This is a genomic window from Alicyclobacillus sp. ALC3, from assembly GCF_028751195.1.
Lineage (GTDB): Bacteria > Bacillota > Bacilli > Alicyclobacillales > Alicyclobacillaceae > Alicyclobacillus_L.
Map to the genome: position 1 here is coordinate 1,094,329 of NZ_CP066784.1, position 112,519 is coordinate 1,206,847.

Consider the following 112,519-nt stretch of genomic DNA (forward strand, 5'->3'; position numbering starts at 1 on the left):
CAGGACTCGAGGCGTCAGCTTCTTCATGGTGTCACTCCTCGTGCAACAGCCGAATCGATGTGACTGTATCTTGTCCAATTGTTCGTTTGGCATGTGTGCAAAGGTAAGTTTGTTGCTTCGAGAGGCCAAAGTCACAGCGCCGTGCCATAACGTGAACTTCACTTGTATTCTGAATGCACGATGACAAAAGGAGAGATAAAAGATGTCGCAAGTCGGTGGAGAGAAGGTTGTGCCTAACGGGCTCGAGGCCATTCAGTACTCAATCGATTTCGTAACAGCCATCCTCTTGCTGACTGGCCGTATCACCACGACGGGTATTTTTGTCGTTCCGGAAGGTTTCTATCTATCCGCGACCGGACCCATTTTGGGAGGGACCGTTTCACGAGGCAAGACACAAGCACTCTCCTACGCCTTTGGTATGATCAATGTATTATCCGCGCTCTTACTGATACTCAATGTCATTCGTGTCACCGGGCCATACATCACTAGCAGACGGGCGTTCATCGTATTCTCCGGGGAACTCTTCGGCATCAAGGAAATTGCCGGAGTTGTACGAATGAAGGACATGAACCACAGTACGGCAGCACAGTTGGGCCGGTACATTCGCACGCAAGCCCTGTCTATTACCGATCAAAATAATGACCACGAGAGAAGGTAGAACACTATGGAAAAAGCTACCGAGTCTTTCAAACTAGGTGTTCGATTCTACGCTATTGCGTTTCTGGTCGTGTTTTATTATTTCTTTACACAGCCCGTCAATCGGACATCTTCTGTCGAGCAAGAGTGACAACACACCAAAAACCAAGTTGCCGCGGTGTCGGCCACCAGGATCGCGCTCTTGATTTCCTTCTGCGTGACCTTCACACCGAGGTCCTGCGCCGCGAGTTGCCCGAGTGTGCTGTGCTCGTAATGCGTTGCCATGCGTCAGGCTGCATCTTCAGGTAAGATTCAACCGCAGCGGCAGCTCCGTCCGAGAGATGAGTGCCTGTCGACGCGATTGTGGGCACCGGTGGAGTACATTCAAATTACGAAGTCACAATTCACTATGCGGGATAGTGTGGTCTGTTTCTCGTCGCATTGACAGTATTCTACCAGGAGACTTTGCATTTCGACTAGTTTTCGATCCTGGTGTTGGGGCTACCGAACAACTTAATCGGCAGTTTGCTTTCGACTATTGGGAGAAACTCCTGCGGGGTTCGTTCTACGTTCGGGACTCTTCGAACTCAACTCAACATAAGGGCATTCGCAGATTGAATTGCACATCCCAAGAGGATAATCCACGTCGCCGACTCTTCGATACCCTGTTGTAAAGTGCCAGTTACACTCCGAGGCTTGCACAAGCTTAGAACGAAACAAGCACCAGACCTGGTCTGTTGCCATAGAATCCCCCCACCCCGATATAATTTTGTAAATGGTATATTTATCTATATATTCATAATGATACAGCACAATTAGCGTGTCTATAGGACTTTTGTCCTAATTTGACCTGTCGTCCATCGATTGTCTCGACTCATCTGCATGAATTTTACAAACTCCATACGGAATGATTGCCTCTCTCGCAACATGATAAACGGTCAAAAATATTTTGCACGCTTCACTTCTAGGACAAATGTGCCCAGCCACGCAAAAGAATGTTGGACTACTCCCAGCTACGTATCTGTAGTCATCCACGAACCATAGTCACTCCTACCACACTCAACAATTTCAGGACTATTCTACATTAAGTCGATGTGTTTTTGCTTGATCACGGGAACGTTTATGGGAATTCGGATGGACTGTTCCATAGGTAAGCCCGTTATCCGCCTGTCAATTCTCAGTTTTGGGCCCTGAATCGTGTTCGAACGGGATAGGAAGGGTTGTAGTCGATACGCACAAGCCCACCAATAAAATCATTGACCCTCGGGTGTGACCGACCCGAGGGTCTTTGCCGTGTACATAGCCGCGTGTGAAGCGCTCACCTCCCTTCCGTGTTAGGCTGTCGTTGTTTTGGCAGTTGCGTTCGGAAGCTCGCTGGCAAACTTCGCCGCCGCCGCGATGACCGGAACTTACGGGATCGCCTGCGCTACCGCATCGGCTGTTTGCAACGCGTCTTTGATTTCCTTCTGCGTGACCTTCACACCGAGGTCCTGCGCCGTCGTCGCGATGTGCGACGTGATGGCATTGACCTCGGATGCTCCATGTAAGTGGGTCAACGCCCACTGTTCGCCGTCAGTGGGCTCTCACTTGACTCGAGGTGCCGTTGCACGTTTAGTGAAGACGTCCTCGGCTTCAGTTATAGCTTCTTACCAGGACGTGTTCGCAGTCTCCGTCCTCGTTGCAACGTCGAGAGCGCGACGAAAATTGTCCAAATGAGCAACCATTGCCAATTCGACCACACCATCATGGCCACTCCAACGTTGAACATCCCGAGGGCGACACCACGATTGCCCTTTGACCAAATCATTGCCGGCATGCCGATCATCAGGAATGCGCCTAGTAGTCCCACAGCAAAACGCATGCACACACCGCCATTCCACAAGCTTTGATAAGAGGAACATCTTAGCTCAGTTGCCTGTCATTTATCGACCAATTTTCTCACGGCAAAAACTTTAGTCTGCGCATTATGACCAGAATCCTGTCCACGAATATGCTAGAATTTTGTCGAAAGTTGTTACATCGAAAGGAGGGTACACGTGGCGATAGCATGGGCGGAGGACTTCAAAGAACAAGTAAAAGTGTTCGCGGTACTTCTACTGATAGAGGTTGTAGTAGAAGTGGTGTCCTACGAGTGGTTGGGTGACCATTTGTTTGGTGTAGCGTGGCACTCACATGGGATAGTTGAATACTTGGTACATTCCGTGTGGCTTATGATTGTCATGACACCACTCTTGTTTTGGTACGTGCGTCGACAGTTACGTACTCAATCACGCCTACACCATGACCTGTGGCAAATGGCTCACTATGACGAATTGACCGGGCTTCCCAACCGCCGGCTAGCATTTACTAACATGAAGGAGTTTTTGTCTGATAGTGTTGGTTCCGGTCATCCAATGGCAGTTCTTCTAATCGACCTAGATCGGTTCAAGCAAGTCAATGACTCTCTCGGTCACGATGTTGGTGATGAGGTTTTGAAGATTGCTGCTGGACGCGTCAGAGATGTTCTTGGTAGGGGAGAAATCGCTGCACGTCTTGGTGGAGATGAATTTTTGGTCATGATCCCAGCTGCTTCAACCGAAGAAGCTGTTCAAGCAGCTAACTTACTACTCGAACGACTCCAAGAGAAGATTACGTGGAACGGATATGAGTTCTACTTGACTGCCAGTATCGGAATTGCGCTGTGTCCTGTAAGTGGAGAGACCGTGTCGTCTGTCATGAAAAGTGCGGACCTCGCGATGTACGAGGCAAAGCGAGATGGAAAAAATCGATGGCACATCCACATGGAGGCGTTACAAGAGAAGCTCTACTCGACTTTTCGACTGGAAAATGATTTGAGACGAGCTCTGCATGAACAAAATGAGCTATTCCTGGAATTTCAGCCTCAAATGAACGTTGGAACCAACCGAGTGGATTCCCTCGAAGCGCTCATTAGATGGCACCACCCGACTCTCGGTCTGATCCCCCCGTCGGAATTCATACCGATTGCTGAGGATAGTGGCCTGATTGTCAAGATAGGGGCACTTGTACTTCAGACCGCCTGCGCACAATTGAATGAGTGGAAAAGACAAAACAAAAGCATCCTTCCGATTGGTGTCAATGTGTCTCAGGTTGAACTAGCACAACAGGATTTCGTGGAGAAGTTCTTGCACGTCCTCTCCGACTACGACATCGACACATCTCTGGTTTTTATTGAGATCACCGAAACGTCCTTAATGAAGAACGAAAGAGAAGTTCGAGACAAACTGACGCAACTAAGGCAACGTGGGATTCACGTGATGCTAGATGATTTCGGAAACGGATACAATTCTCTAGGGGTATTGCGGCAACTTCCGATTGACACGGTCAAAATTGACCGGACATTTGTAAGGGACATTCACAGCAGCGTTGCGGACCGCTCGCTCTTTTCTGCCCTCGTCCACCTTGCCCACTCCTTTTCTCTCACTGTGCTAGCCGAGGGTGTTGAACACCAGCAGCAACTCGCTGTCGTCAGCGAAGAGCGCTGTGACCAGTACCAAGGATACCTATTTAGTCGCCCCATCACAGCGAACAAAGTCGCGATCGACTATTTGTGACATAACCTCATGACGCAAAACCCGCAGCCGGAGTCGTCTGCGGGTTTTGCGACGTTTTCCATAATGACCAAGACATAGTGGACATCCAAGTATGATGGGGCCGGTGATGTTGTTGTCGTCCCTATAATAGGAGTACCGGAAACGCCGTCCTTGAATGCTTAAGGTGCCGCCACTGGTAGTGTGATGGTTTCAGCTAGTTTCGCCGCGCTTGCCATCACTGGTTGCACGGCCGCGATCCCATCTTCTACGACTTGCACAACTGCCGTAACTTGTGCGCTGGTGACGGTGATACCGACCTTATGCAGTCCCGCTTGCACTGTGGTAATCAGTGCGCCTTTTTCTGTCTCGCTCATATCAGTCCAAGACTTACCCGACGCCGCAAGAACCTTCGCAATCTCTTGCGCAAGCGTGCTTTGCAACAGTTTGTCCGTGATATGATGCAACTCCACCTTCCCCGTCGCTACTTCGCTCGCGAACCAGGGCGATTCGATGAGACCGCGCACCAGTTTGCCTGCGTCGTCGAGCGCAACGCCAATGCCGTGTGGCACCTTGTCTGCGACGAGCGTAGCTGCATCCTGGGCCAGTTTCGGTTCCTTCTTTCTGAGCCACTTCCAATCTGCTGCCACCTTCGCTACTAGAGCCGCGCCAACAGAAGCTACAACTGTCCAATCAGTTCCGTTCCACATGCTGATTCCTCCTTAGGGTTTGAGAATTGTTGTGGTGCCGTCAGAGAGACGAATATCGGCTGACGCGATTGTGGGCGCGCTTGGCGCTGGCGCTTCAACTGTGAAATGTGGCACACCCTGCGCATCTCTCGTGAGCTCGAATCCGGGAAGCTTCTCCAGCGCCGACCAGTTGAGCCACCACTCGCCGCCCTCGATGCCAGCCTCCACCGGCTGGCCGTTCAAGTACGCCGTTTTCTTGTCCACATTGCCACCCCCTATTCGCGGGTACCATCCAGGATCGCTGTAGATGACGTCGTCATCCACTTGCGAACCCGCTATCCAGATGTCGATTTTGTCTTGATACATGGCAGCGTGTGGGCTAATTTTGTTGTCGCTCCACGCCACCGTTTGCCAGGCTTTTGTGGGCTTGCTGAGCGCCTGTGGCGAAAACAGGTATTCGATAATCGGAAATCCGCCGTACGGACCAAATCCAAACCGGCCGTACTGCGTGTGCTCGACTGCCAGCATGTAGGCGTCCACCGCGGTGAAGTCTTCTGGCAGATAAGCGTCATAGTCTACAGAGTAGTAGCACACGACCTCCGGATCCGGTTGCACACCGAGCCATTCGAACTCGATGAGCACGTCTTGAGCGTCCCGTGAACCATCCTGGACTGTGAAGTATCCGCGTTTCGTGCTGGCGCCCTCAAAGTTGAAGATGACCTTCATGCCGGAGTCGACATAGTTCTTCAGGTCCTCAGGCGTAACGGCCTTGGTGTAGCCGCGCGTCTTGCGTCCCAGGTACGCCACAACAGCAGTATGCCCCGCCTGCTTCAACGCAGCGAGCTCAGCTGGCGTGAACGGCGTATAACGATCAACAGCTTGCGCGATGCGTTGCAATGCCTTTCCCTCCCTTCGTCTGCGCCAAGAGATAGAACAGCGTGGCCGCGTCAATCATTTGGCTGACGCCTCCTTCGCCCACGGATTGAACTCCATATAGTCGGCCTTCGCGTAGTCACGAATCTCCGTCCACTTGCTCATGAACAACGCCGCTCGCTGCTCGTTCTCGATGATGTCGAAGTAGTTGTCCTCCAACGATGCGGATTCGGAGAAGTTCCACGAGCCAGACAGGACGCAGATTCCGTCGACGACCATGAACTTGTGATGCATGTACTTGCCGTGTTGGCTATGCGTGAGCCACACGACGATACCCGCCTCACGCATCTCCTCGATGGCTGCTTGCTCGTACCTTTCCCCTCCCTCGGTCGCATCCAAAATGACCTCCACGTCAAGGCCGGCCTTTTTCTTTGCGATTAGATCGTCTTTAGCTTTTGGCGCGTGCCACGCGAAATCTGCAATGTAGATGGATTTCTTGCCAGACTGAACACACTCCACAAAAGCACCCATAGTGTCGTCGTCCGGCGAAAAGTACGTCGCGAGTTTGATGCCTGTCTCAACTGCCAATGTCCTCACCTCGTTTCATTGCAGCGTTACGTGCGTGCCTTTCGGCGTCCGTCTCGAGTCGAATAATCGCGTCCGCCTCAGGAGCGGTCATCTCGTCCACTATGCTTTCAACGTCTTCGCCAATTTCGTGGACCTCGCCATAGACTTGTTGCATCAACCGTTCGAGTTTGGCGTCTCTCTGCACTCCCTGTTTGTGCAATCGGTGAACAGCGTCCGTTTGCACTTTCACCGCCTCGAGCATCGTCGACTGACCTCGTTGCAGCTCCAACTGCTCATACGTCCACATGACTGTGGCCATGAGGATGACAAGGTCAATCATCACAGGCCAGACGGACAGCTGATAGTCGATTGATGCCTCGTGGATATGCAGTAAGTGTCGAAAGAAGTAGAGCCCTTCCCACACCACGAAGTTAAAGCCAACACACGCCCATGTAGCGAGGACCATGACCACCACCAACGTCACACGCTTCCCCCTCGGCGCTCTCATCCCATCACCTCTCAGTAGTGCAAATGTGCCGCCAATGACGTGATAAGGAACAATAGAATCCCACCAGCAACGGCCCCGGTGATTTTTACAAACTCCTTTGCAGCATCTGGCCACTTCGATGATTTCTTGGCCGCATTCACACGAAGGTCGGCCAGCACCTCATCTTGCTCCGTCAGATGCTTATCTACTTTTTCGACCTGGTTCGTGGTCTCTTCGCGCAGGTCACCGATACCTTCTGTGAATTTCTCGGTCAGGCGATTCTCCATCTTGCCCATGTCATCACGTAGGCTGCTCACGGAGTTGGCGAGGTCTCGCTCTGCCTGCTTATGTTCGTCACTCGCCCTCTCCACAGCACGCAGCCGTGGCCACATGTTCATAATTCGATCATGGTCATTTCCTACCACGGTTTCGTTGTACTGGTCATCGTCCAACTGTTCGTCCACCCCGTCACGCTCCCTTCGGGCAGACATGCACGATGTACTTCTTGGCTGCCTTCCACATGTCTGCCGGACTCGGTGGCGGGTACGCCTTTACCGCACGCCATCCAGCACGCCAGGTGATGGACTGTGCGAGCGTCGAGCAGTACGGCATCAGCTTGTCGGTCCACGTCACGAACCATCGCGGCAGGTGCAGACGACCGCCCGAGATGTCCCGCAACGCTTGGTCGATGGTGCCGATCCAACCGTACAGACGGCCGCGTTGCCTGCGTGCCCAGCCGAGGGCGTAGTGGAGAGCCCTTTGACTCTCGTACGGCGGCCGGCAGATCACGCAGTTGTGATAGTCGATCGCGTGAATCGCTGTCTCCTTACCGTCTGCCTCAACTTTCGTCCACGGCCCGAGCGCCACCGCAACATGCCACGGCCACGGGCCGTCGCTGTGTTCCTCCAGTTCCTCCCCCGTCTGGATTAGCGCCTCCCCGACGTTGTCCGCCTGGAAGTAGAACAGTAAGTCGCCGGGCTTGCACAGAAACGCGTTCATTCTGACCACCTCCCGATTTAGCCAATAAAAAAAGCCCCGAAGGGCTGTGAAACCGAATGGATGCCAACGTCTACGGCGCTGTGACGCTAACGCTAACGGATTGCACCGACTCACCGCCCGAGGCATCCACGGCGGTCACTGCGAAGGTGTACGTCGTCCCTGTCGTGAGTCCTGTGATGCTGTCCGAGTTGGTTGTCACACTGCCGATCTTCACGCCATCCTGGTACACGTTGTAGGACGCCAGGTCGGTGTCCGGGTTCCCCGCCCATGTCAGTGTGACCGTGCCGGATGTGCCACCTGGCATGCCCGTGAGACCTTGCGGCACGGTGGGTGCATTCCACAGGACGGTCGGAATGACGGCGTCAGACACAGTGGCAATCAGCGCCTCTTTTGCCCACTGCTTGTCTTCCAGGCCACCAAGGAATGTCCGCAGTTCGTCGCTAAACGAGAAATACTCCGTTTGCGTCGGTGTCCACACACTGCCATCAAGCGCCCGCAGCCCCTTTGGTGTGGCTGTAGAGTTGGCTTTGAGGTATGCGTACTCGCCTGCGAGCATCGCCACCGCGAACACGTCGAGCGGGAACACTTTGCCGCCTGCCGTGGTAGATGTGAACCCTGTCGCGAGTTGCTGCGTGACAGCCGTGGCAATCACGCCGACCTGCGTCGATTGCAGGTACGCCGTCCACCAGTCGGCGAGCTCTGTCTGGCTTGGCAACGTGTGTTTGGTCGTGTCCCAATATGTGATGACCTGGTTTCCGTATGCATCGTTGCCGACGACAAAGCCGACGCCAAGCACCATGTCCGGGTAGTGGTTCTGTACCGCGAGGATGATGTCCATTAGTTGCCGCCCTCCAGTTTGTAGACTTTGGCTTGCAAGTCTTGCACAGCTCCAACCAGGTGCGCGATCACCGCGTAGAGGTCGATCCCTTTGCCGTCCTCGCTCTGCACCTCAACGGGTGCGTCTTCCGCGATGAGGCCCACTCGCTGTCGCGTCTCACCCTTCACAACATAATCTTGCAGGGACAAGTCGTAGATGACTTTGATGGACTCCGCGATGTTGTGAGCACGCACAGCCTCTTTCCATGCGCCGCTCGAAGCGTTGTTGAACGCGTAGGAGTACATCCCGCGAAATGCGAAGCCGCTCTCGCCGATGAGGTTCACGTCGTTGGACGTCGGTATAAACGAGGCGTCGCCGTTCGATGGTGACTGGCGGATTAGGAAATGATCTCCGACCGTCGTGACGGACAAGTGAAGAGACGTGTCGCCCTCGATGTAGCCGTTGCCGTTGAGCCCAACCCACAGCCTACCCAGTAGTTCCACGTCCCCACCAGCCAAGGCGTGTCCTGCTGTCGTGGTCTGCCCAGTTGTCGCATAGGTGAACGTAGTGGCGTCCGTGTTGTTTGACATGTAGACGCCTTGCTGATTGGCAACGAGGATGGCGTACCCAGACCCGATGGCGGTCAAGTTCCAGAGCGCCAAGTTCATATTGTTTGGGCCGCCGAGGTTCAGATCGCCTGTCGTGATGTTGGTCGCGTTGAGATTGGTCACGTCAACGACTGCCGCGTCCAGTGTCCCGGCGTTCATCAGGCTTGCGTCGAAGCCTGCGCCGGTACCAAACGTGGTGAATGTCCACCCGCCAGCGCCGTCCTTCTGGTCGCTGATCCCGAAGATACCCCCAGCCAACCGAAGCGCCTGCGTGGCGTTCGCATACGTGGAGGCGTTAAGGATGGTGATGCCGTTGCTGTCTACCGTCACGTACCCACCTGCAGACTGAAGCGCGTTCTGGTCGGCGCTGATGATGCCGCTCAGCCACGAGGTGTCGATGGTGCTTCCCGGTTGCAACGCCGTGCTGGCCGTGACACTCGCCTGGTTAGCCGTGCTGATGGCAGTGGTCGCAGACGACAGGGCGGATGTGGCCGTCGTGGTGGCACTCGTCGCCGCTGTCGTCGCCTGTGCAGCTTGTGCGGCAGCAGCCGATGCGTTTTGCAATGCTTCGAGCGCCTGACTGGCAGTTGCCACAGTCGTTGGCATAAAGTTGCCAAACGTGACCTTAGTGTTTAGAGGGTTGAGCAGGTCTCTGTCGAGTTGAATCACGCGGATGGTGTCTCGCAGAACAGGTTGAATCCCTGTGTCAACAACATTCACGGTGTCGCCGATTCGAACAGCCTCATGAGCATATCCGGCAACTTGTTCGAGGTCAGCAACCGTCAGCATATACGTCACCGCAGGCTTGTTGACCGTCTGCAGGTAGTCCCACGCTTCTTGCAACAAGGAATTCGAGTCAGTTTGATTGCTGTCGGTGTAAACTGTGTATCGATTGCGAGTCCCGCCTGCGCGTCCGTAATTGGACAACGCGGTCAGGTCGCTGACGTAGGCTTGTCCACTAGGTTTGTCTGCAGGATCGCCATTCGCGATTGACCATGCGACAGAAGTGAAGTCCAGTTGGGTTCTGGTCTTCGAGTCTTTCTTGCCATAACCGTACACGGCCGTATAAAGAACCGTGGTGTCGATGGTACGTTGCAAACTCTCGATGTCCTTACCAAATTCGTACCGCTTGCCCGTCACGTTTCCTCGTTGTTGGTACCAGTCAACATACCGCCCGGTGACTTGATTGCCGCTGAACGTCACCCGAAACGCCAGTTCACCGCCCCATGTCGCGACAAGTTTCGACAGACCGGAGAGCACATTTACTTGCGTGAGCGTCAGTGACTCGGAGGACGATATCACACTCACATTCCCAACACTCCAACGGGTACCGTTCAAAACCTGTGAGAGTGCCGTGGATGGCGTTGCCGAGGACAGCGCAAGCGACGGTATGAACTCATCCGCAAGTTCCGCTTGGCCAGCCTGTGTGCAGGTTATTGTCTTGTAACTGGTGGTGTTGTCGTAGTCGTCGGTCAGCGTGACTTCGAACTGTTGATAGCTACCGTCCGCAGCGCGGAACACGACCAGCGCGCCCTCGACAATGTAAGTTGCGTCGGGGTGGTTGATTGGTACATCGAACTTCAGCGTGTTTTGCACCTGCGACTTGCCTGCGTTCGTTGCATTGTAGAGTTGTTCCGTATGGACGGCATTCTCGTAGGTTAATGGGCCCGACAACGGATTCGCCGTCGCATCAGTAGGTGCGAGAATAGCTCGCAATACCTCCGAAGAGTCGAAAACATACATCTGCAGATTCGGAGACGGTTTCGTCTCCTCCGTCTTAGCCGATAGACCGCCAATGCCCACAAATGCAACTGACGGATTCACCTCGACCACTACATTTGCGGACAGACTCCCAACACCAGCAAAACCGCCTTGTATCACTTCGCCCTCTGTTGCGTTTGTCGACAGAGAACCAACGCCAACAAACCCGCCTGCGGCTGGCTCAATCAGTTCTTCTGATGCGCTGAGCGAACCGACACCTACAAATGCGCCAGCGATATACGGCGACTGCAATGTGACGGATGCTGAGAGGTTGCCCACGCCAGTGAAGGCGCCGGCTGTTTCTTCGGCCTCCATTGGTGCGGCTGAGAGAGATCCAACGACGACGAACCCGCCTGACGTGGTTGTCTCCTCGACGATCGTCGGAGCTGAGAGTGAGCCAATGCCGACGAATGTACCGCTCACGTCGATTGGGGTGGTCGGGGCAAGCGTCGTGAACGGCGCCTCCGCAACAACCCACGCCCCTCCAGCCTGTGCGTTGGAGTAATAATTGGTGGAGGACGCCAATCCGGTTAGGTTCACAGAAGCAAAGCCATTCGCATCAGCCGTGACGGATGACTTATTCGCCCAAGCTGGCGGGTAAATTCCTCCATTGCTGGTACCCCAGTAAAATACGATACTGGCCCCGGAGGAAGCACCCGACACGGACAGCGTGGCGCTATCGCTTGTGACATTGGCCACAGATAGAGTGGCAGACACTAAAAATCACCTCCCGCCCCGTTATGTCATTGCGGGAGTTTTAGCCGTTGTAGGACACCAGAGAAAAGGTCAACGTGCCCGCCTTGATGATGATTTCGTCGTTTGCGCCGCTAGTGAGCGTTTCGGACGGGTTCGATGCGACACGCACGATCATGTTGCCGCCTGTCGCTGCATCCATCAGGCCGATGAACGTCTCTGTTTCCGTCGCACCTGTCCATGGTGCAAACGTGATGTCACTTGAGTTGGACACCGAACCAGCAGAAGCAGTCGGGAACGTCACCGGTTGCCGCGCATAGCCGCCGCCCGACAATTCGTTTGTGGTGTCGCCTGCTGTCGTGGGGTCGGAAGTAAATAGCGCCACGTAGAAAGTGCCGCCCCCAATTGTCACCGTCGCGTTGAGCAGTGCGTTTGCGCCGTACGTCGTGAGATTGCCTTGTCCTGTTGCCAATGTGATCGCCTCCAAAAAATAGTTACAGATACCGCTCCGTCCACGCGACAGAGCCAGTTGCTGTCGCCGATGGCGTGATGGTGATTGTGTTGTTGTTTGGTTGAAGTGCAAAAAAATCAGATGAGATGTCAAGCGCCGTCAGTGCTGTCGCCCCGTTGATGGTGACGACTTGACGCACGCAATCTATCGTGACTGTATCTCCTGCCGAGAACGAATAGTTGAGCAGCACAAACAGCCCTGAGCTATGAGCCACTTTGAGCGACGAGGTTGCGGCTGTCAGCGCAAGGCTAATGGTTGGGTATGTTTCTGCTGTCCCGCCCACATTCGGTGATAGCACATCCCCGGCAAACTGCGCCGTGACCTGTTGGCCGTAGCCGTAGGGGTCCGGGCACAGAAACGTCAGGATGGACGACCCCGCGCCATACAGGAGCGGTTGATTCGTCGTCGAGCCACCTGCCGCAGCGAGGATAAGTGGCGAGTTGATATCGACCACGGCATAGTAGGTCTTGTCCGGTTCGTCTGGCAGAACCAATGGCTGAATCTGATTGTTGGGGTACAACCAACCGCCAATTACCTGTTTGGCCTGCGTCAGCGTGACGAGGTCTGTCTTGATGAGCGACACGCCAATGTTGACAGTCCGCGGCCCCAGGTCTGAGCGCAAATACCACACGCCGGGTCGTTTTGGTACTGCAACCGTCCGCGCGGTGAGCGGCGGCAAAAACGAACGGTCGACCGTGAGGCACTTCAAACCATAGGCATCGCATGACTGACCGCCGAACGTGAATACACGCGTCATGGCGTCGCACCCGCTGATTTCAATTTCAGGCGGTTATTGCGCTGCATGGCTTGGTCCATATGTGGTGCGATGAGCGTGGCGAATGTACGACCATCCACCTGCAGGATGATAGGCGCGCCTGCACTGGAAGCGGCGGCTGACGATGACGTGGCAGAACCGCCCGATGCACCGATATTGACACTCTCCGTGCTTCCGTTCCCGAGGTAATCGCTAATCACTCCGGCGACCCGCTGTGTCGCGCTCTGAATCTGCGGGATGCCGGCCATGATGCCGTCTGTATACATCCGCATGAGATTCGGCGCCCATGCATCAGACGTAGCACCTGGGCCCGCTTCGGTCGGGGATCCAAAGCCGAGGAACTTCTTGATGGAGCTTGCGACGTTGCCGACCGCACTCTCGACATCTTTGACGGCGTTCGAAATGCCCTGTGCAATCATCTTGACCAGATTCTCTCCCCACTTCTCAGCGCCAGATACAAGGTCGTTCCAGTCCCTAGTGATGTTGGCAATGATGTCGTGAAAGAAGTTCTTGATTTGTCCCCAGTGAGCGACAATCTCGGCGGGCAACACCAGGAACGGTGCAAAGATGCCAATGAGAATTTTCACGCCCGTGCCGAGGTGATTGAACCAGTTCCACACTTCTTTAATCCAACTGACAACCGTCTTCCAATGTGTCACAAGTAGGATCACGCCCGCGATGAGCGCCGCGATGGCGAGTGTCACAAGTACGATAGGATTGGCGTCCATGACGAGGTTGAACGCAGCCTGCGCTATTTCTGCGGCCTTTGTTGCGACTGTCTGCGCTGTCTTGGCGACTGTATTCGCGACCGTAGCAGTGGTTGAACGAATCCAAGCGAGTGTCTCCGAATCTTTCACGGCGTTGAATGCAGTTTGCACGATCTCAGACGTCTTCGTGGCCGCGGCTTGCGCCTTGGTCGCGACTGTGCTGGCAATTGTTTTGATGGTGAGCGCCTCGGCCGCTGCTTCCCCTTCGACCTCTTTCGCGGCCATGATGCCAAGGAACCGAGCGGTCGATACGGCACTGGTGCCAGCGGCTTTGAGCGTGCTCGCAAATCCGGATATTGTCGAGGTAACAGCGTTTACGACTTTCATCGCCGCCATCGCGGTGATAACGCCCATAATGCCAGACGCCACCGGACCCAGTTCGCTCTCAAACCCTTTGACTGCCGCGATCGGGTGATTGATGTCAGCGAACAGGTCATAGAACGCCTTGCCAATCTTATCGACCCACGGCAAAAGTTTGACCATGACGCTGTCCATCAGCATTGACATTGCGGTCTGCAGCATCTTCGTCTTTTCAGCGGCCAACTGAATCTCGGCCGTGTCCATGACAGGCATCTTCAGGCTCTTGGCATAATCGTCGAGCTTGCTGAAATTCTGAATGAGCGGCAACATCTGAGCACCCTGTCTGCCGCCAAACGCGGCCATGACGAGCGCAGTCGCCTGCGCCTTGTCTTTGGTGTCGGACATGTACTGGCCGAGCATCTTCAACTTGCCCTCGGTATCCGCACTGGCGAACTGTTGAAAGTTGAGGCCTGCAGCCGTGAACTGCCGAGCCAATGTGTTCGCTGAGTTCTGCGTCAACTCAAGCCCCTGCCGGATTTGGTTCAGGCTCGGCAATGCGCCCTTCGGCAACAAGGCCATGTTCACGCCCATGCTTTTGAGCAACGAGTCGAGCGTCTTTGCTGGTAGCGCGCTCTTGTGCATCGCATCGGCAACCATTTGCGCCTGCTCGCTCAAATTGGCCTTCGCGAACGCTTCTGAGCTGATACCGAGTTCATTGAGCGCCTTGACCATCGTCGATGTCGGCGTATTCGCCGTTGCGATGGTTCGATCCATGCGTCCGACCATATTTGTCAGGTCGGTCATGCTTACACCTGCACCACTGGCGACAAGCGAAAGGCGTTCCAGCGACGACTGCGAGTTACCTGTCTCGTCCTGCAACGTCTGCAGACTGATGGCCGTCTTCTCGGCACCGTCTGTCATGTCGCTGAGCATCCCAGCGCCGATGAGACCAACCATCCCGAGCAACGCGGCATGTGTGCCCTCGATGCCAGACTTGGTGCTCTCCATGGACTCAGAAAAGCTCTTTTGCTCGATCTCGGCTTCTTCTGCCGCCGCTCCGGACTCTTCCATGGCTGTGTTGGTCAGTTCGAGGTCGTTGCGCATCCCGGCAAGCGCGGCCTTGGCGTTGTTCAGTTGCACAGCGAGCTTTTGCGTTGCTGCAGCATCCTCGCCAGCCGATTCTGCAGACGCGGCATATTGCTTCGATAGGGCATCGACACGTTGCTGTTGGACTTCAATCTCAGCATTTAGTTCCTGCGCCCTGACCTCTGCCTTTTGCATCTCCGTCGCGAACGGACCGAGTTCAGCGTTGGCCGCTTTGAATGAACTCTTAATGAGGCTCATCTGCTGATTAAGGCCTTTCATTTCGCTGCGGAACCCCGATGAATCGAGTGATGCCTTAACAACGAGATCGCCGACTTCCTCGCGGTTGGCCATGCATATCACCTGCCTTTAGAGACCCGGTATATCGTCGATTGGTGTCAACTGCGTTTTCCCTGCGCGATTGTTCAGCCGGAAGAAGTAGTTGATATCCATTTCGTCGATTTGGTAGAGCGGCCACCCTGCTTTCATGAGGTCCAAGTACAAGTCCATGAGGGTTTCTGAGGCGCTTTTTACCGGCGCCTCTTGCGGGCGTTTGGGTCCGGTTGCACACCCTTCATGGCAGCTTGCACAGTCTCGCTCAGAATGCGCCCGAGTTCCGCGGAAAACTGCTCGGTTTCGAGTCCGTCCCACACATCATCGGGTCCGAACTGTCCCTCGAAAAGTTCCACAGCGAAATCAACCAGGTCGTCGACGTCCTTGAGTGCTTCGGCAGGCGATGGCTCGCGGCCGGATTCCGCAATCTCCGCATGACGGGCTTCAATTTCGTCCTGGAACTCAATCGCCCGTCGCAACATCCGAGCTTTGACAAAGGATTGAGTGAAAGTCTTGTATTCGCCTTGACCGTTCTCACCGGGACCGATGCGAAGTTTGAGTTTCTGCACAGCCTTGCCTCCTCGCGAACTTGTACTCGGTTCTCAACACAAAAAAGAGAGGGCAAGGATGCCGCCCTCTCTGTCATCATGCGGCGATTACGCCGTAGTAAACTCGGTCTCGCTGTTTGCAACCAGCGCAATGCCGGCCGTGTCGCGAACGTTTGTCGTGGCGATCGCCGTGTAGCTTGTCGTGGCCGCGAGCGAAGCAGTCGGTGTGAAAGTGATTGTCTTCTCGTCTGCCGACTGAGACAGCGCGCCAGCCACCTGCGCGCCTGTGGTCGAGTCGAGTACGAAGAAGTTGCCACCGTTGACGGTGTTCGGGTCGATGGCGGTGTTGAACACCCATTGCACGGTCGAAGTGTCGGCGACTGCCGTCGCACCCGATGCCGGTGTCACGGTGACAGTCGGGGCTGCGGTGCTCGTTTGCTGCTCAACCACCGCATCGAACCAAGTCGCGCCACCCGTGAAGGACACATCGTCCTCGTCAGCTTTCAACATCCACGCATTGTCGCACTGGCGACGAATGAACGTGAACGTGATTTTATCTGGCTGGCCTTTCGGCGTGGCTTCCTCCGTTTGTGATTGTTCCTGATAGGGCATCGCCTTGCCCTTGTAGAGCCAATAGAAACGATAGTTCCCATTGGCCTTCTTGGATCGGAACCCAAGCGCAACATACGGAGCGATGTCAGTCGACTTTTGCAGCACGGTCCCATCCGTTCCGATCGTCGCACCAAGCAGTCTCGCTTGGTCTGCAGACGATAACGAATTCGTCTCAAAGTCCACTTGAATTTCGCCCACCGCAGTTGCTGTTTCCGCTGCGCCATCGTCGGCGTAAAACGTTGCTGTGTTCGCCTTCGGCTGGATGTTCGCCGTGACAGCATTCGAAATGGCGTATACCTGACCATAAGTCGGCACGCCGGTGTCCGGGTCGCTCGTCAACAGAGCGTAGTGCAGTTGGTCCAGACCCACTCTGATAGATGGTGCCAATCCACTCAACTCCCTTGCATGGATTAAACTTCGGGCGCTGTCCAGTAACGGAGCGCCTTGTGAAGCACAAGCGGTTCGGTCTGCGCGAGGTCAGCCGAGTGTTCTCGGACAAAGCGAGGTTCGGCAGACGTCAAAATGTCGTTCACCAGGGAGGCAATCGCTGAGTAGTTTCCCTTGCTCCAGATGTCCACCTGTATGCTGATTTCCGCGCGCGTCTCCGTGTTATCGGCGTAGTCAATCGGCGCGTTGCCGACTTCTTGGATGGTGATGTACGGATACACGGCATTGGTTGGGGCCAGAACGGAGTACACCTGGTCGCCGCCGAGCAACGTCGTCAGGTCGGTGTTGGCAAGCAAGAGATTGCGCACGGTCTGCTTGGCATCAATCAGACTCATAGGCTCAACCCTTTCTGAATGACGCCAGCGACTGTCTGCATGAATTTCTGCTTGGATCGCTTCATACCGGGCTGCATGAACGGATGCGCCGGCACATGCCCACCGTTGACTGTCGCATGACCGTACTCGAGAAACCCAGCACGCCACGACGTCTTTTTGCCGGGTCCGATGGACACTTGCCAGTCACCGTTGACCAGTTCTGGCTCGCCAATTTGGATGTCGTTGTGGATGTGTTCCTCGTTGCGCGTCGAGATCGGAACCGCTGCCGCAATTTCCTCTTGAATGGGCACAGCGCCCTCAAGGAGCGCATTCCTCGCAATCTCGTTCTTGAACGAATCCTCATACTTGGCCAGCTTGGCGATAATTGCGTCATACCCATCGACCGCAAACACATCAGACGCCACCGCTTTGCCACCCCTTCACCATGACGCTAAGCCATGTCCGCAGCCCGTCTTTATCCACCATGCCGATGATCGCGAACGGTTGCCCGCGGTAGATGACGCGCATGGATGCATCCAAGTCCTCGCGATACCGAACGGTGAAAATAAGGTCGTTCTCGGACTGCACCGCGCCCGCGCCATCGAATTCTTTGGCATAAATGCGAGCTGGGGTGCCTCCGTCCACGTTCGCCCACACGGTGACATAATCGGCGTAGCCGGTGTTCGGGAATCCCTGGGCATCTGTGCCGCCGCTAACCGTCTGAAATGTGATGCGTTGTCTCATTGTGCCGATGGATTGCGGTGCCGGGCTCATACGGCAGTCACCTGCACAGCCGTAGACAAAGCCGACTCATTGCCAAGGTTATCGACTGCGCTGACCTGGTACGAATACAACTGCCCGGACGTCACATTGCCGTCGATGAGTTGCACGATGCCCGGAGGTACCGCGTTCTGTTGCGCGATCTCTTCGTCCAGAATAGGCCAGTCGCCGTAGAAGAACGGTACTTGATACATGCCTTCGCCTTCTCGCACAGGGTCTTGATTGACCTTGACGCCGTTGCGGTAGACGTTGTATCCGCCTGTGTCCGGTGAGATGTTGGGCAACCAGCGCAAGCGGTTGTAGCCAGAGACAGCGATGACAGTGAGGCCGACAGGCGCGCTCGGGAGTGACGTCGTGACGGTCGTGGTGGCAGACAGTTGGTAAATGAGGCCCGTCACGACGCTGTTCGCCTTGACCGCCAGCTGCTGGCCGTTCTCGCGGTTCATGTACGCCGATGCCACGAGCATGTAGCAGACGTGCTGCGCAACAGGATTGGTACTGTCGAACGACTTGCCTGTGGCAATCGTCAGATACTGCTCAGCGGCATCGATGAGGATTTGAATCAAGGAATCGTCATCGGTGAAGTCCACGCGCAGGAAGTTCTTCGTGTCGGTGAGCTGGATGATTTGGCTCATGTGCGGACCACATCCGTTGCGTGCGGCAGAATGATGATGCGCCGCCCGCTACGCTCTTCCTCCATCTCAACCTTTGCCCGAAGGTTCATATACTCCTGGATGCTGAGCGGTCGGTTGCAACGAAAGAACAATGTGCCGTCCAACTCCGCCACTTCGCCTTCGTCCATTGCAGAGGTCTGAGTTTTACGGGCCATGCGCAGTCACCACCTTAGAGCACGATGAACACGTCGACGTCGTTGCCGTCGAGCGCTGAGTTCAGCGTGATTGTGTTGTTTTCCATATTCGCTACGTCCGTTGCCACGGTTGGAGCTGTGCCCTCTTTGACGCCCCCGAGCCATGCCGACAAGACCTCGTACACGCCGAGTTTGAATGGCACACCCAGCTTGTCACCGACACCGACGCTGATTTCGTCCGTCGCGCCGTTGGTGTAAGCCGGTAAGTCGATCTCCGTGATGGTCCGGAATGCGACGTTACCGACGACGGTTGTCGTACCGTTCAGGGCCAACGTCTCGCTGATGGCTTTTCCATCGAACCCGGTGCCCTTGACCGTCACGTTGCCAGCGATGCCGGCAGCACTCCCGACGACCTGCACGTTGCGCGAGACCGCAGGCCAAGTGATGCCCGTCGTCAGCGTCTGAGCAGCCGCTGTGAGCGCTGTGAGCGCCAAAATGGACGTCGTATCGGCTGCAGGTGCATCTGCACCATCGACGTGGAATCGGCCGACAAACGCCATCGGGACTGCCACATCAAAGGCGTCGGACGCCAGTTGCATATAAGCACGTTGCTGTGGTTGCCTCACTCAGTTATCCCTCCAATCAAATAAGGCGCCGACCGAAGTCGACGCCCCTAGTGCAGTCAGATGTTACGGCTTTTTCACGCGCAGGAAGCCCTTGTACTTCGTGACGTTGCCGCCCGCATACATCGAGGCGCGGTAGGCAAGCTGACCACTTGAGAACTTGAAGTCGCGAGACTCCATGACCTCGATGGGCGAGAACACCGGCAGTTCATACACGGATGGCGAACCGTATGCCATCGTGTACGTGCCGGACGGGGTGTTTGCGCTAGACAATGCCGGCGCACCCGAGTTGATAACGAAGTTCACGCTGTACGAGCGATCGGAACTGATGGTGCCCGTCTGACCGTTCAGCGTGATGTTGTAGAGTTTCTGGCCCGTCGTCGCACGCACAGCTGCGAATGCCGCGAGGTCTGCCTTGTTAAGAATCAGCCACTGGCCGCCTTCAACCGCTTCGTCGCCGCCATACGTCATGACCAAAGTGTCGAGCGTGTTCTCGTCGATGGCCGTGATCGTGGTGATGTCGCAATCGGCGGTCGGCATGACGTTCGCCGGAGCGCTGAAGATACCCGTTAACTGGTTCGTGCCACCCGCGCCGAGAAGAATCTGCGCGCCAAGTTGTTTCTTGATGGAGGTGATCATCTGCTGCGCGACATAGTTCTGGTAATCGACGTTCGGCAGTTTCAGCATCTCATCGGTGATTTCGGTATAGCTAGCGAGTTTCGCCATGCCAATAGACACATACCCGAACTGCGGGTCGGACTCGGTGTAGACCGCGCCTTCAGCCGTATACTGCGCCTCGCCGGACTGGATTTCAAAGCCCTGCGTGTACCCGACGCCGCCTTGGAGAGGAATCACGTTGACGAGGTCCACCAAGCCGGAGACCTGTTTGAACCAGGGCTGCAGGATGTTGCTGTACTTCTGCTCGGTGACAACAGACTGGCTGGCAATCGTCACCGCGCGTTGTTCCATCGACGGGAACAAACCACGCAGTTCTTGCGGCAAGAAAATGACAGGCTTCTTCGCCTTCAAGTCAGCGCCGCGTTGTTCGGCTTTCTCGAACTCTTCCTTCTCGATGTTGCGCTGGTTGATACCTAGACCATAGGTTGCTGCGGCGACGTTGCTGAGTGGCCCCTGTGGCGTCTGCTGGCCTGTCGGTGCGCTTGCGCCGAGTGCCGAACGAACAATCGGGTCATTCGCTGGGTTCGGATTCGGTGCCGGCGTCGGGTCGTCCGGTAGGCTGTCAGCGATACTACGAAGTTCGGTAATCTCGGCATTCAGGGTCTGCAGTTCGGTGTTGATGGACCGCAGTTCCTCGACGTTGTTGCTACCTTCGACTTTGCCTAACAGTTCTTGCTTGCGTGCTTCTTTCTTCGCGATCAGTTCAAGCAGTGCTTTCTTGTTCAATCAACTCAACTCCCCGCTAGAATTTGTGCTTTCAAACGCAGAACTTCCGCCTCGCGTTTTTCGCTCTCCAGCGCGGACTGATTGCTCTCCAGCAATGCACGAACGCTCTCCAGCGTGTGCGCGTCCCGAGATGCGGCTTGTATGTCAGTCCCGTCATAAGCCGGGAACGTGACAGCAGAAATCTCAAACACCTTGCCGATTTTCCTGATAGTTCTCAGTGGCAGGCCAGTATCAAGACCCGTCCATTCGTCCTCAGCAACCATGAACCCATAGGACATCTTGTCGATGTCACCGCGTTGAACAGCCGAATAGAGCGCTCGCGCCTTGTCGTAGTTCTCGACGTCGAGCGTGGCGTCAAACGCAAGTCCCTGGTTGTCAGTGGATAATGTCATCGTCGAATTGCCATTGTTGCGGCGACTTCGAGCGAGAGGAATGTCGTTCGTGTCGTGATTGACGAAGAACGGCACGTCGGTGAGGTCAGCCCCATCGAATGCACCAGGCGCGATGATTTCTTCGAACCAGCCTCCGATGTTGGCGCGCTGTCCGTAGACAGCCGCATGTCCTTGAATCCTGCCACCCGGGTCATCGGTGACATTCGGGTCTCCGGCACGCAGGTCGGTCACAAGGGCGGTCCGCCAAGTGGCGCTTTTCTTGTTCTTCTGCCACGGCGCCACAATGCCTTCGTCTTTAAACTCCTTCGCCATCTTGTTGTAGTACTGCTCGATGGCTTGTTTGACATGCTTGACGTCCTCGTCCGGAATTTTGACGCCGCCACGGCTTCCTTGAATCGCCGCAGCGTCACCGAACACGCCTTTTGGCACTGCCATGACCTTGCCGTCGATGACATCACAGAACGGCAGCTTATAGTCGCCCTGGCGGTCGGGAACACCGTCCTTGTCCGGGTCCGGCGCGTCAGAGTCGAACCAGAAATGAGTGCTGGCATATTTCAGATAGTCAATTTTGCCATCTTCGCCGGTCGCCCACTCGACAATGCGTTTGTTGGCTTCCGATGCGCTCCACTTGGTGTCGCGCGGAGCCAGCGGCCAAGTCAATTTCGCGGCCACACCCATCTATGATCCACTCTCCTCTGCTTGCAGTTGTTTTTGCACCTGTGCCTTGCCAAGTTGATATTTTGTGATGACGGTCCGGTCGATATAGTTCAGCGACTGTGTGACGCGGTCACCATCCGGTATGGGTGGATAGCCGAGAATCGCGAGCTTCTGATTGTCTGTCAGCAATCCTTGGTCGCCAGCTGTCGAGATGAGCTGAATCTTCGCGGCCGTGGACAGGTACTGCAGCCCTTGCTGATAAAACGAGATGCGGTTGCCGTGCGAAATCTCCATTGGACTCAGCAAAACGCGGGTGAAGTTTCGCGTCAGGCTCATCACGAGCGGCTGAATCGTGTTACTGTAGAACGCCTCGAACTGAGCGTCCGTGTAGTTGCCCTCAAGGATTGGCAGGGGCACCCCGTAGTAGTTCAGAATGCGCTGCTGGACGGCTTGCAGCACGTTCGGGTCGACGATTTGCGGGCTCTTTTGAACGGGCGTCACGGTGCCTTTCAGGTCTGTCGCCATGACCGCCGACTTACCTTCTCGTAGCGCCTTCTCAAACCGATTGCGTTCTTCTTTCTGCGCTTCGTCATTGAGCATTGTGTTGAGTTGCAAGATGAATTGAATCGCCAGACCGGCTTGCACCGCGTGCTCAATGCCTTCCACGATGACGTCATCCGTCTTGAGCGTGGTCAGAATCGCCTCGTTGAACGGCTGTCCATTCAGGTCCCCGCCCATGACCTCGTTGATGCTGAATTTCTTGCGCAGGTGGATGATGTTTGAATAAGGGATGACGAACTGTTCGCCAGACCGGAACGTAAACCGGATGAACATGACACCAGCTGCGTCTTGCATCCACTCGACCATCGTCGGATTCAGCGGATAGAGCCCGGTGACGTTGCCCTGGTCGTCGCGGGTCGGATAGATGTAGGCGTTGTAGTTGAGATAGAGTAGCCACGTCACCTTTTCGAGAAACGCGCCGGTGTCCATCAAGTCGTTGGGTCCAAACTGCAAGAGAGCGTTCAATGGACTGTTCACGACCGTCCAAGACTTGTCCGACTCGCGAATGTGCTTCGGTTCGAGCTTGCTGATTTCTGTCGCAATCCTGTCGATACACATCTGAACCAAATCCGAATGGTAGATGTCGCGTCCGAACATGCGGAAAATCGGAACCATGCCATTGAGAACGTCCACATAGCTCAAGGGGTGTTGCTGGGCTCTGTCCTTCGCGAACATGCTTTTGACTGTGCTAATCCAACCCAATGTGCCACCCCCTTCACTTGAGCAATGTCATATAGTCGCTACGGAATCGGGTATAAGCCGCGTAGGCGATAATCTTCGCGACCGCCCCGTCAATCCGTTTGTCAGGCTTTATCTTCACCGGCATGATGAAATCGTTGGAGTCGAGTTTGAAACCGACGTTGCCGAGACACCACATGTCGATTTCGTTGGCGTTGTAGTTGACCAACCCCGACCGCAGGTCTTGACCGAGCAATTTCATCGGACTGGACATGTGATGGCGTTCCTGCGGAATGCGCTCGAGGTCAAAGCCGAAGTCTTCCATGTCCTTCGCCCAATACTTCGCAAGCGCATTGTCGTAGCCGACTTTGAACGGCCGGATGTTGTATTGCTTGAACAGGCCGATGAACCATTGCGTGATGAGCGAGAAGTCGTTTTCGTTCCCAGGACTAACCTCAATCAATCCATCGGCAACCCATTTGCGGTAGTCGCGGCCGTCGTCCTTGCTGTCGAGTTTCGCCTCGGGCACGAAATACTTGGTGATGAAATACTTCTTGGCGCTGCCAGCGCGCATCAGCATGACCGTCGCGCACGCCAAGTCAGTCGTTTCAGCCAGGTCCACCCCGCCAATGCCGAAGTGGCCGCGGAAATCTTCCAGGTTGAACGTCTCGACGTTCCGATACTCATGTTCCATCAACCACGCAGACGCGGTGTTCTGCTTAATGTTAAAGTCCTTCGCCAGCACAAAGGCACGCGTCTCGGTGTTGGTCTTGGCGAGCTCTACCCACTTGCGCAGATAGGACCATTTCTTGATGACGCCGAGTCCTGGATTGCTCTTGACCCATGACTGCTCATCCTGCCAGACCTCCGCTTCAGAATCCTGCGTATACATCCAAATCAGCCAGCGCGGCTGTTCGGTTTCGCCATACAGCACTTGTCGTGCCTCGCGCAATCGCTTGTCGAGGTATCCGTCATTCGTGAAGCCCTCGGTTGTCAGTTCAAAATATAGAGGCTCCTCCTGAGTGGACAGAGCCTGCTGAATAGGCATCACCAGTTCGTTGTTCTTCATCTCATGGACTTCGTCGACGGCGCCGATTGCAACGTTGCGTCCTTCCTTGCTGCCGGTTCGCGCCGTCAGCTTGCGGATGCTGCCTTTGTTCTGGTAGCTGAACTTCCCTGTCTTAATGGGCTTGCGAGGATTCCCGAAGTAGATGCCCGTTTGATTCTTGCGGGTCTTGCGCTCAAGCGACTTCGATTCTTCGCGCATGGCGTTGATGGCTTGGAACATCAGGTCGGCCTGCTGGTCGTCGTTGCTCGCGCACAGAACCTTGCAGCCTTTCTCGCCACAGAACCATTCGGCAAGGATGAGCGCACTGACAAACGGTGTCTTGCCGTTTTTACGGCCGACCAGGTAAAGAACATCCTGAATCAGCCGGACCCAGCGACCGGCCTCGGGATCGTACATCTTGAAACCGTAGATGGCTTCGGTCACTGCCTTTTGGAACAGTTCAAGGATGAACGGCTTGCCAGCGAACGGCGCTTCGAAGTGCTTGCAGTGCGTCTCAATGAACTTGATTCGCTTGTGCGCGTCCTCGAGTTCAAACTGGATGTTTGGATCCTCGAAGTGCCGTTCCAGTATGTCGAGCATGAGCTTCAGTTCGTGGCCGACAATGATTTCGCCCGACTTGCACTTGTTGATGTAGGCCGCAAGGTGTGAATCTGCCAGGTCACAAGTAATCACTCGAACTCATCCATTCCGTCGTCGGGGTCGAGGACGTTTTTGGATAGCACAGAGTTGAGAGCCTTGATAACAACAGCGTATGAATTCAGGTTCCGCAGGTACTGTTTCGCGGCCTCGGTTGGCTTTTGCACTTCGGGATACTGCGGATGGACCTTGACCATGCCAGTAGACATCATCAGCTCCCGCAACTGCTGATTCTCGGCATACAAAAAGGCTGCATCGTCTATGAGTCCACTGACGAGTTCAGCCTTGGCGGGTTCCACATCTTTGAAGAGATCGGCGAGCTTCCGTCGTTCTCGCTCGATTACATCGGAGTTCGGCATTTTTCCGAAAACCTCCAGCGATTTTCGATTCTTTTGCCGTGGGCAAAATTGTTGGATATGCTGCGGTCTCTAAGCGGCTGCCTCCACGGTGCACCCGGGGGGTCTAGCCACACCGGCAGGGTCACGGCACGAACCGTTCGAACCAAGCTCGGATGTACGCCTCGTACTCGCCCTGCCGGTACCTCAACCGTGGGTCGGTTCGCAGTCGGCTCACACATTCGTCAGCAGTAGCCTCCACGAAGATTGGCTCTGCTCCTGTTTCGGCGATAATCTTCTCTCGTTGGTACTTATCAGCATATCCGCCTACGATCCAAGCGTTGTGCCAACGTCCGAAGCGCACGCGGATGTGGTCGATGAGCTGGCTCCGCATCTGTCTGGCAATCGGCAGAAGTGAATCCGGCTTGTCATACTCCGGCAGGCCGGTCATGGCGGCAAATATCTCGTTAATGTCCACGAGGATGTCCAGCCTACCTTTACTCTGCTGAACGAAGGTGGACTTGCCTGAGAGTGGCGGGCCATAAACCAAAAACACTTGCTGTCCGGTATGTTCAAATCCGAACCGCAAGTGTTCCTTGTCGTGGCAATCTCGGCAAATCAATTCGACTCGTTCAGGATTCAAGCTAATCGTTCGGTCGTGGACATTTTCAGGCGTCAACTCTGTTTTGTGGTGGCCGATAAGTTGCCGCGGGTCGGCGATGAGCCGCTTGCACCGCGAGCACACCGGGCCATGTTCCATGATGAGCGCTAAGCGGAACTGCTTCCATTCCAAACTGTTGTAGAAGTTCCTGAGCCATTCATTACGAGCCATCAGAACATCTTCTTTTCTTCTTGTTGTTTCTTCCACTCAGCGAATTCAATCTGATGCCGCAGTGCAATGAACTTCGCTTTCCGTTCTTGAACTCGAGTCAGCGCCTCTTCAATTCGTTGGATTTGTTCCATGACTGATTCAAGGCGCGTGTTCGTGCCTTTGCTCTGGCCGACTTGCCTGTTGCTGAGTTCAGAACGGTCGACCGTGGCAATCGTCATCGCTGGTCCATCTGCTAGTTTCTTGATTCTGAGCAGCATCCGGCGTTCACGGATGTCGAGCAAGCGGATCTCGTTCTCAATCTGTTGCATAGCGTCGACATCCACTTGACCGTACAGTTGGCGCTCGGTGTCGTCAAAGGCGTCCATCCAGATGGATTCGTGCTCACCGGTGGTGACAGCATTCTTGTTGCCCTTCATCTTCTCTGGTGGTGCGCCTGTACTCTTGCCGCCATGCATCCGGCAACGATTGTTCTTCATGGAGTGGTTCTTGCATGGATGCCCGTCACGGGTCTTTGCTCCGCATAGTGGCACCTCACCACCTTCTTGCAAGGGGTTTGTTTTGTCGCCTGTTCCAATCGTGAGAGGACTATGCCATATTTTACATAGCCAGCGTATATCATGTTGAAGAGGTGATGGACATGTTGTTGTTCGTCAAGAAACGATTTGCTGACGCCTTGGCTGACGGGTCCAAGCAGTTTGAGCTTCGTGCCGATGTGCCGCGCTATCGGAACGTAAGCGAAGGCCACATCCTGTCCGTCAACGGCCGGCAGTACTACCGTGTGGTTGAGGTTCTCCGCTTCTCGACAGCACAAGCAGCCGCAGACGAATTGACGCCGGCAGCATGCGGATTTGAATCAGCGGACGAGCTGTGCGACGTGTGGCAATCGCTTTATCCAGAATCGCCAGGACTTCTCGCTTGGCGTTTGGAACGGTACGCGAAGGTGTAGGTGTTGCGGTCGCTAGAGTGGACAATGCCTTTTATTGCCGTAGGGTTCTTCCCCGCCCCCACGCGGCCGCGCCGCTTCAATATCCACTGCGGGCTGTTTCGTAAGGCTTGCACCAGGTTCCTCGCGCTGGTGACAAGGTGAAAGTCGAATCCTTGCCCGGTATAGAGCTCCCCGATTCTATTGAGAAACCTCGTTCCGACGCCAATCCCCTGGTAATCCGGCAGAGTGACCACCCGATGCACTTTCTTGATCTTCTTGTTCTGTGGATGCGGGAAGTGGAGCACCGCACAAAAGGCAATCGGTTCGTCGGCGATAAATGCCCCGTAGCACGTTGCGCCAGGATGAAGCGCACCGTCTAGATAGTGATGCTTTCCAAACGTGCGCCATAGTCGTTTTGCTTCCGCTTTGTGTAGCCGGATGATGTCAACGTGGATTTCGGGCCTTCTGTGACCCGGATTCCAAAAAAACGTTGTTCGTCCGTGTCGTAAATCCAGTCCGGCTCGAGCCAATCTATGATGTCGCGGTGACAGGCTACTGCGACGAACTGTTTGCCAAGTCGCCGCACGGCCTTGCTGATGGCATATGAACCTGTCTTCGCAACTTCACGATTGACCACACTAGTGAACTCGTCGAACACAAACAAGTCGCGTTCCTCGAGGATGCAACGAGCCAGGTCCACCCGCATCTTCTCCCCGTTTGAAAGTACGTCATACGGCTTGAGCCAGCTTGGCGGGCTGCTGAACCCAACCGAAGTGAATGCCCGGGTGATGTCCGTGACGGTCTTTTCTTTCGGCATGTCGTCAATGATGCTTTTCGCGTGGTAGTCGAATCCTCGGATATAGGCGTCGCCGAATGTTTCTTTGGCGATGGTCGACTTGCCCGTTCCGCTCGCCCCGACGATAAGGCCGACGTTCCACTCGCGGTTTTCGATCGCGATGTCACCTGTGAAATGCTCATTGGCATGCGATGGTTCCAAATCGAACGAGTCCAGCACACTCGCCACACGGAATGTCATGTCCGGTTGAACGGTCTTTACAATGTCGAAACTCGGCATTTCAGACCCTCCTCAGTGAGTCGGTAGTATAGCTGTTCCTGTTCGAGTTCGTTCTCACAGGTGACGATGACTTCGAACTTGTCGCTGACTTTGTCTGACAGGTCAGTTTCGTCGCCGTCGACTTCCTTGTGGACTTCGGTCATCATGCGCTCGATTTCTTCCTCGTCGAAGCCTGTCAGGTACAAGTCAATCTCGCCAGTGTCCAGTTCCTGCAGCAAATCTTTCAAGGCGTCACGATCCCAATCGCCTTCAATTTTGTTCAAGGCGAGATTTAGCGCCTTTTCATGTGCATCGTCCAGGTCGACGACTGACACCTGAACTTTGTCTGTTTTCATCTCATCGACGAGAACTTTGAACCGCTGATGTCCGCCAACTAAATTGCCGGTTCTCTTGTTCCACACGAGCGGTTCGACGAATCCGAACTCTATCATGGAGTGCTTCAACTTCTCATAATCCGGATCGCCTGGCTGCAGGTCGAGACGAGGATTGTACGGCGCAGGATTGATTTTTCCGACAGGTATCGTTTGGATGTCCACCGTTTCCGCCCCTTCCGCCAGTTCTCACGCACAAAACAAAAAAACCCGCCGAAGCGGGTCTCGAACCTATCTTGTCATCTAATTTTTGCATCCAGTTCGTTCATCAAACGTTCCATGTCTTGATCTGCTTGTGCTCTCTTCACAGTCACTACTGGCGCGCCTTGGCCGTTTCCCGTTCGATACGTCATGACACTTTCTACTGAGTACACAGCTGACCTCTCAACGATAAGTTCCCCGACATGGGGAACGCGCTCTGTATCAATGTGAAAGTGATTGTTATTTCCTGCCTGCAACGCCACCACGTGCACCCTCATTCTAGTCACCTTCCTTGTTCACACATTCTGTCCAGCGTCTCAAGTCTTGCGGAGGTAGACTTGAGACCTTCGGCTGGGCAACCAACCGACGTTGCAACATCAGCGCGCTGGCTCCAACATGGATACCCCGACAAAGCGGCTTACCTCAACGGATGTTTCAATTCAATTGTGTCAATTCCATCAGCGGTGACAGCTAACTCCCAGCCACTGGATGACCTCGATATTTCGATCAAACCTTTTTGTTCCAGATAAATGTAGTGATTGTAAACGATATTAGAAATAGATGTTGGGTCCCAAGATATCACCCGCTGCCCATCGCCATCAAACATACGATTGTAGATGGACTGCAGTATATCCATCCTCTCAGCTTCACGTTCATTCACCTTCATCACCCCTTTGCCAGACACATTCTGCACGTGTCTGGCAAATCCTGCATACAGATTTATCTCTCATGCCTCTATTGACCAGGCTGTTGTTGTGAGCGAGAAGATACAGCCGGCGCCATTGTCGCGCCAGACTTCCTCCAAACTTGAGTCTGGTCATAGATGAAGCATGGTAGACTATCTCTGGAAGGAGGTGACATTGGATGACAAAAGCCGAGTTATCGACTGCTGCAGCCAATATTGCAAAGGACCTCACCATGCACTTTGCAGGTCAGTTGCGAGTAGGTAATACCACCAGCGCCGAAGCGCACAATGAGTCGCTAACAAATGCGGTGACGAAGTTTTACGACTCGATGTATGAATGCGTACATGCACAGCTTGCGGGAAATCAGTCGTAAAACGTTTGGCGCCTGCTGCCCGCCGGGATAGCAGGCGCCCACAAGCAAGGGGGGTTTATATGGCGCCACATTTCTGCCGCACCAACGGGAGCGTGAGCCCGCGGAGACTCACACATGCCTTGGCAGCTCCCGTTGCTACGTCAGTGCTGTAACCCAAAATCATCTAACGGCGGATGGAGGCACAACCCATGAATCATTCAGAACCAGGTACAGTTCAAGTCGCTGAAGTCAATGCTGCTGGAACAATCCTGTACTCAGGAAGTCTTGAAGAGTTCGAGGAGTTAACCGGTCTACGTCTGACGTTCGGCATCAAACAACACAAGCAAACATTCGAACTGGATGGAAGTACATATCTCATCGTGCATGCCGTGGCCAGCGGAGCAATTGGAACTGTATACGAATTACAGGTGCAAAAAATACACGCATGACTTGGTGCTGTTCGTCAACGCTTCATCATATGGGCGGCGGCGCAAACGCCACTCACCACGAGTATCATCGACAATCCGCCGCCAATGATAGTCTCAGGTCTCACGTCGAATCACTCGCCTTGTTACTGTATCCACATAACCCGTCTTTGTCGCCACGAGCACACACCGACTAAACATACATGAGCAAGTGGTTCCGGCACGTGCTGAGAACCAATCACATTTGACACCGTCTTTGCACGGTAGCATTGTGTCACCTCACATGAACGCAGAAAAGACGCCCACTTTCGCGAGCGCCTTTTCTGGGGTCAGTTCGAATTTGTTCCAGGACACACTTACCCTTGGGTCCAGTATACGGCCGTTTCCGCACTTCAAACCGCACACATTCCGTGCACATCCCGCACGAGATTCAGGCATCCTCAAACGCCACAATCCGAAGGATCTCCGCCAACATGAGAATCGCATCCGCTTTCTGCTTCTCGTAGTATCGCAACTCGGCGAACCAACCTTCGCGCTGCATGTCCTGCAGCACCTCCACATCACTCGGCAGATCGTGCAGCGATTGCGCGCCTCGGCGAAGCGTCATCAGTCTGCGGACAATAATTTCGCGCCCATACGGAGGCAGTTTGCCAACCGCTCTCTCAACCCGCGCAACAAACCCTTCGCGGTAGTCCTCCGGCGTTCCGCCACCTGACCCGAGTTTCTGGCCTATCCTGCGAATCAAATCAGGGTCTGCCGCATTCTCATATCCTGGCTTCGGTGCCCGTGGGCGATAGTCAATGCCGTTCTCCAGTTGTTGGAGATACCGTCTATACACCGCGAGATATGCGTACACTTTGCGCCGGGTCTTCACTTTGTCCACTCGAGGCAGCCCAAGGTCAGCGTATATCTCTATCTCGATTTTTCGGGTTGCTGCCAACATGTATCACACTCCCCCGTTGGTGGCACAATATTTGATAGAAAAACCGTCTCCTTCGCCCCGCTTGTGCGGGGCATTTTCTGCTCATTTCCGTCAATATGTCGAGTCTCCATTGAAGGGCCGTTCCCCTTTCTACTTCGAGGATTCGTCACCCGGTACCGTTTCAGGTTCTCAAGCAGGAGTTTTTTACTCAGGGTACTGAAACTTATCGGTCATCGACACAAAAACGTCACATAATGTCGATCTTTGTCGGTTATTTCAACCTTACACTGACCCTATCACCTAACCCAAGGATCGGCTTCTGCCGATCCTTCTTTTTTCTTGGCATATTTACCATACGCCCCTCCGGACGGCTTCAATTCTTCCGAGCCCTGTCCGAACATTGCAATCTCTGTGATGGACCTTTCTCTCTTCAACCGTTCGGTGCTACGGTCTGCGCTGGCTCCTTCCGCCATGGTCTGGTTCATCCCATGACCACCTCCGTCTGCCGCAACAGCTCGTCCACCGTCGTCAGATAATCGAGCACCACGCCGCGACCACTCTCCAGCCGATAGCACATCACCTGAATGTCCTCATACGGTATCGACTTGCGGCCGCCACGCTCACCCGCGTCCCACGCATTTACGACCATCTTGCCGGGCACGAAGTAGATCTCGTGACGAGCGGTGAACTCTAGCACCACGAAGCAGATTGCGCCGGCAGCCATGCAACTGCGTAGATGCTCGACCTGGTGCGCGTGGAGGTTGTCCAACGGGAAGCGCGTTTTCTCCTTCGTCGACTTCGCCTCAAACTCCAGTGCATGTCCACGGTAGACACCCTGATAGTCAACCGTGGACTTTGCTTCAAAAAACGCCTTGGTAATTTGTGTGCCGCGCGATCCGTGGACTTTGATCGGCGTCGGCCGCTTGTGAATGACTGCCACACCGCGCGCCCTGTACTGCTCGTTGGCGCGATTGACGAGGTTCTCCAGCGACATCCCGCGGTTGGCTTGCGATGGTCTCGTCATGCAGCATCGCCTCCGCCCGGCCAGTGAGCCTCGCAGTAGACGTGGCTGCCCGTTGCGTCTTCGACGAAGAAGTCCTCGCCGCGTAGCCCGTCAAGCTGACAACCGCAGGTGTCGCAATAGTCGACGTACACTCGCCGCTCAACGATCGTCGTTTCCACGCGTGGGATGCTAGACCACTGCAGGTTGAACGTACGGACCGTCTCACTGTCGCGTACTAGTGCGAATCCGTCCCTCACTTCGTTCACTATAGCCAAAATCGGTTCCTTAACCTGCATTTTGGAACCTCCTAATCGTTATGTCATTAGACATGCCGATACAGCATATTTTGTTGTCGGCTCTAGTGCATGGAATGCCACCTCTGGCGATACAGCTAGAGCCACTTGGAGAGGGCCAACCGCAGGCGGCCTTCTCCCCCTTCTTAGCTGGCAATAACGTACGCCTATTTTTCCCCTGTCTCCGACGTTTGCCCGAACCTTTTTCCGCGTGCTGCGTATAATGTCGTATCCCTCCTGTCCGCCCTAGGTAAGCGGACAGTCTTCGGGCCGCTACGGCGGCCCGTCCTTCTTTCAAACCGAACTTCATCTGCACGTTGTTCGGCACCCATCTGCTGGTTCTGCGGATTCTCTGTCCCGCACCCGCGCACGTATCACTCAACACTTTCCCAAGATTCAAATTGTCCGCCACCACCGCCGAGCCCATCTTTGTCCGCGTAGCTGAACGCATGCAACATACCACCGCCGATTGTCCTCCCACCGCATTTGCGCCGATTCCCAGTCGTTCTTAAACCAAGGCAGGACCTTGCGCATTTCCCGTCACCTCACATCGCCACGAGGCTATAGTTCAGTTCCATTCCGGCCTCGGCCTCTTCTTTCGTCAGTCCCATCACAACGCGGAAGTCCTTTGACCGCTCGTAGATTCGGCGTGCAATACCTTCGTCCACCCGGAACAGCGCGTCGAAGTCCCGTTCTGAACTGACCAGCATTGGCTTGCGGTTGCTGTATCGAAAGTTGACCACTGCAAACAACGCTTCTGCCGTGAACTCCGTTGGCATCTCTCGGCCTTTGTAGAGGTCGTCCAGAAAGAGCACATCCACCGTCTTCATCAGGTTGAGCCGGTCCTGCAGACCTTCGAAGTCCTTTCTCAACTCGCCAATGCTCTCGGCCCAAGGGAAGTACAAGACGCTGTACCCCTTCCGCATGAGTCCATTCGCCACAGCCATTAGTAAGCGCGTCTTCCCGGAACCAGGAGGCCCTACCAGCGTGCAACTGTTGTGCGGACCTGCCTTGACGTCCTCGAAGCGCTGATAATAGTCAAGCGCAACGTCGCGCGCCTCTCGTATGCATGCCGGACGGTCCTCCACGCGGAACCCCTTGAAACCCGCCGACTTGAACTCTTCGGTGATGTTGCTGGAGCGGAACAGCCTTTCCCTGTACCGCTTCTTTACGCAATCGCATGTCCGAGCCTCAAACAATTCCCCAACGAGGCGCGGATCTGACCAACTCAGGACCTCGCCAGCCAGAACAGCAACGGAACCAACGTCCCGGCATATGTCGCAGTCATACACGGCCGACCTTGCCTCCGGTGACACTTGTCGTTCGGCCATTCGGGCCGCGAGGTTGAGAAGTTGCTCGGCTATTTGCTGCATGTCTTGTACTCCTCCCTGTTGGGAATGATGCTGCGACAGAAACTTCGATTCGCGCTACTTCTGCTTGCCATCGCTCGTAAATCTTCGGTGCGCAGTAGGCAAGAGAATTGATTTTGTCAAAGGCGTGCTTCGGAACGTGTCCAGCGAACGCTTCGTCGATGCCGCTAATGATTCGACCTCGTGGAACACCTTCGGCCAGCAGCTGGTTAAGCACCTTGAAATCGTTGTTCTTGAGGATGTACCCAACGTTGCCCATGTTGATTTGCATCCGTTGTTCCACTGCGCGTTCGAACTCTGGACCTGACATGTCGGTGAATTCGCGCACGCTATCAGCAGCAGTAGCAGCGGCGATCTTTTTATTTATTTCATTACTTTCTTTAGGCGTTCGGGAATCCGCGCCACCATTGAGATTTTCGGGTGCAAAGGTTGTGCTATCACACAACGGTTTTGTTGTGCTTTTACACAACGGTTGTGTATTTGCAAAAGGTTGTGCGTTTGCTAAACCGTTGTGTGTTTGCAAAACGTTCCGTGATGAGTGAACGTACAACTTTGCGCTGATGGCCTCAGCCAGATTGTCGGCATTGATTACGTTCTCGGACCACTGCGCGATCTCAGTGTTCATGCCATAGCGCTTGTACCGCCCGTTCTCTTCGTCCTGGCGTTCGAACACCACACCCGCCTTGACCAGCAGCTTCAGCTGTGTCGAAACGTATGTCCGTTCTGAGTTGACTGCTGACGCGAACTCAGCCAGGGTGATGCGGTCGTCCTTGTGCTTCTTCTTGCCTTCTTCCGCCCAACCGTACGTTCGCCGCCAGATAAAGAGCACAAGCCCCTTTGCCACCCCGTTCAGCTTGGCCATCGACAGCGCTTCGAGCAGGAGGTGCGCGATGGGAACCACACCGTCCTCGATGTCTGCTTTCAGGCATTGGTAGTCACCCTTCGGCACCTCGCATGCACCTCCGTCCTATATCCTTTACGACAGCAACACGACCGCCCCGGTGTTGATTGAACCTGTCAGCGCGTCCTTGAGGTAATCGTGAATCTTGTCCATGGCCTCTACCTTCCAGGCGCCACCGTCCGCCTCGAACAATGCGCATTCCGGGCCCGAGCGCATGCGGAACACAAAGGCGCTCTCCGGTTGGTCGAGTTCCACAAACGTGCGGTACGGCTTCAGATACACCGGGTTTGGCACCTTGACGTCTGCCACGGTGGCAACGCCCGTCTTAGCGCGTACCTGCTGCGATACGCCGTCATCGCCGTATGTGGTGACGTTGTCGTCTTTGATGTTGCCGACAATCTGCAAAACTGTGGCACGCTCGTCCGTGGTCACGAAGTTTGCTTGCAAGGCGATGTTGAACGCCTCGACGTCATGGAATGAGCCGAACCGGAACTGCGGAATAAGCGCCTTTGCTTCGATGAACGTGCTGCGGTTCATGTCGGCGTTGAGATGGCTGTACGCCTGTACTTCCGTCGGACTGACAACGTGAACGATGAGTTGGTCAGCGCCGTCCTGTGCATCAAACTTGGATTGCAGATAGTCCACAAGCCCGGACAATGTGTTGACTGTCAATGCGGATGCGACGGGTGACTTGATGGCGACCAATTGTCCATTGGTGTACGGACGCCCGTTGATCTCTGTTACCTTCGTGTTTGCCAAGTCCGTGATGTACTGCAGTGCTTCTTTGATCATGGATTACACTCTCCCCTGTTTGGATTCGAGATAGGACACCTTGTGATTTGCTTGGTCGACTTCACGCTCGTCGAATAGCTTCTGTTGGATGAGTTCCGCGCCGACGACCTTACCAGCGCCGTCACGGTCAAGCAGGATCTTCGTCGACGGTATTTCTGCCGGTGCCAGGACCGACTTAACACTGATGTCGACGCCGGCCACATCCCGGTACTCGTCCGTCTTGAACTTCAGTTGCAGCGTGATAGCGCGCGCCTTCGTCGGGTCGGTGTTCGGGTCCATGATGTTGTCGAGCACCTTCTGCAGTTCGATTTCAAAGCGCTCAGAGACAGCGCCTCCGGCCAGTTCAGCCAGGTTCATGATGATTGCTCCTCTCGTCATATCGTCAGCTTGTCCTGCGTACAGTGAAGAAGTGAGACTGAGGATGCGCGGCCGCGCTGGCTCACACCAAGCACGAACTTCACCGACTCATCCCCGGCATGTACCATCCCACCGAGTGCGGATGGTGCGTTGGCATGTATATCTGCGGTATCGGCAACGTGATATAAGCAGTTGCTGCCGCGAAAAACGCTAGAATGCATAGAGCCCAGACAATCAGTCGCAACACTTGACGTCTCCGCGTGCCCTTGTCGGGCTCCGACTCGTCTATGCGCGCCATGTCCTTCACCGCCCCGCGACGCGCACTTGCACGCCTGTTACCTCTTGCACCCGGCGCTTGAACATTGCTTCGTCCGAGTTCGAATCGCTCAAGTGGATAAGCCACACTTCTTGCACTCCCCTCAGGTCGTTGGCTTTCAAGAACTCCAACGCCGTCTCTAGCGACATGTGACTGCGCAGCAACCGTCTTGCTAACACGGACGGCACGCGACCGGATGCGACGTTGGCGTCAAGAATCCCTTTGCTGTAATTCGTCTCGAGCATGATGTGTGTCAGTCCCTCGAACCGGTACTTGCAGTAGAACGTGTCGGTCAGGAACACCAACTTTTCGCCCGTTCGGTTCGCCAACAGATATCCAAGCGGTTCGCTGACATCGTGCTGCACGTCGAACGGCATGATGGTCCAGGTGCCAAGCGCGAATGACTGGTGCGACTGAACCGGGTGCGCTCGGTGATGACCGTCCAGCCTCAGCGCGTCCCATGTGCCGTAACTCGCGTACACGTCAACACCGGCCTTCATGACGTCCCTGACCGACCTGCTGTGGTCACCGTGCTCGTGAGTCAACAAGCAGCCGGCAATGTCTGACATCCGAAACCCGACACCGCGCTGGATGTCCTTGAAACGAATGCCCGCTTCCAGCAACAGCTTGGTGTGCCCGTCGTCAATCAGATAGGCATTGCCAGCGCTGCTGCTGGCGAGCGGCTTGATGGTGAGCATCAGAACGGAACACCGGCCGCTACCGGTTGCGGTATGTCATCGAGATTGAGTTCTGTCTGACTTGTCGCGCCGTCGTCATTTGAAACGTTGTAGTCGATGTCTATCGTCTGGCGATTCGCGTTCTCAGCGATCTCGGCACTCACTCGTGCCTGCTCCACATCGCCTTCCATCTGACTCAAGCGCAAATAGTCGTCGTCAATCTTTTGACTGTCGATGGTGATGTCGCTGTACGCAGCTCGATAGATGGTTTTCCAAACCATCTTTTCGTACCAACCATCCACCGTTTCCGTCCCTGTTTTTCTGTTCTTACCCGTGTCCGGGTCCTTCTCCCAAACGTCTTTCTCTCCGCCCCAGAACTCTGTGCTTGCGTAAGTGGGCTTGCGCTTCATGATGTCCTTTAGCGACAACACGACCAGCCGGTTCTTCTCCGGCGCTTGAGAATACACGTGGTAGTAGAAACCGCCCACGATGTCACCGCGGTCGAAGTCGTTGGTGACACGAAACTCATATCCTTCGTATGGATTCTTGGAGTCCTTTTTGATGGAGCGAAATTCATCACTGGAGTAGACAATTTCGACAATCACGGCGTCAGGAACATTGAGGCCGTACTTGATGGCCTTTAGCTCAATGCCACGGTAGCCCTCAACGAACGTGATGTCGTATTTGCTCGTCGAATTGTTTTTGAAGGGAACCATGTGGATGTGGTTCTTCTGCGCTGGGTCGAATCCAACGCGGGCGCACGCCACAACGTCACGAGCGAGCTTCTGCATGTTGACGTTCTCCCAGGTGACGGGCAGATTATCCCGATACTTTTCGGACTTCTTCATCCGCTTGTCCTCTGCGATTTTGAGGGCTGAGTCCAGCGCAACAAAGTAGTTTCCGACGAGTCGTTTTTGAAAGTTGGTCAGCGCCAGTTCACCCACACCGGAACCGAATTCCGACATGACCTTGACAGTAAATGCTTCCGACGCGGTCAATTTCTTCTTCTCGAGTTGAGTCGACATCATGCAGCCTCCTTCGGTTCGTGTTTGACCTCGACACGCAGCACCTTGTCACGCGCAGACACAATCAGGCTGATGACCTGCGCGTCCACATCGATGAGCTCAGTCACGGACTCACGGTTGTCTATGAATATCGGAGCAGAAATCCCGTAGTGCTCAGACAGCGTGTTGATGATGTCGAGCCCAACGTTGATGCGTGCGGCGTTGTTTAGACCCGAACCGTACGGCACACCGTTGTACGTGGTCTGACAGGTCTCGGACACGCCACCGTTGATTTGCGCTTCGAACAACTTGAACCGCGCAAACCGGAACTTGCCGTTGATGCGGTCCTCGAGTAGCTGCACCTTCGTCCGGATGAACTCCTCAGTCAGGTACAGTTGTTCCTCGAGCGTTTCGTACTCGGCAGCCAAGCGGCGTTCGTCGGCGCTCAGTTGTGCAATGCGTTCATCTAACTTGCGCACCTGGTCAAAGGCAGCAAGTTTCGGCTCCGCACGACGCAGTTCGTCGCGCAGGTCCATCAGCTCACCACGGATGCGCTGGACCTCAGTCAGCACAGAATCCCGCAGATTCGTGATGCGCGCATTGCTAGCCGCGATCTCTTGCTGCTTCGCGATGTATTCCGGATTGTCGGTCGGGTTGGATGCCGCCGCAGCCATCTGTGCTAGTTTCGTTTCCTCGCTACTGAGCTGTGCTTGCAGAGACTCTTCTTGTTGCCGTAGCACTTCTAGCCGTTGGCTAGCCCTGTCGGTCCCCGCGGCCTCACGGTGCGCGTTCTCAGCCGCCTCTTTGCCAGCGCCGACAATACGTTCAAGCTCCGACGACTTGTGAACATTGAAATGGAGCAACGCTTTCTCGCGCGCATCATGGACCTGCTCAGGCGGGAGTGCCTGTCCGCATGCTGGACAGGAGTCCTTGACCGTGTCATCAAATGTTGCAGCGTTAACCTCCGTCCATTTCAACCGCCAGTCATTTGCCAGTTGCTCATACCTTTGCATGGTCTCGGTGTGCAGTTGGATGTCGCGGTCCGTCGAGCGAATCCGCTGTTGCACATCTGCTAAGTCCCCGCGCAGATTGGTGCATTTCGCGCGCTGTGCCTGCAGTGCATCGGCTTCACCCGCGCCGACCTTGTTTTTGATGGACAACAATTCCGACTCGAGTACAGCGAGGCGCTTCTGTTCCTCGGCAACTTCTCCCCCGTTTTGTAGCCGGGCAATTTCTTGGTCCTTGCGGTCTACCTCAAACCACAGCTGCTCGATTTGCTTCTGAAGGTCCGCTTCGCTCAAACCGGACGTGTCAGGTTTGGAGCGCTCAACTTCGTCGATGCGAACCGGGATTTTTTGCAACTCGTCGTTGATCTCTTTCCGACGTGCAGCGATGATTTTGCGGTGGTCATCAATGGAGCGCCCCCCGAGGATGGCGGGCAACTTCACCAATGCTTCGTTTGAGGCAATCACGTCTGCATCCGAAACATCACCGCAGACCTCTAGCAGAATCCTGCGCCGGTCTTGCCAACTCAATTGCTCGTTGAAATAGGACGGCGAGGTTAGAAGTTTGAAGATGGGCTCGTCCACAATCGCGGCGACACGGTCTTTGAACTCTTTGAGTTTCGAAGGTACGCCGTCGATGAAGTAATCAGTCGTGTGACCGGTGAAGTCCGCCGTAGCCGTCCCGCGCTTCTTTACCCACTTCTCGCTAAACACTTTCCGCAGCGTCAGCGGGCGTCCGTCGATTTCGAGTACCGCTTCAACCTCATGGTCCAGACCTGGCAATGGCTTGCCGTTCGCGTCCAGTGTCTTGATGTCGAAGTCCTTGCGGTTCTGGCTGTCCTTATCGAACAGTAGCCACAAGAACGCGTCGAACAGCGTGGTCTTGCCAGTCGCATTGTCGCCGAACACTTCTGTCGTGGTACCAAAGTCCGAAGTCAGGTCGCGCACGCCTTTGAAGTTGCGCAGCGTCAGTCTGGTCAGCGTGATATTCATGCGCTCTTCACCGTCCTTTCTCTCTGAATGCGGTTGATGGTCCACTGCACCCATTCGTTAATCTCTTGGAGGCTCTCGACTGCCTTGTCAGCGTCCATCTCGGCGTCGTCATCCTCGAACAAGGGAACCAACACGTCGCGGATGTACTCCCCCACGACCGTTGCTTCTGCAATTCCCGGACCTTCCAGTTCTTCTGCCAACTCTGTCAACTGCTCAACTAGTGGCATGTGTCGTTCGCCTCCTTGCCCATGTCGTTCTCGTGCGGTACACTCGCGGTGGATGGTTTTTGTAGCGCCTGACCTCGCTGTTTGCCCAGCGGGGTCATTCCATATCCACGGCTTTCAATTCCTCGCCCCCTCAAATCGTCGTCCGGCTCTTGGCGATCTTGCGGTACAGGTCCATGACTAGCCGGTGCTTCTCGTTCCATGCCGGATGTGCCAACATCGGAATCTGATACTGCCGTTCCATTCGAGTCATGATGTTTGACAACGCCTCATCGCGGACTACCCCAGGAGCCAACCGCATCGCCGCGTCAAACGCGCCAACAAACTCCCACAAGGTGTTTGCCTCGCTCATTACTCGCTGACCCACTGCCGTGACTTCAGCAGCTGGTGGTGTTCCTGCGCGATGCTTTGCATGCTGAATCCGTACTCTTCGCACTGCGTGCCGACGTATGTCCATATCCAGCAGAGTCCGTCCATCACATCGAGCAAGTGTTGCCGGCGCCGTTTGTGCTCCGACTCGTTCTCTGCGGCCGGCAGCTTCGCGGCTGACTCCTTTTCAATCTCCGATGTGACCGTCTGGAGTTCGTCTAGGCACATTTCTTTGACAGCGGCGCGATGATGGTCCACATACTTGCCATCCAACCATTCGACCGCCACACCGCCGGTTGCGACACTTGCCAAAGCCGCGTACATCGCCGGGTGGTCCAGCTTGCTTGCCAAGAGCGGCGCAATGTCCGGTGCTACGTTTCTGCGGCCGGTCTTGATCATGGAGAGCATCGACTCGCTCTGCGGCAGGTCGAGATCACGCAGCCGCATTTTCCTCGCCTTCAAACTCGTGTTCATTGCATGTGCGACTGACACCGTCCTATCCCCTTGTCCTGTGTGATTGGTTGTAACTACCTCACCGGGCCCGCGCTTATTCTCTGTGTAGGGCTTGTCCGATGTGATCGGGACGCCCCGGAGGGAGCATCCGTCATGCCTGACTTGGACCAAAAGATTGCCGTGTTTGAGGCCATCTGCTTCGCCTTCGCCGAGCAACTCGCTGACGAATTCAACCTTGACACCATTTCCGTTCGCGTGGAGATTACTGGTTCGCCGTCTCGAGACACCGAGCCACCGCACGGGCGATTCTCTCCCGAATGCGTTTTGCCTCTTCCTCGCTCACTGGATCGGGAGCATAGACGCGAATTGTAGTTCCGCCAATCTGTCTTACCATCGCGGGCACCTTCCCGGCGTTCATCGTCGCGGCGTTCTGTGCCACTGGCCTCACCTCCCTTGGTGGATGATATGAAGGAACTGGTTGACCACTTGCAGATGCTTTACCGAAATTGCGGATCGTGCTTGCTCTGCTTAGGCGGACTCTGTGCTACAATTGCGAACAGATAGTTCGTCCAAAGACACTTCGAGGATCTCAGCCAACTTCGACGCTTTCTCAATGTTTGGGGTTCTGCTTCCGGTCTCATAGTGCTGATAGGCACGGACAGTAATCCCCATGCTGTCGGCGAGTTGCTTTTGGGTGAACCCTTTGCGCTTTCGGATGTTTCGCAACTTGACTCCGAACTGTGTCAACGTCATCACCACCTTGTTTGATGTATGAACGTTTAGTTCATATCAATAAATTATATGAACGATTAGTTCATGTCAAGTAGAATGAGGTCAATTTATGGCGACTTTTGCTGACCGATTAACTGAATTACTCAACATGAAAAACGTCAGGCGCAAGGACCTGGCGGAACTTCTTGGTGTCACGTATAAGACTGTCAACAACTACGAGAACGGGACACGTGAACCCAACATGGAGCAATTAAAGCGACTGGCGGACTACTTTGAAGTTCCTCTTGACTACCTCACCGGTCGCTCGGACAGTATTCCAACTGTCTCTGATGAAGTCGGTGAAGTATCGCCAGAGGAAACTGCCTTCCTCAAATGGGTCGAGGACAACCTTGAAGGCAGCTTCTTCTACGACTTTGACAAGTCACCTGAGGACGCGAAGAAACACATGATGGAGACGTTACGATTGGTGTGGGAACGGGAACGTGGCAGAAAGCCTGGGCAGAAGCAGGGTGAGTGAGGACGTCGAAAAAGCGGATAAGAAGCATACCTTTCCAAACTTAAAACACGATCAAATCGTTTACCTCAATCCAGATACCGTCGACGCTGATTTTAAACTGGGACACGAACTTCGCCTCCGGGTTAGAGACGAGTTTGTCGCTTCTGACCCAGAATGGGTCCTCACTTACCGAGCCCTACTCAGGTCATATGTCGTGAAGTGGACAGCGAAATTGACTACAATTGAAGTGTCGAAGTTTGCCAGTCTTGCAGCGGTATCCGGGGTAGTCTTAGGAGGCCTTTTGACACTCCTTCTACCACTGGTTACGCACTACTCTGCCACAAAGATGTTGCAGTTTGACGCAATTTTTATCCTTCCTTATTTTATAGCAATGACAATTTTGTCCTTTGTGCTTCGATCGACGGATCGTCTCACAAAGCAAATAGAAGTGGCGACGTTTCTGCTTGAGGTTCTTGATGAAGTGATCGTTTCCTCACGTGCATTCGTACTGCGAGAAGAAGTCGCTTCGACCAGCGAGATTACGGAATCCCCCGAGGAAACGTCACAGACACTAACCGATCCCACTGGGAATCAACAGGCACAAACGTTATCCCTTATGACACCAGCGAACGATTAGTGGCATTTGGCATGACATAGGGGCTAGGCAGCGAAGGTTGTATACCTATGGAGAAGAATTTTAAAATCACAGTCACCGTTGCTCATGGAGAACTATTCGTTTCCAGCGTCTAGTCAAGCTCGATCCGCGGCACGAATATTGTGATCCTCTCGCGATGAAGTAGAGAACGTCACTGTCATGCCGTGTGTCACAGGTCAACGATGAGAAGTCAAAACTGTGAAAATGATGTGCTATGATGTATTGTATTGATAGGGCGTACAAATCGTTCTATTTGATGGCAACTGTTGCTTGACAGTTAGAAGACAGAACGCCGAGGAACTATCAAGAAAATTATTCCAGATAGTCCGCTTACCATGGTTACAAATGGAGGAAAATACATGTCCGCTATGGTTCGTAACGAGGTTACAGCTACCCATAACGACATTTCCATGGATGATCTACACTTACGACACTTCATCTTGTGTGAATACTCGACTCTTGGAAAAACAGGAAAAATATCTGCAGTGGACGTTTTTGAATACTTCGCCATCCATGACGAGTCGGCGTCCGTCCGCTTCAACCTGATTCTCGGCATATGCTTTTTACAGCCAGCGCGCACATACAAGTTTGAAATGGAAATATCGCAAGCTGGCGCTCAGATCGGGTATGCAACTAATCCAATGTCCGTGGACAAGCCTTATGAAGTCATGAACCTCCAGTACGCTGATGTCGTTTTCCAAGTGCGGAACCAGGGGCCGGTCCGCTTCGACATTTTGGTTGACGGTAAACTGATCGGGCGACAGTTTGTCATGGTCCGACGCGAGGAGGAATAGAGATGGTGAAAGACCTGCGTTTTCCAGAACCCAACGATTCTTTGGCTCTTCCAAATGGTGGTGGTATGATCGAATTAAAGGCAAGCCACCTTCCACACAGGGGCGTGATACAAGTGAAGTCTCCAACACGCAAGAACACTTTTCTCGACGAGGCACTTCTGGGATTTCTAATTCTAATAGGGTTGGCTTCGTTAGTAATTGGTATCAAATCTCACGGCATAACAAGGGCATACGGAATGGCCATGTTTTTTCTGGCTGGCTTTGCCACGTGGTCCGTCAGCCGAAAAAAGTAGGTGCTGAATGGGTCAGCCGGAAAAACGACAATCCGATCCTGTTACAAGTGGTTTTGCCGGAAGTGATTTTTGGAAGTATCTAGGGCTCGGAGCTACACCATATGAACTTAAGGGCGCGCTCGCCGTCTGTTTTTTCATTGTCGTTTCTGCAACAATCCTAGGGGCTATCGGGCGTTTGCCAGTGTTCGTTATTGTACTGTCGTGGTTCCTTATGATAACGCTTTATGTCATCGGTGTACGAATGTCTCGTCATAAGTAGTACCTGTCCCCTCTCCAGGGGATTTTTATTTTATATGCTTTCCTATCAAAACAATACGGTCTATAATACGAACATACGTTCCTGTTTGGAGGCGCATCGTATGTTCGACATCTCACAGTACCGTCCCGTCCACCTCGAGTCGTCCATCGTCACCTTCTACCGCAATAATCACATCCGTAGCCCGCAAGACATCGACCTAGAACTCTTCGCACACGACGCAGGTATCTGGGTACACTTCCTCGCGCAACCGTCGACCAACTACCAGTTTCGCTCCGACATGTACACTGTCATCGTGGACAATCGACTCCCATGGGAACAGCAGCGCGTGGAGATGGCACACGAGCTCGGCCACGTTCTCCTTCACGCCGGTCGGCAGGAGTTCATGAAGGACGACTGGAGGGCGCTACAAGAGTTCCAGGCAGACATGTTCGCCATGTATAGCCTCGTACCCACGTTCATGATTGCCAATTGCATCACGCAGGCGTCATCGCGCGCGCAGCTCGTCAACCAGCTGGCGTACTCGTTCGATGTGCCGCAGCCGTTCATGGACGCTCGACTGACACTCCTCGAGCAACGCCTCTATACCATCGCAGCTGAGAACCAAATGGCAACGGCAATCCGTGAAGCCACTGCTGGATATGACTACAGCTATCGCCATCCTACCGACCGCCGCGTCGAATATCTCGTCAAAGATGGTTCGGTCGTTGGAACCCGCCGGCGTGCTGACATCTGAAGGAGGCAATCAATATGAGTAAAGACTTGGTCCCCGTCATCGGACTAGTTCCATCCCTTGAAACTGTCTTCTTGGATGAACAGCCAGCAACGGCGAACCTCACAGTTAAGTCATGGGCCCCATACAACCGATTCGCTGTTCAGGCCGCCGACAACGGACTCGACTCTTTTGGTCTGCGCGAAGGCACCTATGCAATCTTCCGAGAAGCCCGCTGGCCTGACCGCGAATGCCAGGTGTGCCTCATCCGATTCGCGGAAGAAGTCACCATCCGACTTGTAGAAGGCATCCGGAGTGATATGGTGAATTTACGAGTTAGCGGAGATCGTATTCCTCCGGTGGAGGCTGCGCCCACAGACTTCACGATTGTTGGTATCCTTGATGGTGTCATCTTCGAAGAATTCGCGGAAGTCGCTCCAATCGAAACAGATGACTTTGATTGGGGCGCGTAACCCTAATACGAAGTGAGATGATCCCATGCAAAGCAGTTTCCCCACGCATCTCAACAACGTCTATGTGTATCTGCGTAAGAGCCGCGAGGACCGAGAGGCCGAGGAACGCGCACGCCGCGAAGGCCGTACCGACATCGAGACTTTGTCACGCCATCGCCGTGCATTACTGGAATTGGCACACAAGAACCACCACAATGTCACCGTCATCCACGAGGAAGTGGTCAGCGGCGAGTTTATCTCGGAACGCCCTGAAATGCTGAAGCTCCTGACGTCTCTTGATACTGGAGAAATCGACGCAGTGTGGGTGATGGACCTCGATCGTCTTGGGCGCGGCGACATGGCCGACCAGGGCCGCATTCTACGCACATTCAAAGAGACAGCAACTCTCATTCTGACGCCGGATAAAGTCTACGACCTCAACGACGAAATGGATGAAGAGTGGACTGAGTTTAAGACGTTCTTCGCGCGGCGCGAACTCAAGATGATCACAAAGCGCATGCAGCGCGGGCGAGTTGCCTCCGTGCAGGAAGGCAAATACATCGGCACGCGGCCGCCCTTTGGGTACGATGTCACGCGGGACCTTATCCTTGTGCCAAACGACAACGCGGACACCGTGCGACGCATATTTGACCTCTACACCCGTTCTGATATGGGGGCCAGCCGGATTGCTGCGCACCTCAATGAGCGTGGCATAAAGACGCCAAACGGCAAGTTGTGGCGTTCCGAAAGTGTGATCTCGTTAATTCGCAACCCTGTGTACGCGGGGTGGATGGCATGGCGCAAAACCTACAGTGACAAACGGCATGGACGCGGTACCAAGCGACCACGCGAAGAATGGGTACTTGCACGTGGCAAACACGAACCCCTCATCGCGCAGGATGTGTATGACAAGGCCGAACAGATCCGTTTAGAACGGAGTCACACACCAGGCCCGAAAGCGAACGAGACAGCAAGCCCATTGACGAGCCTGATTGTCTGCGGGAAGTGCGGCAGCAAGATGGTTCGACGTCCCTACACAAAACAGGCCGCACATCTACGATGCGCGAATCCGCACTGCACGCAGAAAAGTACACGGCTTTCTCTGGTAGAAGGCCGCCTCTTGGAGATCCTCGCCGACTGGCTGTCGTCGTACATTCTCACAACGGAAGAAGTTGCAGCAGCCCTAACACACAAAACCGAGGAACCTGTGAGCACGAAGGCACTCTCCGCGATTGATCGCGAGATTGAACGAGTCACGCTACAACGCGACCAGTTGCACAACCTGCTCGAGCAACAAGTGTACGATGCGGACACGTACTTGGAGCGCAACAGCAAACTGCTAGCGGAGATGGCTGACCTGCGCAAGCGACGCGAAGCCATCGAGGGAGATCTGAAACGTGAGGGACAACTCAGACAGGCGCGTCGTAATGTCATCCCTCGCATGACTCGGGCCCTCGACGCCTACCACAAAACCAACGACGTGGGTACACGGAACGAGTTGCTCAAGTCCGTGTTGCACCACGCCATCTATGACAAGCAGCCATGGCAAGTACGCGATCAATTCTCGCTGGAGCTTTCTCCACGCATCTAAACGTCTATATCGTAAAGGGAATTGAGATCACGATTTCGGACGTCCTCGGATCTGACGCTGACGAGACCGAAGAAGAAGTCAGTAAACGTCTCGAGATTAAAAACATGCTCCAGCTCATGAACATCCTCGACGAACGGGAGCGAATGGTCATCAGCTTGCGCTTTGGACTCACGGATGGGCAAGAGTGGACACAAAACGAGGTCGCAGAACACCTCGGAATTTCTCGCTCCTACGTGTCTCGCTTGGAGAAGCGCGCTTTGTTGAAAATGTTTCACCAGTCCTACGCCGGCAAGCGAAAGCGCAAACCGTTTGTGTATCGGCCACCGGTGGATAACTAACACCCAGATTGGAACTCCTCGTAGCAGCATCCCAACATACAAGGGTTTGGAACTCAATCCCAAACCCTTGTATCACGATCGATATGTACCGGCCGGGCTCTCTGCTCCGACCGTCTTTGTGCTGTATTTTGTCAGAAATTGAACAAGACTCTTCACCGAAACCCCGTTGTGGAAATGCCCCGAATGAAGTGACGCTGGAAGACGATAAACACGATGACCATGGGTATGGTCAACAGAATGACGCCAGCCAAAACGTTGTTCCAGTACTGATTGTACTGATTGTAAAACGAGGTGAGACCGACGGGCAACGTGTACATGTTACTCCGTTGCTCAAGGATGACTGGCCAAAGAAATGAGTTCCAGTTCCCCTGAAACGCGAATATTGTCTCCGTCGCCAACAGCGGGCGTGACAGCGGTAAAAATATGCGTACAAACAGCCCCCAGTAGCTCAGGCCATCGATGCGGCCTGCTTCTTCAAGTTCCTTCGGAATCCCAAGAAAGAATTGTCGAGCCAAAAAGATCATGAATGGTGACATCAGGAATGGGATGGTCAACCCTTGGTAAGTGTTTACCCATCCCAAGTGTACCAGCAAGATGTAAATTGGAACCATGACCACCTGACCTGGAATCATCATGATACCGAGGAATACAAAAAACAAAAACCCTCGTCCAGGGAACTTGAGACGCGCAAAGGCGTAACCCGCGAGAGTGTTGACCACGAGGTTACCGATGGTCACAATGGCCGCGACTACAACGCTGTTGATGAACCAGCGAAGGAAAGGAAACTCTGTCAAAATGTACGTGTAGCTGTGTACGCTTAGTCTCGATAGAGGCACCCAGTTTTGGTAGACTCCGCTTGTTGGCTTAAACGAAGTGTAGACAGACCAAACAAACGGCGTGAGTGTCACAAACACGTACAGGAGGGCGACTCCGTACAACCATGAGCGCCTCGATTTGGATGTAGCCGCCTTCACTAGCCTCACACCTCACTTTTCCCTGCCTATCGCATAGTTCTGGACAAGCGTCAGGATCAGAATAATGACAAACAGCACAAATCCCATCGCTGAAGCGTATCCCATACGCTGATTTAGGAACGCCTGATTGTAGAGGTCGAGGACTACGGACAGTGTGGAATTGACGGGTCCGCCGTTTCCACCCGATACGACGTACATTTGATCGAAGACCTGAAAAGAGCCGATCATGGACACGACAACAACGAGAAACGTTGTTCTCCTCAGCAGCGGTACAGTGATGCTCCACAACTTCGTCCACGACCCTGCCCCGTCGAGTTCTGCGGCTTCCAGCACATCGCCTGGAATGTCCTGAAGTCCTGCCAGATAGATAATCATGAACTGCCCCGCAGTTGACCAGACCGCCATGACCATCAGGGCTGGGAGCGCAAAAGTTGTGCTATTGAAGTAGTTGGGGCCATGAATGCCAAAGACCGAGAGAAACCGATTCAACAAACCCTGAGGCTCGAAGATGAATAGAAACATCACGCTGACGGCAACTGTGGAGCTCACAGTCGGTAAATAGTACGCGACGCGGAAAAGAGTCTTTCCGCGGACCTTGTCAACAATTAGGGCAAGGAACAACGCAAGCGCCGTTTGTATTGGAACGACACCGACCGCGTAGACGCTGGTGTTCAATAGCGCGCGTAAGAAGAGGGGGTCTCGAAACAGTTGGAGGTAGTTTCGAAACCCAACAAAGTGTGCATTCGCCGGATTCAACAAGGAATAATGAAAGAAACTGATGTATAGGGCATAAAATACGGGACCAATCAGAAACACTAAGAGACCCGTGAGCGCAGGCAACAGAAACAGGTAGCCGTTGATCGCTTGTTCAGTGGAACTCCCCAGCCACGCGCGTAAACGCCTTCGGGAGACCTTCGACGACGTCTCCGACAGTCCTGCGAAACCAGACAACGGACCTGCACCTCCGTGGGCGAGGATAGTCACCACACCTCGCCCGTTTTGATCCACAATTAGCCTTGGCTTGCGACGATTTTTGCAGCCTTCGCAAGCATCTGCGAGGCGGACTCACTGCCATTCAGTGCTGCAGGCAACTCGTTGTCCACGGCGTTCACTAAAGTAGATCCCACGGTGCCAAATTGGAATGGAACCGCATTCTTCACTCCGTCAATGAACGGCTGTTCCTGTGGAAAAGACTGCGTAACGAGGCTCTGTTCGCTGGTTCTCGATGGAATCGCAAGACCGGACTGCGCCGTCATTTTCAACGCTGCGTCCCCTGTCATGAAGAACAACAGTTTTGCGGCAGAGTTCGGGTGCTTCGTAGTTGCCGACATTGAGTAGCTCACAGTAAACGTATAGTTGTAACTCTTCCCATTCAGGGTTGGCATATCTGCGATGCCATACTTCAGGTTCGGTGCAGTTTGCTGTATGGCAGGGATCGACCAAGCCCCGGTCAGGTTCATGGCCGCTTTGCCAGCTGCAAATGCATCCGTCCCGCTCTGCTGTCCGATACTCTTCGGTTGAGTTATATAACCTTTCTTGTAATCCTGCAGGTAAAAATTGAGCCCAGCGGCGTTCTTTGAATTGGTCAATGTGGCAGTATTGGTCTGACTATTGAAGTAGCTGCCACCGTCGTCGAGCACCCACGGATAGTATCGTGCCACCGTAGGTGCCATCACCATGGGCACCATGCCCTTCGCCTTCAGCTTGGCAGCGTCCGTGTTAAACTGTGCCCACGTCGTCGGTGGGGACGCAATCCCTGCTTTGGCGAACATCGTCTTATTGTAGTACAGTGCCAAGGTATTGAAGTCTTTCGGCAGCCCATACTGCTGCCCCTTCCACTGGAACGCCTTGAGCAGCGCGGGACTGAACGCGCTGGTTTGAACCCCGCCCTCTGAGATGTACTTGCCAAGTGGCATCAGTGCACCAGAACTCTCAAACTGAGGCGCATACGACGAATCTACGTAGAAAATATCAGGCGCGGTGTGTGAAGCCAGCATCGTTTGAATCTGTTGCTGGTAGTTCCCGTTGATGACTTGAATATTCACATGTATGTTTGGGTTTTGACTTTCAAAAGCCTTAACTTGTTTTTCCACAAGTTGTTTCTCTGCTGGGCTTGACGTCCACATGCCCAGCGTGAGGCTGACGGACTTCTGCGCTCCTCCGCTACTTGTCGAATTGTTTGCCGTATTCCCTGCACCTGCAGACTGGCCACAGCCAGCCAACACTCCAATGCCCACAAGAGATACAGCAGTAACTCCAAGCCAACGTTTCATTCGAAATCCCCCTTCTTCTTTTGGATCCCGGCAATTGACTCTTCATCAACAATGATCATCCTCTACGGTGAAGACTTGGCTGGGCCACCTCGATGCCGACATCGATAGCTAGACCCGTTGAATTGGACATCACCTCGAATTCCGTGCGGTTCCCCACCCGACGCATCTTGACTCCGAGTTGACCCATGCCAATGGGGACAGCCTCAACATTCAGTTCATTTATGCCCTCAGGAAGGAAGGGATCTAGGAGAATGCGACCCCGGAAGACATCCACGTCGAGTCCAAGAAGTTGCTCCAAAGTGAAGACCGGAACGGCAGCGGCCCAAGCCTGAGGCGAACACGATACTGGGTAGGGAACGGGACTGCGAACTTCTTCCGACGACAAACCAGCAAACAGTTCTGGGAGTCGATGTCCAAAACCAGCCTGCGCTCTGAGGAGACCGGAAACGATTTCACTTACAGAGTCGAACGCCATTTGCCGCCGGAGTCCGCTCATTACAAGCGCCGTGTCATGGGGCCAAACTGAGCCATTGTGGTAACTGATGGGGTTATAGGCACGCTCAAGACTGCTCAAGGTACGAATGCCGTAGCCGCTGAACATGTCCGGTTGCATCATTCGTTTGGCAACCCGACGCGCAATATCAACCGGCAAGATATCACTGCACAGAACCTGACCCATGTTCGAACTGGAAACAGCCACCGGTTTCTTCTCTCCGTCAAGTGCCATGGCAATCGTTTGCGTCTCTGGGAGGTAGAAGTGTTCCACAAAGGACTGAGAAAGGCGGTCTGCCTTGCTGCATAGTGCCTCAGCTTGGTCTAGCTCTCCGAGATGTAGAAGCAACCGGCTCCACTCCACATAAACCCGATGCAAGTACGCCTGAACCTCCGCTAACGCGATTGGCCCCTGCGCAAGCGTACCGTCAGTGTGCATGATAGAGTCGCCAGAATCTTTCCAACCTTGGTTCGCAACGCCATTCTGTGCCTCACTCCAGTACTCTAAAAAGCCGTCGGCGTCCCTGTCTCCGAAATCCTCGATCCATTGGAGTGCCCGCATAGCGTGAGGCAGTTCCTCGCGCAAAAACTCTTCGTCGCCAGTCCAGCGAACGTAGTCAGCAAACAATCCTAAGTAGAGCGGTGTAGAGTCAATGCTCCCGAAGTAGCGTGCGAATGGCATGATGCCAAGGCGGCTCAACTCTCCGTCACGCACCTCATGCACAATTTTCCCAGGCTCCTCGTCTCTCGATGGGTCTAGCTGAGCCCCTTGGAAATGTCCCAAGGTTCGCACGGTACCCCGTGCAATTTCCGGACTAGCCAGTAGCATTTGTCTGGCCGCAATCAACGAATCCCGACCAAAAGGAACGGCATACCAAGGTAACCCGGCCACGAGGAAGTGTCCATAGCCCAAGTCAGTCGCCAGCATGCGAATGTCCCGCAAACCTTGCTCATACCAATCCCGAAACGGCAAATTTCCGCTAACACGCGGCATGAGCGAGAACCAGTCCCTGTACGACTCCCGTAGCGACTCCCGAACTTGCTCTAGAGAGTTCAACCCAGTTTGCTCCGGTTGTGAAGGGGAGCGCTTACAGTTCCCACCCAAAACGTTTTCAGTCACAGTTGAAGTTGGGGATTGGGCTGGCGTGTCTTCTAAGACTTCCGGGCGAATCCGCAGGCGCCAGCGGACTTGCCGCCGCGGCGGAATTTGCCAAGCCATCTCCAGCGTTCGCTCCGTTTCGCCGTCACCACTTGCCCATGAGGAAACCTCGCAATCGTCAGTGAGTGACTCAAACTCTACGGTTGTGCGATTCACGCGTCCATCACGTGCCACGTAGGTAAAGGAACATACCCGCTCAGCAATTTCCACCCGGACATTCCTCGCAAAGGATGGCTGGAACCCCCTCACTTCAAACATATCGACAAAGTCCGCATCCACCGTGTATTTGGCCCCCATATGCAAGGGTTGCAAGCTGTAGTTTTCCACGCACCCTTCCTCAAACAGTGACTCGCCAGTGACATACTGCCGCCGAGTCACGAGCAGCGATTCGCGTGGAAGGCCAAACGAATCCAAAGGCGGTAGGTTGGTGTAACGGTATACACACTCATACCCCTCCGTGCAGGATGCTTCTAGGAGAACAAATGAACTCGGCTTAGGCGTCCACATGAGCTTTGATAAAAACCGAGTATCCTTGGTAAACAAACCACTTTCATTGGTCGACGTCAAAGGTGATTCTCCTGATAAGTTGGAGAGAAAGAACAAGTCATTTTCCTTAATCACATGAAAGTTCATGATTCAACCCCTACGGCAGATTGATTAGGTGCTGCTGCGAACGACAAGTTCTGGAGCGAGTAATCTACCTGTTGGTGCATCACCATCCCTCAACATACTGTAGAGCATGGAAACAGCGGTTTGCCCCATTGGGTACCGTCGCTGACCGACTGTAGTCAACGCAGGAGTGACAATTGCGCCCAAGTCGATGTTGTCGAAGCCCACAACGGCAACGTCGTCCGGAACCCTGCGCCCTGCTAGGGACAGTCCCTTCATGCCACCAATCGCCATTAGGTCACTGGCATAGAAAACCGCCGTAACATCGGGACACTGATGCAGCAGTTGTTGAGTCGCTTCAACGCCTCCTTCGTAGGTGAAGTCGGAGTTAATGACCAAGTTCGACAAGTCTGTTATCCCTGCCGCCCACATGGCCTCTTGGTATCCCCTCAGACGGTCGAGGCTGACGGCGGCTTGCTGATGACCATTCACAAACGCGATTTTACGGTGTCCTTTCGACAACAGGTGCTTGACAGCAAACTTCGCTCCGTTAATGTTGTCTGACATGACGTAACCACAGTGCTCACTCAGCACGGGCAAGTCAATGGCAACCGTGGGCAGCGGCGAGTCTACGAGTTCGCTGAAGTACGGGTCATCGAGCCGCAATCCCATAACAACGACGCCTTCCAATCTTCTCTCCGTACAGAAGTCCACATAGCTCACCATGCGCTGGCGGGCGGTGTTCGTACTCATCAACACAACATCATACCCATACTCCGAAAGTTGATCGTGGATACCGGCGAGCACATCGAACATGAAGTGATGCCCTCCGCTGTCTTTGTTGAAATCGGAGACGAGGATGCCTACGCTCTCTGTTTGTTGCCGGACCAAACTACGTGCAACGTGGCTGGGGCGGTACCGTAGGCGCTGCGCAACTTCTAGTATGCGCTCGCGTGTTTGTGGCCCTACATCCTCCCCTCCGTTTAATGCTCGAGATACTGTTGTAATAGAAACCCCAGCTTCTCTAGCGACATCCCGAATCGTGACAGGCATCGGTGCACTCCTCACTGCTAAGAGGCTAATTGATGAAAACGTTTTGGTATCATACGCGTGAGCATTTTCGAATATATCCGAGACGTTTATAGACACGATATACCAAAACGTTTTCTTCGTCAATACGAAATGTTCGGTCATTTTATCCAAAAGAAATCTTGCCGTTCTGTGCTACAGTCATTGTCTCAGATGCAGACTTATCAAACATGGCAAGAACAATCAAGACTGCGCCAAGAAGTACCCAGTATCAAAACATTTGTACCTCGTACCATGCCACTACTGCACCTAGAACATATGCAGCAAGCTTCCACGAACGCCGTTGTGCAGGTTTGTGGAAACGGTAGATACCATAAACCAGATACATAACCGCGGCGACGATCAACGCGAAAACATGAAACATGGGAATCTCTCCCTGATTCAATATTGTACTGATTGAAAGCGCCAAAGACACCTACATTCACACGAGTTACGCGCTTGTAAATCGACTGACTTTGTTTAAAGATGAGCCTTAGCCAAATTTCATATCTTGAGTTGTGAATAGCGATATGTGCAAAGCTGGCACAAAAAAAAGAGCCACTACTTTCAGTGACTCTCAACCGACCATGCACCGGAAACCCGCTCGTGCGTTTTACGAAAGTGCAATTACAGCCTTATTCTGGTCCCGGGCGCCATCCTGCTAGTTTTAGTCAACCTCTAAATAGTGAACACTGAACAGTCCCGCTGAGTCCGTCCAAACCTGCACCGAACTGAACCCGCTCTTCTTTGCCAGATCGTGGAACGAATGTACCGAGAATTTGTACGAGTTCTCGGTGTGAATCGTTTCACCGACATGAAAGTGAATCGGTACATTGCCGATCGTCACAACTTGATCCTCACGACTCCTAATGTGCATTTCAATCCGACTCTCAAACTCATTGTAGAAGGCATAGTGCTCGAACCTGTGGAGTTGAAAGTCCGCGCCAAGTTCACGGTTTAGTCTAGCCAGCAGGTTCAAATTGAATGCTGCCGTGACACCAGTTGAGTCGTTGTACGCCGAATGCAACACATCGCTGGACTTCTTGAGATCGATCCCAATGAGCAACCCATCACCCTTTGCCAGCATCCGCGACCATCGGCTTAAAAACCGTTGCCCTTGCGGAGGGTCGAAGTTTCCGAAGGTAGAACCCGGGAAGAATAAAACCTTCTTCGCTGGAAGGTGCGGAAGTTCAAAAGGCTGTGTATAGTCGGCACAAATTGCAACGACCTTCAAACCTGGATGCTCACCAGCGAGCCCCTCCGCCGACATTTGCAGAAATTCCTTTGATATGTCAACTGCCATATATGCAACGGGATCGGGTAATTTACTGAATAGCAACCTGACCTTTTTGCCACTGCCGCTGCCAAGCTCAATCAGTGCTGATTTCTCCCCAATGCATGCAGCAATGTCCTTCGCGTGTTGACGTAGAATCTCCATTTCTGCTCGAGTAGGGTAGTACTCTGGCAAAGTTGTAATCTCTTCGAATAGAGTTGAACCTCGTTCGTCGTACAAGAGTTTGCAGTCAAGCCGTTTCTGTTGCCTGCGCAACCCGTCAAGTACTTCCATCCGCAAATCAGTGATTGTCGGTTGAAAATCCAAAAGTTCGTAAGCGCGCTGATCCGTCCTCATCAGCACCCCTCCGCCAACCGCAAACCACTAAACTGCCAGCGTTTGTCGGGCTGAAAAAAGTTTCGGTACGTGGGCCGTATGTGTGAAGCCGGTGTTACACAGGAGCCACCGCGAAGCACCATTTGGTTCGCCATGAATTTAGCATTGTACTCACCGAGTGCACCCTCCAACGGCGTGTTACCGGGGTACGGAACATACGGACTGGCCGTCCACTCCCATACGTCCCCATAAACACTCTCGACACCACCAGTCTCGTCAGCACACGGATGGTAATAACGGGTCTCTGCGAAGTTTCCCTTGATCTTGCAACTGGCGAATGCATTCTCCCATTCAGCCTCCGTCGGTAACCTCTTTTCGGCCCAGCGAGCATAAGCATCAGCTTCGTAAAAGCTGATATGGGTAACTGGCTCGCGTTCATCCACTGCTCGCATTCCCGACAACGTAAAGTAGTACCACTCACCATCGATTTGTTCCCAGTACAGTGGTGCCCTCCATCCTTCTCTCCTAACAGTTGTCCACCCGTCGGATAACCAGTAACTCACTTCGTGATACCCCCCATCTTCCATGAACGCCAGGAACTCTCCATTCGTCACGGGACGTGAGGCCAAACGGTATGGTTCCAGCCACAGTTTGTGTCGAGGACCTTCATTGTCAAACGCGAATCCCTGACCATCGTGTCCGATTTCGACGAGTCCACCGTCAAACGTTTCCCATTCAAACGAGTTGTTCGTGTTGGGACGAGCCTGCCGAGATGCGCATTCACGGTACACCGGCTCCAGCGGATTCACGTAAAAGTTGTACTTCAAGTCAGTGAGCATCAACTCTTGGTGTTGCTGCTCGTGGTGGATGCCGATTTCGAGGGCTGGCCAAACCGAATGGAGAGGAGTGCTGTTGTCCAGCAGGAGTTTTTCAACGTGTTCTTCTACGTATTGCCGGTAACCCCAAATTTCCTTGACTGTCGGGCGGGATAGCCATCCCCGCGCTGATCTAGGAAAAGGCTTCCCGACCGTTTCGTAGTACGAGTTAAACAGATGGTCAAAGCGCGGGTCGTACGGCCGGTAAGCGGGGGAGAATGGTGTCAGTACAAACCTTTCGAAAAACCATGTGGTATGAGCCAGGTGCCACTTCATGGGACTTGCATCCGGACTTGCCTGAACAACATAATCCTCGATTTCAAGTGGTTCCATGAGGTATTCCGTGAATCTTCTCACTTCTGAAAACCGAGATAGAATTGACAGACCATCGTGCTGGGTTTCTGTGGAGATTGGCACGTATTCTCCTCCCTACCGCCTTTTCGTGTTACTTCACTCCCAACCCACGATAATATTCGCCTACAAATGAGAATATCCCACGGCGGGTAGCGAGGTCAGTGAACCTGCTACCAGCCGTGGTGAATTCGTCTCCCAGAACGTTGGCTGTTGTGCTCTCGTAACCGGAGCGTGGTCCGAGAATGAGTATCACTCCTTAGCTCAACGGTGATAAGGTGGCTAATCAAGGTGAGGATCGCCCTAATTCAATCCGAAACGTCCGCATCATTGGGGTCGAGCTAGTGTTGTATTTTTTATGAACCCGCATATAATGAACCTAGAAGTTCTTGTCTGACTTGCAGTTGCCGGAAGGCGATGGAGCTCGCCATAAATGCCGAGAGGCTAATGGCTCCTATCCAGAAACATTTCTGGATAGGGGTCATTTTTTATTCTGGCGCACTATAGGCTTGCCCGGACACCGAGCCAACAGGCAGAGGGGGGACACTTATGTCGTTGTCATTCACGCAAGCAGTCGCGCCACAGATCGCGCAACTCGCCTTCATCTTACTTGCATCACCACTTATCAAAGGCATCCTCGACCGCGGGAAAGAGTTTGTTCAAGGCAAACGAGGCCCCAGCATCTTTCAGGTCTATCGAGATTTAAGAAAATTGTTTGTGAAGGAGACTGTTCTCCCGGAGGGCGCAGGTGTTTTGTACCGCGTCGCACCATACGTCTACTTTGCAGCTCCCCTCATCGTCGCGATGCTGATCCCGGTTTTGACCAGTTACCCTTTGTTTATGGCGTTCGCGGGAGACATGATGGCCGGAGGATTTATCCTCGGTTTGGCGACGTTTGCTCTTTTGACAGGCGCCACCGCAGGAGCAAGCCCTTATGGTGGTATTGGGAGCACCCGTGCACGTTTTGTGTCGATGTCGGTAGAACCCGCTTTGATTGTCATCCTGTTCGCCGTGAGTTTCACAGCACATGCCACGATCCCGTTCATTGTCAACCAAACCCTACAGAAACTGGCTTGGTCGCCCGTACATTTGCTTCTGATTGCTGCATTTTTCGGCGTACTTCTTGCAGAGACTGGTCGCATCCCGGTCGACAACCCATCTTCACATCGTGAGTTCTCCATGATCGACCACAACCGGGCCTATGACTACTCCGGCCCGCACCTCGCGTTGATCGAATGGGGTGGCGCCATGAAGTACACGGTGCTTGGGGTCATCCTCTTGAATGTCATTGTCAGTCCATGGGGTTTGGCCCGCTATCATGCCGCATGGTCGATCGCTCTGGCAGTGCCGCTCGTGTTCGTCAAGTTCCTCGGTCTAAACGCCGTGGTAGTGTGGGTCGAGTCTTCCATCGGGAAGCTGAGGTTGCTTCGCATTCCAGAGTTCATGGCGGGTGTTGCGTTGGTCGCCCTGTGCGCCGTCGTGTTGTCCGCAGTTGGCCTCAGCTAAGTCTCAGCCAGGCAGACGTAAATGATAGGAGGACTTAACATGCTGATTTGGACCTGGGTTACGCTCTTGGTGTTTCTCTGCACGATATGGGTGGCAGTAGCACGGGAGCTAAGCAACGCCTTGCTCGGCTATCTGGTTCAAACAGGACTCGTTGCTGTCCTCTATGGCATGGACGCAGTTCGGTCTCATGACACCAGTATGTGGGTTGCTTTTGGTGGGCTCATCGTCGTTCGCGGTGTTATCGTGCCGAGTCTGGTGTGGATTCGATTACCACGTTCGGTCATGCATCAGCGATCCAACCTGTTTCTCGGCACCCCTACCTTTGGTGTCTCGACCGCCGTGCTCATCAGTCTAGTTACCGGTTTCATTGTCTCTGCGTGGCATGCACAGGGGGCACTCAGCTTTGGATTTGCACTTGCGACCCTGTTCACAGGCATCGCAGTCACGAGCCTCACCCACGACGCGGGGCGCCAGATGGTCGGGCTGCTATGCGCCGAAAACGGCGTCGATACCGCCATCGCTGCTGAGCTCTCTCGCGTCTCGGTCATGGCGGACTACGTGATGTTCATCGACATTGCCCTTGTCGTCGTCCTGTTCGTGGCGCTGATCGGTCACTACGGGAGAGCAGGTTCGTTCAACCTGCGAGATTTCCACCAATTGAGGGGGTGAGGACATGTCTTGGTTATCGATACTTTTGCTCCTTCCCCTCCTCGGAATCGCGGCTTTATTTTCTGTGCCGCGTCAGCTGAGGGCGTGGGTCCCGGTCGTGGTCACGGGACTAAATTTGCTCGTAACGGGAGTCGCTCTGATTGTGCTTCCGACCCCTGTCAAAAGCTTGTCGGCGTCCTCTGGAGGCTGGCTACTTGATCCGCTCAGTCTCGGGATTTCGGCTATTACCCTGGTCGTCGGCTTCACCGCGGCGATGTACTCTGTGGGTTACGTTCGAAGAGACGTCGCAGCGATGAAATCCACGGTAGAGAAGGAACTACACTACTTCACCTTATTCCTTGTCTTCTACCTCTCGCTGCTCGCTGTTCCCCTGTTGCAAAACGTGTTTTTTACCTGGGGAGCAGTGGAGTTGACAGCGCTCGCTTCTGTCCTTCTCGTCGACTGGCACGATACGCAACTCACGCATGAGGCTACATGGAAGTATCTCGTCATCATGATTACGGGTGGACTCATCGCTCTGTTCGGACTGGTTCTGTTTGTTGGATTCGCAAAAGTACCGCTCCCTGACGCTACATGGTCCACGTTTTCACACATGGCGAAGACAGTACCACCGGTGATTGAGCGGGTATCCTTTGTTCTCGTGTTAGCGGGGTTTGGCGCCAAGGCAGGGCTCGTGCCCTTTAACTTTTGGCTTCCAGATGCACACAGCCAGGCTCCGTCCCCGATTAGCGCGATGCTGAGTGGAATCAAGTTGAATTGTGGCATGTATGGCATTCTCCGTCTTCAGGCCATTCTCCACTCCGGCGGTCAATCGGATTTTGCCAATTGGATGCTTGCCACCGTCGGATTTGTCACGATTGCGGTCAGTGCTCTGATGACCGTATCACAGACTGATTACAAGCGACTTTTTGCGTACTCGAGCGCCGAGAACCTCGGCCTCGTAGCCATTGGCTTTGCCTTTGGTCCGCTTGGCATGCTGGCAGGTTACCTGCAGATGGCAAACCACGCACTCATCAAATCGATGCTGTTCTACCAATCAGGGGAACTCCTGCACATCTGGGGGTCTACAGACATGCGAGGGCTTAGCGGGATCTCCAGTGTGTTGCCGCGGACGGGGCACGCCCTCATGTTTAGTATGCTCGCCATTGCAGGGGCACCCCCGTTTGGCTTATTCATCAGTGAATTCCTAATCCTATACGCAATCGCCAACCATGGAATGATTTGGCTAGCGATTCTCCTGATCCTCTGCCTAGTTCTGCTGTTTGGGAACTTTCTTCGCTACGCAATACAGATCGGATACGGTGAACCATCGAGTCAATTACGACTGTTACAGCGGTCTCGGGAAGGCGCAGGCATTCTAGTTCCGACATCCGTGCACCTGGCGATGACCTTGGTGCTTGGAACGCTCCTCCCACTTGTCGTAAGTGGGCTGATACACACTTCATTTGTCTGATCAAAAATCGCAAGGGGGAAATCTCCATGCATACCGTGCCGAAACAAAAGCTTGTACCGGCGATGCCAAGCAATTCTTATCACGCTGCCAGCCTCGCTGACTTTTCAAATACGCTCCTCAACCGCTGTCTTCGGTCCACGTCTGATGAAGAGGCACCAACGTGGCAACTCCTGTACTACGGCGTCATCCAAGAAACACACGCGGATGCACTCCTGGCCGTTCTCGCCCGTTCGGGCAGTGAAGAGCAGGTTTGGCTCACCGCCGACCTGTCCACACGTGAACCTTGGCCGTCGCTCGCAAACGACTGGCCAGCGTTACTTTGGCCCGAGCGCGAAGTCTGGGAACGGACGGGTTATGAACCTTTGGACCATCCGGACCTTGTGCCCATCTTGCATCCCCACCTTGTTGACCTTGAGAGGCGAGTCGAAGGGGCTGGCGTATTCTCTCTCCCGCTTGGGCCTGTCCGTGCAGACGTCAGCGAATCAGCATTCTTCCTGTTCGACACGGTCGGCGAGCAAATCATGCATCTGCAGCCACAGTTGTTTTACAAACACAGGGGGATCGAACAAATCGCCATTGGGAAGGCAGCGGAGGATGTATTGCTCCTTGCGGAACGAATCTCAGGCACATCCACGGCGGCCCACGCCAGTGCGTGCGCGTCCGCCCTGGAACAGGCCCACCGCTGGCAGCCACCGAGTCACGTGCTGTGGGAACGGCAGTTGTGGGTGGAACTTGAGCGTTTGTACAACCACGCCCACGACCTCTCCCAACTCGCTTCAGCTGCAGGCATGACCGTTGGGCAGGCACAGTTGGCGCGAGTGAAAGAAGAGTGTCTCCGACTAGCTGCGGACCTGACGGGGTCTCGCTACCTTCGCGGGGCAGTGCAATTGTTTAGCTCATCAAATATTAACTGGAAGACGTCTCTGCCACACCTGGAAGCGAGTTTATCTGCCGCCGATGAGCGGCTGAATCACTTTATTCGACTGCTCAGTCGAACCCCGACGTTCATCGACAGATTAGTCGGCACGGGTACTGTGAAACGCGAATGGGCAGACAAGTACAGCCTCGTTGGAGTGACAGCTCGAGCATGCGGCGTCAAGACTGACATGCGCCACGAATTCCCCGCCCATTACACAGGGACCGGGTACGAAATCTGCACCTCATCGATGGCAGCAGGCGACGCCAAATCCCGCTTCGACGTCCGCGTGGACGAATGGAACGTCTCCGTCCGCATGGTTCGCAACCTAGCGCGGAGGCTGGCTGACACCGAGCGAACTGACACCCCGGCACCACGTCATTCGCCGACGGAAGCCTGGGGTGTCGGGTTCGTCGAAGGGGCACGCGGTCGAGTCGCACACGTCGTTGTGGTAGCTGACGGACGCGTGAAGTTTTACGGAGTCCGCTCTGCTTCCAGTTGGATTTGGCCAGTGTTCGGATTAGCAACGGCGAATGGCAATATTCAAACCGACTTTCCAGTGATCGACGCCAGTTTTGGCCTGTCCTGCGCTGGCATGGACCGTTGAATCACTGTGCGACCCCGATCTGTCTGGGTCCTGTCAGGAACGCAGACGGGTTGTTCACCAAGGGAGGGACTCGAATGTTCGGCAATTGGATACGCTCTGGGCTAGCTAGTGGGCGCGTGACAACGCCATATCCCAAGAAGCAGCAAACACTTCAGCAACACGACGATTGGCACACATTTGTGGTAACGGTCGGGTCCTGTGAGGAAACAGCGTGCTCGTGCATCGACTTATGTCCGACTGATGCCATCACGCACATCAGTGCCGGCATGCCGATAGTCGACACAGGAGCGTGCATCGGCTGTGGACGATGTGTCGCACGCTGCCCCATCCAAGCATTTGCGTGGTCCCGCGATGTCGACCGTGCCACCCTATCTCGCGATCAGCTGATTTTGAACATTGGAGGTGTCAATTGATGAATAAGGAACCCTCAATGGCCTCTCACAGCTTCAGTGTAGCGCCTGATACGTATGGCACAGTTCCAAAACCAGACTGGCAACAATTAGACGCCACGACACTTCTGCAGTTCCAAAAAAAGTTTGGTCACAGCCTGCACATCCGGCACATTGATGTCGGCTCGTGCAACGCGTGTGAGTCTGAGGTGCTGGCACTATCCAACCCATATTACAATTTTCATCGACTCGGGTTATTTTTCGCATCTTCGCCCCGTCACGCGGATGTACTGCTCGTCACAGGAGCGCTGACGAAAGCGATGAAGGACGTGCTGATGGCCACGTATGAGGCCATGCCGCGCCCCCGCATTGTCATTGCGGCGGGAGTATGCCCGATTCACGGAGGCTTGTTCCGGGACAGTGCGCAATTCGTCGGACCGATCGAGTCCGTGATCCCCGTGGACGCTTACATTCCTGGATGTCCGCCGACGCCTTACGCCCTCATCCATGGGCTTCTCCTTGCAAGCGGACGGATGGAAGAAGGTGCAGAGCGTGCCTGAGTTGTTCTGGATGTCACTCGTAGTATTTACCGCCATTATCATTCTCGTAGCCATTCGCCCCGTCCGACGTCAACTGGACGGCAAGCTGTGGCTCGGCGTTTTCCTGGGTGCCGCCCTGCAGGCGCTGCTGGGATTGCTCGGACTCGTCACACATCGCGCCCCGCTGCTATTCGCCCTCCCTACCGCTCCCGCACTTGGAACATGGGCCTTCCGGGCAGACGCGCTGTCCAGCCTCTTGTTCTTACTGCTCGGCTGCATTGGTGCGGTCTCGAGCCTGATGGCTGTGGAACACGCAAAGCACCATGGTGCCGGAACGAGTGCCGGAATGACTGCGGTTGTGTCTGTACAGTTCGTCTTTACCAGTTTCCTGCTCACAGCGCAAAACGTCTTTCCATTACTTATCGCCTGGGAGGCGATGTCCCTATGCGCGTACGCGTACGTCCTTGTGTTGCACCAGCGACGGGCCGTGCGCAGGGCTGCCTATATCACACTCCTCGTGAGCGAGGTAGGTTTCCTCTTGCTCGTGTTAGCTGCCATTCTCGCGACGTCGCGTACCGGCGCCTTTGACTTTGTCCAAGTGACTGCGCACTTGCGAACGGCTTCGGCTGGGCTGCGAGATACCGTTTTCCTCCTCGCACTCTTCGGATTTGGTGCGAAGAGCGGCATTCTGCCGATGCAACTTTGGATGCCTGACGCGTACGATGCGGCGCCCGCGCACCTAAACGCCATCCTCGCCGGTGGACTCTTGAACCTTGGCCTCTTCGGAGTGCTGCGCGTAACGGCTATGACGGGAGAACTATCGGTGTGGGTGAGTCTCATCGTGGTTTGGCTCGGTGTACTTGCCCTGTTCGCCGGAGCGCTGTTCGCTGTCATCGAGTCTCGCCTGAGGCGGTTGCTGGCTTACAGCAGCATAGAAAACGTGGGCTTGATGGTGATTAGCCTTGGTGTGGCCACTGTTTTTGCAGCACACCACAATGCTCGGTTTGCAAACGTCGCGATGATGGCTCTGTTTGTGCAAATGGTCTCCCACGCACTGGCGAAGGCGCTTGCCTTTCTCACGGTCGGTGAAGTGGGACGGAGATTCGGATCGACTGACCTTGAGCGACTCGGAGGTCTATTTCAAATCATGCCCGGTGTGGGACTCGCCCTGCTGATCGCGTGTCTGACATTGGCGACTGTCGCCCCATTCAGCGGATTTGCATCGGAGTGGTTAACGCTTCAAGGAATGTTGCAGGTCTACCGCAGTTTATCAGGCCCGCAAGAGGTGCTCGTCGCCGTCGCCGGCATGTTCGCGGCTGCAGGGGCGGCCCTCGCCGTGACCGCGTTCCTCAAGGTCTTTGTGTTTGCCATGACCGCGCGTAGTAGAACGTCTCCCGCGTTGTCCGAACGCCCCCACCGCACGAGTTTCTGGGGCGGCGCGAGCCTCTCATTATTGGGAGTCCTGAGCCTCGCGTATGGCTGGTTCCCTACCTCCGTCATGCCCAGTTTTCAGCGTGTCATCGGTGACGTGCTATCAAGCACTGGGCCGCTTCGGAACATCGTGCCGACAGTGTTTCACAGCCCAGTATCAAACCCTACTATGGTGAGTCTTGGTGCGGGTGGCTTAGGCTTTTTCCCGGCGCCCGGGTTCGTAATTCAACCAGGCGAATTTGTGGCAACCATCGCCCCAACCTATATTCTCTTGTGGTTTGTTGTCTTTGCACTCTTAGCACTTGGCATCAGCCGTTTGCCATTGCGTAGGGCCTACGCGACTCGTACAGTGCCGGCCTGGCTAGGCGGCCGCGAACACCGCGCAGTGGCGTCGGAATATACGAGTTCTGCATACGCAAATCCCTATCGGATGTTTTGGTCTCGTCTCATTGGCTATCAGATCAATCGACAATTGGTCAGTGGGACGGCTGATGTACCGCGCCAGTGGCAGTTACAGCGTAAGACCAGACAGTGGTTAGGTACAGAGCACTGGTTCATTCCAACCAAGGCATTCCTGCGGTTGACCGCTAAGGTTCGATATTGGCAACACGGATATTTGTGGGGTTATCTCGTTACGATTCTTGGAGCCGTTCTCGTGATGTTGGCGATAGCCGCTCTGTACCGTTGACAGGGAAGTATACTTGAAGAGAACAAGGCACAAAGGCAACGGTTAGTGTCTGGTGCCTTTGTGCTAATTTGTTTGGGTCGCTCCAGACGATGAGGCTCTGTAGTGAATGACCTTTCCAGGCATCAGAATGGCCGGACCGGATGCGTGCGACATCAGGTCGGACATCTGCTGCAGTCTCTCCGGAAAATCGTCGCTCGAGAAGACAGCCTCGAGGACCATAGAGTCTCGGTGATTGGAAAACCAGCCCGCGTGACGGACTATGCGCCCCTGTTCATACCCTTCAATAGCATGTTCCACATCAGCCCACAAAGGATGGAGTTCGCGCAGCGTCTGCAGCATGCGCAAGGCAAGCGGAACTCCGTCTACACGGTCTGTCTCGTTCATATACACTTTAACCACCGCACCGTCACTTTCAGATCGACATGCCATGTAACCACCTCCCACCCAAGATTTCAGGTCAAATGCTGGATGAATGACGACCTTGCAATCTAACAAGTGGATTTCGTCCATATCAGTCAACAGTTGCTCCGCTTCCTGTGCAGACGTAAACATCTGTACACAAACAGGCACATGCGCACTGAGGTAATCCGACTCAAGCATCTGAATGCGCGCGCGAGCATCAAGTCCGGACCAGGCACGTGTTACAGTAAAGCTAGGCATATGCCCCTTTCGCATCATTTGCTGGAGAAACGACTCATAGGACAGTCTCCCAAACAAGTGACTTGTCTCTCCATCGTAGAACAAAACCTCAAGATATACCCCGGTGCTCATGTCATCACCTCACCGGACTGCCCGCAAATCGAAAAACTCCATATCAAGCCGTAGTTCGCCTTGTCACAGGAGTTTTATTCAATCGCTGGCGATAGTCGAACTAATTTTCTGAATTCACTTTCATTTTAATCCCAACTGTGCGCCTAGGCAATGGCGGAACCTGTCGGTGTTTACCGGTTCGTGATTCAAACAAATTCTGCACGAATTACGCTGCGCCAACTCAACGGCAAGTCGCGTGCGACAGAAGCGCTTCGTACGTCGCTCAGCCCGTGCTGGCCAACGCACGGGCTGACCACTCAATTCGCCTTATCGTCCAAGGATTTTCGCTTGTCCGCGCGCCCTTCGCGCTGACTCAATGACTTGGTCTTGAGAGTGTCCGAGTCCAGCTGACACTGCGGCCTCAACGGCCCCCTCAACTAAAGGCGCGTCCACGATCTGCACACGACTCCGAGTCGCTTCATCAACCAGTTCCAGAGCCATTTCGCAGTTCATGAAGGCACTGCCAATGTCAAAGAACAGCAGAACCGGGCTATCTTCCGGGCAAGCCAGTATGGCATTCACTATGTCTGTAGCAGATGTCCCTAGCTCGCCGTCCTCGACTCCTCCACAAGCCTTGATACACACGGATGGCCCCGTCAACTGCGCTGCAAGTTCTGTCACGCCTTGTGCCAGTTTGCGGCTGTGCGAAACGATCACAAGACTAACGTGTCCCATGGAATCAACTCAAGCTCCTTCCCACATGCTCTCGCAAACTCCTCGAAAAACAGACCGCTCGAGACGCTCCCGGGGTCACAAACGCCCTGACTGCGCGGTCCGAGGTATGCGGCTCGCCCTTTCTTCGCAATGCGGTCGCGCGTTGCCAACGCTTCGTCAAGAGCCACTGTGGCTACGCCAAGAAAGCGGTCTGTGGCCGGGTTACCCTGTAAATAAGTGACACTCTTTTCCCAGACATCCAGCATCGTCTTGTCACCGTAGGTTGCCTTTCCTCTTTCCGCAATGCCCTGTCTCGCCGCCGCTATGGCCTGAACCAACGTTGCCTCGTCTGCATGTGGCTCATGGCCTAGGACATTGCCCATCTTTAAAAAGACGGTGCCGTACAAGGGGCCTGAAGCCCCGCCAACGTGCCCGAGCAGTGCCATGGCAACGGCACTGCACGCTGCACCTAAGTCAGCAGGCGGATTTTTTTGCAACTGCTGGTTAGCCGCCGCAAACCCTCGCGCCATGTTCGTTCCGTGATCTCCGTCCCCAATTCGGTTGTCCAGTGTATTGAGCGTCTCCTTTAACTCTGCCAACCGCAACGAATACGAGTCGACAAAGCCCACAAGAGAACTAAGCCCAAGCTCCGTCATTGACCAAGCCCCCCCATGTTGGGCCACGCTGGAGCATGGGTTGGCGCGTCCAGATAGCGTTTCATCTCGTCATCAAGTTTTAACAGGCTGACCGAAAACCCAGCCATCTCAAGCGACGTCATAAATTCCCCGACAAATGTCCGGTACACGTTAATTCCCTGTGCGGAAAGCACCTGTGAGACGCGACGGTTCGCGATAAACAGCTCGCTTAGCGGTGTGGAGCCCATTCCATTCACCATCACGGCAACCTCGTCTCCCTTGGAAAACGGGAGGTCAGATAGAATTCGTGTGAGCAGAAAATTGACGGTTTCATCAGAAGAGGTCAAGGGCAATCGTTCAATACCCGGCTCGCCGTGAATACCGATACCCATTTCAACCTCGGACTCCCCTAGTTCAAAACTAGGTTGTCCGTTGGCCGGAACCGTACAGGGTGAAAGTCCCATTCCCATGCTGCGCACATTAGCGATGACCTTTTCAGCCAACTTCCGGACTGTAGTAAGCGACAGACCTGCCTCAGCTGCAGCACCGGCCACCTTGTGTACAAATACGGTTCCTGCGATTCCTCGCCTACCGACCGTATAGGTGCTGCCGTCAACTGCAACATCGTCATTGACGACAACCTGCTCGACCTCAATTCCCTCAGCCCGTGCCAAATCAGCAGCCATTTCAAAGTTCATGACATCCCCTGTGTAGTTCTTGATCACCAACAGAACTCCCTGTCCCTGGTTCACAGTCCGAATGGCCTCTAACACTTGGTCTGGTGTCGGTGAAGTGAACACCTCGCCGGCAACTGCCCCATCCAGCATTCCATAGCCGACATATCCGGCATGAGCGGGTTCATGGCCACTTCCACCGCCGCTCACCACGCCCACCTTTTGCGCCAACTGCGAACGGACAATCACCTGCGTCCCTTCAACGCGCCGTACAGCTGGCAGTGCAACCACAAAACCATCCAACATTTCGTTCACATACTCGCCGACTTCATTGATGAGCTTCTTCACACAAACACCTCCAGGATTCTACTCGTTACCTTCTCGGAGCGAATTCGACCCATAGGTGATGCTCCGAAGTTGTAACCCCAACGGCTCCCGCAGAAATTGCGTTTTCAACATCCTGTACCGTGCGAATAAACCCGCCGGCGAGGATGGACAAGCCAGTTGATTCTCGAATATCTCGAAGCACGCCAGTCATGAGCCCCGGCAAAACCTCTAGGTAATCGGGTGTCACCGATTTCACGACTCGGTAACTCGTTTGCAACGAGTGACTGTCGAGCAGAAATACCCTCTGAACACCGATCAGTCCTCGCTTCATAGCCGTTGTAACGACATGCGCGTGGGTAGAAATGAGCCCATCCGGTTGTACTTCCTGACACGGAAACTGAGCTCCAGATTCATCGGACTTTAGCCCTTCAATCAAATCCGCGTGCAACAGTACCTTCGCACCGTGTTGGTGTGCTAGACGTGTGACATATTTCACCTGGGCTAGGTGAATCTCCAACATTACGATATGCTGGAACCCAAAACGTACAGCCAACTCAAAGTCCTTAATGCTGCGAGCCGCTGGAATGACTCGTTGACTATCGAACGTCATGTTCATCCTCCAATCACCGCGTCCAAGCACCCAGTTCTCGCTTGATTAGCAAAGGGTCCGTCACACCGTACCCCGCATCCCTTTGCCAAGCGATTTCAAACCGCTAAAAATTGCCGTCAGCGCAGTCCGGATGTCTGGGTCTTTGAGCAGCTTGACCAGGTCAAATGCCCCACGCACTTGAATTTCCTGATCCTGTGCCGATAACCCCTCCATGAACTGACTGATGCCCTTTAAAACCGTCGGCAATGGTTTGAAATCAATCTGACTAATTGCGTGTTTCACCTCAGATGCGGATGACATGAGCGAAAACGCATTAGCTGTAGTCAACGTGTCAATGCCCGCATCGACCAGTTGATTAGACTCTTCGACAAAGTATCCAATTAAGCGCAGAATCCCCTTGTGATCCGCTTCCTGAAGCAGGTTCAACACTTTTTCAAGGGTTTCTTCTTTTCCACTGACGATTTCCAGCAGACGCTCTAACGGGTCTACAGGTTCCACAAAATGCTCCTCCCCACTATCGCGAACGGCGTCTTGTGATAGTCGCTCTTCCGTGTCCATCGTCGTAATAACCTCCCTTGAAGAACAGTTGCTCATCTATCATAAGAAGCCCATTCAAGAAATAACTCAGAGCTCTTCGTCAACGGCTTCCGTCGCGGTCGCGATCTGCCACGCCAACTCGTCAATGTACTCAGTTGTTTGTTCTTCAGACCAACGGAAACAGTGCGCCATGTACTTTACAACGGGGTCTTGCCACTTCCTCACCCAATGTATATGGAAGAACATTGCCCCTGTACGCCTGATGAAAAAGTCTGAAGGCGTAACAAGCATTTCATGTTCAATCCCGTATACAAGAGCTGCATACACCTCTCGCGACAGGCCAAATTCTGAGGCCTCATCTGCTCGCTCTCGAATGATGTCGTACAGTGTACCGATATTGGTTCCGTATCTCATGACAAGTCGTGAAGCTTCTTCTTCTAGTAAGCCTAACGCTGTTCCTTCCGCGATGCGCTCGGTCAAATACGCTGGCATAGCTTGTGAACCACCAAATTTCCCACCAGACAAAGTGACGTGTTCCGTCAGACAGTCAGGGTAACTCTGTCCATACTCACTAGACAACTGCGAAGCGACGAGAGACACAACCTTATCCGCCATCTTGCGGTATCCCGTCAATTTACCTCCAGCAATGGTGACTAAACCGCTCTTCGAGACAAACACCTCATCGCGCCTCGATATCTCTGAAGGCGCCTTACCGTCCTCGTGGATGAGTGGACGCACGCCAGCCCAAAAAGATTCGATATCAGCGTCTGTCAGATGAACAGAGGGAAACATATGGTTGACGCAGTCGACTAGATAATCGCGGTCACGCTTGGTCGTCCTGGGATTCTTCGGATCTCCATGGTAGTTCGTGTCCGTCGTCCCCACGTAGGCCTTTCCTTCTCTCGGGATTGCAAACACCATCCGGCCATCCGGTACGTCATAGTAAACTGGGTGACGAAGTGGGAACCGCGAATGGTCAATCACGACGTGCACACCTTTGGTTAAATGTAGCGACTTTCCGTTTTTTGACTTGTCTAAGGTGCGCAGTTCATCAACCCAAGGTCCCGTCGCATTGACTACCTTCCGCGCTGAGACGGTATATGTCTCTCCGGTCAGAAGGTCTGTAAGACTGGCACCAGACACCTTTCCATTCTGATAGACAAGTGTGTCCGCTTTGGTGTAATTCAACGCCATGGCACCTTGCTCTACAGCTTCTTTCAAAATTTCCAGTGTAAGTCTCGCGTCATCCGTTCGGTACTCGACGTACTTCCCAGCCCCCCTCAACGAGTCCGGGCTTAGCAGCGGTTCAAGTTCCAACGCCTCTTCTTTGGATAGCATCGTTCTGCGTTCGCTGTCCTTCACCTGCGCCAACCGGTCGTACATGTAGAGTCCGATCGAACTCATGAACATTCCATAGGTCCCACGTTGGACAATCGGCAGTATCATCCACAACGGAGTCGTAACATGTGGAGCATTTTCGTACACGATGGCTCGCTCTGTCCCGACTTCAGCGACAAGTTCAATTTCGAACTGCTTTAAGTAACGCAGTCCACCATGGACCAGTTTGGTCGAGCGACTAGATGTGCCAGCGGCAAAGTCTTGCATCTCCACAAGACCGACCTTCATACCCCGAGTTTGCGCATCCAATAAAATACCGGCTCCGGTAACACCCCCACCGATGACGAGAACGTCCAACGGTTCAGAACGTAGTCTCGATACGAGTTCAGATCGGTTAAGCACTGAGAAACTCGTCGACACCGTGGAAACCCCCCTTGTGTTAGAAAAACCACAAACACGACCTGTAGGAAACAGGCCGGTTTGTGGTTTCTCCGAAACTCAACACACGTTATATTAACTTGGCAAACTGTCGTACAGAAGGACAACCTAGTCTGCGTAAACGCTCCGCACAAGGCAACCACAAGACAGACTGCCCGACGGTTCAGTACTTCTGTTTTTATTTTACTTGAAGACTCGTGTCGCTGCCACTGCCTTTTTCCAACCGGAGTATAACCGCTGCCGATGTGCTTCATCCATATCCGCTTCAAATGTCCGGTCGATCGCCCAGTTGTCAGAAATCTCGTGCCGACTTTCCCAGAATCCTACCGCTAGGCCAGCAAGATAGGCTGCCCCGAGGGCGGTTGTCTCAAGGATCGTCGGTCGTTGTACCGGAACTCCAAGCACATCACTCTGAAACTTCATCAGAAAGTCATTGGCGGTCGCACCACCGTCTACACGAAGCGTCTTCAACGGTAATCCAGAATCCGCCTCCATAGCGGATAGCACGTCGCGCGTCTGATAGGCAAGGGACTCGAGGGTGGCGCGGACAAAGTGTTCTTTTTGCGTACCGCGGGTTAGGCCGAAAACTGCACCTCGAGCATCACTGTCCCAATAGGGGGTTCCAAGTCCTACGAATGCTGGGACTACGTAAACCCCATCAGTCGACTCAACGCGAACTGCATACTCCTCAGAGTCGGAAGCGCGCTGAAACATGCGGAGGCCATCGCGCAACCACTGAATGGCTGAACCAGCAACGAAAATGCTTCCCTCCAATGCGTATTCGACTTTTCCATTCACACCCCAGGCGATGGTGGTCAGCAACCCGTTGGCAGATGGTACTGGCTTTTCGCCCGTGTTCATGAGCATGAAGCAACCGGTACCATATGTGTTCTTCGCCATACCTGGTTCGAAGCAAGCCTGGCCAAACAAAGCGGCCTGTTGGTCGCCAGCAATCCCGGCAATAGCAATTTCCTGACCAAAGAACAAGTCTGCCGCCGTATGGCCATATACTTCAGAAGACTGCCGGACTTCCGGAAGGAGGCTTACCGGAACGGTCAGCATTTTTAGTAACTCGTCATCCCACTTCAGGTCATATATGTTGTACATCAGCGTTCTGGAAGCGTTCGTGTAGTCAGTTACATGCGCTTTGCCACCCGTCAGTTTCCAGACGAGCCAAGTGTCCATCGTACCAAACAACAGGTCTCCCCGCTCTGCCTTCTCCCTCGCCCCTTCCACATTGTCAAGAATCCACTTTACTTTGGTGCCGGAGAAGTACGCATCAATCAGCAACCCCGTCTTACTGCGCACCATGTCTGCATACCCTTGCTTGTTCAACTCGTCGCAAATCCCCGATGTTTGCCTGGACTGCCAGACGATTGCGTTGTAAACCGGAATGCCTGTATGCTTGTCCCACAAGACCGTCGTTTCACGCTGATTCGTAATACCGATCGCTGCAATGTCTTGGGCAGCAATGCGATGCGTTGCCAACACCTCCGCAATCACGCTCTGTACGGAGCCCCAGATTTCCATGGCGTCGTGCTCGACCCAGCCAGCGTTCGGGAAGATTTGAGTAAATTCCTTTTGTGCAACGGCTTCGATTTCACCGCCTTTGTTAAACAGGATAGCCCTTGAACTCGTAGTCCCTTGGTCAATCGCCAACACGTATTGTTTTTCCATTCTCAGTTCCTCCTCATCATTCACTCGTTCTAGTTCACCGTTAAACTCTGCATCCAATCAGTATCCAGTACTCAGCCATCCAAACCACTTGCAGTCAACCTCTCTCAGTGGAACAAACCCATGTACACCAACGCAGCGATGATGCCACCGACAATCGGGCCCAGCACAGGAATCCAAGCATATCCCCAATCAGAGCTCCCTTTCCCTGGAATCGGCAAAATCGCGTGTGCGATACGAGGCCCCAGATCACGGGCTGGGTTAATCGCGTACCCAGTAGTGCCACCCAATGACATACCGATAGAGACAATCAACCAGCCAACCACGAAGGTTTCGAGACCGTTGCTGAACACCAGCCCCTTGGCGCCAAACGCGAGCAGCGCCAGAACCAGAACAAAAGTACCGATGACTTCACTGACGAAGTTTGCAAATGGGTTGCGAATTGCGGGGCCAGTAGAGAATACAGCCAACTTCGTCGCCGGGTCCTCAGTTTCTTTCCAATGTGGCAGGTAGTGAATGAATACTGCGACAGCACCGAGAAAAGCACCGACCATTTGCCCCGCGATGAGACTCGGTACCTTCGCCCACGCCAATTTACCTGCCACAGCAAAGCCAATGGTCAAGGCTGGATTCAAAAATGCCCCGCTGTAGTGTCCTACTGTATACGCACCAACCATAACCGCGAGGCCCCAGCCAAGCGTAATCACTACCCATCCAGAGTTCTCAGCTTTAGACTTTTTCAGAACAACGCCTGCCACGACACCGTCACCGAGTAAAATCAGCAAGAAAGTGCCAATCAGTTCTGCCAAAAAATTCGACATGATAATGCCTCCTCGGGCTCATGTATCCGCCTTCAAATTCACTAGTTTAATCCACTACTTGCTGCACATACCTAGGTACCGAACCTGCATACGATGTTGTCTTAGTGCAGCCGACACTAATGACTGCCCCACCTCCTTACAGGAGAGAACACAAAAACACCGAACTCATCCCAGCCCACGCGGGCTCCGGGAACAGTTCGGTTCTCCAACTCTCCGATTGATTAACTTATAATTTGCTAACCTAGCTTGAATCCGATTTCAATATACCTGATGACGTTTTTTGTGTCAACACGTTGTAACGCGTTTTAAAGGCGTATTTGGTTTTAATTTTCAGAGCGACTAAAATAGGAGATAGAGTGTCGATGTGGAATATAGAAAGCGGTTGCAAGTTTAATGTTTTACACAGTCGTACAGTGAGGAGCGAGTCGAAATGCCTGTTCTCCTAGTTGCTCTCTCCTACCTTTTAGGTTCAATATCGTTCAGTAGTTTGTTCGTGGCACTCATCGCCAAAGCGAACATTCGCGACATCGGCAGCGGAAACGCGGGAGCAACAAACACGTCGCGTATTCTTGGACTGAAATGGGCAGTGCTTGTTCTTATCTTAGATATTGCAAAAGGGATGGCGCCAATTTTCTTATCCAGGTGGTTGTTTCCCGGAGTGGACTGGCTTCAATTTTTATGTGGGCTGTCCGTTGTCGTTGGACATAACTGGCCGATTTATTACAAGTTTCGCGGAGGCAAGGGCGTCGCTACTTCGATCGGTGTCCTCTCCGTGATGGCGTTTATTCCTGCACTCGCAGCCTGCATCATATGTATTGTCACGATCATCTTTACCCGCTATGTTTCCCTTGGGTCACTCGCTTTCATTTGCCTCACGCCTGTATTCACTCTCTTTTTGCCGCATACGTGGGCATCGCTTTGCCTCGGAATATCGCTCGCTCTCGTCGTCGTGTATCGGCATCGAGAAAACATTGTCCGCTTGCTTCACGGTAGTGAAAGCAAGTTTGCCCTGCGCTCTACCCGACCTCATAAACCATAATCCGGGTCGTGCGATCTGTAATTTGGGATGTTCTCGGCTACGCTAGGAGTAGCAGAAGGCGCGCTTTGTAACATCATCACCGCCTAGCTCATGTTCGAACTTAGGTCCTGGTGTGAGCAACTACGTGTAAATCCACAAACTCGGCGTTTTCTAGAACATAGTCAACAGGCGTACGTTTCATCCTCTCCAACCACCGACTTCCGAAAACCGGCTGACCTATGACAATCTGCGAAATACCGAGCAATTGAGCGACCGCCACAATCGTCGCGCCTATCCCCCCCTCCTTCTCAGTCGTAGTAATAAATATTCCATCAAATTCCTCACTCAGTTTCTGTATCCGTTGCATTTCTTTCTTCTCCGTTTCACCGAGCGGACCTTTGGGCAAGACGACCAACACGTATAGCTCGGCGTCCAGCCGGTCTGCGACTCGCCATCCGCGCCGAATCAATTTCTCTGAATGTGGGCGATAGTTCACACAGACAAGAATCCGGCCCCGGTTCGGGTCATCATGCTTCGAGGACTCGCCGCTCTGTTTTCGGTCCTTGTCAATTCGCTGATCAACGTCATCTGCGACTTCTAGCAACGCGAGTTCACGGAGCGCTGACAGGTTGCCAGACTGAAAGAAGTTTTCTAACGCCCGCTGAACCTTGTCCCACGCGTAAATCTTCCCACGTAACAGGCGCTGCTGAAGTGTCTCCGGCGTGACGTCGATGAGCTTTACCTCATCCGCCATGTCCATGAACCAGTCTGGTACCCTCTCCCGGACTTTTACACCCGTGATGTGCTCCACCTTGTCGTGCAGGCTTTCTAGATGTTGAATGTTCACAGCCGTCACAACGTTGATTCCGTGGTCCAGAATGTACTCGATATCCTCGTACCTCTTCGCTCGCTCACACCCGGGCACATTTGTGTGAGGTAGTTCATCTATGAGTACTGTGTGCGGGTGTCTATGTACAATGCCCTCGACATCCAGTTCTTGGTATTGATGTCCTTCAAAACGAATCGCTCGCAGCGGCACAGATTCGAGACCGCCAATTTGATGAGCGGTTTCGTCCCGACCATGCGTCTCAATTAATCCGATTACGACATCGACGCCCTTGCGCTTCCAGTCGTTTGCATCTTGAAGCATCTTGTAGGTTTTACCAACACCAGGGGCTGCGCCAACGTAAATGGTCAGATGACCGCGTTCCGTAGAGGAGGTGCCCCCGCGCTCGCGTCCAATGCTCATCGGTGTACTTCCACTCCCATGTACTCTAATCTCGCCATCCTACGATTCGCAAATCCACATACTTCAAGTTTCGCAGAAGGTATCGGACCGGGCTCTCCTTCATCACGCGTTGCCACTTGCGCTCGCGAGATGGTTGTCCAATAAATATTTGCGTGACGTTTTCCCGCTCCGCTACTTCTATAATGACTTCTGCCACTTTGCGGTCGTTCAGGAACTCAACAATCAGTCGCCCGTTGTGTTGCTCCGCCAGTTTCTTTAAGTTCTCAATGCGTTCCTCATCCTTCGCCGTACGCAGGTCTGGCGTCCTTGACGTGATCGTCAACACAATCAGTTCAGCCTTCATCCGCACGGCTACTCGGTTCGCCTTCTCAATTAACTTCTGTGCCCGGTCCAAATAACTAACGCAGACTAATATGTTCTCACGGGCGCCGACGGGACCAGGGATTTTCCGTCGGTCGTACGATTGTTGCAGTCGCTCATCCACATCTTCCGCAACTTCACGCAAAGCAAGTTCACGCAACGGAGCCAGATTGGACTTGCGGAAGAAGTTGTTGAGTGCCTGGTGTACTTTGTCCTCCGAGTAAATGCTCCCATCACGCAAGCGTTGCCGAAGAGTCTCCGGCGTGACATCTACAACCTCAACCTCATCAGCTCTCTTGACGAACTCCTCCGGTATAATTTCCCTCACCTTGACACCGGTAATTCGTTCAGCTTCAGCATGCGCATTTTCAAGATGCAACACGTTGACTGCCGTCAGAACATGGATTCCCTGGTCAAGAATAAACTCCACATCCATATATCGTTTGGGAAATTGTGAGCCTGGCGCGTTGGAGTGAGCCAACTCATCGATCACAACAACATCCGGTTTACGTCGAACAATGATATCCATGTCGACCTCTTCAAAAGTTCGCCCGTGGAAGTGAACCTGTTTTCTCGGGAGAACCTCGAGCCCCTCCAATTGTGCTTCAGTGTCTGGGCGCTCATGAACATCCACGTATCCGATCACAACGTCTGTGCCCTGACGCTTTAAAGCTTGCGCCTCCCTCAGCATGGTGTAGGTCTTCCCCACTCCTGGAGCAGCCCCCACAAAAATTTTCAGTTTCCCCGCCATCTCACACCACCTCACCGATTCACCGATGCGGACTGTGTTCATTGAACTTCATATTGATACACCAATCAACCCGATACAAGCCTTGAAAGCACAACGGACTCAGGAACGCCGTATTAGCCATCCCTGAGCCCGTCACTTGCTTCCGATTCAGGCCAACATTCGCGCCGTTTCTGCTTACCGCCCAAGCCGCTTTTCGATCGCGAGATTGAGTTGCATCACATTCACCATAGGTGAACCCCAGATGCCAATAAACAGCCCCTGTTTGTACTGGTTAATCATAGCCACGAGTTCGGTCTGGCTGATTCCAGTAGCCTTCGCAATCCTAGGGACCTGAATCATGGCGTTCTGTATCGAAATATCCGGGTCGAGCCCGGAAGCAGAAGATTCAACCATGTCCGGCGGAATCTTAGACACCGGAGTACCTGGGTTTTGCTGCTCAACAGTCTTTATATTGCCCTGAATTTCCTTAATCAAAGCCGGGTTCGTTGGACCCAGGTTCGACCCACCAGAGCCATTTCCAGCGTAATCCACAGCTGAAGGTCGGGGGTGGAACAACCCAGGCTTTGTCACCGACTGCGCAATCAACATCGATCCAACAACCCGTCCGTTCATGGAGACCATGCTACCGTTCGCCTGGTACGGAAACGCCAACTGACCTATCCCCCATACGGCCAGGGGATAAATGAGCCCGAGCAGCACAACGGATACCACCAGGAATCGGAGAGAGCGCCAGATGTTCAACATTTTTCATCCCTCCTTAGATATGTGCCAACCCCACGGCCGTGATGATTAGGTCGATGACCTTAATTCCGATAAACGGGGCAATCACGCCACCGACGCCGTAAATCAAAATGTTGCGCATCAGCATCCCGGTCGCGCTCATTGGTCGATACTTGACGCCGCGCATGGCCAAGGGAATCAGCAGCGGAATGATGATCGCGTTGAAGATCAGCGCAGACAGGATGGCGCTTCTCGGACTGGTCAGGTGCATGACGTTCAGTGCCTGCAACTGCGGAATCATCAGCAGAAACATCGCAGGAATGATGGCGAAGTACTTCGCCACGTCGTTCGCGATGGAGAAGGTGGTGATTGCCCCGCGCGTGATCAGCAACTGTTTGCCAATGGACACCACTTCAATCAACTTGGTCGGGTCAGAGTCGAGGTCGACCATGTTCCCTGCTTCCTTGGCTGCGGGGGTGCCGGTGTTCATCGCTAGTCCCACATCCGCCTGAGCGAGCGCTGGGGCATCGTTCGTACCGTCACCAGACATCGCAACAAGCTTGCCCTGTTGTTGTTCTTCACGAATCAACCGCATCTTGTCTTCGGGCTTGGCTTCGGCGATAAAGTCGTCGACGCCCGCTTCTTTTGCGATTGTTGCAGCCGTCAGCGGGTTGTCACCCGTACACATCACGGTCTTAATACCCATCTTGCGCAGTTCCTCAAACCGTTCTCGCATCCCCGGTTTGACAATGTCTTTCAGGTAGATCAGACCATACACGTCTTTCCCGCTGATCACGGCGAGTGGCGTACCCCCTTCTCGCGCAATCCGGTTTGTCTTTTCGTCTAAGTCGTCGGGAACGGTTCCACCCTGTTGCTGGACATATTTGCGGATCGCGTCAACCGCGCCTTTGCGCACGACAGAGCCATCGGGTAGGTCCAGCCCGCTCATGCGTGTATCCGCGCTGAACTCCACGTTTGTTGCGTCGCTAAAATTCTCACGTACGTACGACACGCCTTTTTCCTTGGCTAAATCCACGACTGAGCGCCCTTCGGGTGTCTCATCGAACAAAGAAGACAATACGGCGACTTCAATCAGCGACTTCTCGTCGTGCTTCCCAACTGGGACGAACTCACTCGCTAAGCGATTGCCAATGGTGATAGTCCCTGTCTTATCGAGAATCAACGTGTTGACGTCTCCAGCTGCTTCTACTGCTTTGCCAGACTTGGCAATCACGTTGAACCGAATCACGCGGTCCATGCCCGCGATTCCAATGGCGGACAACAAAGCGCCGATGGTCGTCGGGATCAGACAGACAAGCAGTGCAATTAAGGTTGCGATATCGATGCTTTTGCCATGGCCGACGTAACGAGCCATCGGGTCCAGCGTCACCACGACGATTAGAAAAATCAGTGTCAGGCCTGCCAGCAACACAGAGAGGGCCAACTCATTCGGCGTCTTTTGCCGGCTTGCTCCTTCCACTAAGCCAATCATTTTGTCGAGGAACGACTCACCCGGGTTGGCTGTAACGCGAATAACTAGCTCGTCTGACAGCAGCTTCGTTCCACCTGTGACGGAGCTGAAGTCGCCGCCAGCCCCGCGAATGACAGGTGCGGATTCACCGGTGATGGCCGACTCATCCACGCTGCCTAGTCCTTCGACGACCTCGCCGTCGGCCGGAATTGACTCACCCGCAAGTACACGGATGATGTCCCCTCGCCGCAACGTCGTGGCAGGGACATTTTCGTACGTACCGTCAGAGCGCTTGCGGTTGGCTGTGAGGTCCGTCTTCGACTTACGCAGCGACTCAGCCTGTGCCTTGCCTCGTCCTTCGGCAATCGCTTCGGCGAAGTTCCCAAACAACACCGTGATGAAGAGAATGACGGTCACGACAATGTTGAAAGGCCGCTCACCGCTTCCGGGGCCGTAGTGACCGCCAAACAGATTCGGGTCAAAACTGAGCAACAGGGTAATGACAAACCCAATTTCCACAACGAACATCACGGGACTCTTGACCATGCTGCGCGGGTCTAATTTTCGAAACGAGTCCACGATGGCGTGATTCACAATTGTAGGTGAAATGCCGGTCGATCTGCTATTCGCCACTTGGAACCTTCCTTTCTCGTCGCTGGATGGACTCGACCATGTCAGCGGGCTAGATGACCCGATATCATTTGCAGGTGTTCGCCAATTGGGCCGATGGCCACGGCCGGGAAGAACGTCAAGGCCCCAACGATGACAACCACTGCTAGGAATACACCGCCAAAGAAGAATGTGTCCGTCTTCAGCGTGCCTACGCTTTCCGGTACGACGGACTTTTTCACGAGCGACCCTGCCATGGCGAACATAGCAATCATCGAAACGTAGCGACCAAACAATATGACAAGACCAATGGCTACGTTGTAAAAGACCGTGTTGCCGTTCAGACCTGCAAACGCCGACCCGTTGTTGGCTGCAGCGGACGTAAATGCGTAGAGCACTTCAGAAAACCCATGTAAACCTGGGTTTAGCATGGAAGATGTCCCGGCCTTCGTCACAACGGCGATTGCGGTCGGGACAAGAATTACAAACGGATGGACAAGCATCGCCGCCGTGGCAAGTTTGATTTCCCGCGCCTCAATTTTCTTCCCGAAGATTTCCGGCGTCCGACCGACCATGAGTCCGGACAGGAAGACCGCGATAATGAGGAACATCAGAATGTTCAACAAACCAACGCCGATGCCACCAAAGACAGCATTAAACATCATAAACACGATAGGTACCAAGCCACCCAGAGGTGTCAAGCTATCGTGCATCGCATTGACAGCGCCTGTTGTATATGCCGTTGTTGACGCGACGAACAAGCTCGTCAGTGGTTGACCGAAGCGCACCTCTTTCCCTTCCATGTTTCCGCCAGTGATGCCCAACAGGTGATGAACCAAAGGGTCGCCTGCCGTTTCCGCGGCGTACACAGTGAAGGCGCCAACCAACAACAGTCCTGTCAAAAACACGTACAAAACGATACTTTGCTTGCGGTTCTTGATGAACTTCCCAAACGTTGCGATGAGCGCTGTCGGAATTAATGCCATCGCCAAGATTTCGAGGACATCAGTCAGCGCAGTTGGGTCTTCGAACGGGTGAGCTGAGTTCGCGTTAAAGAACCCGCCGCCGTTCGTTCCGAGCTGTTTAATCGCTTCAAGCGATGCAACAGGTCCTCTGGAGATGGTCTGCGTACCGCCTTGAAGCGTGTGAGCCACCTGTGCACCTAGCAACGTATCAGGCAGCCCCAGTCCGACAAAGACGATGGCAAAGATGAACGCCAACGGCAGCAAAATGCGGGTGTGAACCTTTACGTAATCCACCCAGAAGTTCCCCAACGTCTTGCCTTTGTTTGCTACAATTCCGCGGACAAACGCGATGACAGCCACGACACCGGCAGCCGCAGAGGTGAACTGCAGATATGTGATCGCGGTCATTTGACCCAAGTAAGACATCGACTGCTCGCCAGCGTAATTCTGCCAGTTCGTGTTGGCGATAAAACTGGCTGCCGTGTTAAACGCCAAGTCCCAACTCATGCCTTTGATGTGGTCGGGGTTAAGCGGCAAATGGCCTTGCAAGACAAAGATTAAATACACGAACAGAGCCATCACAAACTGCACCAACAGCCATGCCTTTACATAACTCTTCCAGTCCATATCGGTGGAGGGGTTAATGCCAACAAGTTTATAGATAACTCTTTCAATCGGAGCATACACCGGCTCCAACCAGTTCCTCTGCCCCGTGAATACGCGGTAAATGTAACCGCCGAGCGGAATCGCAACGATTAAAATGAGGGCGACTACCGCAAGGATGCCGATCGATCCGGTCAGACTCAATTCAGTTCACCCCCCTGACGGTTTAAAACTTCTCTGGATTAAAGATCACGTACGTGAGATAGACCATCAATAGCGCCGAGATACCAAGCAGTACCCACATATGTCAATCCCCCACTCATGCTTTGTCAAACAGTTTGATGAGCCAAGCGAATATCCCGTACGAAACGATAAATAACAAAATGGAAACAGCATAACCCATCAGACAGTTCCTCCTCCACGCAGGCCTGCGACGCCTAGTTCCCAAGCCGCCCCTAATATGTGCCACTGACCCCGCGAGCTATTCACGTTGAACGGCACTCCTAACCACTCCCTTTGTGTGTCTTTACGTCTTCTTGCGGGTCACACGGACGATTGTAGAGCGAGTCTGTGTCAAAATGCCGTTGAGATATCGTGTCAGGGTGTAAATACAGCGTAAAAATCACCACTCTCGGCATGGTCCGACTCTCGGATGAGCCGCCGGCGACTCTCGTAGAACAGAGACTCAACACAAGTTGTTCGCATCAATGACGAACTTACATTTACACCCTTTTTACGCCCTGACCGATTTTCTCTACGCCTTCTATATGCCGTACCACCCTACAATCAAGAGGTCTGGTGTACATGTGGTGATTCTGACAGCGTCGGACTTGGCATCATGGGCGGGTGAATGATTGTGAGTAGGTCAACTCTGTACTTTGGCGCCGGACCTAGGTTGCTTGACTGGTCGACGCTGGAATATCGCTGGTTTGGGGTGGTCTGGTGGCAGGACGACGCCAATTTGCAGATACTGAAATACCGGTTCGAAACCAGCCGTGAAGCCCTGCGCCGATGGATGCGTACTGAGGGCTGTGAGAATGCCGTAGAAGATTCAAGTCAAACTGCCAGGCTCTACCGAACCATTCGCAAGCAGCAGCAAGAGCGCGATTGGAGCTATCGCAAGACGATGCCGTTCCTCTCTGTTTTTCAGAAGCCCTGGAAAGATGTCGAACTCGGCTGGTATGCCATTTGCTCCAAAGCAACCTACCCTTTCGTGATCAGTGCAGCCGAGCGAAAAAAACTCAAAGTCACAGCACACCACTTGTATATCTGCGAAGACGATGAGGACGTAAATTCCTTCATCGCCCGCGTCAATCAGGAACGGGAGATACACTTGCGGTATTTACCTGACGCTGGAAAGCAGTGAATCCGATTCTGTTTTTGGGCTTTCCATGTTTGTAAGTGTGTGGTCTCAGCCAAACTAGAGGTATGAAAACAACTTCTCGGCAATCGGCGTTCAATCTGCCGCCTCTAAGGTACTTCATCGGATGCATGCTCATGGCCGCAGTGACGGTGTTCGTGGAAAAGGACTCGAAGATATCATCGGGAGGCGTGAGTGGTCTCAGTATCGGCATTGCAGACCTGTTTGGACTCAGTGTCGGCGTCACGAACTTGTGTATCAAGCTGTCCATTTTTTTGCTTATTTTGCTGTTCGACTCTAAAATCACAGCCTTTTGGACAGTCATCGGTGCGGGCATAACCGGCGTGTTTATGGTGTTGTTCGAACACGCCCCGGTCGATCTCGATTGGCCACGATGGGTTGCCTTTGCTTTCATTCTGCTCTTCGCCAAACTACCGATCGCGTTACTCGTGTCCAAAGGGCTGTCCACGGGGGGATTTACAGCCGTCGCACAATTGATAGCGCACCGCTACCGCACGCCGTTGTGGGTGAGCTTGTTACTGCTCAATGTCTTGGCAGTCGCGGTCATGTACCTCGCGCATGGCTTGGTCTCCGGATTGCTCACGGCAGTGGCTTCCCTCACCGCAGGCGTCATGGTGCAAGTTTGGTCAGACGTGACAAACAGGTGTCTGGATGCAAGGAAAACCCCGTAAGAGCGGTGTGTTTGAGTGGTTTCCACGACCCGCAACGGTCATTGTCCCCAGTGAAAACCTCATATCCATGAAGGACAACCGATACAATACATTGTCCACACAATTCGTGTTTCCGGGGTGACTTCATGGATCCAGTTCAACTTCTATCGTCGCGCGATTCTACACTGTCAGATTCCAAGCAATCACAAGTATCGACGGAGACACAGGAAGAGGGCTTCCAAAGGTACATTGTAACGGGAATGAGTTGCGCAGCCTGCTCGGCGCGCATTGAGAAAGTCGTTCAACGCGTTCCCGGAGTCGCATCGGTTCATGTGAATCTGTCATCGGAGCGGGCGTACGTGCGCTTTGACGAGAATACGCTTGCCGATGACACCATCGTCGCAGCAATTGAGAGAGCCGGCTACGGAGCGGTTACGGATTCAGAAGAACAGGCTGCACTGCGAGAAAAACAGAAGCTACAGTCGTATGAATCCCTGTGGAACCGCTGGTTTTTGGCGCTGGTCATCATGTTGTCGCTTATGGGCGATATGTTTATGTCCATGCAGGTTGGGCATCATGTACTCCCCACTTGGTGTGGCTGGGCCCTGACCACGCTGGTTCAGTTACTCCTTGGCGGCCGTTTCTACCGGGGGGCCATCAACGCCATCCGCGGCAGAACCACCAACATGGATGTCCTCGTTGCGCTCGCGTCCAGCGTTGCCTACATCCAAAGTACCGTGCTGGCGCTTGGCGGAGAGGGGATGGCATCATTCGACGGTCCTGCCATGGTGCTGGTGATGGTTACCTTTGGCAAGTTACTTGAAGACCGAGCCAAGTTTGGTGTGTCGGCACTGATCAAAAGTCAGACGCAGCAGACTGGTCCTCTGGTCGCACACAAAGTCGTCCGGGGAGACATTGTCGAGACATCTGCATCGACCTTGCTGCCTGGAGACGAAGTTCGAGTTTACGGCTCCGAGGTGGTGCCGACAGACCTGGTAATTTTAGCCGGAAACCCGATGGTCGATGAATCGTTACTTACCGGTGAATCGCTTCCGGTTCAAAAAGGTGCAGGCGACATTGTCTACGGTGGTTCTACAAATTTAGTTGGAGAGTGGGTAGGACGTGTCGCAAGAACGAGTGATGACACGATGCACGCTCACTTGGTTCACGCAATCGACCAAGCCCAAATGGAAAAGTCTACTTCACGGCGGTGGATTGACCGCGTCACGGCGGTCTTCGTGCCGATCGTCATCGTGATCGCACTCATCGCGTTCGGCTACCAACTTTGGCTAGGTCACAGCATGGTCCACGCTGTCACGGACGCGATCGCGGTGCTGGTTGCGGCCTGCCCATGCGCCCTCGGACTGGCCACCCCAACTGCACTGGCTGTGGGGATGCATGTAGGGTTGAAACGCGGGATCTGTTTACAAAACGAAGACCGCCTCGGGCAGCTGAGCAAAATAGACACCGTGATTTTTGACAAAACGGGAACTCTTACAACCGGTCAACTGCGAGTTTCGGACATCCAGACTAGACAAGGGATTCAGCCCGAAAGACTGCTCGTACTCGCCGCACAAGCCGAAGACGGGGTTGAACATCCGGTCGCTCGCGCGATTGTCACTGCTGCTCTCGATTGGCAGATGAGTTGGGTACTAACAGGAATAGCCGATGTGGTCCGCGGTGGCATCGTTCGAACGATTCAGGGTCACAGGGTCTTTGTCGGCAACTCCAGCACACGCACCGACACCATCAAACGTCACCGACCGTCGGTAGCATTCCAGCATAACTTTGATGAACAAGTCCGGAAAGTGGATGTTCTGAGTGACGGTGTTTGGCTGGGAACGCTCCTGTTAAGTGATGATTTACAGCCCGGCGCGAGAGAACTCGTCCAAGCTCTGCAGCTACAAGGTGTCGAGGTAAAGTTGCTGACAGGCGACTCTTTGGCAAATGCAGACCACGTTGCCAGCACACTTGGCATCCCTACTTATATGGCGGAGTTGGACGCTGCGAGCAAGGCGCAAGCAGTTCGTGATCTGCAAGCGCAAGGGCGAGTTGTCGCTATGGTCGGTGATGGACTCAACGATGCCCTGGCTTTGAAAACAGCCAATGTAGGTATCGCTTTCGGTGCAGCAACACCTGAGTCCCTTTCGTCTGCCGACATCGCAATCGTACACGGGAACCTCCAGCAACTGTTATGGACCCTTCATTTAGCCAAGGCAATGCTCGGAAAAATTCGACAGAATCTGATCTGGGCTCTGCTCTACAACTCGGTGAGCATCCCACTCGCATTTTTAGGGTTTCTTAGCCCGATGTGGGCGGGTGCCGGGATGGCGCTCAGTTCCGTCGTCGTCATGTCCAACAGCTTATTACTCCAAAGAAGCGGCCGATAGCGAACGCTGTAGTTTTAGGTAGATTTTGTCGATTGTGAAGGAAACTTGTTGGAAATTTCTTCTTGATGATTTGAACAAAAAGCCATACAATTACAAAAACAGCGTTGGCATCGCTCTGCCAACGGTAAACCTGACTGAAAAGCAGGGGCACAAAGCCACAGGTCTTCGAGGAGTGTCCTCATGACGGCTGGGCTGCCAGATGCACCGACGCACTGTCGGAGGAGTCAGACATGGACGATGTCAATGAAGGGCGTCTTTGCGAAGGTGAACTGAAAGAAAGAGAGGGATTGGATGAAGAGTGGATTGAGCTAATCCAGCAAGCTCGCGCACTTGGACTCAGCAAAATTGAAGTACTCCGTTTTCTACGCATCCGACTTTTATCCCTGCAATCCCAGACTGAGGGATAGCACTGACCTGACCAGCACAACTGCCCCTCCACCTCGTGCACCGTGCACACGAACACATCGGCACCGGACCTGCCACAGTGATCGACAGTACCGTGCAACTTTGCTTCTGTATCTGCCTTCTATCGAAAACAGAACAGCCGTCTTGCCAAGACGCGTTCTGAGCAAGTCGGCTGAGAAGAGGTGTCATGATGAAACAGCACGAGCGTTTTGCCGTCTGCATCTACTGTTACGAACATAAATTGAAATGTGAGATGGAACAAGTCTTTCGGACAGGCTTCATTCGATTCGACCATGAGGAGTACCCACTAGGCGTATGCCAAACTTGCAGCAAAATCCACGACAATGGAGCAAAATCGGAACAAGCTAGTGCAATTCGCCTATCACATTCATGAGCGCTAACGATTTCACCGCGCTTGCTTGCTCGTCCTTCGCACGGGCGTCGGTCGGTGCCAAAAGAAGCGAAGTACAAGCGCGATGTAGATCATGTAAGCAGAGACCTGTAACAGTGACGGTTCGGCCGCATAGCCGAAGAATGAGTGCAAGATGTCGCCAACGGTGGAGCTTTCGCTGAGCCACTCTGTCGTATTCCACAAAGGCAGCTGTGTCGGCAACCAATGGAGTTGCTGAAACCCTTCAATCCCGTCCGCTAACAGTCCTGCAGCGAACAGCATCAGCAGCGTCCCCATGACGTCAAAAAACCTCTTTAGATTGATGCGCCGCCCGGCAACGTAGATCAGGTAGCTGAGCCCAAGCCCGAACATGATACCCACAAAGGCGCCAAGGGACAGCTGTACAGCACCTGTATGAAACGCGATCGCGATCATAAACACGACAGTCTCCAGACCTTCTCGCCCCACCGTCAAAAATGCGATTCCGGCGATTGCCCACGTGGACCCGGCCGTCACGGCGTCTTCCAGGCGGGCATTCAAGTTTTGTTTGATGTTCTTGCCCTGTCGGTTCATCCAAAGAGTCATGTAAGTCAAGACACCACAAGCGATGAAATACGTGACACTCTCAATTCGTGTCTGTAAGGCTGAGCCGTCGTAATTGCGCAACGTTTGAAAGACGACAACGCCACCCACCAGCGCGACGAAACACGCGGCGGCGACCCCGATCCACACGTCTTTGAAGCGGTCCCTGCGGCCAATTTGACGCAAGTAGGCCAGCATGATGGAGCAGATCATGGATGCCTCTAATGCCTCACGAAAAAATATCAAGAAAGCTCCCAGCACAACGCGCACTCCTCCCCTAGTGAAACCTTGGCCCCCGTGACACAGCATGGCATGACACGGCATGACACGACACGACACGACACGGCATGACACGGCATGACACGGCATGACACGGCATGACACGGCATGACACGACACGGCACGACACGACACGGCACGACACGGCACGACACGGCATGAGCTCTGTTGCCCGATAATCTTGACTGCAGTAGTCACCTTTCACACGAGCAGTATACGGATAGGACAGACGAACGTCAATAATTAGTTTTACCTAACTACGTGAATTCACGAATGTTATTAACTGAAATATCTGTCTTATATGCATCTGAATCCATTCTCCACTTTCAATCTGGTCCTTGTAAGGATGGAGCACTTGTTCATCTGAAACCCGTTTGTCGTCCCGGTTATCCGTGAATAGGGCAAATCTTTCTCCAGGCATCCCGTCCTAACGTCCGATTCACAGTTGTAGGCAGCCTTACGCGCCTTCTCAATCGCCTTGGTCGTGGTGTCTTGCTCCCGCCCCAGCACATCCTCCAATTTGTGCTCTTTCTGAGGCGTCATCCCCATCGAGCGAACCGCGATGAATCGGTATGTCCGCCCATACGACTTGCGGCGAAACGACTGAATCTTGTAGGTCGTGGCGAAGCTTGAAAGCCTTTGAATACCCGCGTGCGATTGCAAAACTATCCTGATTCGAATCGCTCTGATTCGAAGTGTTTGGCTCCGTGTGAGTGGTGTCATGTCCGCATGCACAGGTAACAAGTCATCGAACTGTTCGATGCTCCGCAGTTTCTTGACTGTGGCTAGGGCGATTTGTGGATACACTGTATCGAGGTCAAGATCGTACAGGATGTCGAGGGCGCGGCCAGGCGCGTCATTGTTGAGGTCAGCGAAAGACACACCATCACCGAGCAGGACTTCCACATCGCGCTCTTCATAGAAGTTATGCAGAGTTGCAACGGTCAAATTGTACGCTAAGACGCCGAAGGTGACATAACTCGATAGTTTCGTGATCAAAAAGTGCGCTGTATTCGCAAAAAGGGTGATTGCAGCCGATTCTAGACGTCACAGCGCACTATATGAGCGTTAATTCCCCCAAATCTCAGCTTCCGCCGTCCGCAGCGATCATTTTGCGCACTGTCACTTGGCAGTCGCGCTCGGTGTGACGGTCGTGATCAAAATGGACGCTATGCAGAGTTGCAACGGTCAAATTGTACGCTAAGACGCCGAAGGTGACATAACTCGATAGCTTCGTGATCAAAAAGTGCGCTGTATTCGTAAAAAGGCCTGATTCTGCCGATTCTACTCGTCACAGCGCACTATATGAGCGTTAATTCCCCCAAAACTCAGCTTCCGCCGTCCGCAGCGATCATTTTGCGCACTGTGACTTGGCAGTCGCGCTCGGTGTGACGGTCGTGATCAAAATGGACGCTGTGCAGAGTTGCAACGGTCAAATTGTACGCTAAGACGCCGAAGGTGACATAACTCGATAGTTTCGTGATCAAAAAGTGCGCTGTATTCGTAAAAAGGCCTGATTCTGCCGATTCTACTCGTCACAGCGCACTATATGAGCGTTAATTCCCCCAAAACTCAGCTTCCGCTGTCCTCAGCGATCATTTTGCGCACTGTCACTTGACTGTCGCGCTGGGCGTGACGGTCGTGATCAAAATGGACGCTATGCAGAGTTTGAGTTGCAACGGTCAAATTGGACGCTAAGACGCCGAAGGTGACATAATTCGATGGTTTCGTGATCAAAAAGTACGCTATATTCGTAAAAAGGCCTGATTCTGCCCATTCTAGATGTCACAGCGCACTATATGAGCGTTAATTCCACCAAATCTCAGCTTCCGCCGTCCTCAGCGATCATTTTGCGCACTGTTACTTGCCCACGGCCCATCGCCCACGGCCCATCGCCCACGGCCGGGACCACGCAACTCCGCAACGATTAGCGACGCCTGTGTGGTTGAGCCCCCAACCCATATCGAGATCCCGGCGCACGGCCCGGCGCACGGTTCGCCCCCGCACGGTTCGCTCCGGCACGGTTCGCTCCGGCACGGTCCTGCCCCAGCGCAACTTCCAGACTAAGCCCGCTGCAGCGTGCTCCACCGACCCATACTGCCAGGCCGCCGCGCGCGGGCGACCGCCCCGATACTGCAACGCCAAGCCCGCTGCAGCGCAACTTCCGCTTCCTACGCCAGCCCGCGCCGAATGACCTCCTCCACGATGAAGGATGCGACCTCCGGCGCCAGGGTGCGTGGACCAAAGCCTACATCGTAGCCGAGTTCGATCGCGATCCCGACCGTAGGCGCATCGGCGCATCGGCGCATCGGCGCATCGGCGCATCGGCGCATCGGCGCATCGGCGCATCGGCGCATCGGCGCATCGGCGCATCGGCGCATCGGCGCATCGGCGCATCGGCGCAGGCGCCGATGACCGTGATGTGGCGGCCAATGTTGTCGCGGATGTACTCGTTGACCTCGTAGAAGTCCACCACCGTCTTCTCGACCTTCGGCACCTGTATATGCGGTCCGATATTAAGTCATACTTAATTTTCGACGTATTTCATCATAATTTTTCTTATTTCAGCAGGAAAGAAATCTTTCTTCACGAATTGACATTTAGGGTGACAAATATGCACAAGACAGTGCTAAAGCAGGTCCTGGACGACAACGGACTGAAGCAGACGTGGGTGGCGAAGCGTGTGGGGGTAACCGCGCCAGCGCTCAATCTGATTGTGCATGGAAAAACGCTTCCAACCCTGCGCACCGCACAGAGGATCGCGCGACTGCTGCGGACATCTGTTGACGACCTCTGGCCGCTTGAAGAAGAACTTCCAACAGCCGGTGTTACCCGAGACGCCGACCGAGCAAGAGGTAGTCCCACAGCATCTGGAGATGGGTGATGCAAGCATCAGCTAGGAACGGGGGTAAGGAGTATGTCGAGTGTCGAGACGGTTGCGCTACATCCTGACGGGACCATGGGAAGCGCGGGGGCAGCAGAAACGCTGACTGAGGAAAACACGGAACAGAGCACTCTAGGGGCCGATCGATATTTTGCTGAATTGCATGCCGGTCGCTCCACCCGTGTGAAAGCGTCTATCGCAGAACAGTCGCGGCAGCGCAGAATGACTCTCTTGGCCATCGCTCTGTGCACGGCGGCGTTGTGGGGTCTAGCTTCTCAAGGTGCACAAGTCGCGCAACTGAATCAGAGTGTCAGTTTGTTGCAGTCCCGAGTTACAGCAGCCCAGAGTGCGAACGAATCACTGTACAGTGAAATGAATCAACTCACCTCTGCTCCGCATATTTTGAGCCTAGCAAAACAATTGCATTTGAAGTACGCGACAGTAACGCTCCAGGTCCCCTTGAAGGCCTGAGGAGGCAGACAAGTGAAGCGAACCCGGTCCAGCAGGCTCGGACAACCGGTTGACAGACCTGGCCACGTGGAACATCCGCGGCGGCGACTAGCGACGTTGCCAATCTTACTCGTTATCGTCGTCGCGGCAGCCATTGGGTTTGACGTCTGGAGTGGACAGCGAACGTTTCACGTCTTCGGACAGAATATCCCGGTTGCCGCCGTTGACAGCGTTGTGGTCAAGCCCGGACAGACTAGCGGAGTCCGCGTTCCGCGTTCGGCGTTTGTCACTGTGACACAACGCGGGCAAGTCCTTCAACTGCTCAATTTACTGAGTCAGGCAAGGCCGCTGAAAGAACGTGTACCATCGACGACAAACATTCAAACTCACCTCGTGCACATCAACATTCACGGTCGACGCTCCGTCGTCTGCACTCTGTACCGCACTCATCAGTTTCCTCTTCGCATGATTGCGCTCGTCTCCCAACATACGTACGTCACCCCGAGTGCGCTTGGTCGCGTCTTACAGGCGCTTGTTCACTAAGGCAGCCGCGTCGGCAAATACGCAAGCGCACGGCGCACGTGATATGATAGAGCCACCGTACACGTTACAGAACGGCAGAGGAACGGGGGCGGTGCATTGAACACGGGGCGTATAGCACTCATTACCGGCGGTAGTAGTGGCATCGGTGAAGCTTACGCAGCACACTTCTTAGAGACTGGCGGTCGAGTTGCATTACTCGGCCGATCCCCCGAAAAGTTGGAGCAAGCAACTCATCGCCTCGCAAATGGCTTGGGTTGGACAAACATCGAGGCGGACACCCACATACGCCGGTACAGTGCTGACGTGCGTGATGCTGACCAGGCAGACACTGTGGTCAGCGACGTAATGGATGCGTATGGCCACCTGGATGTTCTCGTGAACAACGCCGCGGGCAATTTTCCATGCCGCGCAGAGGATTTGTCTACAAACGGTTGGAATGCGGTCGTTCAGATTGTCCTCAACGGCACTTTCTTTTACTCCCGGGCGTTCGGTCGGGCTCTCATCGCGGCCAAGCATCCCGGTGTCATATTGAACGTCGTCGCATCCTACGCATGGACTGGCGGCCCCATGGTTGTCCATTCTGCAGCAGCAAAAGCAGGCGTCGTTGCCATGACGAAGACACTTGCAGTCGAATGGGCAGAACACCAAATTCGCGTCAACGCGATCGCACCTGGGCCAATCGCTGACACCGGAGCCGCGACACAGCTGTGGCCCACAGAGACAGCGTATCAGCAAGTGTTGAGGAGTATCCCCGGCGGCAGATTGGGGACAAAAGAAGAAGTAGCACGAGCGATGGGGTGGCTGACATCTGCAGAGAACACGTACTTAACTGGGGAAATCCTTGTGCTGGATGGCGGCCGAAGTTTAGGGAAAGCCGCCTTCTCACCCACGCGGCCTTCGCCAACATCAACCACACCATGACCTGCCCGCAAAGGAAACGGGCAGTTCATCTGATTGTAGGAGTGACGCGAGACCGATGACGTTGAAGGCAGTTTGGCGCAAGCGCCTCACCTCACATGTATCCACAGTATTTATGCTTGCCGTGGCGACTGCACTCGCCTATCCTACCTGGTTGTCAAGCGAACCGATGGCTCTCGACGATTTGCAGCAGTTGAATGCCCCCCAACGCGGTCTATTGGCGTGGTTTTATCAGCACGGCCACCTGCCGCTTTGGAACCCATTCAATTTTGCAGGGCAACCCTTCCTCGCTGCAGGACAATCCGGACCGTTTTATCTGCCAAATGTAGTGTTCTTACTCCTCCCCCTGCCAACCGCGATGAAGGTCTCGTATTTGTTCCACGAGTTGCTCGGTTCCATCGGTATGTATGCGTTGTTGTGGCGTGTGACCAAACATAAGTTGGCGAGTTTCGCAGGGGCCCTCGCGTTCATCACATGCGGGTTTTTGCTCGGCCACGAGATTCATACCCAAATGTTTGACGCGTTCACGTGGATTCCGTTGTGCCTTCTCTTTTTGCAACGCATTCTCGACCGGCCGACCAGATTAAATATCGGTCTCTTCGGTGTGTTCTTCGCCATGGAGATTTACGCAGGTCACCCACAGGTGACCTTCTACTTATGTCTGATGATCGCTCTGTACGCGATATATTACAGCGTGTACCACGCGGTCCGTGCAAAGGCTTGGCGAGTCGGACTTCGCCACTTGCTGTATCCCATTCTAGGGGTCATGCTCGGACTTGGGCTGTCCGCTCTCCAATGGGCCCCTACACTCGACCTTGTGAACTACTCAGACCGAGTGGGTGTCAACTCTTCATTTTTGTTGCTAGGCACGCTTCCAATCAGCGGTTTAATCCAGTTCCTCAGTCCGTTCCCCACTGGCGGAGGCTACACAGGTATCGCTTTTTCGGCTCCGGCTTACCTCAAACTGTTTCACGTTGGCGTCTACTGGGAGTACTTTCCGTATGTTGGAGTCATCTCGTTGACTCTGGCGACCGCAGTGCCGTTCAGCGAATTTCGGCGGATTCCATCGACAGTGTTTTTATTTTTGTCGGCCGTGTTCTTTACTGCACTCGCGGAAGGCTATCACACCTTTCTCAAGTATATCCTCACGGATGTCCCCGGTTTTAACTTCTTTCGCGTACCTGCTCGGTACACCGGACTGGCTGACATTTTGATCTGTGTTCTCGCAGCCATTGGCATTGTCCAGTTGTGGCGAGGCAACAAACGGCTTCGGACCATCACGGGATTTGTCGCCTTGGGCTACGCCGCAATTCTGACTGCGGTGCGACTGTTTGGTCCCCTGCGCCTTGCCCCCGCCCCAGCCTATTGGGTCGTGCTCGGCGTCCTTGTTGGTATAGCTGTTCTTTGTCTCTCCGTGCCCTGGCAAAACTTGCGTGCCGTACGGAATCCCAAGGTGGTCGCCGGCACCCTCGCTGTCCTTATGGTCGCGGACGCAATGATGCAAGGCGTCTCGATGTCTACACTTGTCCTCCACCGCTTGTCCGGCTATACATACGAGTCCCCTGCAGCTGTGTATTTGCAAAAACGCCTCCTGGGGAGTCCGAACAACCCGTACCCATTTGAACGATTCGCAGCACTAGACCAGTCCAGCCTGTCCCAGGACCGAGTTCTGACTGATCGCATCCCTGCCCTAAACGGTGAAGACTCACTGGTCCCGCAGTGGTACACCAGTACCGCAAACTTAACCTGGGATGACACGACCATGCTGGCTCAGCCGCTCTCGGTGTTCAACTGGCTAGACGTCAAATACGTCACAACTGCGCCTGGTGATGCCGTTTTGCCGATGGTCTCGTACGCCCCGGAGAGTTGGTCTGACACAATTGCAAAACTACCGTCTGGCCCTTCATCTCTGGCGATTTCCGTTTCATCTCCGTGGACTTCTGTCAATGTACCGATTTTCTCGGTCACGCTCGAAAGTGGCACACAGGCACTCTCGCAGACTGTGAGCGGTTCCGCAAATGGCACCTATGTGGTGGCAATCCCTGCTGGTTGGCCGCGCAACACGCCGACCAAGGTGCGCATCAAGGACGAAAACCGAGCGCAGTCGATCACGATTAACTCCCTGCAAGTGAACGGGTTTACAGTGCAGGCTGCCCCGGTCAAGATTAACCAGACCTTGGCTCCGCCGGCCTGGAAAGTGGTGTACGAGACGCCGCATGTATGGGTTTGGAAAAACCCCAATCCGCTTCGCGCAGCCTGGGTCACACCCGACTCCCGGGCGCCTGGTTTGGCATCGAAAGATCGAACGAAACTGGTACAGTGGTCACCGAACCAGCAAGTGTGGGACACGTCCGGGGCGACGGGTGGGTGGTTCGTCCTGTCGCAGATGTACGATCCAAACTGGACGGCCACTGTGAATGGCCGTCCAGCACAAGTCGCTATGATTGGGGGCTTTTTAACCGGAGTCCGAGTGCCTGCGGGCAACCACCAGATTACTTTGCACTACCGGCCGCAGGCTCTCGTCTACGGCATGTGGCTGACGCTCATCGCCGCGGTTGTCCTCGCCGTGCTGCTGCTGTTCGGCCGCATCAGGGGATTTTCCAAGCGCCGAGCGTCACGTTGAGTGTCATCTTCTTGCCGTGTCGCAAGATGTCGAGGTGGACGACGTCTCCGACGGCGTATTGAGAAATATCCGCCGTCAACTGTGCGACACTCGTGACGGGTTTGCCGTTCATCGCCGTGATGATGTCCCCGTCTCCAACCGGATTGTTGCTGCCGCCGGTGTCGCCGTGCAGTCCGGCTTTCGCCGCAGGGCCATTCTTCACCGTTGATATGACCAGAATGCCTTGCCCGACCGGGAGCTTAAACTGCGCTTGAAGACCGGGGTCAATATTCACAGCTTGAATACCGAGCCACGGATGCGCAATGGTCTGCCCCTTTAGCAACTGCGGCAGGAGTCTCCTGAATCGGTCAATCGGAATCGCGAAACCGATACCGACAAAACCTTGTACGGGGCTTTCAATTGCCGTGTTAATTCCCACCACTTGGCCAGCGGCATTAAACAGTGGTCCACCGGAGTTCCCCGGATTCAGTGCTGCGTCAGTTTGGATTAGCCCGCTCATCTCGCGTCCACTCTGAGACGGCATCGAACGGTTCAAACCGCTGACGATGCCTTCAGTGATGGTCGCAGTTAACTGGAACGGGTTTCCGATGGCCACGACCGGTTGCCCTGGCAGAAGGGTTGTTGCAGTTCCGAGCGACAACGGCTGAACACCCTTGGGCGGATTGATGTGCACAACAGCAAGGTCATCAAGCGGGTCCGTGCCGACCACTGTGCCTTGATAAGTGCCGCTTACGCCAGTTACTGTCACATGTTTTTGACCATTTACGACGTGGTTGTTCGTGGCGAGGTCGCCGGCGTTGTTGATCAAAAAGCCGGTGCCAATGTCTTCAGTCGGACCATTTTTGCTATTTGCTCCAGTTACAACAGTGATTGTAAAGATGCTTGGACGCGCCGCCTTGTAGATTGCGACGGCATTGACCGCACCACCGGAAGTCGTAACAGCAGCGGTTGTCCCTGTCGGGCCGGAAAGGACCTGTTCTTGTGGAGGCAACTGCAAACTTTGCAGGACATGCGCCTCAAAGCCTCCACCGACTACCATACCGAGGACGAACAGGACGACGCCGACCGCGACCGCACCGGACCGTCCGCTTCGCCTGCGCGAGGACTGGAAATCCCAATCGTCAAAGTCTTGCCGCCAGCGTGCCATGCGTATCCCTCCCCCCAACCTATATGTCTCTCATCATACCTGATCACCCACAGAGCGCAAAGGGCAAATGGTCACCCTGCGCCGTCACCCTATGCCTGGCGATACTGTGTAAACCACTCGTCAGCGTGCTGCCAGGCAGCAAGTCCTTCCTCCGACAGCTCTGAGGTTGTCGTCGACAAATGCAGGGACAACTCTGCCATGGCAGTGTCAATGATGTCAGCAGCCCCCGTTCGCCAGTGTTGGCGTTTTGCGTCGGTGACGTGCTGCAAAATCCGCCCCAATTCTGCGCGGATTTCCTGTGTCGCAATCTCCTCGACATCGACTCTCATCGTCTGCTGCCCTTCGCCCTCGAAAAACTGCCGAGCGGATTTAAAGTGAGTGAAGGCTGGGACGAAGGCGCGCGCATCGACAACTGCAAACTCAGTTTGAACTGCACTGTCGTCACGTTCTGGCTCCTGTGCAACAGCAATCGCTCCCCCGCCGACCTCGTCAAGTTCGACTTGCAGTGTGTCCCGCCACCTAGACAGTGCGTCCGCCGTCTGACGCTTGATTCGCAAGGCGAAAGTGCGCGCCTCCAAGTCAACCTGGCGCGACAATGTGGTCGCCAATTCAGCTGCAGCGTCCATCAACGCCTCCCGAATCCGGCCACTGTCACGGAAACGGCCCGGGTGAAAGGCCTCGCGAAACAATTCCCCCAACCGCAGGCGAATGCGCTCGCCGGCGTGAAACGACAGTTCATCCCAACCAGCGGCCAGTGACCTCTCAATCTCACTTGAACCTTCTGCGACCTGACTGCGCAGCGTCAAAAGGCGGGTGTTAAGCTGGGAACAGGCTTGTGCGCGCTGTGCTCTGGCTGCTTCGTCAGTTTCCCGGTTCTTGCGCACAGTCAACCAGCGAGCGTGGACTTGCCGCCCGACCTGACCGAGCACTCGGCCTACAGCGCTCTGTGCCAATTCCAGCCGATTCTCCTCAGAGACGCTTCTCAGGGACTCCGCCAGCTCCGGGACACCTGACCGAGCGAGAAGTGCTTGACCCTCAGGGAGTGTCTCACCAGCAGCCAGGCCAAGCCGTTGCGACGCGAGTTGCTGAAACTGAGGTTGGTCGGGGTTAATCGCGAGCTGCGCCCCAGCGAGCGCTAACTGGCTGGAAACTTCAAACACACGTGGGCGTCTGATCCCAGCCTGTCGCAGCTCGCTTTCAACCCGCTCGCGTACGGCCGCTCGCTCTTCGTCCGAAACCGCCAGGTCAACTGCGTTAATCACGACAAACAGCTTGTCTGTCTTGAGCACGTCTTGCACGCCAGCGAGTTGTAACAGGAAATCTTTGTCCGCTCGTGAAAATGCGTGTGTATAGTACAGTACAAACATAATCGCGTCCGCACGACTCATGTACCGGAACGCAACGTCGGTATGGCGCCGATGAACAGAGTCGACGCCTGGCGTGTCCACCATGTCAAACCCGTCTTGTAGCAGAGTCGATGGATGACTCACGTCGACTTGTTTGAGGAAACAGGCGATCCGTTCATCGGCTGTATAGGCTCGCAGCTGCGCGCGCGAGACAGGCCAGCTTGTTCCCAGTCGCTCGCGCATATCTGCATAACCGCTGGCCACAGCCTGCAGAAAAGCAGCCGGCCGGCGAGCCGGCACGGGAAGTTGCGGCAGTTTTAGTGTTGTGGCGACGTCGAGTGCTTCCGCCATCGTGGCAGCCGGTCGGTGCACCTGATTCAGGGCGTCTTCGACATCCTCCCAGAGTTCGTCCACAGTCTTTGCTGTCACTACGACTTGCGTTTCCTCATCCGCTGTCAGTCGAGTCACAGCTGCAGTAGTCGGATTCGGTGATACTGCCAATAATGGGTCTTCCAGAAGGGCGTTTAAGAGTGACGACTTGCCCGCCGAAAATGCGCCAAACACTGCGACCAAGCGGCGCGAATCGAGCATCCTCCGCCGGACGTCGTCGAGTTCCTTGTGCCACTGCTCAACCTCAGACAGGCCGTCAAGGATGTTCAGAGCCGCATCAAGTTCATCCACCAAGCGGCCAAGAGATGCTTCATGACAAGTTCTGTCTGTTGTAGTCGTGTGCTCGCTCATCGGTCGCCCCCTGTTTCGCGAGTAGGTTTTCCTCATCTGTCTGGCAGAGCGTTGCAACTTGTCGTGCTCGCTCCGTTTGGACTTCCAGCCATGCCCCTACAGCACTGTGTTTCTGCTCCACCTCTGCCAGGTCAACAGCTCTTTGGACCTGAGCTTTGTCGAGCTGCTCAAGTTCTGCAGCAAACCACTCGTCGAGCCAATCGCCTAGTCTCGCGCTGAAGCGTCGTTTCAGTCCTGCAACAACGTCCTTTACGTACTGGTACGAGTACTCCTGTGAAACGAGTGCTCCGGTTTTCACCTGGTTTTGGCACTCTGCGAGACTGACTTCCACATCTACCCGGTCCACACTGCCAAGCCACTTTTCGTCTGCCCAGTCAGCCGCGTGCACCATGCCGCGAAGGTGCCCTTGCAGCGGCCAAACCAAGAATGTTCGCGTCCGGTCTGCGAGGTCGTTTACGAACTTCTCCAGACGACGCGCTCGCTCGCTCTCTATTTTTTGTTGAGTGCTGAACCAGCCGCTGCGAAAGCCTGGCCGCGAACTCTCAATATAAGCACGGCCAAGCTCGGTTGTCCCGTACGGAGCAATTTGTGCCAAATCGACTTCGCGGACGAGGTTTTGCCGCTGTTCCTCCTGGTGGGCCAAAATCGCATGACGTTCGCTCTGCAGTGATGTCTCTAGCGCTTGCTTTTCCCGGGCCAGGTCAGCCCACCACTGCTCAGCTTCCGCGGTATCATACGGGATCACGCCAAAGGCCTCGCGGACTTGAAGGTCGATGCCCAAGCGTTGTTCAGCCAGAACGCTATCGACGTGCTGTTCGACAAGGTCGTGCAGCGATCTCAGAACCCTCTCCCGGACCCACGCATCGCTGTGGGCGCCAAGGTCGCGCACAGCCCTCTCCAGCATCGCGAACTGATTGTAGACTGAACTTCGCGTAGAGGTATAAAACACTTGTTCCGCGTCAATCTCCCAAGTTTCCAGCGCTCGGTCAACACCACTTTGAAACTCTTCAAAGGGAAGTTCGAAGTCCAAGTGCTTATCGACCTGATTAATTACGAACCACACACGCTTGCCCTCTGATGTCAGCGTATGTGCGAGTTCCAGGTTCGCCTCTGCTTCGACATGCTGATAGTCGGCGACGAGCACCACAACGTCAGCCCTGTGTAACACTGCTTCGGTCGCTCTTTGATGTGCCTCGTCGGTCGAGTCAATTCCCGGCGTGTCGTACAACAGCACGCGTCCCTCAGTGTCCCGCATTGCAACTTGTGCGACTTCTGATGTCGTTGGCACTGCTCCGGTTTCAAGTGCACCGCCGCCTAGGAGCGCGTTCAAGAGACTCGACTTCCCTGCGGAAAACAAGCCGCAAAAAGCTACGATCACTTGTGGCGAAGGAGTTTCGAACCGTGCGCACAAGTCACCCACGCGATTCGCTATCTCCTCATCCCCCGCCTCTAGCAACGCCGATTGTACGCTTCGCAAATACGACAGAGTCGTCAACTGCTCCGCTGAAATCATAGGCCTCTCCCTTAACCGTAAACTGATCCACCGTAAGACGAAAAATCCCCCTACCTGCCATCATACCACCTCACTCCCATCTCGTGTGCCGACCGAGGACAATCGTCCATCCTCCCCTCCCCTCGCAGCCATAACATGCAGAGAAAAGTCGTCAGGAGGTGAGGAATTGTGCAGATGAATACACTCATCAAGGTCGGGTCACTCGCGTTCGACGTCGTACAAGACGAAAAGATCCGCGCGCTCGCCACAATGGTCCACCATGGTGGTCGACGGCGCGGTCTATGGGGACAACCGCCGTCCACTGGCAGCAAAGCGGCGGTCGCCAAGCCGGAACCCCAACCTGCAGAACCGAGCGCGCCGAAGGAGAAATCCAGCGGCGGTAAAGCGCCAGGCCGCATCCGTATTCCCTTTGAACTGAATCCAGGGGAACGGCTGCCGTGGCAGACGGGCGGTCCAATGTTTGGGGTTCCGCTAGGCAAGTACGTTAAGGGCGGCAACGGGAAAAAGGCCATGCACTACGCTGGGACTCTCGGCAAGATGTTGTTAAAGTGAATGGCGGTTATACTAAGCGTACGACCGTAGCGCCTCGGTTGATCTACGGTCACACCGAGGCGCCCATTCCGAGGAGGGTTCGTTTGGATTTTGCATCGACTGCACGGCCACTCGGCGTAGACGACTGTCCGAACCAACCGTCGCGTTTTCTGTACAGGCTGTTTCGCACTGTCCTGCCAAAGGCACGGCACGCCCTGTCACACTGGACTACAGAAGCTAGTCGTATCCCCGACACCGAGTTGCGCCAGCAGGCCCTCGCGAGTCTGCGGGACAAACGCTTCCACGCCGACGGAGGCTGCGTGTTTGCAGCAGCCGCAGACAACGCTCAGGCTGAACAGATTGTTGAGGTCATCGTCGCACTACAGACAATCAGTGACTACCTGGACAACCTCTGTGACCGCATGAACGTACTCGACGAGCGTGACTTCCGGCAGCTTCATCACGCGATGCGCGACGCAGTTCGGCCTAATGCTCCACATCAAGACTACTATGCGCTGCACCCGAATACTCAGGACGGCGGATACCTCGACGCGCTCGTCGACACGTGTCAGGTTCAACTCGCCTCGATGCGGCGTTATCCCTTGATTGCACCGCATGTCGAGTGGTTCGTCGAGCGCTACTGTGAACTGCAGCAAATCAAGCACATCGACCCGCAAAACCGTCATGCCCGTCTCGAAGCGTGGGCTGCTGCGTACGGGCAGGAGTTTCCAGACATCGAGTGGTGGGAGTTTGCTGCGGCAACGGGATCGACTTTGGGCATGTTCGCGCTCATCACGGCCTCGCTGACAACACAAAGCGACCTCGCTGAGGACGGCCGGCAGATTGTGCAGGGCTACTTCCCATGGATTTGCGGGCTGCACATTTTGCTTGACTACGTGATTGATGTTGAAGAAGATCGTCGAGAAGGAGACTTCAACTTCATCCTCTGCTACACCTCAGAAAAAACCGCAGTTGACCGGCTGCGGGTGTTCGCGAGCAAAAGTTTGACAGCGGCCAAGCATTTAGGACGACACAGCGCGATCCATCAGCACGTCGTCTTGGGGCTGATTGGCATGTATCTGTCTGACGAAAAGGCGCGGCGCCAGCCGATTGCCCGCGCTGCACGGCGCTTGGTCTGGTCGTTTGGTCCGACAGCCTGGCTGTACTACGCGGCGAGTGTGGTGTACCGCGTGGTCCGCTGATATGCCTTGTGGGAGAGAGTTGAGCGTTGAGGAGGAGAACACATGCCTGCAGTGCTGGTCCCCTTCATTGTCGTCCATGTGTCCGCCGTGATAGCGAAGTTAGGCGTGTTTTTCCGCATCCCCCGGCTTCAGTCTGTCGCAGAGGTTAACGGGTTCCTCAAGCGTTACAAGCCGTACGAGCGAACAGCAGACTGGATACTGTGGGTCACCGGGGCCGGGTTGCTCTACTTCGCGAGTTGGCAGATGCTGCGCCAGACTTGGATGATTGTGTCGATCGGTTTGTACTTGTTGGTGTTCGTGATGGTTCGCTACGCACTGATGAAAGAATTGGAAAAAATCGCTTCAAGCAAGAAGTTGCTCGCAACCGACGAGTTAAAACGGTTGCGCATCAACAACTGGTGTGTCGGCATCATTACTGTGGTGTTGCTCGGAGTCATTGCAACCCTGATGATGACCAAGCCCTAATCTGTACGTGTTCGCGACACGCGCACTCCTGCGGTCGCAAATACCCCAGCAATCGGAGCACCGGGTTTATCGACTTGCACACTGACACGCGCTACTGCCGGCCAATCCGTGAGTACGTCTTGTGCAATCAAGGCAGCCAAACGCTCTAACAGTCGAACGGGTGGGCCCTCAACCCGCTCGCGCACCCGTTCAAAGACACGTGCGTAGTCGACCGCCTCCGCGAGTTCGTCAGACTCGCTAGCTGCCCGATAGTCACCTTCCATTCGCATATGCACCACAAATCTCTGTCCAAGCACCTGCTCTTCTGGCATAACACCGTGACGCCCGAAAAACTCCATTCCCTTGAGAAATACTTCGTCCATAAAACCGCCTCCATCTCATCGAATTATCAAACGAATCTGGAAAAATTTCTCCCGTGGCGGTACAATGAGGCCGAACTTACCCTGCACAGCTCCAGCGTGCCTGAAAAAAGGAGAGACCGCAAGTGGGAACAGTCTTGACCTACAATGTGGCGACGACCTGGGACAGTAATCCGGACAGCATTGGTACCATGGTGAGCTCAGGGTTCACGCTCGACATCAGCAGCCCTGCGGGTCTCGGTGGACCCGGTGTCGGCACGAACCCGGAAGAACTGCTCTTGGCGGCTGCCGCAGGGTGTTACCTCATCACGCTGCGAACCATCCTGGACAATCGCGGCATTCAGTATACCCAGATTGATATGTCATCTCGGGGCTTTGTGGACAACGACCACGGCCTTCGTTTTGACCGCATCGAGCACCATCCACTGATTGTACTCGAGTCGGTGTCAGACGAAGCTCAGGTCAGGAAGTACGCCCTGCACGCAGTGCACGCATGTATGGTATCGACTGCCATCCGCGGCAATGTCTCCGTGACGGTCGAACCGCAGGTAAAAGTGCAAACCACGACCGCCTAAGAGCTCAGCTTGGGTTGGCGTGGGATTCCACGACGTGTTCGATGGCAGCTGCGACTTCTGCCCCAAACAGCATGAGAATACTCGCCATGTACATCCAGATGACGAGTAGCATGACCGCCGTTAAACTCCCATATACGACCTCATAGTTTCCGAGGTGAGAGGCGTAAGACACAAACAGCGCCCGGCCGAGGTCGAGGGTCAGCGCTGCGACAAACGCACCCGGCAGGAGGTACAGCCAGGGTGTGTTTCGTTTTGGCAAGTAGCGGTAGAACACCAAGCAGCCGAAGAACAGCGAGATTGGAAAGACGACGCGGGAGACTGCGTGAATGACCAAAAACAGCGGCGTAACCGCGACGTGATGTCGCATCGCGCTGTGCTGCACGACAGGCGTCACCCCCATCGCGATGGCAGAGCCAACCGTGAACAGCAGGAGCACGAGCAGCATGCCAAACCCCATCAGCCTGCGCCCTAGAAATGAGCGCTGTTCGTGCGTTTCCCAGATCACGTCCATGGCCTGCTGTACGGCGATAAATCCACTTGTGGCGGACCACGATAGAGTGAGTACACTGAGAATCCCGACACGTTCGCCGATGTCAGCGAGCCGCCCGAGGTTGAGCGGCGAGAGAAAATCAACTGCCGGAATTGACGGAAAATACGGCCGCAACATCTGAGATACGACTGAGCCAATGTGAGCGGTAGGAATCAACACAGAAGCTGCGTAAATCATCAGCGCGAGGAGGGGGAACAGCGAGAAGAACGCGTAAAAGGCAATCGTGGCAGCCAGAGACGCTGTGTCGTGTTTAGCGATCGCGACAACCAGGCGAATGATCACTTGTCCCGTCACTGTCCAAACCCTTCTACCCTCTGTCATAGTCCCCCTCCTCGAGCAAGTCGACCGCGTCTCACACCGGGGGGAGTCCGGTCAGAGCGAGCAGTTGAACAAAATCTTGCGGCAACGGGGCGACTTGAGAGACCCACTCGCCTTCGTAGGGATGCCAAAAGCGGAGTTCCACAGCGTGCAGGGCGTGTCCGTGCGTCATCAGCACTGCCGTCCGACTGTGTTCAGTTCGCAAATCCTTGTCAGTCCGAGGCGCGCCGTACAGCGCGTCGCCAACGACCGGGCAACCAAGCGAAGCTAGGTGTACGCGGATTTGATGTGTCCTTCCAGTCTCCAACATACACTCGACTAAACTGACCGGGTGCCGATTCACCTGTGCGACAGCCAGTACCGAGTAATGCGTGCGTGCAGTGCGCCCCGTCGCCGAAACCCTGTAACGCCCGGCGACGTGCCGGTCGCGTCCGATTGGTTGGTCGATTACGCCCTGTTGCGTTGGCAAGCGTCCGACGACTACTGCAAGGTAGCGGCGGTGAACCTGTCCTTGCTGCAGCAGTTGGTCGAAACTGCGCGCTGCGTACTCGTGCTTGGCGTACAGCACTGCACCTGTTGTATCGCGGTCCAGCCTGTGCGCGTGGCGCACCCGCAGCTCCTGTCCCGTTTCTGCATAGTACGACGCGACCCGCTGCAACAGCGTGTCCGTATCTGCGGGAGTCCCCGGGTAGACGAGGACGCCAGCGGGCTTATTGGCGATGAGGGCGTGGTCATCTTCGTAAAGCACGTTCAACGGCGAGACATTGTTGAACGGGATCGGAAGCGGCTCTTCTTCGACTCCACCTTGTAGCCAGACCACCTGGCCTTGGCGCAGGATGTCGCCCGGAACGGCTGCAACAGACCCAGCTCGTACACGTCCTGCACTGAACAGACTACGCACGAATCCGTCCGCTAAGAACAGTTGCGAAGTGAGCAGTGTGTCAATCGCCTGCCCCGCAGACCGGCCGTCAACACGAATCCGTAGGGCGTTTTGAACTACATCAACGCGCATCGCTGATCCTCGTTTCTGTCCTGTGAATCAGGCATACTGTGTAGTGCCAAGCGCTCCAACACAAATACGCGGCACAGTTGTGCCACGCATCTGCAAAAGAGCTTCAATTGTGTCTCCACAGAAAGCCTCAGTAGGCCTCGACAAACTCGACTTCCGGAACCGCGTGCTTAATGGCGCGTTCCACACCCATTTTCAGGGTCATCATACTTGCAGGGCAACCCACACACGCGCCCGTCAAATTCACAAACACCGTTTTGGTGTCACCGTCATAAGAGACAAACTCCACATCGCCGCCGTCCTGCTGAATCGCTTCCCGAATCTCGACGAGCGCAGAACTCACGCGACCTTCCACGGAAACCTGTGCTTCTCCAGACATCTTGCCACCTCCCGACACCTGTAGCATACTCCATGCTTCACGGTGCCCGCAACCACAATCGCAGTGCCGCCGTCCGCGTTTGCACCATACGATAATACTGAAAATATGAAGCGAAAGGACGGGCTTCCCATGCAACGACTAGAGCGGTTCAAATGGATCCCGATGCTGCTGCGCGCCTGGGATGAGGCCCGCGAGCGCACCGAGGCCGAGCGCAGAGGGCGAATAACAAGCCCGGAAGGTGAGACGGAGATGGGAGCTGTGTCGGCGCCAGCGAAGTCGACACGTTCACAAGGGAAGTCGACGAACAGAGATACAAAGGCGATAAGGCCGCCTGTGCGCCGCGCCGCGCCGCCGGTTCAGAGCCTGCCCCGCCCTGCTCGCGGCCGCAAACAGGACGTGCGCACGCGCATCCGCAAGTCGGACTACCAAGCAGTCCTCCAAGAACTGCGCGAAGCGAAAAAACAACTCGGTCAGCTTGACTCAATTCGCCATCAACTTGACGACTTACAAGCGTGGTTTGAAACGCGTATGGCAGCAGCGGAGAAAACTGCGGCCAAGCCGGTCAATCGGCCAACCCCGCCATTTGAAATGCAGATGCCAGGACAAATGCAGCTGCCAAGTCCACCTCTGCACGTCATGCCGTCACAGGGAGCAACTGTCGGACATCATCCACAAGGGCAACAAGTGTCTTCAGACAGGATAGGTCAAGAGCCAGGGAGACATACTGAAGCGCAAAAGGAGGATGCCGATTGAGTCGAACTGCGCTGGCGTTCGCCATTCTCGGCGCGCTCAACTGGTTGTGTGTCGGGCTCTTTGGAGTGGATGCGATTGCACTAGCCTTTGGCGGTCCAATCAGTACCGTCAGTCGGACCCTATACGTTGTTGCAGGTCTCGCCGGCCTCTCCGCGCTAACGATGCTGGCACCGCAACGGCGACGCAGCAGAAGATACGACTGACGTTTGATGGTCTCACCCGTGACTCTGGTGGGCAAGCCAACACTCGTGGTCGTGCGGTGCTGGCAACAGGCCCGTTGCAATCGCAATGCTCTCTGCGGTCGTGGGTCCGACAAAGCGAAAAGTCTTTTGAAGTACACGGAGCAAGTCGGACACTGGCAGGCTAGTAAAAAACCGACCGAGCGACCCGTATTCCCTGATCAAGCTTTGCGCAATCCGGGCGTTTTGTAACGCCGACTCGACTTTTTTCCGGTTGCGCACAATCCCCGGGTCCGCCATCAGGCGCGCCACATCTTCCTCGCCAAACGCCGCCACACGGTTCACCTCGAACTGCGCAAATCCTCTGCGGAACGCTGGTCGCTTGAGCAATATCGTCCGCCAACTCAACCCCGCCTGAAAGGTTTCCAACACAACCCGTTCGAACCAGTCTGCATCTGTCGCAGGCCGTTGTCCCCACTCGACATCATGGTATTGCGCCAACGCGGCATCCGTCACCCACCTGCAACGAACGCGCTCCGGTTGAGGCTTGTCCACATCCACTGTTTCCACAGCGTACTCCCCCTTTTGTGGAGAGTGCCCAGCCACTCCTCGCGAAGTGGTGGGCACCCCCTCACTACCATTCTATCCGTTGTCCGCCGCTCTGCACCCCAGCCTGCAGACCCTGTTGCTGTGGGGGAACCGGGGCCTGGAATTGGTCGGGTTGTGGCCCATACCCAGGAACAGCGCGCATCTGTCCAGGTCCCGCTACACCTGGAGCACCGTACTGTGGCGGCATGCCGTAGGGCGCAGACCCAGGTGGAAGCTGTGCGGGTTGCCCGTACCCAAATGGGGGACCGGGCGGTTGTGCCGGTTGTGCTCTGCTGGCTGCTCCAGCCGTGCTGATAAGCTTCTGAAAGCAGGTGGTGTTCGGATCAACTCGGAACGCTTCGGTGAAGCCAAGTTTGCGCGTAAACGCCAGGCTACGCTCATTTGAACTCTGGACAAAGACCTCCAACACCTGAACGCCGGCCGCCCGCGCTTCGTCTTCCAGGCGCTTCATGACCTGCGTTCCGACGCCGTCTGACTGATACGTCGGTTCAATCACAAGAGCGCTGATATGCATCTTCGCGTCTGGACCCACCAAGTACGAGTAATAACCGATCCGCTTGCCATCTTGCTCAATCAGATACGTAGGTGCCCCGGAGCGAAGGTAGCGCAGGAACTGGTCGCGGGGAAACGGTTCTGCGAACGCCTGCTGGTGGACGGCGCCGAGTTGTTCCTCGGTCAATTGCACCATATACTCATCGTCCTGCGGAGTCCGTGGGCGATACGTCAGTGCAATCGGCTTCTTTGCGACGGTTTTCCCAGAGCGGCGCGGCGCGCGCTTCTTGGCCGCTGCCGGCCGCGTCGCCTGTCCGCGTGCCTGTGCCGTCCTACGACGTGCTGGTTTTTGTTGCATGCGGCTGATGACCTCCCTGGTGCATGACTGCACGAGTGGTACGTTCCCTTCAGCCTATGCAAGCGTGCGGGCGAATGTCATTGGCGAACTGCTGATCGTGACAAACGCCCAAGACTCAGGGAGTCTTCGGGCGCTGTATGGGGTCTCAAAACAAGTTCAGGCCTTGTCCTTGGCAGACTTCCCTTTTCCCTTTTGTTCCTTCTGCGCCGCAGCGGCGGAAGGACGTCGGCTAAACCAGGAGCGTTTTTTCGTCCCAGTCTGCACGCTGCTAGAACCGCTGTCTTTGGTCTTCGGCTTACCAATTGGCGCGACAACGTAGCCAATGTAGTTCCCGGCGACATCCACCTTGTAGCGCCGGTTCGGCTGGATTTTGTCGTACTCCGTCTTCGTGGTTCGGAACGTCACATTCTGCGCCTTGTTCATCTGCACGCCACGGATGGACTGCGACACCGTGATGCGACCCACGACCTGATAGTTCTTAAACTTGGTGTACTTGGTCAAACGCGTTTGACCGCGCTCTTTGACAATGCGTTTGTTCAGCACGAACACTTCTCTTCGCTCTCTGGCTGCTTCGTACTGTTGATCAAACGCTTTCTGCCGCCGCCGAGCCACGAGAAACATCCATACCCACACGCCGGCCAGAACGACGACAATTGCCAAAGTGATAATCCACCGCAACAAGGAACCTGCCCCCTATGCCGATATACAGTAACCTACGATTATTCTAAAGGACTAACGGGCGTTAGTAAATGACAGCTGCGTGGAGCAGGCAAACCCATCACTCAGTACGCTGCACGGGCCTTGCGTAACGCTTCGGAAATACCTTCAGGCCGACAGATGGGTGAAACATCGCTTCAATCTGTGCTCCATCCTCAGCGTTGTCGCGGACGGACAGCACAATGCCTTCCCCGTACTGCGGATGCCTGATGCGATCGCCGGACTTCCAGTCGTACAGGACGTCATTGGTGAGAAAGACACGTGTGGTGTGTGTGTCTGGCAGTTCATCCAGAAACCTCGAAGGATCTCGCAGTGAAACTTGCCCAAACAGCGTCCGTTCACTGCAATGTGTGAGATGAAGCCTGTCTTTGGCGCGTGTAATTCCGACGTAACAGAGGTTACGCTCTTCTTCGAGTCCCGCCTCGTCGTCGAGCGAACGGGCATGCGGAAACACCGACTCTTCCATGCCAATCAGGAACACCACCGGGAACTCAAGGCCCTTACTTGCGTGCAATGTCATCAGTCGCACAGCGTTCTCTGGCTTGCCTTTCTCCTTGTCAACCTCCGACAACAGCGAAACCTCCGCGAGGAACTCCAACAGCGTGCCGTGCCTGCGTCGGTCAAAGGACTGAGTCACACTGAACAACTCGTTGATGTTTTCAAGCCGCTGCTGGTCCTCTTGTTTACTGCTGCTTTCGTACATTGCCCGATAGCCCGTAGCATGCAACACCTCAGCGAGGTAGTCTGTCACAGGCATGCCTTCCATCCACAGCATGAGTTCCCGGAGGGCAGCTGCAAACCGCTCGGCTGCCTCGGTTGCCTCAGATTTTAACCCCACCTCACGGGCACGCGCCAAAGCCTCGAGCAGTGTGACTTCCTGTGCATGAGCAAAGTCGAGCAAGCGTCGAACCGTCTGTTCTCCGAGTCCGCGCTTTGGCGTGTTGATGACGCGCAGTAGCGATATTTCATCCTGCGGATTGACGAGCACGCGCAGGTAGGCGAACACATCCTTAATTTCGCGCCTGTCGTAAAACGTCAACCCACCGACAATCGTGTATGGGATAGCCTGCTCCATAAACGCCTCTTCGACAACACGCGACTGCGCGTTCGCTCGGTAGAGCACCGCGCAGTCACCGTACTGACCTCCGTCCGTAACGTGCGCGGCGACTTGTTCCGCGACATACCGAGCCTCGTCTTCTCCATCTGTGAGTGCGCAGACGATGATCGGTTCGCCCTTGCCACGCACGGCGCGTAGGTTTTTTTCCTTTCTTTGGGTGTTGTTCGCGATGACGGCGTTTGCCGCTTCGAGGATCACGGCCGTGGACCGGTAATTCGTCTCCAGCGTGACCACTGTGGCATCTGGGTAGTCGCGTTCAAAGTCGAGGATGTTCCGGATGTCGGCACCGCGCCACGCGTAAATCGCCTGGTCGGAGTCACCGACCGCGCAGACGTTTCGGTACTTGTCGGCTAACAAGCGAACCAACTGATACTGAGCTTTGTTCGTGTCTTGGTACTCGTCGACGTGCACGTAGCGAAACTTTTCCTGATAGCGTTCGCGCACCTCACCGTGGTTCGCGAAGAGCGCGACTGTGTTCAAAATGAGGTCGTCGAAGTCCATGGCATTCGCCCCAAACAGCCTCGCCTGATAGACTTCGTACACGTCTGCAGCCACGGATTCATTCAAGTTCTTGGCGGCTTGCTTGCGTTTGACCTCACTGCCCGGCCGAAGCTCATTCTTCCAGCGGGATATGATGAACTGGATGGCGCGTGGATCAAACTTTTTCAGGTCAAAGTTAAGGTCAACCATCGCCTGAGACACAGCCTTTGTCTGGTCATCGGCGTCCAAAATGGTAAATGCGTGCGTGTAACCAATCTGCTCCGCTTCTCGGCGCAGAATGCGCACCGCGATGCTGTGAAAGGTGCCCATCCACAAGTCATGCGCGGCGTCGCCCACGAGGGCCGTGAGCCGTTCACGCATTTCCCGTGCGGCTTTATTCGTAAAGGTAATGGCGAGGATTTCGTGGACAGGCACCTGTTTCACAGTCAGCAGGTAAGCGATGCGGCGCGTCAGAACACTCGTCTTGCCACTGCCAGCGCCCGCGACAACCAATACAGGTCCTTCCGTCGTCAATACAGCATGGCGTTGTTCCGGGTTCAGACCCTTGAGCAGTTGCTGCTCTGTCGGCGGCTGCACGGGTCGGCCAGCCTTAGGCCTTCTTCGCCATGTCCGGCCGCGCTTCAACTCTCGGGCTTGTTGCAATTCCATCCACACTCCTGGTCATTGTGCTGTCTATGGTCGCTCTGCTGACACCCGGCTGTTTGGACAAGTGGTACTCTAATCAACTCTACACCACTTGGCAAACGCGTCGCATCACCACTGTCAGACAGGTCCAGAAGGCATAGTTTGGCCGCACCTCGTGAAAACAGGTGCGGCCCGTTGACTCAATCTTGTTCGTACAGCGCATCGATCTCCGCTTCGTAGCGCTTCGTCACGTCCCGTGTTCGCACTTTCAAGGTTGGCGTCAATAAGCCGTTTTCCACCGTGAATGGCTCGTTCGCCACAATCACTTTCTTGGGTTGTTCAAAGCGCGCCAGATTTGCAGTGTCCGCCTGAATTCGCTGCAGCAAAAATTCTGCCCGGTCACCGCCCGCAGCGAATTGCGCAGTCTGCGCCTCAGTCTGTGCACGGTCGCGGCCGGCCGCGACCTCCCTGTCTGTCTCCTCTAGTCGTGCGTCCCCGAGCACCTCTTGGTTCGGTACGACAATTGCGCTCACATACTTGCGGTTTTGCCCGACAATCATGACCTGGTCGATAAACGGGTCTTTCAGAATTTCCGCTTCAACCGCAGCGGGAACGACTTTCTTGCCAGTAGAAAGAATGATCAGGCTCTTTTTGCGGTCGGTGATACGCAGGTAGCCGTCATCCGTCAACTCTCCGATATCGCCAGTGTGCAGCCAACCGTCTGCGTCAATTGCCTCTGCCGTCGCTGCCGCATCGCGCCAGTACCCTGGCGAAATGCTCGGCCCGCGCACCAGCAGTTCTCCGTCTTCGGCGATGCGCGCCGCCACATTGGCCAGAACTTGCCCTGCGAATCCAAGGCGCGGAGCCTCCGGCCGGTTGACCGCAATCACTGGTGATGTCTCGGTCATACCGTAACCTTCGACGACCGTGAGGCCGATAGCTGTGAAAAACTTCGCCACATAGAGTGGCAGTGGTGCGCCGCCCGTCACGATCAAGCGGATGTGTCCGCCGGTGGCCTGACGAATCCGTTCAAACACCACGCGGTCGTACAAAGAGAGCCGCCAGGACCCGACACGGGCCCCGTCCACGCGAGCCGCTGTACCCGCTTTCAGCGCGCGTTCAAATATCCTTTTGCGCCTCGCGCTACCTTGTTCGACTTGACGAAGCACTTGCTCTTGCAATTTTTCAAGGAGACGTGGAACTGTCGTAAACACAGTGGGTGGCATACGTTGAAAGTCTTCGGAAATGAACTGAATCCCACGCGAATAAGCAATTGATGCTCCAACTGAAAACGGTACAAATTGACCGGCCGTTCGTTCGAATATGTGCGACAAAGGAAGGTAGGAGAGGGAACGGTCCGTCGCCCGCAAGGCGATCATCGCAGAGATACCCTCCACATTCGACAGCAGGTTGCCGTGGGTGAGCATCGTGCCCTTCGGGTTCCCAGTTGTTCCTGACGTGTAGACAATGGTCGCAAGCTGGTCCCGCGTCAAGTTCCTGTAGTGAGCTTCCCATTCCGCCTCCGAAAATGCTTCTTCTGCGGTCTGCCACGCACAAAACAATTCCACTTGCCAGCGCTGCCTAGCGTTGCCCACTACGTCCACTGCATGCTCATCTTCCGGGTCTTCGTAGAGTACAACGAACCGCAAACCTGGCATGGAATCGGTCGGAAGCTCCAACAGTTTAGCCAGTTGCTTTACATCTTGCAAGAAGATCCCGCTCATCTGAGATTGATTGACGATGTACTCGATTTGCGGTCCAGTCAAACTCGGATAGACTGGTACCACGACGGCTCCTAGACCCATCACGGCAAAATCCGTGATTGGCCACCAAGCACGGCTCTCGGCGAGCAACCCGACCAAATCGTCCGGACCGACACCGACCGTCTCGAGTTGCCGAGCCACTCTGCGGATATCACGCCAAAACTCTGTGTACGTCCACGCGTCATACCCGCCAGATGTGTTTGGGTCAAGCAACGCCGTCCTCGATGCATGCGCTTGCACAGACTTCGCCAACAGTTCCGGTAAGCTGTGTGTTCCTTCCTGCTGTCCCATCTGATCGCCTCTGATTCCGCCGCATTCCAGTACATAAAGGCGGAGTATTCGGTTGCTGACTCTCCCTGAAGTCTAGCACTCTTACTAGCGTCCTACCACACGTCAGACGATTGTGCGAGTGTTCAGTCACAGCAAAATGCGTGAACTCATCCTTGGACTTATCGTTTGTTCGAACGCGCGTGCTATGATGAGTCCAGACACCACTACCTACATGCCGGGACCTGACAGGAGGCTTCGCCATGACGATTTACGATCTGATGCCTATACCGCAGCTGTTAGACGCCAAACGTGTGCTCTGTGTGCAACCGCACCCTGACGACATGGACATCTCTTGCGGCGGCACACTCGCGCGACTCGCCGACCAAGGTGCAGAAATCACATACCTGACTGTGACGGACGGAGGCGCAGGCAGTCCGGTCCGCACATCTGAAACAGAA

Annotated in this window: 127 protein-coding genes, 1 pseudogene and 2 riboswitches (2 of these 130 running past the window's edge); of the genes and pseudogenes, 37 read left to right on the plus strand and 91 right to left on the minus strand. The window is 54.5% G+C overall.

All coding sequences use genetic code 11. From position 1 onward, the window contains the following. Positions 1-252, minus strand: a pseudogene (locus tag JC200_RS24350) (spore germination protein) (its annotated part extends 357 nt beyond the left edge of the window); the annotation flags it as partial. On the opposite strand from JC200_RS24350, the gene JC200_RS05260 reads away from it, so the two are divergent. Then, complete coding sequence (locus JC200_RS05260; RefSeq protein WP_274435125.1) at positions 203-658, plus strand: hypothetical protein; 456 nt, start codon at positions 203-205, stop codon at positions 656-658. The pseudogene JC200_RS24350 and the gene JC200_RS05260 sit on opposite strands and share 50 nt — an antisense overlap. 77 nt (positions 659-735) lie before the next feature. Here JC200_RS05260 and JC200_RS05265 read toward each other — a convergent pair whose 3' ends face one another. From JC200_RS05265 to JC200_RS05275, 3 genes are all read right to left on the minus strand, one after another. Beyond that, positions 736-921: a hypothetical protein gene (locus tag JC200_RS05265; RefSeq protein WP_274435126.1), complete on the minus strand. Its 186-nt coding sequence runs from the start codon at positions 919-921 to the stop codon at positions 736-738. Between the two features lie 1,124 nt (positions 922-2,045). Continuing rightward, positions 2,046-2,192 carry a hypothetical protein gene (locus tag JC200_RS05270; RefSeq protein WP_274435127.1) on the minus strand — a complete coding sequence of 49 codons (147 nt, stop codon included), beginning with the start codon at positions 2,190-2,192 and terminating at the stop codon, positions 2,046-2,048. An 80-nt stretch (positions 2,193-2,272) separates the two neighbouring features. Then, positions 2,273-2,497, minus strand: coding sequence for a hypothetical protein (locus JC200_RS05275; protein WP_274435129.1), 225 nt, complete (start codon positions 2,495-2,497; stop codon positions 2,273-2,275). 175 nt (positions 2,498-2,672) lie between these two features. Between JC200_RS05275 and JC200_RS05280 the strand changes: the two genes are divergently transcribed. Further along, on the plus strand, positions 2,673-4,208 hold the full coding sequence (locus JC200_RS05280; RefSeq protein WP_274435131.1) for a putative bifunctional diguanylate cyclase/phosphodiesterase: 1,536 nt from the start codon (positions 2,673-2,675) through the stop codon (positions 4,206-4,208). A 158-nt stretch (positions 4,209-4,366) separates the two neighbouring features. On the opposite strand, the gene JC200_RS05285 is transcribed toward JC200_RS05280, so the two are convergent. From JC200_RS05285 to JC200_RS05415, 27 genes are all read right to left on the minus strand, one after another. After that, positions 4,367-4,894 carry a hypothetical protein gene (locus tag JC200_RS05285; RefSeq protein WP_274435133.1) on the minus strand — a complete coding sequence of 176 codons (528 nt, stop codon included), beginning with the start codon at positions 4,892-4,894 and terminating at the stop codon, positions 4,367-4,369. A gap of 12 nt (positions 4,895-4,906) precedes the next feature. After that, positions 4,907-5,770 carry a glycoside hydrolase domain-containing protein gene (locus JC200_RS05290; RefSeq protein WP_274435134.1) on the minus strand — a complete coding sequence of 288 codons (864 nt, stop codon included), beginning with the start codon at positions 5,768-5,770 and terminating at the stop codon, positions 4,907-4,909. A 54-nt stretch (positions 5,771-5,824) separates the two neighbouring features. Next, entirely contained in the window at positions 5,825-6,334 is a 510-nt protein-coding gene (locus JC200_RS05295; protein WP_274435136.1) for a phospholipase D-like domain-containing protein, read from the minus strand. Next, a complete protein-coding gene (locus JC200_RS05300) occupies positions 6,324-6,797 on the minus strand; it encodes a hypothetical protein (RefSeq protein WP_274435137.1) in 474 nt (157 codons plus the stop codon). The genes JC200_RS05295 and JC200_RS05300 overlap by 11 nt, the downstream gene beginning before the upstream one ends. 35 nt (positions 6,798-6,832) lie before the next feature. Continuing rightward, positions 6,833-7,264 carry a hypothetical protein gene (locus tag JC200_RS05305; RefSeq protein WP_274435138.1) on the minus strand — a complete coding sequence of 144 codons (432 nt, stop codon included), beginning with the start codon at positions 7,262-7,264 and terminating at the stop codon, positions 6,833-6,835. Positions 7,265-7,268: 4 nt separating this feature from the next. After that, entirely contained in the window at positions 7,269-7,799 is a 531-nt protein-coding gene (locus tag JC200_RS05310) for a hypothetical protein (protein ID WP_274435140.1), read from the minus strand. A gap of 70 nt (positions 7,800-7,869) precedes the next feature. Further along, positions 7,870-8,637 (minus strand): XkdW family protein, encoded by a 768-nt coding sequence (locus tag JC200_RS05315; RefSeq protein WP_274435141.1) that lies wholly within the window; start codon positions 8,635-8,637, stop codon positions 7,870-7,872. Continuing rightward, a complete protein-coding gene (locus tag JC200_RS05320; protein ID WP_274435142.1) occupies positions 8,637-11,702 on the minus strand; it encodes a phage tail protein in 3,066 nt (1,021 codons plus the stop codon). The genes JC200_RS05315 and JC200_RS05320 overlap by 1 nt, the downstream gene beginning before the upstream one ends. 40 nt (positions 11,703-11,742) lie before the next feature. Next, complete coding sequence (locus tag JC200_RS05325; protein WP_274435143.1) at positions 11,743-12,150, minus strand: phage tail fiber protein; 408 nt, start codon at positions 12,148-12,150, stop codon at positions 11,743-11,745. 22 nt (positions 12,151-12,172) lie between these two features. Continuing rightward, a complete protein-coding gene (locus JC200_RS05330; protein ID WP_274435144.1) occupies positions 12,173-12,946 on the minus strand; it encodes a distal tail protein Dit in 774 nt (257 codons plus the stop codon). Continuing rightward, positions 12,943-15,468 carry a phage tail tape measure protein gene (locus tag JC200_RS05335; protein WP_274435145.1) on the minus strand — a complete coding sequence of 842 codons (2,526 nt, stop codon included), beginning with the start codon at positions 15,466-15,468 and terminating at the stop codon, positions 12,943-12,945. The genes JC200_RS05330 and JC200_RS05335 overlap by 4 nt, the downstream gene beginning before the upstream one ends. 15 nt (positions 15,469-15,483) lie before the next feature. Further along, entirely contained in the window at positions 15,484-15,624 is a 141-nt protein-coding gene (locus JC200_RS05340) for a hypothetical protein (protein WP_274435146.1), read from the minus strand. Between the two features lie 20 nt (positions 15,625-15,644). Beyond that, positions 15,645-16,016, minus strand: a complete 372-nt coding sequence (gpG, locus tag JC200_RS05345; RefSeq protein WP_274435147.1) for a phage tail assembly chaperone G — start codon at positions 16,014-16,016, stop codon at positions 15,645-15,647. An 87-nt stretch (positions 16,017-16,103) separates the two neighbouring features. Beyond that, complete coding sequence (locus JC200_RS05350; RefSeq protein WP_274435148.1) at positions 16,104-16,994, minus strand: major tail protein; 891 nt, start codon at positions 16,992-16,994, stop codon at positions 16,104-16,106. Positions 16,995-17,017: 23 nt separating this feature from the next. Continuing rightward, positions 17,018-17,389, minus strand: a complete 372-nt coding sequence (locus JC200_RS05355) for a DUF3168 domain-containing protein (RefSeq protein ID WP_274435149.1) — start codon at positions 17,387-17,389, stop codon at positions 17,018-17,020. Continuing rightward, on the minus strand, positions 17,386-17,793 hold the full coding sequence (locus JC200_RS05360; RefSeq protein WP_274435150.1) for an HK97-gp10 family putative phage morphogenesis protein: 408 nt from the start codon (positions 17,791-17,793) through the stop codon (positions 17,386-17,388). Before JC200_RS05360 ends, JC200_RS05355 begins: the two co-directional genes overlap by 4 nt. Further along, on the minus strand, positions 17,783-18,142 hold the full coding sequence (locus tag JC200_RS05365) for a phage head closure protein (protein WP_274435151.1): 360 nt from the start codon (positions 18,140-18,142) through the stop codon (positions 17,783-17,785). Before JC200_RS05365 ends, JC200_RS05360 begins: the two co-directional genes overlap by 11 nt. Then, on the minus strand, positions 18,139-18,783 hold the full coding sequence (locus JC200_RS05370) for a head-tail connector protein (protein ID WP_274435152.1): 645 nt from the start codon (positions 18,781-18,783) through the stop codon (positions 18,139-18,141). The genes JC200_RS05365 and JC200_RS05370 overlap by 4 nt, the downstream gene beginning before the upstream one ends. Then, positions 18,780-18,977 carry a hypothetical protein gene (locus JC200_RS05375; protein WP_274435153.1) on the minus strand — a complete coding sequence of 66 codons (198 nt, stop codon included), beginning with the start codon at positions 18,975-18,977 and terminating at the stop codon, positions 18,780-18,782. The genes JC200_RS05370 and JC200_RS05375 overlap by 4 nt, the downstream gene beginning before the upstream one ends. 14 nt (positions 18,978-18,991) lie before the next feature. Continuing rightward, a complete protein-coding gene (locus JC200_RS05380) occupies positions 18,992-19,582 on the minus strand; it encodes a hypothetical protein (protein ID WP_274435154.1) in 591 nt (196 codons plus the stop codon). A gap of 63 nt (positions 19,583-19,645) precedes the next feature. Continuing rightward, complete coding sequence (locus JC200_RS05385) at positions 19,646-20,983, minus strand: phage major capsid protein (protein WP_274435155.1); 1,338 nt, start codon at positions 20,981-20,983, stop codon at positions 19,646-19,648. Between the two features lie 5 nt (positions 20,984-20,988). Beyond that, positions 20,989-22,053, minus strand: a complete 1,065-nt coding sequence (locus JC200_RS05390) for an HK97 family phage prohead protease (protein WP_274435156.1) — start codon at positions 22,051-22,053, stop codon at positions 20,989-20,991. Beyond that, positions 22,054-23,295, minus strand: a complete 1,242-nt coding sequence (locus tag JC200_RS05395) for a phage portal protein (protein WP_274435157.1) — start codon at positions 23,293-23,295, stop codon at positions 22,054-22,056. A 13-nt stretch (positions 23,296-23,308) separates the two neighbouring features. Continuing rightward, positions 23,309-25,012, minus strand: coding sequence for a terminase large subunit (locus JC200_RS05400; RefSeq protein WP_274435158.1), 1,704 nt, complete (start codon positions 25,010-25,012; stop codon positions 23,309-23,311). Next, entirely contained in the window at positions 25,009-25,335 is a 327-nt protein-coding gene (locus JC200_RS05405) for a hypothetical protein (RefSeq protein WP_274435160.1), read from the minus strand. The genes JC200_RS05400 and JC200_RS05405 overlap by 4 nt, the downstream gene beginning before the upstream one ends. A gap of 121 nt (positions 25,336-25,456) precedes the next feature. Next, entirely contained in the window at positions 25,457-26,143 is a 687-nt protein-coding gene (locus tag JC200_RS05410) for an HNH endonuclease (RefSeq protein ID WP_274435162.1), read from the minus strand. Further along, positions 26,143-26,673, minus strand: a complete 531-nt coding sequence (locus JC200_RS05415) for an HGGxSTG domain-containing protein (RefSeq protein ID WP_274435163.1) — start codon at positions 26,671-26,673, stop codon at positions 26,143-26,145. Before JC200_RS05415 ends, JC200_RS05410 begins: the two co-directional genes overlap by 1 nt. Positions 26,674-26,780: 107 nt before the next feature. Here JC200_RS05415 and JC200_RS05420 point away from each other — a divergent pair, with 107 nt between their 5' ends. Next, complete coding sequence (locus tag JC200_RS05420) at positions 26,781-27,089, plus strand: ASCH domain-containing protein (protein WP_274435165.1); 309 nt, start codon at positions 26,781-26,783, stop codon at positions 27,087-27,089. Here JC200_RS05420 and JC200_RS24355 read toward each other — a convergent pair. The 5 genes from JC200_RS24355 to JC200_RS05440 all read right to left on the minus strand — a co-directional run bounded on the left by JC200_RS24355 (position 27,032) and on the right by JC200_RS05440 (position 29,376). Continuing rightward, positions 27,032-27,523 carry a GNAT family N-acetyltransferase gene (locus JC200_RS24355; RefSeq protein ID WP_443111899.1) on the minus strand — a complete coding sequence of 164 codons (492 nt, stop codon included), beginning with the start codon at positions 27,521-27,523 and terminating at the stop codon, positions 27,032-27,034. The genes JC200_RS05420 and JC200_RS24355 overlap by 58 nt on opposite strands. Next, positions 27,445-28,143 (minus strand): hypothetical protein, encoded by a 699-nt coding sequence (locus JC200_RS05425; RefSeq protein ID WP_274435166.1) that lies wholly within the window; start codon positions 28,141-28,143, stop codon positions 27,445-27,447. The genes JC200_RS24355 and JC200_RS05425 overlap by 79 nt, the downstream gene beginning before the upstream one ends. Continuing rightward, the gene (locus tag JC200_RS05430; protein ID WP_274435168.1) at positions 28,122-28,679 is read right to left on the minus strand and encodes a ParB N-terminal domain-containing protein; all 558 of its coding nucleotides are present in this window, start codon (positions 28,677-28,679) and stop codon (positions 28,122-28,124) included. The genes JC200_RS05425 and JC200_RS05430 overlap by 22 nt, the downstream gene beginning before the upstream one ends. Positions 28,680-28,753: 74 nt before the next feature. After that, the gene (locus tag JC200_RS05435; RefSeq protein ID WP_274435169.1) at positions 28,754-28,993 is read right to left on the minus strand and encodes a hypothetical protein; all 240 of its coding nucleotides are present in this window, start codon (positions 28,991-28,993) and stop codon (positions 28,754-28,756) included. A gap of 140 nt (positions 28,994-29,133) precedes the next feature. After that, positions 29,134-29,376 carry a hypothetical protein gene (locus JC200_RS05440; protein ID WP_274435170.1) on the minus strand — a complete coding sequence of 81 codons (243 nt, stop codon included), beginning with the start codon at positions 29,374-29,376 and terminating at the stop codon, positions 29,134-29,136. Positions 29,377-29,579: 203 nt separating this feature from the next. On the opposite strand from JC200_RS05440, the gene JC200_RS05445 reads away from it, so the two are divergent. Beyond that, a complete protein-coding gene (locus tag JC200_RS05445) occupies positions 29,580-29,774 on the plus strand; it encodes a hypothetical protein (protein WP_274435171.1) in 195 nt (64 codons plus the stop codon). A gap of 188 nt (positions 29,775-29,962) precedes the next feature. After that, on the plus strand, positions 29,963-30,202 hold the full coding sequence (locus tag JC200_RS05450; protein WP_274435172.1) for a hypothetical protein: 240 nt from the start codon (positions 29,963-29,965) through the stop codon (positions 30,200-30,202). A gap of 406 nt (positions 30,203-30,608) precedes the next feature. On the opposite strand, the gene JC200_RS05455 is transcribed toward JC200_RS05450, so the two are convergent. The 17 genes from JC200_RS05455 to JC200_RS05535 form a co-directional block, all read right to left on the minus strand. Then, the gene (locus JC200_RS05455) at positions 30,609-31,121 is read right to left on the minus strand and encodes an ArpU family phage packaging/lysis transcriptional regulator (protein WP_274435173.1); all 513 of its coding nucleotides are present in this window, start codon (positions 31,119-31,121) and stop codon (positions 30,609-30,611) included. A gap of 275 nt (positions 31,122-31,396) precedes the next feature. After that, the gene (locus JC200_RS05460) at positions 31,397-31,585 is read right to left on the minus strand and encodes a hypothetical protein (protein ID WP_274435175.1); all 189 of its coding nucleotides are present in this window, start codon (positions 31,583-31,585) and stop codon (positions 31,397-31,399) included. Then, positions 31,582-32,124, minus strand: a complete 543-nt coding sequence (locus JC200_RS05465; RefSeq protein ID WP_274435176.1) for a Holliday junction resolvase RecU — start codon at positions 32,122-32,124, stop codon at positions 31,582-31,584. Before JC200_RS05465 ends, JC200_RS05460 begins: the two co-directional genes overlap by 4 nt. Beyond that, a complete protein-coding gene (locus JC200_RS05470) occupies positions 32,121-32,399 on the minus strand; it encodes a hypothetical protein (RefSeq protein WP_274435177.1) in 279 nt (92 codons plus the stop codon). The genes JC200_RS05465 and JC200_RS05470 overlap by 4 nt, the downstream gene beginning before the upstream one ends. A gap of 542 nt (positions 32,400-32,941) precedes the next feature. Beyond that, positions 32,942-33,769 carry an ATP-binding protein gene (locus tag JC200_RS05475; protein ID WP_274435178.1) on the minus strand — a complete coding sequence of 276 codons (828 nt, stop codon included), beginning with the start codon at positions 33,767-33,769 and terminating at the stop codon, positions 32,942-32,944. Next, positions 33,681-34,715 carry a replication protein gene (locus tag JC200_RS05480; RefSeq protein WP_274435179.1) on the minus strand — a complete coding sequence of 345 codons (1,035 nt, stop codon included), beginning with the start codon at positions 34,713-34,715 and terminating at the stop codon, positions 33,681-33,683. Before JC200_RS05480 ends, JC200_RS05475 begins: the two co-directional genes overlap by 89 nt. 27 nt (positions 34,716-34,742) lie before the next feature. Then, positions 34,743-35,459 (minus strand): hypothetical protein, encoded by a 717-nt coding sequence (locus JC200_RS05485; protein WP_274435180.1) that lies wholly within the window; start codon positions 35,457-35,459, stop codon positions 34,743-34,745. Positions 35,460-35,462: 3 nt separating this feature from the next. Next, positions 35,463-35,816, minus strand: coding sequence for a replication terminator protein (locus JC200_RS05490; protein WP_274435181.1), 354 nt, complete (start codon positions 35,814-35,816; stop codon positions 35,463-35,465). Between the two features lie 100 nt (positions 35,817-35,916). Further along, entirely contained in the window at positions 35,917-36,114 is a 198-nt protein-coding gene (locus JC200_RS05495; protein ID WP_274435182.1) for a hypothetical protein, read from the minus strand. Positions 36,115-36,119: 5 nt separating this feature from the next. Next, on the minus strand, positions 36,120-36,830 hold the full coding sequence (locus JC200_RS05500; RefSeq protein WP_274435183.1) for an MBL fold metallo-hydrolase: 711 nt from the start codon (positions 36,828-36,830) through the stop codon (positions 36,120-36,122). Then, positions 36,830-37,834 (minus strand): recombinase RecT, encoded by a 1,005-nt coding sequence (locus JC200_RS05505; RefSeq protein WP_274435184.1) that lies wholly within the window; start codon positions 37,832-37,834, stop codon positions 36,830-36,832. The genes JC200_RS05500 and JC200_RS05505 overlap by 1 nt, the downstream gene beginning before the upstream one ends. Next, a complete protein-coding gene (locus JC200_RS05510) occupies positions 37,834-39,864 on the minus strand; it encodes an AAA family ATPase (RefSeq protein WP_274435185.1) in 2,031 nt (676 codons plus the stop codon). The genes JC200_RS05505 and JC200_RS05510 overlap by 1 nt, the downstream gene beginning before the upstream one ends. Then, the gene (locus JC200_RS05515) at positions 39,807-40,037 is read right to left on the minus strand and encodes a hypothetical protein (protein ID WP_274435186.1); all 231 of its coding nucleotides are present in this window, start codon (positions 40,035-40,037) and stop codon (positions 39,807-39,809) included. Before JC200_RS05515 ends, JC200_RS05510 begins: the two co-directional genes overlap by 58 nt. Before the next feature lie 130 nt (positions 40,038-40,167). Further along, the gene (locus JC200_RS05520; RefSeq protein ID WP_274435187.1) at positions 40,168-40,386 is read right to left on the minus strand and encodes a hypothetical protein; all 219 of its coding nucleotides are present in this window, start codon (positions 40,384-40,386) and stop codon (positions 40,168-40,170) included. Further along, a complete protein-coding gene (locus tag JC200_RS05525) occupies positions 40,386-40,895 on the minus strand; it encodes a hypothetical protein (RefSeq protein ID WP_274435188.1) in 510 nt (169 codons plus the stop codon). Before JC200_RS05525 ends, JC200_RS05520 begins: the two co-directional genes overlap by 1 nt. 223 nt (positions 40,896-41,118) lie before the next feature. After that, positions 41,119-41,295, minus strand: coding sequence for a hypothetical protein (locus JC200_RS05530; RefSeq protein WP_274435189.1), 177 nt, complete (start codon positions 41,293-41,295; stop codon positions 41,119-41,121). Between the two features lie 89 nt (positions 41,296-41,384). Further along, positions 41,385-41,603: a helix-turn-helix domain-containing protein gene (locus tag JC200_RS05535; RefSeq protein ID WP_274435190.1), complete on the minus strand. Its 219-nt coding sequence runs from the start codon at positions 41,601-41,603 to the stop codon at positions 41,385-41,387. A gap of 94 nt (positions 41,604-41,697) precedes the next feature. On the opposite strand from JC200_RS05535, the gene JC200_RS05540 reads away from it, so the two are divergent. From JC200_RS05540 to JC200_RS05575, 8 genes are all read left to right on the plus strand, one after another. After that, on the plus strand, positions 41,698-42,105 hold the full coding sequence (locus tag JC200_RS05540; RefSeq protein ID WP_274435191.1) for a helix-turn-helix domain-containing protein: 408 nt from the start codon (positions 41,698-41,700) through the stop codon (positions 42,103-42,105). Continuing rightward, on the plus strand, positions 42,098-42,721 hold the full coding sequence (locus JC200_RS05545) for a hypothetical protein (protein ID WP_274435192.1): 624 nt from the start codon (positions 42,098-42,100) through the stop codon (positions 42,719-42,721). Before JC200_RS05540 ends, JC200_RS05545 begins: the two co-directional genes overlap by 8 nt. A gap of 377 nt (positions 42,722-43,098) precedes the next feature. After that, positions 43,099-43,533 carry a hypothetical protein gene (locus tag JC200_RS05550; protein WP_274435193.1) on the plus strand — a complete coding sequence of 145 codons (435 nt, stop codon included), beginning with the start codon at positions 43,099-43,101 and terminating at the stop codon, positions 43,531-43,533. A gap of 2 nt (positions 43,534-43,535) precedes the next feature. Next, positions 43,536-43,826 carry a hypothetical protein gene (locus JC200_RS05555; protein WP_274435194.1) on the plus strand — a complete coding sequence of 97 codons (291 nt, stop codon included), beginning with the start codon at positions 43,536-43,538 and terminating at the stop codon, positions 43,824-43,826. Between the two features lie 359 nt (positions 43,827-44,185). Next, the gene (locus JC200_RS05560; protein ID WP_274435195.1) at positions 44,186-44,818 is read left to right on the plus strand and encodes an ImmA/IrrE family metallo-endopeptidase; all 633 of its coding nucleotides are present in this window, start codon (positions 44,186-44,188) and stop codon (positions 44,816-44,818) included. A gap of 14 nt (positions 44,819-44,832) precedes the next feature. Beyond that, positions 44,833-45,267 (plus strand): hypothetical protein, encoded by a 435-nt coding sequence (locus tag JC200_RS05565; protein ID WP_274435196.1) that lies wholly within the window; start codon positions 44,833-44,835, stop codon positions 45,265-45,267. Positions 45,268-45,292: 25 nt separating this feature from the next. Beyond that, positions 45,293-46,837 (plus strand): recombinase family protein, encoded by a 1,545-nt coding sequence (locus tag JC200_RS05570; RefSeq protein WP_274435197.1) that lies wholly within the window; start codon positions 45,293-45,295, stop codon positions 46,835-46,837. Continuing rightward, positions 46,789-47,175, plus strand: a complete 387-nt coding sequence (locus JC200_RS05575) for a sigma-70 family RNA polymerase sigma factor (RefSeq protein WP_274435198.1) — start codon at positions 46,789-46,791, stop codon at positions 47,173-47,175. Before JC200_RS05570 ends, JC200_RS05575 begins: the two co-directional genes overlap by 49 nt. A 152-nt stretch (positions 47,176-47,327) precedes the next feature. Here JC200_RS05575 and JC200_RS05580 read toward each other — a convergent pair whose 3' ends face one another. From JC200_RS05580 to egtB, 7 genes are all read right to left on the minus strand, one after another. Beyond that, positions 47,328-48,149 carry a carbohydrate ABC transporter permease gene (locus JC200_RS05580; protein WP_274435199.1) on the minus strand — a complete coding sequence of 274 codons (822 nt, stop codon included), beginning with the start codon at positions 48,147-48,149 and terminating at the stop codon, positions 47,328-47,330. A gap of 12 nt (positions 48,150-48,161) precedes the next feature. Beyond that, the gene (locus JC200_RS05585; RefSeq protein WP_274435200.1) at positions 48,162-49,100 is read right to left on the minus strand and encodes a carbohydrate ABC transporter permease; all 939 of its coding nucleotides are present in this window, start codon (positions 49,098-49,100) and stop codon (positions 48,162-48,164) included. 59 nt (positions 49,101-49,159) lie between these two features. Continuing rightward, a complete protein-coding gene (locus JC200_RS05590) occupies positions 49,160-50,422 on the minus strand; it encodes an ABC transporter substrate-binding protein (RefSeq protein WP_274435201.1) in 1,263 nt (420 codons plus the stop codon). A 55-nt stretch (positions 50,423-50,477) separates the two neighbouring features. After that, positions 50,478-52,706 (minus strand): amylo-alpha-1,6-glucosidase, encoded by a 2,229-nt coding sequence (locus tag JC200_RS05595; protein ID WP_274435202.1) that lies wholly within the window; start codon positions 52,704-52,706, stop codon positions 50,478-50,480. 24 nt (positions 52,707-52,730) lie between these two features. Beyond that, the gene (locus JC200_RS05600; protein WP_274435203.1) at positions 52,731-53,735 is read right to left on the minus strand and encodes a LacI family DNA-binding transcriptional regulator; all 1,005 of its coding nucleotides are present in this window, start codon (positions 53,733-53,735) and stop codon (positions 52,731-52,733) included. Between the two features lie 682 nt (positions 53,736-54,417). Next, positions 54,418-55,380: an L-histidine N(alpha)-methyltransferase gene (gene egtD / locus JC200_RS05605; RefSeq protein WP_274435204.1), complete on the minus strand. Its 963-nt coding sequence runs from the start codon at positions 55,378-55,380 to the stop codon at positions 54,418-54,420. Beyond that, positions 55,380-56,651 (minus strand): ergothioneine biosynthesis protein EgtB, encoded by a 1,272-nt coding sequence (gene egtB / locus JC200_RS05610; protein WP_274435205.1) that lies wholly within the window; start codon positions 56,649-56,651, stop codon positions 55,380-55,382. Before egtB ends, egtD begins: the two co-directional genes overlap by 1 nt. Positions 56,652-56,989: 338 nt before the next feature. Beyond that, positions 56,990-57,049: riboswitch (Fluoride riboswitch) on the plus strand. A gap of 85 nt (positions 57,050-57,134) precedes the next feature. Here egtB and JC200_RS05615 point away from each other — a divergent pair. The 7 genes from JC200_RS05615 (at position 57,135) to JC200_RS05640 (ending at position 64,783) form a co-directional block, all read left to right on the plus strand. Further along, positions 57,135-58,091, plus strand: a complete 957-nt coding sequence (locus JC200_RS05615; RefSeq protein WP_274435206.1) for a respiratory chain complex I subunit 1 family protein — start codon at positions 57,135-57,137, stop codon at positions 58,089-58,091. A gap of 39 nt (positions 58,092-58,130) precedes the next feature. After that, entirely contained in the window at positions 58,131-58,760 is a 630-nt protein-coding gene (locus JC200_RS05620) for a hypothetical protein (RefSeq protein WP_274435207.1), read from the plus strand. Positions 58,761-58,764: 4 nt separating this feature from the next. Next, positions 58,765-60,213, plus strand: coding sequence for a proton-conducting transporter transmembrane domain-containing protein (locus JC200_RS05625; protein WP_274435208.1), 1,449 nt, complete (start codon positions 58,765-58,767; stop codon positions 60,211-60,213). Between the two features lie 26 nt (positions 60,214-60,239). After that, positions 60,240-61,736 carry a hydrogenase large subunit gene (locus JC200_RS05630; RefSeq protein WP_274435209.1) on the plus strand — a complete coding sequence of 499 codons (1,497 nt, stop codon included), beginning with the start codon at positions 60,240-60,242 and terminating at the stop codon, positions 61,734-61,736. A 74-nt stretch (positions 61,737-61,810) separates the two neighbouring features. Next, on the plus strand, positions 61,811-62,149 hold the full coding sequence (locus JC200_RS24360) for a 4Fe-4S binding protein (protein WP_443111872.1): 339 nt from the start codon (positions 61,811-61,813) through the stop codon (positions 62,147-62,149). After that, a complete protein-coding gene (locus JC200_RS05635) occupies positions 62,149-62,685 on the plus strand; it encodes an NADH-quinone oxidoreductase subunit B family protein (RefSeq protein ID WP_274435210.1) in 537 nt (178 codons plus the stop codon). The genes JC200_RS24360 and JC200_RS05635 overlap by 1 nt, the downstream gene beginning before the upstream one ends. Then, on the plus strand, positions 62,678-64,783 hold the full coding sequence (locus tag JC200_RS05640; protein WP_274435211.1) for a proton-conducting transporter transmembrane domain-containing protein: 2,106 nt from the start codon (positions 62,678-62,680) through the stop codon (positions 64,781-64,783). Before JC200_RS05635 ends, JC200_RS05640 begins: the two co-directional genes overlap by 8 nt. 63 nt (positions 64,784-64,846) lie before the next feature. Here JC200_RS05640 and JC200_RS05645 read toward each other — a convergent pair whose 3' ends face one another. The 9 genes from JC200_RS05645 to JC200_RS05685 form a co-directional block, all read right to left on the minus strand. Further along, positions 64,847-65,554 carry a DUF190 domain-containing protein gene (locus JC200_RS05645; RefSeq protein ID WP_274435212.1) on the minus strand — a complete coding sequence of 236 codons (708 nt, stop codon included), beginning with the start codon at positions 65,552-65,554 and terminating at the stop codon, positions 64,847-64,849. A 306-nt stretch (positions 65,555-65,860) separates the two neighbouring features. Then, positions 65,861-66,268 carry a dihydroxyacetone kinase phosphoryl donor subunit DhaM gene (gene dhaM / locus JC200_RS05650; RefSeq protein ID WP_274435214.1) on the minus strand — a complete coding sequence of 136 codons (408 nt, stop codon included), beginning with the start codon at positions 66,266-66,268 and terminating at the stop codon, positions 65,861-65,863. Continuing rightward, positions 66,247-66,903 carry a dihydroxyacetone kinase subunit DhaL gene (dhaL, locus tag JC200_RS05655; RefSeq protein WP_274435215.1) on the minus strand — a complete coding sequence of 219 codons (657 nt, stop codon included), beginning with the start codon at positions 66,901-66,903 and terminating at the stop codon, positions 66,247-66,249. Before dhaL ends, dhaM begins: the two co-directional genes overlap by 22 nt. Then, a complete protein-coding gene (gene dhaK, locus JC200_RS05660; RefSeq protein ID WP_274435216.1) occupies positions 66,900-67,904 on the minus strand; it encodes a dihydroxyacetone kinase subunit DhaK in 1,005 nt (334 codons plus the stop codon). Before dhaK ends, dhaL begins: the two co-directional genes overlap by 4 nt. A gap of 25 nt (positions 67,905-67,929) precedes the next feature. After that, positions 67,930-68,493: a glycerol-3-phosphate responsive antiterminator gene (locus JC200_RS05665; protein ID WP_274435217.1), complete on the minus strand. Its 564-nt coding sequence runs from the start codon at positions 68,491-68,493 to the stop codon at positions 67,930-67,932. A 60-nt stretch (positions 68,494-68,553) separates the two neighbouring features. Continuing rightward, the gene (locus JC200_RS05670; RefSeq protein WP_274435218.1) at positions 68,554-69,051 is read right to left on the minus strand and encodes a helical membrane plugin domain-containing protein; all 498 of its coding nucleotides are present in this window, start codon (positions 69,049-69,051) and stop codon (positions 68,554-68,556) included. Between the two features lie 66 nt (positions 69,052-69,117). After that, a complete protein-coding gene (locus JC200_RS05675) occupies positions 69,118-70,788 on the minus strand; it encodes a glycerol-3-phosphate dehydrogenase/oxidase (protein ID WP_274435220.1) in 1,671 nt (556 codons plus the stop codon). A 201-nt stretch (positions 70,789-70,989) separates the two neighbouring features. Then, positions 70,990-72,483 (minus strand): glycerol kinase GlpK, encoded by a 1,494-nt coding sequence (gene glpK / locus JC200_RS05680; protein WP_274435221.1) that lies wholly within the window; start codon positions 72,481-72,483, stop codon positions 70,990-70,992. A gap of 104 nt (positions 72,484-72,587) precedes the next feature. Continuing rightward, positions 72,588-73,301, minus strand: coding sequence for an MIP/aquaporin family protein (locus JC200_RS05685; protein WP_274435222.1), 714 nt, complete (start codon positions 73,299-73,301; stop codon positions 72,588-72,590). A 430-nt stretch (positions 73,302-73,731) separates the two neighbouring features. On the opposite strand from JC200_RS05685, the gene plsY reads away from it, so the two are divergent. After that, positions 73,732-74,340: a glycerol-3-phosphate 1-O-acyltransferase PlsY gene (gene plsY / locus JC200_RS05690; RefSeq protein ID WP_274435223.1), complete on the plus strand. Its 609-nt coding sequence runs from the start codon at positions 73,732-73,734 to the stop codon at positions 74,338-74,340. Between the two features lie 100 nt (positions 74,341-74,440). Here the strand turns inward: plsY and JC200_RS05695 are convergent, their stop codons facing one another. The 6 genes from JC200_RS05695 to kdpF all read right to left on the minus strand — a co-directional run bounded on the left by JC200_RS05695 (position 74,441) and on the right by kdpF (position 81,351). Further along, positions 74,441-75,568: a universal stress protein gene (locus JC200_RS05695; protein ID WP_274435224.1), complete on the minus strand. Its 1,128-nt coding sequence runs from the start codon at positions 75,566-75,568 to the stop codon at positions 74,441-74,443. Positions 75,569-75,593: 25 nt separating this feature from the next. Next, positions 75,594-76,679, minus strand: coding sequence for a universal stress protein (locus tag JC200_RS05700; RefSeq protein ID WP_274435225.1), 1,086 nt, complete (start codon positions 76,677-76,679; stop codon positions 75,594-75,596). 174 nt (positions 76,680-76,853) lie between these two features. Continuing rightward, positions 76,854-77,423, minus strand: a complete 570-nt coding sequence (kdpC, locus tag JC200_RS05705; RefSeq protein WP_274435226.1) for a potassium-transporting ATPase subunit KdpC — start codon at positions 77,421-77,423, stop codon at positions 76,854-76,856. A gap of 13 nt (positions 77,424-77,436) precedes the next feature. Further along, positions 77,437-79,503, minus strand: a complete 2,067-nt coding sequence (kdpB, locus tag JC200_RS05710) for a potassium-transporting ATPase subunit KdpB (RefSeq protein ID WP_274435227.1) — start codon at positions 79,501-79,503, stop codon at positions 77,437-77,439. Between the two features lie 41 nt (positions 79,504-79,544). Continuing rightward, complete coding sequence (gene kdpA / locus JC200_RS05715) at positions 79,545-81,251, minus strand: potassium-transporting ATPase subunit KdpA (protein ID WP_274435228.1); 1,707 nt, start codon at positions 81,249-81,251, stop codon at positions 79,545-79,547. A gap of 22 nt (positions 81,252-81,273) precedes the next feature. Next, positions 81,274-81,351 carry a K(+)-transporting ATPase subunit F gene (gene kdpF, locus JC200_RS24365; protein WP_443111900.1) on the minus strand — a complete coding sequence of 26 codons (78 nt, stop codon included), beginning with the start codon at positions 81,349-81,351 and terminating at the stop codon, positions 81,274-81,276. 552 nt (positions 81,352-81,903) lie between these two features. Here kdpF and JC200_RS05720 point away from each other — a divergent pair. From JC200_RS05720 to JC200_RS05735, 4 genes are all read left to right on the plus strand, one after another. Continuing rightward, entirely contained in the window at positions 81,904-82,413 is a 510-nt protein-coding gene (locus JC200_RS05720; protein ID WP_274435229.1) for a hypothetical protein, read from the plus strand. A gap of 125 nt (positions 82,414-82,538) precedes the next feature. Next, positions 82,539-83,099 carry a YitT family protein gene (locus tag JC200_RS05725; RefSeq protein WP_274436472.1) on the plus strand — a complete coding sequence of 187 codons (561 nt, stop codon included), beginning with the start codon at positions 82,539-82,541 and terminating at the stop codon, positions 83,097-83,099. A 125-nt stretch (positions 83,100-83,224) separates the two neighbouring features. Further along, positions 83,225-85,468 (plus strand): heavy metal translocating P-type ATPase, encoded by a 2,244-nt coding sequence (locus JC200_RS05730; protein ID WP_274435231.1) that lies wholly within the window; start codon positions 83,225-83,227, stop codon positions 85,466-85,468. A gap of 113 nt (positions 85,469-85,581) precedes the next feature. Continuing rightward, positions 85,582-85,668: riboswitch (cyclic di-GMP riboswitch) on the plus strand. 30 nt (positions 85,669-85,698) lie between these two features. Further along, positions 85,699-85,875 (plus strand): anti-repressor SinI family protein, encoded by a 177-nt coding sequence (locus JC200_RS05735; RefSeq protein ID WP_274435232.1) that lies wholly within the window; start codon positions 85,699-85,701, stop codon positions 85,873-85,875. 404 nt (positions 85,876-86,279) lie between these two features. Here the strand turns inward: JC200_RS05735 and JC200_RS05740 are convergent, their stop codons facing one another. The 4 genes from JC200_RS05740 to JC200_RS05755 form a co-directional block, all read right to left on the minus strand. After that, positions 86,280-87,107: an FTR1 family iron permease gene (locus JC200_RS05740; RefSeq protein WP_274435233.1), complete on the minus strand. Its 828-nt coding sequence runs from the start codon at positions 87,105-87,107 to the stop codon at positions 86,280-86,282. Positions 87,108-87,422: 315 nt separating this feature from the next. Next, the gene (locus JC200_RS05745) at positions 87,423-88,124 is read right to left on the minus strand and encodes a DUF4277 domain-containing protein (protein WP_274435234.1); all 702 of its coding nucleotides are present in this window, start codon (positions 88,122-88,124) and stop codon (positions 87,423-87,425) included. An 861-nt stretch (positions 88,125-88,985) separates the two neighbouring features. Beyond that, complete coding sequence (locus tag JC200_RS05750) at positions 88,986-89,264, minus strand: hypothetical protein (protein WP_274435235.1); 279 nt, start codon at positions 89,262-89,264, stop codon at positions 88,986-88,988. A gap of 109 nt (positions 89,265-89,373) precedes the next feature. After that, positions 89,374-89,622, minus strand: a complete 249-nt coding sequence (locus JC200_RS05755; RefSeq protein WP_274435236.1) for a hypothetical protein — start codon at positions 89,620-89,622, stop codon at positions 89,374-89,376. Positions 89,623-89,739: 117 nt separating this feature from the next. Here JC200_RS05755 and JC200_RS05760 point away from each other — a divergent pair, with 117 nt between their 5' ends. From JC200_RS05760 to JC200_RS05780, 5 genes are all read left to right on the plus strand, one after another. Further along, positions 89,740-90,009 (plus strand): helix-turn-helix transcriptional regulator, encoded by a 270-nt coding sequence (locus JC200_RS05760; protein WP_274435237.1) that lies wholly within the window; start codon positions 89,740-89,742, stop codon positions 90,007-90,009. Between the two features lie 33 nt (positions 90,010-90,042). Continuing rightward, complete coding sequence (locus tag JC200_RS05765; protein WP_274435238.1) at positions 90,043-90,480, plus strand: hypothetical protein; 438 nt, start codon at positions 90,043-90,045, stop codon at positions 90,478-90,480. Positions 90,481-90,492: 12 nt separating this feature from the next. After that, positions 90,493-91,002: a hypothetical protein gene (locus JC200_RS05770; protein ID WP_274435239.1), complete on the plus strand. Its 510-nt coding sequence runs from the start codon at positions 90,493-90,495 to the stop codon at positions 91,000-91,002. Between the two features lie 96 nt (positions 91,003-91,098). Then, complete coding sequence (locus JC200_RS05775; RefSeq protein WP_274435240.1) at positions 91,099-91,923, plus strand: SDR family oxidoreductase; 825 nt, start codon at positions 91,099-91,101, stop codon at positions 91,921-91,923. A 55-nt stretch (positions 91,924-91,978) separates the two neighbouring features. Further along, positions 91,979-94,543 carry a YfhO family protein gene (locus tag JC200_RS05780; protein WP_274435241.1) on the plus strand — a complete coding sequence of 855 codons (2,565 nt, stop codon included), beginning with the start codon at positions 91,979-91,981 and terminating at the stop codon, positions 94,541-94,543. Here the strand turns inward: JC200_RS05780 and JC200_RS05785 are convergent. The 3 genes from JC200_RS05785 to JC200_RS05795 all read right to left on the minus strand — a co-directional run bounded on the left by JC200_RS05785 (position 94,509) and on the right by JC200_RS05795 (position 99,290). Further along, positions 94,509-95,690 (minus strand): S1C family serine protease, encoded by a 1,182-nt coding sequence (locus JC200_RS05785; protein WP_274435243.1) that lies wholly within the window; start codon positions 95,688-95,690, stop codon positions 94,509-94,511. The two genes, JC200_RS05780 and JC200_RS05785, sit on opposite strands and share 35 nt — an antisense overlap. 89 nt (positions 95,691-95,779) lie before the next feature. Continuing rightward, positions 95,780-97,777, minus strand: coding sequence for a dynamin family protein (locus JC200_RS05790; RefSeq protein WP_274435244.1), 1,998 nt, complete (start codon positions 97,775-97,777; stop codon positions 95,780-95,782). Then, a complete protein-coding gene (locus tag JC200_RS05795) occupies positions 97,737-99,290 on the minus strand; it encodes a dynamin family protein (protein ID WP_274435245.1) in 1,554 nt (517 codons plus the stop codon). Before JC200_RS05795 ends, JC200_RS05790 begins: the two co-directional genes overlap by 41 nt. A gap of 174 nt (positions 99,291-99,464) precedes the next feature. Here JC200_RS05795 and JC200_RS05800 point away from each other — a divergent pair, with 174 nt between their 5' ends. From JC200_RS05800 to JC200_RS05810, 3 genes are all read left to right on the plus strand, one after another. Beyond that, positions 99,465-99,842 (plus strand): hypothetical protein, encoded by a 378-nt coding sequence (locus JC200_RS05800; protein ID WP_443111901.1) that lies wholly within the window; start codon positions 99,465-99,467, stop codon positions 99,840-99,842. 83 nt (positions 99,843-99,925) lie between these two features. Continuing rightward, positions 99,926-101,023, plus strand: coding sequence for a tetraprenyl-beta-curcumene synthase family protein (locus tag JC200_RS05805; protein WP_274435248.1), 1,098 nt, complete (start codon positions 99,926-99,928; stop codon positions 101,021-101,023). A gap of 42 nt (positions 101,024-101,065) precedes the next feature. Beyond that, a complete protein-coding gene (locus JC200_RS05810; RefSeq protein ID WP_274435249.1) occupies positions 101,066-101,488 on the plus strand; it encodes a DUF2269 family protein in 423 nt (140 codons plus the stop codon). Here the strand turns inward: JC200_RS05810 and folB are convergent. Further along, entirely contained in the window at positions 101,485-101,850 is a 366-nt protein-coding gene (gene folB / locus JC200_RS05815; RefSeq protein ID WP_274435250.1) for a dihydroneopterin aldolase, read from the minus strand. The genes JC200_RS05810 and folB overlap by 4 nt on opposite strands. A gap of 122 nt (positions 101,851-101,972) precedes the next feature. On the opposite strand from folB, the gene JC200_RS05820 reads away from it, so the two are divergent. Beyond that, positions 101,973-102,422, plus strand: coding sequence for an OsmC family protein (locus JC200_RS05820; RefSeq protein WP_274435251.1), 450 nt, complete (start codon positions 101,973-101,975; stop codon positions 102,420-102,422). 4 nt (positions 102,423-102,426) lie between these two features. Here JC200_RS05820 and JC200_RS05825 read toward each other — a convergent pair whose 3' ends face one another. The 3 genes from JC200_RS05825 to JC200_RS05835 all read right to left on the minus strand — a co-directional run bounded on the left by JC200_RS05825 (position 102,427) and on the right by JC200_RS05835 (position 104,678). Next, positions 102,427-103,293 (minus strand): YihY/virulence factor BrkB family protein, encoded by an 867-nt coding sequence (locus tag JC200_RS05825; RefSeq protein ID WP_274435252.1) that lies wholly within the window; start codon positions 103,291-103,293, stop codon positions 102,427-102,429. Positions 103,294-103,324: 31 nt separating this feature from the next. Further along, a complete protein-coding gene (locus tag JC200_RS05830) occupies positions 103,325-104,302 on the minus strand; it encodes an RluA family pseudouridine synthase (RefSeq protein ID WP_274435254.1) in 978 nt (325 codons plus the stop codon). Between the two features lie 127 nt (positions 104,303-104,429). Then, entirely contained in the window at positions 104,430-104,678 is a 249-nt protein-coding gene (locus JC200_RS05835; RefSeq protein ID WP_274435255.1) for a NifU family protein, read from the minus strand. A gap of 129 nt (positions 104,679-104,807) precedes the next feature. Here JC200_RS05835 and JC200_RS05840 point away from each other — a divergent pair, with 129 nt between their 5' ends. Both JC200_RS05840 and JC200_RS05845 read left to right on the plus strand, forming a co-directional pair. Continuing rightward, positions 104,808-105,431 (plus strand): hypothetical protein, encoded by a 624-nt coding sequence (locus JC200_RS05840; protein WP_274435256.1) that lies wholly within the window; start codon positions 104,808-104,810, stop codon positions 105,429-105,431. Beyond that, entirely contained in the window at positions 105,428-105,634 is a 207-nt protein-coding gene (locus tag JC200_RS05845; RefSeq protein ID WP_274435257.1) for a DUF378 domain-containing protein, read from the plus strand. The genes JC200_RS05840 and JC200_RS05845 overlap by 4 nt, the downstream gene beginning before the upstream one ends. 12 nt (positions 105,635-105,646) lie before the next feature. Here JC200_RS05845 and JC200_RS05850 read toward each other — a convergent pair whose 3' ends face one another. From JC200_RS05850 to JC200_RS05870, 5 genes are all read right to left on the minus strand, one after another. Next, positions 105,647-106,180 carry a DNA-3-methyladenine glycosylase I gene (locus tag JC200_RS05850; protein WP_274435258.1) on the minus strand — a complete coding sequence of 178 codons (534 nt, stop codon included), beginning with the start codon at positions 106,178-106,180 and terminating at the stop codon, positions 105,647-105,649. A 64-nt stretch (positions 106,181-106,244) separates the two neighbouring features. Beyond that, the gene (locus tag JC200_RS05855; RefSeq protein ID WP_274435260.1) at positions 106,245-107,069 is read right to left on the minus strand and encodes a GNAT family N-acetyltransferase; all 825 of its coding nucleotides are present in this window, start codon (positions 107,067-107,069) and stop codon (positions 106,245-106,247) included. Positions 107,070-107,225: 156 nt separating this feature from the next. Further along, positions 107,226-107,750 carry a hypothetical protein gene (locus JC200_RS05860; RefSeq protein WP_274435262.1) on the minus strand — a complete coding sequence of 175 codons (525 nt, stop codon included), beginning with the start codon at positions 107,748-107,750 and terminating at the stop codon, positions 107,226-107,228. Between the two features lie 97 nt (positions 107,751-107,847). Next, positions 107,848-109,980 (minus strand): ATP-dependent helicase, encoded by a 2,133-nt coding sequence (locus JC200_RS05865; protein WP_274436473.1) that lies wholly within the window; start codon positions 109,978-109,980, stop codon positions 107,848-107,850. Between the two features lie 248 nt (positions 109,981-110,228). After that, complete coding sequence (locus JC200_RS05870; protein ID WP_274435263.1) at positions 110,229-112,082, minus strand: AMP-dependent synthetase/ligase; 1,854 nt, start codon at positions 112,080-112,082, stop codon at positions 110,229-110,231. A gap of 239 nt (positions 112,083-112,321) precedes the next feature. On the opposite strand from JC200_RS05870, the gene JC200_RS05875 reads away from it, so the two are divergent. Next, a protein-coding gene (locus JC200_RS05875) for a PIG-L deacetylase family protein (RefSeq protein WP_274435264.1) crosses the window boundary here: on the plus strand, positions 112,322-112,519 show its beginning. It continues 546 nt past the right edge of the window; only the first 198 of its 744 coding nucleotides appear in the window; the start codon lies at positions 112,322-112,324; the stop codon falls past the right edge of the window.

What these genes read in the sequence shown, in the direction of transcription:
- JC200_RS05355 (WP_274435149.1), bottom strand. Translation starts at nt 17,389, where the DNA reads ATGAGTCTGATTGATGCCAAGCAGACCGTGCGCAATCTCTTGCTTGCC.
- JC200_RS05310 (WP_274435140.1), bottom strand. Translation starts at nt 7,799, where the DNA reads ATGAACGCGTTTCTGTGCAAGCCCGGCGACTTACTGTTCTACTTCCAG.
- glpK (WP_274435221.1), bottom strand. Translation starts at nt 72,483, where the DNA reads ATGGAAAAACAATACGTGTTGGCGATTGACCAAGGGACTACGAGTTCA.
- JC200_RS05695 (WP_274435224.1), bottom strand. Translation starts at nt 75,568, where the DNA reads ATGAGCATTGGACGCGAGCGCGGGGGCACCTCCTCTACGGAACGCGGT.
- JC200_RS05570 (WP_274435197.1), top strand. Translation starts at nt 45,293, where the DNA reads ATGCAAAGCAGTTTCCCCACGCATCTCAACAACGTCTATGTGTATCTG.
- JC200_RS05565 (WP_274435196.1), top strand. Translation starts at nt 44,833, where the DNA reads ATGAGTAAAGACTTGGTCCCCGTCATCGGACTAGTTCCATCCCTTGAA.
- kdpF (WP_443111900.1), bottom strand. Translation starts at nt 81,351, where the DNA reads ATGTGGGTACTGCTTGGTATCTCGGCGCTATTGATGGTCTATCTCACG.
- JC200_RS05275 (WP_274435129.1), bottom strand. Translation starts at nt 2,497, where the DNA reads ATGCGTTTTGCTGTGGGACTACTAGGCGCATTCCTGATGATCGGCATG.
- JC200_RS05335 (WP_274435145.1), bottom strand. Translation starts at nt 15,468, where the DNA reads ATGGCCAACCGCGAGGAAGTCGGCGATCTCGTTGTTAAGGCATCACTC.
- JC200_RS05265 (WP_274435126.1), bottom strand. Translation starts at nt 921, where the DNA reads ATGGCAACGCATTACGAGCACAGCACACTCGGGCAACTCGCGGCGCAG.
- JC200_RS05615 (WP_274435206.1), top strand. Translation starts at nt 57,135, where the DNA reads ATGTCGTTGTCATTCACGCAAGCAGTCGCGCCACAGATCGCGCAACTC.
- egtD (WP_274435204.1), bottom strand. Translation starts at nt 55,380, where the DNA reads ATGAGGACGGATCAGCGCGCTTACGAACTTTTGGATTTTCAACCGACA.
- JC200_RS05575 (WP_274435198.1), top strand. Translation starts at nt 46,789, where the DNA reads ATGGCAAGTACGCGATCAATTCTCGCTGGAGCTTTCTCCACGCATCTA.
- JC200_RS05825 (WP_274435252.1), bottom strand. Translation starts at nt 103,293, where the DNA reads ATGACAGAGGGTAGAAGGGTTTGGACAGTGACGGGACAAGTGATCATT.
- JC200_RS05375 (WP_274435153.1), bottom strand. Translation starts at nt 18,977, where the DNA reads ATGGCCCGTAAAACTCAGACCTCTGCAATGGACGAAGGCGAAGTGGCG.
- JC200_RS05495 (WP_274435182.1), bottom strand. Translation starts at nt 36,114, where the DNA reads ATGGCGCGCATAGACGAGTCGGAGCCCGACAAGGGCACGCGGAGACGT.
- JC200_RS05405 (WP_274435160.1), bottom strand. Translation starts at nt 25,335, where the DNA reads ATGCCGAACTCCGATGTAATCGAGCGAGAACGACGGAAGCTCGCCGAT.
- JC200_RS05500 (WP_274435183.1), bottom strand. Translation starts at nt 36,830, where the DNA reads ATGCTCACCATCAAGCCGCTCGCCAGCAGCAGCGCTGGCAATGCCTAT.
- JC200_RS05630 (WP_274435209.1), top strand. Translation starts at nt 60,240, where the DNA reads ATGCATACCGTGCCGAAACAAAAGCTTGTACCGGCGATGCCAAGCAAT.
- JC200_RS05685 (WP_274435222.1), bottom strand. Translation starts at nt 73,301, where the DNA reads ATGTCGAATTTTTTGGCAGAACTGATTGGCACTTTCTTGCTGATTTTA.
- JC200_RS05840 (WP_274435256.1), top strand. Translation starts at nt 104,808, where the DNA reads ATGCAACGACTAGAGCGGTTCAAATGGATCCCGATGCTGCTGCGCGCC.
- JC200_RS05760 (WP_274435237.1), top strand. Translation starts at nt 89,740, where the DNA reads ATGCACAAGACAGTGCTAAAGCAGGTCCTGGACGACAACGGACTGAAG.
- JC200_RS05445 (WP_274435171.1), top strand. Translation starts at nt 29,580, where the DNA reads ATGACAAAAGCCGAGTTATCGACTGCTGCAGCCAATATTGCAAAGGAC.
- JC200_RS05315 (WP_274435141.1), bottom strand. Translation starts at nt 8,637, where the DNA reads ATGGACATCATCCTCGCGGTACAGAACCACTACCCGGACATGGTGCTT.
- dhaM (WP_274435214.1), bottom strand. Translation starts at nt 66,268, where the DNA reads ATGGGACACGTTAGTCTTGTGATCGTTTCGCACAGCCGCAAACTGGCA.
- JC200_RS05700 (WP_274435225.1), bottom strand. Translation starts at nt 76,679, where the DNA reads ATGGCGGGGAAACTGAAAATTTTTGTGGGGGCTGCTCCAGGAGTGGGG.
- JC200_RS05365 (WP_274435151.1), bottom strand. Translation starts at nt 18,142, where the DNA reads ATGAGCCCGGCACCGCAATCCATCGGCACAATGAGACAACGCATCACA.
- JC200_RS05810 (WP_274435249.1), top strand. Translation starts at nt 101,066, where the DNA reads ATGCCTGCAGTGCTGGTCCCCTTCATTGTCGTCCATGTGTCCGCCGTG.
- JC200_RS05550 (WP_274435193.1), top strand. Translation starts at nt 43,099, where the DNA reads ATGTCCGCTATGGTTCGTAACGAGGTTACAGCTACCCATAACGACATT.
- JC200_RS05450 (WP_274435172.1), top strand. Translation starts at nt 29,963, where the DNA reads ATGAATCATTCAGAACCAGGTACAGTTCAAGTCGCTGAAGTCAATGCT.
- JC200_RS05540 (WP_274435191.1), top strand. Translation starts at nt 41,698, where the DNA reads ATGGCGACTTTTGCTGACCGATTAACTGAATTACTCAACATGAAAAAC.
- kdpC (WP_274435226.1), bottom strand. Translation starts at nt 77,423, where the DNA reads ATGTTGAACATCTGGCGCTCTCTCCGATTCCTGGTGGTATCCGTTGTG.
- JC200_RS05665 (WP_274435217.1), bottom strand. Translation starts at nt 68,493, where the DNA reads ATGACGTTCGATAGTCAACGAGTCATTCCAGCGGCTCGCAGCATTAAG.
- JC200_RS05475 (WP_274435178.1), bottom strand. Translation starts at nt 33,769, where the DNA reads ATGCAGCAAATAGCCGAGCAACTTCTCAACCTCGCGGCCCGAATGGCC.
- JC200_RS05645 (WP_274435212.1), bottom strand. Translation starts at nt 65,554, where the DNA reads ATGAGCACCGGGGTATATCTTGAGGTTTTGTTCTACGATGGAGAGACA.
- JC200_RS05510 (WP_274435185.1), bottom strand. Translation starts at nt 39,864, where the DNA reads ATGGGTGCAGTGGACCATCAACCGCATTCAGAGAGAAAGGACGGTGAA.
- JC200_RS05285 (WP_274435133.1), bottom strand. Translation starts at nt 4,894, where the DNA reads ATGTGGAACGGAACTGATTGGACAGTTGTAGCTTCTGTTGGCGCGGCT.
- JC200_RS05460 (WP_274435175.1), bottom strand. Translation starts at nt 31,585, where the DNA reads ATGAACCAGACCATGGCGGAAGGAGCCAGCGCAGACCGTAGCACCGAA.
- JC200_RS05425 (WP_274435166.1), bottom strand. Translation starts at nt 28,143, where the DNA reads ATGCCGAGTTTCGACATTGTAAAGACCGTTCAACCGGACATGACATTC.
- JC200_RS05830 (WP_274435254.1), bottom strand. Translation starts at nt 104,302, where the DNA reads ATGCGCGTTGATGTAGTTCAAAACGCCCTACGGATTCGTGTTGACGGC.
- JC200_RS05800 (WP_443111901.1), top strand. Translation starts at nt 99,465, where the DNA reads ATGAATACACTCATCAAGGTCGGGTCACTCGCGTTCGACGTCGTACAA.
- JC200_RS05470 (WP_274435177.1), bottom strand. Translation starts at nt 32,399, where the DNA reads ATGCAGGTTAAGGAACCGATTTTGGCTATAGTGAACGAAGTGAGGGAC.
- JC200_RS05795 (WP_274435245.1), bottom strand. Translation starts at nt 99,290, where the DNA reads ATGATTTCAGCGGAGCAGTTGACGACTCTGTCGTATTTGCGAAGCGTA.
- JC200_RS05560 (WP_274435195.1), top strand. Translation starts at nt 44,186, where the DNA reads ATGTTCGACATCTCACAGTACCGTCCCGTCCACCTCGAGTCGTCCATC.
- JC200_RS05735 (WP_274435232.1), top strand. Translation starts at nt 85,699, where the DNA reads ATGGACGATGTCAATGAAGGGCGTCTTTGCGAAGGTGAACTGAAAGAA.
- JC200_RS05485 (WP_274435180.1), bottom strand. Translation starts at nt 35,459, where the DNA reads ATGATCAAAGAAGCACTGCAGTACATCACGGACTTGGCAAACACGAAG.
- JC200_RS05835 (WP_274435255.1), bottom strand. Translation starts at nt 104,678, where the DNA reads ATGTCTGGAGAAGCACAGGTTTCCGTGGAAGGTCGCGTGAGTTCTGCG.
- JC200_RS05390 (WP_274435156.1), bottom strand. Translation starts at nt 22,053, where the DNA reads ATGGGTGTGGCCGCGAAATTGACTTGGCCGCTGGCTCCGCGCGACACC.
- JC200_RS05515 (WP_274435186.1), bottom strand. Translation starts at nt 40,037, where the DNA reads ATGCCACTAGTTGAGCAGTTGACAGAGTTGGCAGAAGAACTGGAAGGT.
- JC200_RS05595 (WP_274435202.1), bottom strand. Translation starts at nt 52,706, where the DNA reads ATGAACTTTCATGTGATTAAGGAAAATGACTTGTTCTTTCTCTCCAAC.
- JC200_RS05455 (WP_274435173.1), bottom strand. Translation starts at nt 31,121, where the DNA reads ATGTTGGCAGCAACCCGAAAAATCGAGATAGAGATATACGCTGACCTT.
- JC200_RS05420 (WP_274435165.1), top strand. Translation starts at nt 26,781, where the DNA reads ATGTTGTTGTTCGTCAAGAAACGATTTGCTGACGCCTTGGCTGACGGG.
- JC200_RS05340 (WP_274435146.1), bottom strand. Translation starts at nt 15,624, where the DNA reads ATGGACTTGTACTTGGACCTCATGAAAGCAGGGTGGCCGCTCTACCAA.
- JC200_RS05435 (WP_274435169.1), bottom strand. Translation starts at nt 28,993, where the DNA reads ATGAGGGTGCACGTGGTGGCGTTGCAGGCAGGAAATAACAATCACTTT.
- plsY (WP_274435223.1), top strand. Translation starts at nt 73,732, where the DNA reads ATGCCTGTTCTCCTAGTTGCTCTCTCCTACCTTTTAGGTTCAATATCG.
- JC200_RS05785 (WP_274435243.1), bottom strand. Translation starts at nt 95,690, where the DNA reads ATGGCACGCTGGCGGCAAGACTTTGACGATTGGGATTTCCAGTCCTCG.
- JC200_RS05765 (WP_274435238.1), top strand. Translation starts at nt 90,043, where the DNA reads ATGTCGAGTGTCGAGACGGTTGCGCTACATCCTGACGGGACCATGGGA.
- JC200_RS05490 (WP_274435181.1), bottom strand. Translation starts at nt 35,816, where the DNA reads ATGAACCTGGCTGAACTGGCCGGAGGCGCTGTCTCTGAGCGCTTTGAA.
- JC200_RS05670 (WP_274435218.1), bottom strand. Translation starts at nt 69,051, where the DNA reads ATGGACACGGAAGAGCGACTATCACAAGACGCCGTTCGCGATAGTGGG.
- JC200_RS05790 (WP_274435244.1), bottom strand. Translation starts at nt 97,777, where the DNA reads ATGAGCGAGCACACGACTACAACAGACAGAACTTGTCATGAAGCATCT.
- JC200_RS05590 (WP_274435201.1), bottom strand. Translation starts at nt 50,422, where the DNA reads ATGAAACGTTGGCTTGGAGTTACTGCTGTATCTCTTGTGGGCATTGGA.
- JC200_RS05600 (WP_274435203.1), bottom strand. Translation starts at nt 53,735, where the DNA reads ATGCCTGTCACGATTCGGGATGTCGCTAGAGAAGCTGGGGTTTCTATT.
- JC200_RS05620 (WP_274435207.1), top strand. Translation starts at nt 58,131, where the DNA reads ATGCTGATTTGGACCTGGGTTACGCTCTTGGTGTTTCTCTGCACGATA.
- JC200_RS05635 (WP_274435210.1), top strand. Translation starts at nt 62,149, where the DNA reads ATGAATAAGGAACCCTCAATGGCCTCTCACAGCTTCAGTGTAGCGCCT.
- JC200_RS05555 (WP_274435194.1), top strand. Translation starts at nt 43,536, where the DNA reads ATGGTGAAAGACCTGCGTTTTCCAGAACCCAACGATTCTTTGGCTCTT.
- JC200_RS05870 (WP_274435263.1), bottom strand. Translation starts at nt 112,082, where the DNA reads ATGGGACAGCAGGAAGGAACACACAGCTTACCGGAACTGTTGGCGAAG.
- dhaL (WP_274435215.1), bottom strand. Translation starts at nt 66,903, where the DNA reads ATGACGGAGCTTGGGCTTAGTTCTCTTGTGGGCTTTGTCGACTCGTAT.
- JC200_RS05330 (WP_274435144.1), bottom strand. Translation starts at nt 12,946, where the DNA reads ATGACGCGTGTATTCACGTTCGGCGGTCAGTCATGCGATGCCTATGGT.
- JC200_RS05780 (WP_274435241.1), top strand. Translation starts at nt 91,979, where the DNA reads ATGACGTTGAAGGCAGTTTGGCGCAAGCGCCTCACCTCACATGTATCC.
- JC200_RS05370 (WP_274435152.1), bottom strand. Translation starts at nt 18,783, where the DNA reads ATGAGCCAAATCATCCAGCTCACCGACACGAAGAACTTCCTGCGCGTG.
- JC200_RS05520 (WP_274435187.1), bottom strand. Translation starts at nt 40,386, where the DNA reads ATGAGCGAGGCAAACACCTTGTGGGAGTTTGTTGGCGCGTTTGACGCG.
- JC200_RS05725 (WP_274436472.1), top strand. Translation starts at nt 82,539, where the DNA reads ATGCTCATGGCCGCAGTGACGGTGTTCGTGGAAAAGGACTCGAAGATA.
- JC200_RS05505 (WP_274435184.1), bottom strand. Translation starts at nt 37,834, where the DNA reads ATGTCGACTCAACTCGAGAAGAAGAAATTGACCGCGTCGGAAGCATTT.
- folB (WP_274435250.1), bottom strand. Translation starts at nt 101,850, where the DNA reads ATGGACGAAGTATTTCTCAAGGGAATGGAGTTTTTCGGGCGTCACGGT.
- JC200_RS05730 (WP_274435231.1), top strand. Translation starts at nt 83,225, where the DNA reads ATGGATCCAGTTCAACTTCTATCGTCGCGCGATTCTACACTGTCAGAT.
- JC200_RS05465 (WP_274435176.1), bottom strand. Translation starts at nt 32,124, where the DNA reads ATGACGAGACCATCGCAAGCCAACCGCGGGATGTCGCTGGAGAACCTC.
- JC200_RS24360 (WP_443111872.1), top strand. Translation starts at nt 61,811, where the DNA reads ATGTTCGGCAATTGGATACGCTCTGGGCTAGCTAGTGGGCGCGTGACA.
- JC200_RS05410 (WP_274435162.1), bottom strand. Translation starts at nt 26,143, where the DNA reads ATGGCTCGTAATGAATGGCTCAGGAACTTCTACAACAGTTTGGAATGG.
- JC200_RS05260 (WP_274435125.1), top strand. Translation starts at nt 203, where the DNA reads ATGTCGCAAGTCGGTGGAGAGAAGGTTGTGCCTAACGGGCTCGAGGCC.
- JC200_RS05625 (WP_274435208.1), top strand. Translation starts at nt 58,765, where the DNA reads ATGTCTTGGTTATCGATACTTTTGCTCCTTCCCCTCCTCGGAATCGCG.
- JC200_RS05855 (WP_274435260.1), bottom strand. Translation starts at nt 107,069, where the DNA reads ATGCAACAAAAACCAGCACGTCGTAGGACGGCACAGGCACGCGGACAG.